The following is a 115343-nucleotide window of genomic DNA, read 5'->3' on the forward strand; positions in this document are numbered from 1 at the left end:
CCCCACACGTCCGTTCGCGGTGCTCGCCGCCGCCGTCGCGGCCCTCGCCGCCCTGGCGGCGATGCTCGTCGCCGGCCCGGCTCAGGCGGCCACCACCGGCGCCGTGCGCGGTACGGCCTCCGGCCGGTGCCTCGACGTGCCGGGTGCCGGCCGGACCGACGGCACGAACCTGCAGATCTACGACTGCTGGGGCGGGGCCAACCAGCAGTGGACGTCGACGGACAGCGGTCAGCTGACCGTGTACGGCGACAAGTGCCTGGAGGCCCCGGGCCACGCCACCACGGCCGGGACCCGGGTGGCGATCCGCGGGTGCGGCGGCGGCGCCGACCAGCAGTGGCGGGTGAACTCCGACGGCACGATCGTCGGCGTCGAGTCCGGGCTGTGCCTGGACGTCTCGGGCGGCGGGACCGCCAACGGCACGGCGGTGCAGCTCTGGAACTGCACCGGCGCCGCCAACCAGCGGTGGACCGGCCTGTCCACGACCTCCTGTGCCCTTCCGTCGACGTACCGCTGGACGTCGACGGCACCGCTGGCGCAGCCGGCGAACGGGTGGGTCGCGCTGAAGGACTTCACCACCACGACGTACAACGGCAAGCACCTGGTCTACGCCACGACCTCTGACGGTTCGTCGTGGAACACGATGGGGTTCGCTCCCTTCACCAACTGGTCGGACATGGCCTCGGCCGCCCAGACCGGCCTGCCCCGGTCCGCGGTCGCGCCCCAGCTGTTCTACTTCGCGCCCAGGAACGTCTGGGTGCTGGCCTCCCTGGGGTGGGGCACCTCCTGGTCCTTCAGCTACCGCACGTCCAGCGACCCGACCAACCCCAACGGCTGGTCCGCGCCGCAGGACCTGTTCACCGGCAGCCTCCCGACCGGCGGCCCGATCGACCCGACCCTGATCGCCGACGACCGGAACATGTACCTGTTCTTCGCCGGTGACAACGGCAGCATCTACCGCGCGAGCATGCCGATCGGGAACTTCCCGGGCAGCTTCGGCTCCTCCTACAGCACCGTCATGACCGACACCGTGAAGAACCTCTTCGAGGCCCCGCAGGTCTACAAGGTCAAGGGCCAGAACCAGTACCTGATGATCGTCGAGGCCCGGGGCACCAACGAGCAGCGCTACTTCCGCTCCTTCACCGCCACCAGCCTGAACGGTTCCTGGACCCCGCAGGCCGCCACCGAGGGCAACCCGTTCGCGGGCAAGGCCAACAGCGGCGCCGGCTGGACCAACGACATCAGCCACGGCGACCTGGTCCGCGACAACCCCGACCAGACCATGACCGTCGACGCCTGCCGCCTGCAGTTCCTCTACCAGGGCAGGGACCCCAGGAGCGACGGCGCCCCCTACCTGCAACTGCCGTACCGGCCGGCCGTCCTCACCCTGCAGCGCTGACCCGCCGGACGCACCACGACCGCGAGCGCGGGTGGCCGACACCTCGGCCACCCGCGCCTCGTGGCCCGGTGGGGCCCGGAAGGAGCCGGCGTTCGCCCCCGGCCTCCGGTCACCCGGTGGACAGCAGCAGGGGGTCGGCCATGATCCGGCGCACCGTCGTCAGCGCCGCGCCCAGCAGCGGGCCGCGCCGCCCCAGCGCCGAGGGGCGCAGCGCCTCCGGGGCCCAGGGCCGCACGGTGACCCGGGCGGCCAACTCGGCGCGTACGGAGGGCAGCAGCCAGTCGGCGAGCTCGGCGTAGGCGCCGCCGAGGACGAGCCCGTCCGGGTCGACGAGTTCCACCGCGGCGGCGAGGGCGAGGCCCAGGGCACGCCCCGCACCGTCCAGCGCCCGCAGGGTGGGCTCGTGTCCGGCGGCGGCCCGCTCGGCGAGCGCGGCGACCGGGTCGCCCGGGCGGTGCCGCCCGAGGCCGGCCTCGCGCAGCACCGCCGCCTCGCCCGCGTACTGTTCCAGGCAGCCGCGGGCACCGCAGGCGCACCGGACGCCGTCCGGCCGGACGGGGAGGTGGCCGAGTTCGCCGGCGAAGCCGCGGGCGCCCCGGAACAGCCGTCCGTCGATGACCAGGGCCGCGCCGATCCCGGCCCCGGCGGAGACGTGGACGAAGGTCTCCGCGGCCTGTCCGGCGCTCCAGTACTCGGCCAGCGCCCCGAGGTTGGCCTCGTTCTCCGGCTCGGGCACGGTGTTTGGGTCGGGCCAGTGGTCGGCGGGCCGGACGCCTCGCCAGCCGAGGTTGGGTGCGCGCTCGACCAGCCCGGCCGGTTCGTTCGGCACCACCCCGGGGACGGCCAGGACGCGGCCCTCGACGCGCAGTCCGAGGGCCGCGGCCTCGGCCTGCGCCTCGGCCGCCAACTCGGCGGCATCCGTCAGGACCTCCCCGGCCGGTCGGCCCGCGTTCTGCCGTTCGACCCGGCGCCACACCCGGGGCTCGCCCCGCAGGTCCACCACGCACGCGCCGAGGTGGCTGACGCCGATCTCCAGGCCCAGCCCGGCCGGGCCCCGGTCGTTCACGGCCAGCGCCCGTCCGGGGCGGCCGACCCGTCCACTGGCCGTGGCCGCCGCCTCGGTCAGCGCTCCGCAGCCGATCAGCTCGTCCACCAGGGAGGAGACGGCCGCCCTGGTCAGGCCGACGCGCCCGGCGACGTCCGCGCGGGAGAGCGGGCTGTGCCCGGCGACCGCACCGAGCACCAGTGAGAGGTTCCGCCGTCGCATGTCCTGCTGCGACGCCGGTCCGCCTTCCGACCCCTTGCCCGCCCTGATCGCCACCGTCACGCGCCCCTCCTACCGGTCCTCGGCCGGCGCGCCCTGCAGGGCCCCGGCCCGACGCAGGGTATCCCCGATCCGTTCGAGCGCGTCGTCGTCCCTCTCGACGGCTGCCAGCACCGGGCCGTCGGCCGTGCGCCAGCGGCGCGCCACCGCGTCGGCGGGCTCTCCGGTGAGCAGCGCGGCGGCCTGGGCGGCGGCGCCGAGCGCGACCAGCTCCCGGGCGACGGGCACCTGGACCGGCCGGCCCGAGAGCCGCAGGACGGTCCGCTGCCAGGCCCGGCCGCGGGCGCCGCCGCCGATCAGCAGCAGCGGTTCGTCGCCCCCGGGGTCCTCGCCTCCCGCGAGCAGGACGCCGTCCAGCGCCGTGAGCAGGGCGTGGGCGGCGCCGTCGTAGGCGGCCTGGAGCAGCTGGCCCGGGGTGGTGTCGTGGCGCAGACCGTGGACCAGGCCGGACGCGCCGGGGAGGTCCGGGGTGCGTTCGCCGTCCAGGTAGGGCAGGACGACCGCGGTGCCGCCGTCCTCGACCTCCTCGCGGCCGCGTCCGAGCAGGGCGGCGAAGCGGTCGACGGCCAGGGTGCAGTTGAGCGTGCAGGCCAGCGGCAGCCAGCCCCCGAGGGCGTCGGCGAAGCCGGCGACGGTGCCGCTCGGATCGGCGGGCCGCGTCCGGCCGACGGCGTAGACGGTGCCGGAGGTGCCGAGGCTGAGCACCGGCTGCCCGGGCAGGAGGCCGAGCCCGAGGGCCGCCGCCATGTTGTCGCCCGTGCCGGTGGCCACCGGCGCCCCCTCGCGCAGCGGCAGTCCGGGACGGACGGTGCCGGCCCGCGCGCCGGCCGCGAGGACCCGGGGCAGCAGCCCGGGATCGAGGCCGATCCGGGCGAGGACGTCCGGGTCGTACCCGTCCGGGCCCCACCAGCCGGTGCCCGAGGCGTCGCCCCGGTCGGTGACGGCCTCGCCGGTCAGCCGTTCGGTCAGGAAGTCATGGGGAAGGCGGACGGCCGCCACGCGGTCGGCCGCGGCGGGCTCGTCGGTGCGCAGCCAGGCCCACTTGGCGGCGGTGAAGGCGGCGGTGGGGACGCTGCCGGTGCGGCGGGCGATCTCCGCCGCGCCGAACGCGTCGCGCAGTCGCGCGGCCTGCGGCGCGGACCGGACGTCGTTCCAGAGCAGCGCCGGGCGCACCGGGCGCCCGGCCCGGTCGAGGGTGACGAGGCCGTGCTGCTGGCCGGCGACGGAGAGGGCGGCCGCGCGGTCCGCCCAGCCGGTGAGTGCCGCGGCCTCGACGAGCGCCTCCCACCACTGCTCGGGGTCGCTCTCCCGGCCGGCGCCCGTGCTGACGGTGTGCCGGGCGCGGCCCTCCCCCACCACCTCGCCGGTGTCGATGTCGACGGCCAGGGCCTTGGTGGCCTGGGTCGAGCTGTCGACGCCGATCACGACACGCTGCTCAGCCATGTGTTCCTCCGGTGCGGGTTCCTTTTGACGTCCCGGCATACTAATTTGTTGAGAGCCCTGACAAACACCCTCCGCACCCGATTCGGAGCCGCTCCATGTCCAGCGACCCGCTCGTCCCCACCCCCGCGCACAAGTTCACCTTCGGCCTGTGGACCGTCGGATGGCAGGGGCGCGACCCGTTCGGCGACGCGACCCGGCCCGCCCTCGACCCGGCCGAGACGGTCCGGCGGCTGGCCGCCCTCGGCGCCCACGGCGTCACCTTCCACGACGACGACCTGATCCCGTTCGGCGCGGGCGAGGCCGAGCGCGAGCAGGCGGTCAAGCGCTTCCGCGCCGCCCTGGACGCGTCCGGGCTGAAGGTGCCGATGGCCACCACCAACCTGTTCACCCACCCCGTCTTCAAGGACGGCGCGTTCACCGCCAACGACCGCGACGTGCGGCGCTACGCGCTGCGCAAGACCATCCGCAACATCGACCTGGCCGCCGAGCTCGGCGCCTCGGTCTACGTCGCCTGGGGCGGGCGCGAGGGCGCCGAGTCCGGCGCGGCCAAGGACGTGCGCACCGCCCTCGACCGGCTGAAGGAGGCCTTCGACCTGCTCGGCGAGTACGTCGAACGGCAGGGCTACGACCTGCGCTTCGCGATCGAGCCCAAGCCCAACGAGCCGCGCGGCGACATCCTGCTGCCCACCGTCGGCCACGCCCTGGCGTTCATCAACGAGTTGGAGCGCCCCGACCGGGTCGGCCTCAACCCGGAGGTCGGCCACGAGCAGATGGCGGGCCTCAATTTCCCACACGGCATCGCCCAGGCCCTGTGGCACGGCAAGCTGTTCCACATCGACCTCAACGGCCAGTCCGGCATCAAGTACGACCAGGACCTGCGGTTCGGCGCGGGGGACCTGCGGCAGGCCTTCTGGCTGGTCGACCTGCTGGAGTCGGCCGGCTACGACGGCCCGAAGCACTTCGACTTCAAGCCGCCGCGCACCGAGGACTTCGACGGCGTCTGGGCCTCGGCGGCCGGCTGCATGCGCAACTACCTGCTGCTGGCGGAGCGCTCCCGCGCCTTCCGGGCCGACCCGGAGGTCCAAGCCGCGCTCGCCGCCTCCCGACTGCCCGAACTCGCCCTCCCCACGGCCGAGGACGGCCTGACCGGGCTGCTCGCGGACACGTCCGCCTTCGAGGAGTTCGACGTCGACGCCGCCGCCGCGCGCGGCATGGCCTTCGAGCAGCTCGACCAGCTGGCCCTCGACCACCTCCTCGGCGCCCGCTGACCGGGACCGCCGCGGCCGGCGGCGAGCCCGCTGACCGGGACCGCCGGCCGCGGCGGTCGTCGACGTGGAGGTCGAGTTCACTCCCGCGCGGCGGGTGGCTGTGCCTGTGCCTCGACCACCAGTGCGTGGCCGGGGTGGTTGGTCAGGCCCGGGGCGGCGAGGCCGACTTCGGCGAGGTACCGGCCGGTCAGGGTGAGCGCGGCCGTCCGCCGGGCCCAGGCGGGCCAGGAGTGCTCGGGGCAGGAGAGCTCGGGGCGCACCCGTAGCGCGTAGCGGGTCTCGGGCTCCAGGCCCGGCAGCCGTACGGGCGCGCCGTTCTCGGCGACGGAGGTGTCCAGCTGGACGTAGGCGAAGACGGCGTGGGCCCGGTCCCGGGAGACGACCCCGTGGACCCAGGCTGCCGGGTCGGGGTGGTCGGCGCGGACCACGTCACCGCCGTGGAGCAGCGGCCGCAGTTCCTTGTAGGCGCCGACCCAGGAGGTGAGCGCGGTCAGGTCGCTCTCCGGCCAGGCCGTGATGTCGGCCTCGATGCCGGCGTGTCCGAACAGGGCGGTGGCGCAGCGGAAGGCGAGCGTGGTGTCCCGGTGGCTGATGTGGGCGGGGGCGGAGCCGACGTGGGAGCCGATCAGCTCGTAGGGCAGGAGGAGGCCGGTCCAGCGCTGGATCGCCTGGCGTTCGACCGGGTCGATGTTGTCCGATCCCCAGATCCGGTCCGTGTGCTCCAGGATGCCGAGGTCCGCGCGGGCCCCGCCGGACGAGCAGGACTCGATCTCCAACCCGGGGTGGCGGCCGCGCAGTTCGTCCAGCAGCCGGTAGACCGCCGTGGTCTGCGCGTGCACGCCGGGCCGGCCGTCGTGGACGGCGTCGGCCAGGTCGCGGTTGTGGTCCCACTTGAGGTAGTCGATGCCCGCCTCCCCGACCAGGGTGCTGATCCGCTCCAGCAGGTGGGCGTAGGCGTCGGGGTTCGCGACGTCCAGGACGTGCTGGTGGCGCTGCTCGAACGGGAGGCGTTCGGCGTCGGCGAGGAACCAGTCGGGGTGGGCGCGGGCCAGGTCGGAGTCGGGGTTGACCATCTCGGGCTCGACCCAGAGGCCGAACTGCATGCCGAGCCCGTGGACGTGGTCGGCGATCGGGCGGAGCCCGTCGGGCCACACCTTCTCGTCGACGTACCAGTCGCCGAGGCCGGCCCGGTCGTGGCGGCGGTGCCGGAACCAGCCGTCGTCCACGACGAACCGCTCCACGCCGACCTCCGCCGCGGTGTGCGCGAGGGCGCGCACCCGTTCGGGGTCGTGGTCGAAGTAGACCGCCTCCCAGATGTTCGCGGTGACCGGCCGGGCGGTGTTCGGGTGCCGGGGCCGGGCCCGGAGCATGTCGTGGAATCCGCGGCTGATCCCGTCCAGGCCCGAGCCGGAGGTCGCGAAGTACACCCACGGGGTCCGGTGGCACTCGCCCTCCGCGAGCCGGATCTCGCCGGCGTCCAGCAGTTCGCCGCCGCCGAGGACCGTCGTCCCGTCCGCCAGCCGCTCCGCGTACTGGACGTGGTTGCCGCTCCAGGCGGGGTGCACGCCCCAGACCCGGCCCTGCCGGAAGCCGAAGCCCGCGGTGCCGGCGAGCAGCAGTCCGGCGTCGAAGCCGGTACGGCCGCGCCGGCTCTCCCTCGACCACACGCCCTGCCGCAGCGGGGCGCGCTGCGGGGAGCGCTCACGGGCCCAGCGGCCCGCGAAGTCCAGCAGTTCCGCGGCGTGGGCGGGCACCGGGAGGACGCACGCCAGGACGTCCAGGGTGTAGGCGTCGGTCGCCGTGTTGGTCAGGGCGTGGCGCAGCCGCACCACGCCGTGCTCCGTCATCTGCAACTCGGTGTCCAGCGCGAGCCCCGCGCCCCGGTCCAGGGCCCGCACGTGGACGGCGCCGCCCCGGCCGTCCCGGACGGCGCGCAGGCCGACCGGTTCGGCGAGTTCGAAACGCGGGGGGCGGACCCGGCCCTCGCGGTGCCCTGCCAGGGCCGGCCGTCCGAACCAGCCCTGTCCCTGGGACGGCATCAGGCTGCCGGCCCGGTGGTCCGGGGCCCGGCCCATGGCGTCGAGCACCTGCGCGGCGTCGCCGGCCCGGAAGCCGGGATCGACGCCCCAGTGCAGCACCCGGGGCATCCCGGGGCCGGCGGTGTCCAGCGCGAGGGCCGCGTCACCGGCCGTCAGTACGACGACGTTCGCATCGGTCATCTCATCCTCGTTCGGGAGTGGTCCAGTACTGGCCGGCGCGGCCTACGGGGTCAGCCGGTCCGCGACGTCGGCCCCGTCCCGCACGAAGACCGGGACGCGTTCCAGCGGGGCCGGCGCGTCCAGCGTCCTGCCGCCCTCCAGCACCCGGCCGGTGACCGGGTCGAGCCAGCGGGCACCCGAGGGCAGGTACACCCGGCGGGCCCGGACGCCCGCCTCGTACACGGGTGCCACCAGCACGTCGGGGCCGAGCAGGAACTGGTCGTCCACCTCCCAGGCGCGCACGTCCTCGGGGAACTCGAAGAACAGCGGACGCATCGGCGGGGCGCCGGTGCGGTGGGCCTCCTCGGACAGGCTCCTCAGGTACGGGCGCAGGCGCTCGCGCAGCACCAGGTGGTCGCGGAGGATGCCGTACGCCTCCTCCCCGTACGACCAGATCTCGTTCGGCCCACCAGTCATGTCGGTGGCGAAGGCGGGGAAGTTGGGCTCGCGGTCCCCGTGCAGCCGGGTGACCGGGCTGAACGTGCCGTACTGGAACCACCGGATCAGCAGCTCGCGGTACGCCGGGTCGTCCGGGTCGCCGCCGAAGAAGCCGCCGATGTCGGTGGTCCACCACGGGATGCCGCTCATCGCGACGTTCAGCCCCGCCCTGATCTGGCGCCCGAGCGAGTCGAAGGTCGTGGGGATGTCGCCGGACCACAGCAGGGCCCCGTGGGCCTGACTGCCCGCCCAGGCCGAGCGGATCAGCGACAGCGGCCGGTCCTCGCCCTCCGCGCGCAGGCCGTCGGCGACCCCCCGGACGTGCTCCAGCGGGTAGAGGTTCGCGGCCTCGGCGGCCGGCCCGGCCGCGTAGACCGCCCGGTCGGCGCGGTCCGGGGGCAGGTCGGGTTCGCAGGCGTCCAGCCAGAAGCACGCCACCCCCGGCGAACGGTAGTTGTCCTTCAGCCGCCGCCACAGCGCGGCGCGCGCCCCGGGGTGGGTGGCGTCGTAGTACGCCATGGGGCGGGTCAGCGCGTCCCCGCCGTACCGGGACGGCCACGGGAAGGTGAGCAGGCCGCCGTCCGCCTCCCTCACCAGGTGCCCGGCCGACCGCAGTTCGTCGTGGGTGTCACTGCCGGGCTCCACGGTGGGCCACACCGACACGGCGAGCTTCACCCCGAGCTCCGACAGTTCCTTGACCATGGCGGCGGGATCGGGCCACTCGCTCGCCTCGAAGCGCCAGTCGCCCATCCTCGGCCAGTGGAAGAAGTCGCAGACGATCACCGACAGCGGCAGGCCGCGCTCCCGGTACTCCCGTGCCACCGCCAGGAGTTCGTCCTGGGTGCGGTAGCGGAGCCTCGACTGCCAGAAGCCGGAGGCCCACTCGGGGAGCAGCGGCGGGCGGCCGGTGGCCCGGGTGTAGGAGTCCAGGATCCGGGCCGGGGTGTCGCCGGCGGTGATCCAGTAGTCGATGCGCCCGCCGGCGTCGGCGGTCCACCGGGTGGCGTCGGCGCCCAGTTCGACGCGGCCGGTGGCGGGGTTGTTCCACAGCAGTCCGTAGCCGCGCGAGGAGTGCAGGAAGGGGACGGCGGCCACGGTGTTGGACTGGACGAGGTCGATCACGCAGCCCTTCTGGTCCAGGCGCCCGTGCAGGTGCTGCCCCAGGCCGTGCAGGCGTTCGCCGTCGTAGGCCTGGAAGGACTGTTCCGTCCGGCCGCCCGCCGCGTGGACGCGGCAGTCGGCGTGGTGCGCGTGCGGGCTGCGCTCGGCGAGGAGTTCGCGGCCCGAGGCGGTGTCGAGGAACCTCAGCCGGCCGTGCGCCGTGGCCTCGACGGCGATGCGGCCGTTGACCAGGCGGGCGGAGCCGTCCTGCGAGACGGACGCTTCGGCCTGCGGGCAGGGCTCGGGGCCCTCCAGGGCGCCCGGGGCGGCGGGGTCGATCGTCCCGGACGCGGCGCGCACCCGCAGTGCGTCCGGTCCCCAGGGCTCGATCCGCAGGACTTCTGCGGGGGTGTGCCGTTCCAGGCCGCCCGCGCGGATGGTGTAGGTCAAGGGTGGTTCCTCTGTTCGGGTGGCGGGCGGGGGCGGGGATCTCCGAGGGCCGTACGCCCGGGGGTGGGCTCCGGCGGCCGGCCGGCCTCAGACCGGGTGGGGCAGCTCGGCCTCGTACGTGCCGGCCGGGCAGACGTGCAGGGCCCCGTCCGGGCCGCCGGTCCGGAGCTGCCAGGGGTGCGGGCTGTCGGTGGTCACCGTCAGCCGGTCGCCGGTGCGGCGCAGGTGGAAGCGGGCGGCCTCGCCGGCGCCTTCGGTGCGGGGGATGACGACGGTGCGTTCGGCGCCGTCGGCGAAGGCGTGCACCCGGAGTTCGACGCCCTCGGCCCAGGCGGAGACCGGGCGCCGGTCGTCCGCGCCGAAGGGGATGACGGAGTCGGGGCGGGCGAGCAGCGGGAGGGTGTGGAAGTCGTGCTGTTCGCGCACCCAGCGCGGGCCGGTCACCTGGTCGCCGGTGAGGACGTTGGTCCAGGTGCCCTCGGGCACGTAGTACTCGACCGTGCCGTCGTCGGTGAAGACCGGGGCGACGAGCAGGTCGTCGCCGAGCAGGTACTGCCGGTCGAGGGTGGCGGCGGCCGGGTCGTCCGGGAACTCCAGCACCATCGCGCGCATCACCGGGACGCCGGTCGCGTGGGCCTGCTGCGCCGCGCGCTGGAGGTAGGGCGCGAGCCGGTGCTTGAGCAGGGTGAACTCGCGGGTGACCTCGACGGCCTCCTCGCCGAAGTCCCACGGCACCCGGTAGGACTTGCTGCCGTGCAGCCGGCTGTGCGAGGAGAGCAGGCCGAACTGGGCCCAGCGCTTGAAGACGGCGGGGGTCGGGGTGCCCTCGAAGCCGCCGATGTCGTGGCTCCAGAAGCCGAAGCCGGACAGGCCGAGGGAGAGTCCGCCGCGCAGCGACTCCGCCATCGCGTTGAAGTGCGATTCGCAGTCGCCGCCCCAGTGCACCGGGTACTGCTGGCCGCCCGCGGTGGCGGAGCGGGCGAACAGCAGCGCCTCGCCCTCCCCGCGCTCCTCGCGGAGCAGCTCGAACACGGCCTGGTTGTAGAGCTGGGTGTAGTAGTTGTGCATCCGCTCCGGGTCGGAGCCGTCGTGCCAGAGGACGTCGGTGGGGATGCGCTCGCCGAAGTCGGTCTTGAAGCAGTCCACGCCGATGTCCAGCAGGGCGCGCAGCCTGCCGGTGTACCAGTCGCGGGCGGCGGGGTTGGTGAAGTCGACCAGGGCCATGCCCGGTTGCCACAGGTCCCACTGCCAGACGCCGCCGTCCGGGCGGCGCACCAGGTAGCCCTCGCGCATGCCCTCGGCGAACAGCTCCGACTTCTGCGCGATGTACGGGTTGATCCACAGGCTGACGCGCAGTCCCTGTGCCTTGAGCCTGGCGAGCATGCCCGCCGGGTCCGGGAAGGTGTCCTCGTCCCAGCGGAAGTCGCTCCACTGGTACCCGCGCATCCAGAAGCAGTCGAAGTGGAACACGCTCAGCGGGATGCCGCGTTCGGCCATGCCGCCGACGAAGCGGTTGACGGTGGCCTCGTCGTAGTCGGTGGTGAAGGAGGTGGTCAGCCACAGGCCCAGCGCCCAGGCCGGGGGCAGCGCGGGGCGCCCGGTCAGGGCCGTGTAGCGCTCCAGGATCTGCTTGGGGGTCGGGCCGTGGACGACGAAGTACTCCAGCGACTGGTCCTCGACGCTGAACTGCACCTGGCCGACGGACTCGGAGCCGATCTCGTAGCTGATCTTGCCGGGGTGGTTGACGAACACCCCGTAGCCCCGGTTGGTCAGGTGGAACGGGACGTTCTTGTACGCCTGCTCGCTGCTGGTGCCGCCGTCGGCCTGCCAGACGTCCACGACCTGGCCGTTGCGGACGAACGGGGTGAACCTCTCCCCCAGCCCGTAGACCAGCTCGCCGACTCCCAGGGAGAGCTGCCCGAACATGTGGTGGCGGCCGTCCGCGTCGGTGACGAAGCCGGTGCCGCGCTCGCCGGCCGTGGTGAGCACCCGGCCGCCGGCGGTGAACTCCAGCTGCCAGGGCTTCGAGGTGTCCACCCGCAGGGACAGCTCCCCGGCGCAGAGTTCCACCACGTCGCCGTCCCGGCGCACCTTGCCGCCGCCCTGCTCGGCACCGGGCAGGGCGAACTCCGGCCCGCCCCGCACCGAGCCGGCGTGGTGGGTGGCGCGCACCCCGATCACGCCTTCGGCCGGGGACCAGCACTCGACGGTCAGCAGCGGGCTGTTGAGCGTGTCGCCGCGGCCGCGCACGTGCTTGACGGGCGCGTAGAGGGTCAGCCGGTGCTCATCGGCGCGGACGTCGGCGACCTCGGTGGCGTAGCGCGCGGTGACGCCCGGGCGCATCAGCCAGTAGCCGTCGGTGAACTTCATCGGGCGGATTCCTCCGTCCGCGCTCGGTGCGCGGTGATCAGGCCCCGGTACCAGTGGTAGCTGTCCTTGGGGGTTCGGGTCAGGGTGTCGTAGTCGACGCGGACGAGGCCGAAGCGCTGCTCGTAGCCGCGGGCCCACTCGAAGTTGTCCAGCAGGGACCAGACGTAGTAGCCGCGGACGTCGACGCCGGCGGTGACGGCGTCGGCGACGGCGGCGAGGTGGCCGGCCAGGTAGTCGACGCGCTCGGCGTCGTGGATCCGGCCGTCGGGGGTGACGCTGTCGGCCTCGGCGGAGCCGTTCTCGGTGATCCAGAGCGGCGGGAGCCGCGGGTAGCGGGCGTCGATGTCGCGGAGCAGCTCGGTGAACGCGGACGGGACGACGGGCCAGCCCATGGTGGTCAGCCGGGTGCCGTACGGGTTCGGTTCGGTGACGCCGATGTCCGTGGCGGTGCGCTTCTCGGGGTCGGGCTCGCGGTGCGGGGCGGCTTCGACGGTGACCGGCCGGTAGAAGTTGATGCCGACGAAGTCCAGGGGGGCGCCGATGAGTCGGAGGTCGCCCGGGCGCCGCCAGTCGCCGTCCGCCAGGCCCGCCCAGGTCTCCTCCTCGTGCTCGGGGTAGCGCCCGGCGAACAGCGGTTCCGTCCAGACCTCGTTGTGCAGGACCTCGGCCCGGCGCAGGGCGGCGAGGTCCTCGGGGCGGCCGGAGGCGGGGTGCAGGCGGTCGAGGTTGAGCGTGATGCCGACGTCGCGGGCGCCGGCGGTGCGCAGCTCCCGTACGGCCAGGCCGTGGCCGACGAGCAGGTGGTGGGCGGCCGCGAGCGCCCCGCGGCCCTCCCGGGCGCCGGGTGCGTGCCGGCCCTCGGCGTAGCCGACGAAGGCGGAGCAGAAGGGCTCGTTGAGGGTGATCCAGCGTTCGACCCGGTCCCCGTAGCGGTCGGCGGCGACGGCGGCGTACTCGGCGAACGCCTCCGCCGTCTCCCGCACCCGCCAGCCGCCCCGGTCCTCCAGGGCCTGCGGCAGGTCCCAGTGGTAGAGGGTGGCGGCGGGGGCGATCCCGGCGGCCAGCAGTTCGTCGATCAGCCGGTCGTAGAAGTCCAGGCCCTTGGCGTTGACCGGGCCGGTGCCCCGCGGCAGCAGGCGCGACCAGGCGATCGAGAAGCGGTAGCCGTCGACGCCGAGCTCGCGAAGCAGGGCGACGTCCTCGGGGTAGCGGTGGTAGTGGTCGCAGGCGGTGTCCCCGGTGGCGCCGCCGAGGGTACGGCCCGGGGTGTGGCTGAAGGTGTCCCAGATGGACGGGCCGCGCCCGTCCTCCTCGTGGGCGCCCTCGATCTGGTAGGCGGCGGTGGCGGCGCCGAACCGGAAGCCCGGCGGCAGCTGGGGGAAGGCCGGGGCGATCATGCGCCCGCCCCGCGCGGCTCCGGCCCCAGCCCGCGCTCGCGCAGCCAGTCGAGCTGGGCGGGCGGGTTGGAGGCGTAGCCGCCGCCGTGGTCGGCGAACGGCCAGACGGTCATGGTGCGGTCCTCGCCCGCGTAGCGGTTGAAGGCGGCGTAGACCGTCCGGGGCGGGCAGACCGGGTCCATCAGGCCGACGCTGAACAGCGCCGGTGCGGTGGCCCGCCGGGCGAAGTGGATGCCGTCGAAGTAGTCGAGGGTGTCGAAGGCCGACTGCACGCGGTGCCGGCTGTGCCAGCGCAGGTAGCTGACGAGCTCCTGGTACGGGCCCTCCAGGGCGATCTGCGCGGCCTCGCGGTAGTGGCACAGGAACGGGACGTCGGGCATCACCGCGGCCACCCGGTCCCCGGCGAGCCCGGCGACGGCGAGGGCCAGGCCGCCGCCCTGGCTGCCGCCGGCCAGGACGACCCGGTCGGTGTCGAGGCCGGACAGCTCCGCGACGGCGTCCACGGCGCGCACGCAGTCGGTCATCAGCCGCCGGTAGTAGTGGTTCTCCGGGGAGTCGATGCCGCGGGTCATGAAGCCGCCGACCCACTGGGTGCCGTCGCCCGCGCCGGTGTCCGGGGTGTCGTGGCCCTGCCCCCGGCTGTCCACGACGAGCTGGGCGTAACCGGCGGCGGACCAGAACAGGTGCTCGGTGGGCAGCCCGCGGCCGCCGGAGTAGCCGATGTAGCTGACGACGACCGGCAGCGGATCCACCGCGCCGCGCGGGCGCAGCAGCCAGGCGGCCACCGGCTCGCCGTTCCAGCCGGGGAACCGGACGTCGTCGACCTCGACGGTGCGCAGCCCGTACCGCGCGGTGACGCGATCGGCCTTGACCACCCCGCCGTGCGAACGGGCCTCGGCGAGGGTGCGCCGCCAGAACGCGTCGAAGTCCTCCGGGGCGGGCAGGTCCGGCCGGTAGCCGACGAGCTCGTCGAGGCCGAAATCGGTGTGCGGCATGGCGGGTTCCTCCGGATGGGGCGATGAGGGGGTGCGGTGGTGTGGGGCGGCGGCACCGGGGCCGGGGCTGCCGCCGGGCGGCGGGGTGCGGGATCGCACGGGGGTGGCGGCCCGCCGTGGGCGGGCCGCCACTGCGGGGGCCGAGGCCTCAGTCGGTCGCCCCGGCCGTGCCGAAGCGGAAGGCGGCCAGCCGGAAGTCGCCGTGCAGCGCCAGGCTCAGGTCGTGGACGCCGGCGAGCGGGGCGGCCAGCTCGGCGGTGACGGTCGCCCAGGCGTGGCGGTCGCCGGTCACGGGCACCTCGATCTCGGCCAGCACCCGTGCGCCCGAACGGACTTCGAGCCGCGCCCCGCCCGTGCCGACACCGTCGCGGGCGGTCTCGACCGTGATCCGCACGGCTCCGGAGAGCTCGACGTCCCGGAACAGCAGCGTGGCGGGCCGCGCGGGGTCGGCGGGCGTGACGGCGTCGCCGTCGGTGCGGGTGGCGTCGACGATGGCGGCGTCCTCGTAGTCGTCGAAGTCGACGGCCAGGATCCGGTGCCCGGTACCCGCGCGAGGGCCGGCGGGCACCCCGGTCACGGCCAGCGGGGCGGTGAGCACGGGGTGGTCGGCGCTGCGGGCGACGATCACCTCGTAGCCTCCGGGGTCGACGGTGAACCCGCCGGTGGCCACTGACCAGTGGGCGAGGTGTTCGGCCGACAGCCGGAAGGCCAGCTCGCGGCTCTCCCCCGGCTCCAGCCGGACCTTGCGGAAGTCGGCCAGGCGCAGCCGGGGCGCCTCGTACCGGGCCTCCAGGGCGCGGACGTACACCTGGACGATCTCGCTGCCGGGCCGCGCACCGGTGTTGTCCAGGGTGACGGTGACGTCGACCGCACCGTCCCGGCCGATCGAGGACGGCGACAACCGCAGGTCACGGTAGGCGAATTCGGTGTACGAGAGCCCGTGGCCGAAGGGGTAGAGCGGGGTGGAGCGGTGGTACTGGTAGGTCCAGCCCGCCTTGATGACGTCGTAGTCGAGCGGGGCGGGCAGCGGGCCGTCGCCCCGGTACCAGGTCTGCGGCAGGCGGCCGGCGGGCTCGGCCTCGCCGAGCAGCACGGCGGCGAGCGCGTGTCCCGTCTCCTGCCCGCCGTGGGAGGTCCACACCACGGCGGGCAGGTGCTGGTCGGCCCAGTCGAGGGCGTACGGGTAGCTGCTCATCACGACCAGCACGGTGTCCGGGCGCACCCCGGCGACGGCGCGCAGCAGCTTCTCCTGCCCCTCGGGCAGGGCGATGTCCGCGCGGTCCTCCGTCTCGCGGCCGTTGATCAGCGGGTGGTTGCCGAGGACGACGACGGCGACATCGGCGGCGGAGGCGGCCGCCCTGGCATCGGCGACGCCGTCGCGCACCACCTCGCGCTGCCAGTGCTCGGCCTCCCGCGCGGTCTCGGCGGTGACGCTGACCCGGCCGTCGGTCGGGTCGACGGTGGCGTAGCGCCCGGTGAACACATTGCGCAACAGCACGGTGTCCGGGCCGGCCGGTTCGATCCGGAAGGTCTCCTTGACGAACCAGCTCTTGATGATCTCCTGGCCGGGGGCCAGGGTGTCGTCGTCCTGGAGGCTGAGGTAGCGGCCGGTGTCGGCGTCGCGCAGGGTGGAGGCGCCGCCGCCCCAGTCCGTCACGTCGAAGGCGGACTTGCCGAGTTGTTCGCCCGTGGTCCGCGAGCGCAGGGTGATCCGGTCGGAGCCCTCCACGTGGACGACCTCGCCGCCGTGGGCGCCGAGGGCCGCGGCCAGGCCGGCGGCGGCGCTGACCTGGTACGGCAGGGTGCCGCTGTACCAGTCCTCGTACAGGGTGTCGGCGAGCGGGCCGATGACGGCGATCCGGGCCGTACGGGCCGGATCGATCGGCAGCAGGCCCTCGTTCTTGAGCAGGACGGCCGACTCGGTCGCGGCCCTGCGGGCCAGGCGGCGGTGCTCGGGGCTGTCGATCACCTCGGGGCCGGTGCCGGCGTACGGGTCCAGCTCGGGGTCGAACTCGCCGAGGCGGAAGCGCAGTTCGAGCTGCCGCCGGACGGCGCGATCCACGTCGTCCTCGTCGATCAGGCCGCGTTCCAGCGCCTCGCGCAGCCGGCCGACCACCGTCTCCGTGTCCTCGCCGTGGTCGGTGAAGCTGTCGATGCCGGCCTTGAGCGCGGCGGCGTGGCCCTGCGCGTGGTCGTCGAAGTAGCGCTCCGGGTCGACCAGGTTGGAGGGGGCCTCGGCGTCGCTGACCACGAACAGCTCGTGGCCGGTCGGCCGGGCCCATCGGCGCAGTTCCGTCTCGATCAGCGGACTGACGTGGCAGGGGCGGCCGTTGACGAGGTTGTAGGCGGCCATCGCGCCGGTCGCGGCGCCGGAGGCGACGACGGGGCGGAAGGCGGCGAGGTCGTACTCCTGGAGCACGCGGGGGCGCAGTGCGGAGGAAGTGGTGCAGCGGTCGTCCTCGTTGTTGTAGGCGAGGAAGTGCTTGAGCACCGGGGCGGCGCGCAGGTAGACCGGGTGGTCCCCGGCCAGGCCCCGGCAGAACGCCTCGCCGACCTTCGCGGTGTGCACCGGGTCCTCGGAGTACCCCTCCTCGTTGCGCCCCCACCGGGGGTCGCGCAGCAGGTTGAGCACGGGGGCCCACGCCTGGAGGGAGTTGGGCCCGCGGTCGGAGCCGACCGCCGTCGGGCGGTGGTAGTGGAAGGCCCGCAGCTCGGTCGAGACCGCCTCCCCGACCTCGCGCACCAGGTCCTCGTCCCAGCTCGCGCCGAGGCCGACGGCCTGCGGGAAGACCGTCGCCACACCGAGCCAGGAGACGCCGTGCAGGCCCTCGCTGCCGGTGCGGAACGCGCCGACGCCCAGGCGCGGGACGGCCGGGGAGTACTGGTGCAGCATCGTTAGCCGTTCGTCGATCGTGAGCCGGCTCAGCAGATCGTCGACGCGCTCCCGCAGGGGGAGCGTGGGATTGCGGAAACCGGGCAGACCGGTAGCGGAATCGGGCACGGAACTCACGTGGAACACCCCTCGGGCGGGCTCGGCTCGGAGATCGTGGATCGAAGCGCTTCGACGCTGACACGCTCCAATCACCGTGTCAACTCCCCAGAACACAACCAATGTTGACTTTGTTCAGGCTCTTGCCCAACCCGTAACGCGTCGTTAGTGTCGCCGAAACATCCAAGCGCTTCGACGCTCAGCCGCGCTTCGACGGAGAGGGGCTATGCCACCATGAGATCCGGATTGAACCGCAGGAGCTTTCTGACCACCGCCGCCACGGTCGCGGGGGCCGCCGCGATGGCACCCCTGCTGTCCGCCTGTGGAGGCGGCTCGACCAAGAAGGCCGGAGCGAACACCAAGGAGGGCCTGAAGGCGGCCCTGCCGGCCTACGTGCCGAACGCCAACGCGGTCAAGCCGGACATAGCCCCCGTGCAGGGCTCGGGCGACACCGCGACCGACCCGGCCTACCTCGCCTACCCCGACTCTCCGCCCACCAGCGTCTCCGGCGTTCCCGGCAAGGGCGGCGGCTACACGGCGATCACCCCGCTGTGGGGCACGGCCCCGCCGGTCGGCAACTCCTTCTACCAGGCGATGAACAAGGCACTCGGGGTCGACCTGACCGTCAAGCCGACGGACGGCATCAACTACAACACCATCATCCCGACGATGACCGCCGCCAAGAAGCTGCCGGACTGGATCAACCTTCCGGCCTGGATGAACGACGCCTTCAACACCGGCGGGCTCGCCGGCGCCCAGCTCGCGGACCTGACCCCCTACCTGTCCGGCGACAACATCAGGAAGTACCCCAACCTGGCCGCCCTGCCCACCGGCGCCTGGCAGCACGGTGTCTGGGGCGACAAGCTCTACGGGATCCCCTGCTTCTCCACCAGCTTCGGCATCCCCGGCGCCACCTTCTACCGCCGGGACGTCCTCGAAGCCCGGGGCATCACCGCGGACCAGATCAAGTCCGCGGACGACCTGATGAACCTCGGCAGGGAACTGACCGACGCCAAACGGGGCGTGTGGGCCTTCGACGACGTGTGGACCTACCTCCAGTTCTCCTGGAACGTCCCCATGAGGTGGAGGGTCGACAACGGCAAGCTGGTCCACCCGTTCGAGACCCAGGAGTTCCTGGAGGCCGTCGACTGGCACTACCGCCTGGCCACCTCGGGCTACATGCACCCGGACGCGCTCGCCGGCGACGTCTCCAACAGCTCCACCCGCTTCTACAGCGGCAAGACGCTCATCGGGGGTGGCGGACTCGGCGCCTGGAACCTGTCCGACCAGCAGTCCGGCGCCGCCGCGGACCCGAACTACCGGCGTGGCGCCTTCAACGCCATCACCGCCGACGGCAAGGGCACGCCGGTGGTCTACACGGGCGCCGCCGCCAGCATGATCAGCTACCTCAACGCCGACCTGAAGCCGGAGCAGATCCAGGAACTGCTGGCCGTCGCGAACTACCTCGCCGCCCCCTACGGCACGGCCGAGTACACCATGGTCAACTTCGGCGTCGAGGGCGTCCACCACACCCGGGTCAACGGCATGCCGACCTTCACGGAGGAGGGCAAGAAGGACGTCCAGGTGACGACCTACAACTTCCTGGCCGCTTCCGGCTCCGTGATCAGCAACCCGGGCGGCGAGCAGACCACCAGGGACTACGCGAGCTGGTCGGCCGCCAACGTCAAGTACCTCACCAGGCCGCCCTTCTGGGGGATGAACTTCAGCATGCCCCAGGCCATCGCCTCGGCCTCGGCCGCGCAGGGCGTCAACGACACCCTGAAGGACTGCTACCACGGCAAGAAGAAGGTCTCCGAGTTGCAGGACGCCATCTCCAGCTGGCGCTCCGGCCCCGGGCAGCGGCTCAAGCAGTGGATGACCGACAACGTCCTCGACAAGTACGGCACCGGCCAGTGAGCACCGCGCCCCCGAAACACCCGGCCGGCCCCGCGCGGCTCGGCTGGCGGACAAGGCTGCGGCGCGACAGGTCGCTCCTGCTGATGACGGTCCCCGCGGTCGTCCTGCTCCTGGTGTTCAACTACGCGCCGCTGTTCGGCATCGTCACCGCCTTCCAGGAGTACGACCCGCTGGTCGGGGTCCGGAACAGCGAGTGGGTCGGGTTCGACCAGTTCCAGCAGCTGCTCGGCGACCCGGCCTTCTGGGCCTCGCTGCAGAACACGCTGTACCTGAGCTTCGTCCAACTGGTCCTGTTCTTCCCGGTCCCGATCGCCCTCGCCCTCCTGCTCAACTCGGTTATCAGCGAACGCGTCCGCAACTTCTTCCAGTCCGTGGTCTACCTGCCGCACTTCTTCTCGTGGGTGCTGGCCATCACGATCTTCCAGCAGATGCTGGGCGGCGCCGGCGTGCTCAACCAGTTCCTGCGCCAGCACGACATCGGCACCTGGGACATCATGACCAACCCGGACACCTTCGCGCTGCTGGTCACCTCCCAGGCGGTCTGGAAGGAGGCCGGCTGGGGGATCATCGTCTTCCTCGCCGCGCTCAGCGCGATCAACAGCGAGCTGTACGAGGCCGCGGCCGCCGACGGCGCGGGCCGGCTCCGGCGGATGTGGCACATCACGCTGCCGGGCCTGCGCGGGGTGATCGTGCTGATGCTGGTCCTGCGCCTGGGCAACGCCCTGTCCGTCGGATTCGAGCAGTTCCTGATCCAGCGCGACGCCGTCGGCCACGAGGCCGCGGACGTCCTGGACACCTTCTCCTTCTACTACGGCATCGCCACCGGCGGCTACAGCTACGGCGCGGCGGCCGGGCTCTTCAAGAGCGTGGTCTCGCTGCTGCTCATCTGGGGCGCCAACAAACTGGCGCACGCCTTCGGCGAGGACGGGCTGTACCGCAAATGACGAACGCACTCACCATGGGTTCGCGGGGCGAGAAGCGCCGCACCACGACAGCGGCCGCCCGCCGCCGGGCCCGCTCCGCCCGTCCGCCCTGGGAGGAGCCGCCCACCGCCGCCGGCCAGGCGGCCAAGGGGATCACGCTCGGCGGGACCCTCGCCGTCATCCTGGTCCCGCTCTACATCATCGTGCTGACCAGCTTCTCCACCCCCGGGGCGATCAACCGGGCGGGCGGCCTGGTGATCTGGCCGGACGGCCTGACCACCGAGACCTACCGCCAGATGCTCAGCGACTCGACGATCGTCACCGCGCTCGGGGTGAGCCTCGGGATCACCGTGGTCGGCACGGCGGTGTCCATGGTCGTCTCCGTCCTGTGCGCCTACGGCCTCTCCCGGCCGCGCTCGCTCGGGCACCGCTTCGTCCTGATGCTGCTGATCGTCACGATGTTCATCAGCGGCGGTCTGATTCCCGGTTTCCTGGTCGTCACGGGCCTCGGCGGCTACGGCCAGTGGTGGGCGCTGATCCTGCCGAGCGCGGTGTCCGTCTTCAACATCCTGGTGCTGCGCGCCTTCTACCAGGACACCTCCTCCGAACTCATCGACGCGGCCCGGATGGACGGCGCCGGCGAGTGGCGCATCCTGTGGTCCGTCGTGCTGCCCACCTCGCGCGCCGTCACCGCCGTCACCGCGCTGTTCTACGCCGTCGGCTACTGGAACTCCTTCTTCAACGTCATGCTCTACATGCCGACGGACAGTCAGCGGTGGCCGCTCCAGTACGTGCTGCTCACCTACGTCAACCGGGCCAACGGCCTGCCCGGTTCGGTCAACGCCGGCTTCGGGAGCAGCCACGCCCAGACCGCACCGCTGTCCCTGCAGATGGCGGTCGTCGTCCTCACCCTGGTACCACTGGTGATCGTGTATCCGTTCGTGCAGAAGCACCTGCGCACCGGTGTCCTCACCGGAGCGATCAAGGGCTGAGCCACCTAGCGGGCCCGACGGGCCCACCGGCCGGGAGCGGTCCCCAGGGACCTCCCCGGCGCACGACCGGGACCGCTCCCCACCGGAACCGACACGAAGGAAGCAGAGCGATGGTGACACTCGCCGATGTGGCCAGGCACGCCGGCGTCTCGTCCAGCACGGTCAGCTACGCCCTCAGCGGCAAGCGCCCGATCTCCGACGAGACCAGGATCCGCGTCGAGCGGGCCATCACCGACCTCGGCTACCACCCGAACGCCGGTGCCCGCGCCCTGGCCGGCAAGCGCTCGCACATCATCGCCCTGGTCGTGCCGCTCCACCCCGAGGTGCACGTCCCCACCATGACGGAGATCGCCATCGCCGTCACCGTCGCGGCCCGCGAACACGGCTACGACGTCCTGCTCCTCACCAACGACGAAGGACCCGAGGGGGTCCGCCGGGTCGCCGCCACCGGCCTCGCGGACGGGGTCATCCTGATGGACGTCCGCCTCGACGACGACCGCATCCCCGTCCTGCGGGCCGAGGACATCCCCGCCGCCCTCATCGGCCTGCCCGACGACCCCTCCGGACTCTCCTGCGTCGACCACGACTTCGCCACCGCCGGCGCCCTGTGCGCCGACCACCTCGCCGACCTCGGCCACCGCGACATCGCCTTCATCGGCTACAGCAGCGGCACCTACCGCCGCCACGCCGGGTACGCCGAGCGCACCCTCAACGGGTTCCGCGCCCGCGCCGGAGCCCGGGGCCTGCGCTTCCTCCACCGGCCGTGCGAGGGCACGTACGAGAGCACCGCCGGCACCCTGGCCCGCATCCTCGCCGACCGCCCCGACACCACGGGCTTCGTGGTGCAGAACGAGGCCGCGATCGGCCCGCTGCTGAGCCTGCTGCGCGCCGGCGGGCGCACCGTGCCGGAGGACGCCTCCGTCATCGCCATCTGCCCCGACCCGCTGGCCGAACAGCACTCCCCCCGGCTCACCTCCGTGACCAGCCCCCAGAAGGAGCTCGGGCAGGTCGCCGTCGACCAGGTCATGGCGAGGATCACCGCCCGCGCCGCGGGCGAGGACCCGCAGGACCGGCTCCTCCTGATGCCACCGGAGTTGCGGCTCCGCGAGAGCACCGCCCCTGCCCCGCACCGCAGTTGACACCCCTCACGGAAGGACGGCCACCTCATGGACCTGCCACGGCTCACGGACCGCCTCGGCGGCCTCGCCTTCGGCGGCGACTACAACCCCGAGCAGTGGGACGCCCAGGTCTGGAAGGAGGACGACGAGCTGATGCGCCGGGCACGCGTCAACCTCGCCACCGTCGGCGTCTTCTCCTGGGCCCTCATGGAACCCGAGGAGGGCCGCTACGACTTCGACTGGCTCGACGCCCACCTCGACCGCCTCCACGCGGCCGGCGTCGCCGTCGACCTGGCCACCCCCACCGCCTCCCCGCCGCCCTGGTTCACCCTGGCCCACCCCGACGCCCTCACCGTCCGCCCCGACGGTGCCCGCCTGACCCACGGCAGCCGGGACACCTACTGTCTGGCCGCCCCCGCGTACCGCCGGGCCGCCCGGCGCATCGCCGCCGCCCTCGCCGAACGCTACGGCGACCACCCCGCGCTCGCCCTGTGGCACGTGCACAACGAGTACGCGACCCTCTGCCACTGCGACCACACCGCCGCCGCCTTCCGGGTGTGGCTGCGCGCCCGCCACGGCTCCCTCGACGCCCTCAACGACGCCTGGGGGACGACCTTCTGGAGCCAGCGCTACACCTCGTGGGAGCAGGTCCTGCCGCCCCGCGCCACCCAGTGGCACCACAACCCCGGCCAGAGCCTGGACTTCAGCCGCTTCTGGTCCGACGAGACCCTCGCCGCCTACCGCGAGCAGCGCGACGCGATCCGCGCCCACAGCGACCGCCCGGTGACGACCAACCTCATGCTGCCCGGCTACCAGAACCTGGACCTGTGGGCCTTCGGCCGCGAGGTCGACCTGGTCTCCATCGACCACTACCCCGGCGCTCCCGGCGTCGACGCCGCCGCGCACGCCGCCTTCGACGCCGACCGGGCCCGCTCGATCGCCGGCGGCGCGCCCTGGCTGCTGATGGAATCGGGCACCAACACCGTCTACGCCGAAGGGCGCGTCCTCCCCAAGGAGCCCGGGGACATCCTGCGCCACTCCCTCGCCCACATCGCCCGCGGCTCCGAGGGCGCGCTGTTCTTCCAGTGGCGCCAGTCCCGCGCCGGCGCCGAGCAGTGGCACTCGGCGATGGTCCCGCACGCCGGACCGGACAGCCGCGTCTTCCGCGAGGTCACGGCCACCGGGGAGGCCGTCGCCCGGCTCGGCGAACTCGCCGGGTCCACCGTCCGCGCCGAGGTCGCCGTCCTGCACGACTCCGACGCCTGGTGGGCGATGACGGTCGACGGCCTCCCCTCGCCCGAACTCGACTACTACGCCGCCCTGCGCCGCGCCCACCGGGCACTGTGGGACGCCGGCCGGACGGTCGACTTCGCCCACCCCGGGCACGACCTCGGCCGCTATCGGCTGGTCATCGCCCCGGCGCTTTTCCTGCTCTCCGATGTGAGCGCTCACAACCTTCGCCGCTACGTCGCCGGCGGCGGAACCCTGCTGGTACAGCACTTCAGCGGCGTGGTCGACGAGAACCTCCGGTCCCGGCTCGGCGGCTACCCGGCCGCACCCCTGCGCGAGGCCCTCGGCATCCGGTCCGAGGAGTACCGCCCGCTGCGCCGGGACGAGGTGATCACACTCTCCGACGGCTCGACGGCCACCGCCTGGAGCGAGTCCCTGCGCTCCGAGGGCGCCGAGGCGCTCGCCGCCTACACCCACGGCCCGCTCGACGGCAGCCCGGCGCTGACCCGCCACGCCTTCGGCTCCGGCCACGGCTGGTACCTGTCCACCCGCCTCGACGACGCCGGCTACGCCACCCTGGTCGAGCGGCTCCTCGCGGAGGCCGGGACCGCCCCCGACCTGCCGGGACTGCCCCCGGGCGTCGAGGCCGTCACCCGGCACGCCCCGGACGGCCGCGCCTGGCACCTGCTGATCAACCACCGGCCCGAGGCCGTACCGCTGCCCCAGCCGGGCCACGACCTGCTCACCGGTACGACCCTCGGCGAACTGCCGCCCGACGGCTGCGCGGTCCTGCGCGCACGCTGACACCCCGCCGCGTCCCGCCTCCGAGGAAGCATCATGACCGACCCGCACGAGACGATCCGCTGGGGCCACGGCGCCCTGGAGCTGGAGATCGCCCTGGACGAGCAGGGCGCCGCCCGCCTGGTGCGCCTCGGCGCGCCGGGCGAGAAGGGCGCGGCCCCGCGCCCCGGCGCACCGCTGCCCCCGGTGGAGGTGACGACCGCCGGCCTCGGCCGGTACTGGTCCGGCCGGCACCTCGTCAACACCGTCCTCGGCTCGCGGCTGCGTCACCGTTCACACCGCGCGAGCCGGGAGGGCGACTGGCACGTGCTCGACCTCGAACTCCACGAGCCGCGGACCGGTTTGACCGCCGTGGCGCGCTACCGCTCCCCGGACGGCCTGCCGGTGCTGCGCGGCGAGGTGCTGCTGCGCAACGACGGGCCGCACACGCTGCACCTGGAGTCGGTCTCCTCCCTGGTGGCGGGCTGCCTCACCGAGGGCGGCGCCGCGGCCCTGGACGCCGCCGACGTGCTGTGGGCGGAGAACGAGTGGTTCGCCGAGTGCCGCTGGCAGCGCCGGCCGCTGCGGGCCTCCTCGCCCGAGCGCAGCGGCCGGTTCCACACCACCTCCGGTCGCAGCACCGAGGTCCTGGCCGGGCGGGGCGTGTGGTCCAGCTGCGGGCACCTGCCGATGGGCGCTCTGACGGACCGCCGGTCCGGCCGCACCTGGCTGTGGCAGATCGAGCACAACGGCGGGGGCTGGCGCTGGGAGTGCGGCGTGCGCGACGACACGGCGTACGCGGCGCTGAACGGGCCCGAGGCCGTCGACCACGGATGGCGCCACCCGCTGGAGCCCGGGGCCGAGTTCCGCACCGTGCCCGTGGCGCTCGCGCTGGCCGTGGAGGGCGGCCCGGACGCCGCCTTCTCCGCCCTCACCCGCTACCGGCGCGCCACCCGCCGCCCGCACCCCGACCACCACCGCCTCCCCGTGATCTTCAACGACTACATGAACTGCCTGATGGGCGACCCGACCACGGCGAAGCTGCTGCCGCTGGTCGACGCCGCCGCCGAGGCCGGCGCCGAGTACTTCGTCATCGACGCCGGCTGGTACGACGACGGGGGCAACTGGTGGAGCTCCGTCGGGGCCTGGGAGCCGTCGGCCTCCCGCTTCCCCGGGCCGAGGGGCATCCACGAGGTCCTGGACCGCATCCGGGAGCGGGGCATGGTCCCCGGCCTGTGGCTGGAGCCGGAGGCGGTCGGGGTGAACAGCCCGGTGGCCGGGTCGCTGCCCGAGGAGGCGTTCTTCCTCCGCGACGGTCAGCGGGTGGAGGAGGGCGGCGGCCGGTACCACCTGGACCTGCGCCACCCGGCCGCCCGCGCCCACCTGGACTCCGTGGTGGACCGCCTGGTCGGTGAGTGGGGCGTCGGCTACCTCAAGCTCGACCACAACACCGACCCGGGCTCCGGCACCAGCGCCCACCCGGGAGAGGCCCCGGCGGCCGGCCTGCTCGGCCACAACCGGGCCCAGCTCGACTGGCTCGACGGCATCCTGGACCGGCACCCGGACCTGGTGATCGAGAACTGCGCCTCCGGCGGCATGCGGATGGACCACGCCCTGCTCTCCCGGCTCCAGCTGCAGTCCACCAGCGACCAGCAGGACCTGCTGCGCTACGCACCGATCGCGGCGGCGGCCCCCACCGCCGTCACCCCGGAGCAGGGCGCCGTCTGGGCCTACCCGCTGCCCGGGGACACCCCCGACGAGGTCGCCCTCACCATGGCCAACGCGCTGCTCGGCCGCATCCATCTCTCCGGCCGGCTCACCGAACTCCCCCCGCGCTCCCGGGAGCTGGTCCACGAGGCGGTGGCCGTCCACAAGGCGATCCGTGCCGACCTGCCGCAGGCGGTGCCCGCCTGGCCGCTCGGGCTCCCGGGCTGGGAGGACCCGTGGCTCGCCCTGGCGCTGCGCACCCGGTCGGACGGGCCGGGCACCACCTACCTCACCGCCTGGCGCCGCTGGGGTGAGGAGTCCGTCAGGGACCTCGCCCTGCCCCACCTGCTCGGCGCCGCCGTCCACGCCGAGGTGCTCTACCCGGCCGACAGCAAGGCCTCGGCCACCTGGCACCCGGACACCGCCGAGCTCACCGTGACCCTGCCGGCGACCCCTTCCGCCGCCCTTCTGCGCCTCACCCCGCTTCCGCGCTAAGGGAGTTGACGATGTCTCAGGTGTTCGCGCGCGGCCCGCCGCGCCGACCCGCGTTCCGAGGAAGCAGTTTCGCGTCCGGGCCCGATCCCTGCAGCCGCACGGGCCCCTGCCGTCCAGATCGCGGGAGTTCGTTCCCCACTCGAACCCCTCGCACCCCCACCCCTGGAGGGACGCAATGAAATCGTCAGCCCGCACGTGTCATGATCGCGCCATAGCCGCCCTGGCGGCCCTGGCGCTCGCGGCCACCGGCGCGCTCGCCGCGGTCGCGCCGCGCGCCGCCGCCGCACCGCCCGCCGTCACGGCGAACCCCGTGTCGGTGTCGGTCGACGCCGCCCTCAACCTCGCCGACATCCCCGCCACCGGCGTCGGCGTGAACATCCCGGTCTACGACGCCGCCATGAACGCCGCCGCCACCCCCGGCCTGCTCAGCACGGCCGGCATCAACACCGTCCGCTACCCCGGCGGCAGCCACTCCGACGCCTACCACTGGCAGACCGGCACCACCGACGACGGTTCGTACGTCGCTCCGAACACCGGTTTCGACGCCTTCATGGGCACCGTGCGCGCCGCCGGAGCGCAGCCGATCATCACCGCCAACTACGGCTCGGGCACCCCCCAGGAGGCCGCCGCCTGGGTCCGGTACGCCAACGTCACCAAGGGCTACGGCATCAAGTACTGGGAGATCGGCAACGAGGTCTACGGCAACGGCGAGTACGGCGCCACCTGGGAGAACGACACCCACAGCAGCAAGAGCGCCACGACCTACGCGAACAACGTGGTCCAGTTCGTCTCGGCGATGAAGGCGGCCGACCCGAGCGTCAAGATCGGTGCCGTGCTGGCCACCCCCGGCTACTGGCCGGACGGCATCGTCGGCCCGGGCGACACCCAGGACTGGAACCACACCGTCCTGTCGATCGCCGGGACGAAGATCGACTTCGCCATCGTGCACGCCTACCCCACCAGCACCAGCCCCGCCGACCTGCTCACCAAGCCGCAGGCCCAGAACCCGAACATCGCCGGCACCGTGCGCTCGCTGATCAACCAGTACGCCGGGTCCAACGCCCCCAACGTCGGCATCGCGGTCACCGAGGCGAACGCCCAGGCGTACCTCGACACCTCCCCCAACGGACTGTTCGCGCCGGACAACTACCTCACCTGGCTGGAGAACGGCGCGTTCAACGTCGACTGGTGGGACCTGCGCAACGGCACCGACTGCACCAAGGTGACCACCGTCGAGGGCGCCACCGACTACGCCGACGGCGGCATGGTCTCCGCCGGTGCCTCCTGCGAGCCGCCCGCCAACACCCCCTTCCCCGCCTACTACGGCATCCAGATGATCAGCAGGCTGGGCGGGCCCGGCGACACCCTGGTCAAGGCCGCCAGCTCGTCCTCGCTGCTCACCGTGCACGCCGTCCGCCGCGCCAACGGCGACGTGGACGTCATGCTGATCAACAAGGACCCGAACAACGACGCCGCGGTGAACCTCTCGTACAGCGGGTTCACCCCCTCCTCCGCCACCCCGACCGTCCACTCCTACCTCAAGAACGCCCACGGGATCGGCACCGCCCGGTCCGGCAGCCCGACCACCCAGACCGTGCCCGCCTACGGCATCGCGGTCGTCCAGATGCACCCGGTCGACGCGCCCTGCCGGGTCGTCTACGCCAAGAGCCAGTGGTCGGGCGTCACCGTCGCCAACCTGACCGTCGTCAACAACGGCCTCGGCCAGGTCAACGGCTGGTCCCTCGGCTTCACCTTCCCCGGTGACGACGGCATCACCAACACCTGGAACGCCTCGGTCTCGCAGAGCGGCCCGAACGTCACCGCCCAGAACGTGTCCTACAACGCCTCCGTCCCGCAGGGCGGCAGCGTCCAGTGGGGCTTCCGGGCCACCTGGTCCAGCAGCGACGCCAACCCCTCCGCCTTCCGGTTCAACGGCGCCTCCTGCGCGATCGGCTGAACCGCCGAACCGGTGGTGCCCCGGGCTCCCCGGGGCCCGGGGCACCACCCCCGACCCATGAAGACCCGAGAGGAACCGACCACGTGTCAGTCCAGCCCGAGCCCGCCGGCACCGTCCCCAACCCGGTGATCCCCGGATTCCACCCCGACCCCAGCATCTGCCGCGTGGGCGACGACTACTACCTCGCCTGCTCCAGCTTCGAGTACTTCCCCGGCATCCCCGTCTTCCACAGCCGCGACCTGTTCAACTGGACGCAGATCGGCAACGCCCTCGACCGGCCGAGCCAGCTGCGCCTTCCGCGCGAGTCCCCGTCCTCCGGCGGGATCTACGCCCCGACGCTGCGCCACCACGACGGCCGCTTCTGGCTGATCGTCACCAACGTCAGCGGCGACGGGAACCTGCTCTTCACCGCCACCGACCCGGCCGGCCCCTGGTCCGACCCGGTCCGGCTGCCCGGCGTCCACGGCATCGACCCGGACCTCGCCTGGGACGAGGACGGCACCTGCTACTGCACCGTCGCCGGCGTCTCCCAGGTCCGCCTGGACCCGGCCACCGGCGAGACCGTCGGCGAGCCGCAGCGGATCTGGTCCGGCGCACCCGGCGCCGCGGCCCCCGAGGCCCCGCACCTGTACCGGATCGACGAGTACTGGTACCTGATGATCGCCGAGGGCGGCACCGAGCGCGGCCACGCCGTCTCCATCGCCCGCGGCACCTCGCCCTCCGGCCCGTTCGAGCCCTGCCCGTCCAACCCGGTGCTGACCCACCGCGGCATCGACCACCCCATCCAGAACACCGGGCACGCCGACCTCGTCCAGGCGCCCGACGGCTCCTGGTGGATGGTCCTGCTCGCCGTGCGGCCGCGCGGCGGCACCCCCGCCTGGTACGTGCTCGGCCGGGAGACCTTCCTCGCCCCGGTCGAGTGGGTGGACGGCTGGCCGGTGGTCGGACGGGTCACCCCCGAACTGCCCGCCCCGGCCTGGCCGCTGCACCCCGCGCCCGCCGTTCCGGCCCGGGACGACTTCGACCAGAGCGACCTGCACCCCCAGTGGATCTCGGTACGGAGCCGTCCGGAGCACCTGGTCACCACGAAGGAACGTTCCGGCTGGCTCAGCCTGCGCGCCGCCGGCGCCTCCCTCGACGAGAACGACGTGGTGTTCGTCGGCCGGCGCCAGCAGCACCTCGGCTGCCGCGCCCGCACCCTGATCGACCCCGCCGGGGGACGCGGCGGCCTCGCCGTCCGCATGGACGAGGACCACCACTACGAGATCGAGGCGGCCGACGGCGAGGTGAAGGTCCTCGCCCGGATCGGCTCGCTGCGCACCGAGGTCGCCTCCCGTGCGGTGCCCGCCGGAGCCGTGGTGCTCGGTGTCGACGTCGTCCCGCGCCGGACGCGAGGCCCGCGCACCGGCCCCGACGACGTCGTCCTCGGCATCGAGGAGCCCGACGGAACCTTCACCGTGCTCGCCCGCCTCGACGGCCGCTACCTGTCCACCGAGGTGGCCGGCGGCTTCACCGGCCGGGTCATCGGCATGTACGCCGCCGAAGGCACCGTCCACTTCGACCGGTTCGACTACGAGCCGCTCCCGCTTCCCTGACCACCCATCAGGGGACTCCCCACCCGTTCACCCGAAGGGACACCTCGTGAACACCGCACAACGGACCGCACGCCCCCGCAGCCGCCGCCTCCACCGGACGGCCGGACTCCTGGTGGCGCTGGTCACCGCCGGCAGCCTCCTCGGCGGCACCGCCGTCGCCGCACCGACCGACCAGTCCCCGGCGGCAGCCCAGGCGTCGAGGATCCGGGTCCCGAGCGACCCGATGGCCGCCGTGGCCGAGATGCAGCCCAGCTGGAACCTCGGCAACACCCTGGACGCCATCCCCAACGAGACGTCGTGGGGCAACCCGCTCACCACCAAGGCGACGTTCGACGGCCTCCGGGCCCGGGGCTTCCGCAGTGTCCGCATCCCCGTCACCTGGTCCGACCACCAGTCCGCCAGCGCCCCCTACACCATCGACCCGACCTACATGGCGCGGGTCAAGCAGGTGGTCGACTTGGCGCTGGCCGACGGCCTCTACGTCGAGATCAACGTCCACCACGACTCGTGGCAGTGGATCAACAAGATGTCCACCGACCACGACAACGTGCGTGCCCGGTTCGACGCGACCTGGCGGCAGATCGCCACGGCCTTCAAGGACGAGCCGCGCTCACTGCTCATGGAGAGCATCAACGAGCCGCAGTTCGCCGACGCGACCGACGCCCAGAAGACCCAGTACCTGCGAGAGCTCAACACCTCGTTCCACAGCATCGTCCGCAGCAGCGGCGGGCAGAACAAGGACCGCCTGCTCGTCCTGCCCTCGGAGGAGACCAACAACGCCCAGCACTGGCTCGACGACCTGTCCACGACCATCAGCTCGCTGCACGACCGCAACCTGGTGGCGACCGTGCACTACTACAGCTGGTACCCGTTCAGCGTGAACATCGCCAACGGCCCGACGTACGACGCCAAGGCCCAGTCCGACCTGACCGAGGGCTTCGCCCGCGTGCACGACACCTTCGTCGCCAGGGGCATCCCCGTCTACCTCGGCGAGTACGGCCTGCTCACCTCGCCGTACTCCGGCGTGGTCGAGCGCGGCGAGATGCTCAAGTACTTCGAGCACGTCAACTACGAGGCGCGGCGCAACGGCATGACCTCCGCCGTCTGGGACGCGGCCAACGACTTCCTGAACCGTTCCACCATGCAGTGGATGGTCCCCGAGATGAAGGACCTGATCCAGACCTCCTGGCGGACCCGCTCGGGCACCGCCTCCACCGACAACGTCTTTGTGCCGAAGTCCGGCCCCGTCACCGCGCAGACCATCACGCTCAACCGCAACGGCCAGTGGTTCGCCGGGCTCTGGCAGGGCGACCGCCCGCTGATCCCCTTCCTGGACTACACCCTCGACGGCGACAAGCTCACCCTGACCGCCGACGGCCTCACCCGCCTCGCCGGGGACCGCGCCGCGGGCATCAACGCCACCCTCGAAGTCCGGTACTCCGACGGCGTCCCGTGGAAGCTCTTCGTGCGCTCCTACGACAAGCCGACCATGGCCGACGCCACCGGGACGCTCGACGGGCTCACCATCCCCACCCGGTTCAACGGCTCCCTGATGGCCAACGTCCAGTCCGCCTACGCCGACGGCACCGCCGCCGGTCCCGCCTCCTGGACCACCTACCAGTCGTTCGACAACCTCCGTGCCGACTACGGCGCCGACACCACGACCCTCAAGCCCGACTACGTCAAGTCCCTCAAGGACGGCGTCCCGGCGACGTTCACCTTCCGCTTCTGGACCGGCGACACCGTCACCTACACCGTCACCAGGTCCGGTGACACCGTGACCGGCACCGCCTCCTGACCCCTGGTCCTCCCCGCCCCGGCTGCCTCCCGGCAGCCGGGGCTCCCACACGTCCCGAGGTGCACCCGTGTTCCCACTGCCCCCGCGCGTCCTGTTCGGCGCCGCCTACTACCACGAGTACCAGCCGTACGAACGGCTCAAGGAGGACCTCGACCTGATGGCCGGGGCGGAGTTCACCGTCATCCGGGTCGGCGAGTCCGTCTGGTCCACCTGGGAACCGGAGAACGGACGGTTCGACCTCGACTGGCTCACCCCCGTTCTCGACGGCGCCCACGAACGCGGCATCTCCGTCGTCCTCGGCACCCCCACCTACGCCGTGCCGCCGTGGCTGGCCCGGCAGTACCCCGAGATCGCCGGCGACCGGGAGACGGGCCGGCCCATGGACTGAGGCGCCCGCCAGGAGGCCGACTTCTCCCACCCCGCCTACCGCTTCCACGCCGAACGCGTCACCCGCAGGATCCTCGCCCGGCACGCCTCGCACCCGGCCGTCATCGGCTTCCAGGTCGACAACGAGCCGGGCCTGCGCCTGCCCCTCAACGAGGGCGTCTTCCAGCGCTTCGTCGACCACCTGCGCCACACCTACGGCGACGTGGAGACCCTCAACCGGGAGTGGGGGCTGGTCTACTGGTCGCACCGGCTCTCCACCTGGGCCGACCTCTGGCGGCCCGACGGGAACCAGCAGCCGCAGTACGACGTCGCCTGGCAGGCGTTCCAGGCCCGCCAGACCACCGAGTTCGTCGCCTGGCAGGCCGCGATCACCCGCGAGTACGCCCGCCCCGACCAGTTCGTCACCACCTGCCTCGCGTACAACCACCCCGCGATGGAGGACGACGAGATCACCGACGCCCTGGACGTCACCGCGGGCAACCCGTACTACGGGATGCAGGACGCCCTCACCCTGCCCGACCCCACGCCCGACGACCACGAGCAGCGGTGGAGGACCACCGGCGTGTGGGCGCTGTACCAGAGCGCCGACCGGATCTTCTCCTCGCGCCAGGAGCCGTTCCTGGTCACCGAGACCAACGCCCAGGCCATCAGCGGCACTTCGGAGAACCGTCCGGCCTTCGACGGCCAGTGGCGGCAGGCCGCCTGGGCGCTCGTCTCGCGCGGCGCCCGGATGATCGAGTACTGGCACTGGCACACCCTGCACTTCGGCACCGAGACGTACTGGGGCGGGATCCTGCCGCACAGCGGCAGGCCCGGCCGGGTGTACGCCGAACTCGCCCGCCTCGGAGCCGAGTTCGCGACCGCCGGGCCGCTGGTCGCCGGGATCGAGCCGGACGCCGACCTCGCGATGGTGTACTCGGTGCCCAGCAAGTGGCTGATGCAGAAGTACGCGCCGCTGGCGAAGCCGAACGGCGACCCGGACCCGACGTCCTACCACCGGATCTTCGACTCGTTCTACCGCGGCGCCTTCGAGGCCGGCCGCCAGGTGCGGATCCTGCACGCCCGCCGGCTGCACGACGCGCGGGGCGAGCACGACGGCCCGGCGCCCGACGCGGCCGCCGGCGCCACCCCGTGCTGGTCGCCCCCGCGCTCTACCTCGCCGAGGACTCCCTGCTCGACTGGCTCGCCGCCTACGCCGAGGCCGGCGGCCACCTCGTGCTCGGCCCGCGCACCGGCTACGCCGACCAGGAGGCCCGGGCCCGGCACGAGACCGCCCCGCCGCGCCTGACGGCCGCCGCGGGCGCGTGGTACGACGAGTTCGGCAACCTGTCCTCGGACCTCCCGCTGCGGGCCGTCCCCGGCAGCCCGCTGGAGCTTCCGGCCGGGGCCACGGCGACCCGCTGGGTGGAGGGCCTCACCGCCACCGACGCCACGGTGCTCGCCGGGTACGACCACCCGCACTTCGGCCGCTGGCCCGCCGTCACCACCCGCGCCCACGGCGCCGGCCGGGTGACCTGCGTCGGCACCGTACCGGGACGCGGCCTGGCCCGGGCACTGGCCGGCTGGCTCGTCCCCGCTCCGGTCGGCGGCTGGCGCGACCTGCCCGAGTCCGTCATGGCGACCACCGGGACCTCCCCGGACGGACGCCGGGTCCACGTGGTGCACAACTGGAGCTGGCAGCCCGTCGAGGTCGCGGCTCCGGTGGGCCTGTCCGACGTACTGGGCGACGCCTCGGTGCCCGCCGGCGGGTCGGTCCCCCTCGGTGCCTGGGACGTGCGGGTCCTCGTCGCCTCCTGACGCGGCAGGGCGGTGGGCCCCGCCGGGCCCACCGCCCCGTTCACCGCCCGGCGGCTTCCGCTACTCGGCCGAGAAGCGGTACACCGTCGTCGACCGGTACCTCTCCCCCGGGCGCAGGACGGTGGAGGGGTAGTCGGGCCGGTTGGGCGAGTCGGGGAAGTGCTGGGTCTCCAGCGCGATGCCCGCGTACGCGGTGTACCGGTGGCCGGAGCGGCCGGTCAGCGAGCCGTCGAAGTGGTTCCCGGTGTACACCTGGAGCCCCGGTTCCGTGGTCAGGCACTCGACCTGGCGGCCGCTCGCCGGGTGGCTCAGCAGGGCGGCCCGGCGCAGCCCGCCGCCGTCGAGCACCCAGGTGTGGTCGAACCCGCCGCCGGCCGCACGGATCTGGGGGTGCTCCGCGGCGAGGCACGCGTCGAGCCTGCGGGCGCGGCGGAGGTCGAACGGCGTGCCGACGACCGGTTCGACCGGGCCGAGCGGGATCAGCTCCCCGTCCACCGGGAGGTACCCGGCGGCGTCGACGCGCAGCAGGTGGTCGAGCACCGTTCCGCGGCCCTCGCCGGCCAGGTTGAAGTAGGCGTGGTTGGTGAGGTTGACGACCGTCGGGGCGTCCGTGGCCGCCTGGTAGGTGATCGAGAGCGCGCCGTCGGCATCGAGCAGGTACGTCACCTCGGCGGTGACGGTTCCCGGGAACCCCTGGTCCCCGGCGGGGCTGCGCAGCCGGAACCGGACGCCGACCTGCCGGTCGGCCCGGACCGGCACGCCGTCCCAGAGGCGGGTGGCGAAGCCGTCCGGACCGCCGTGCAGGGTGTGGCCGGTGGACTGGGTCGCCAGGAGGTGCGTCGTGCCGTCGAGGGGCAGCACGCCGCCGGCGATCCGGTTGGCGTAGCGGCCGACGGTCGCGCCGAGGTAGGCCGCCCCGCCCAGCAGGTCCTCGACGCTGCCGCCTCCCAGGACCACGTCGGCCCGCCGCCCGGCCCGGTCCGGCGCGTGCAGGGCCTGGAGGCGGGCGCCCAGGTTGAGCACCTCCGCCGTCACCCCGCCGCCCCGGGAACCGAACGTCCACCGGGTGATGCGCCGGCCGTCCGGCATGGCCGCGGTGACCTCCTGGGACACCATCAGGTCACCGGTGGAGACGAGGAGGTCTCTGGCCACGGTCTGCTCCGTTCCTTGCGGGGCTGGGTGGGAGACGGCGACGCCCGCCCGGGTGGACGGGCGTCGCCGGTGGGCGCGTGCGGGGTCAGAACCCCTGGGCCAGCCGGTGGTAGGCCTGGTTCCAGCGCAGTTCCTTGGTGAACCGGCGGATCTCGGTGTCGGCGTCGATCACCACCAGCTCCACCGACAGCATCTCGGCGAGGTCCTCGAGTTCCTCGGTGCCGAGCGCCGCGGACAGCACGGTGTGGTGCGGCGCGCCGGCCGTCAGCCAGGCCTCGGTGGAGGTGCGCAGGTTCGGACGCGGCTTCCAGACGGCGCGGGCGACGGGCAGGTTCGGCAGCGGCGCCGGCGGCGCGACCACGTCCACCTCGTTGGCGACCAGCCGGAAGCGGTCGCCGAGGTCCGCGAGGCCGACCACGACGGCCGGGCCGGGCTCGGCGTCGAAGACCAGCCGGACCGGGTCCTCCCGCCCGCCGATGGAGAGCGGGTGGATCTCGCAGGAGGGGGTGGCGGACGCGATGCTCGGGCAGACCTCCAGCATGTGCGCGCCGAGGATCAGCTCGCGGCCGGACTCCAGGTGGTAGGTGTAGTCCTCCATGAAGGAGGTTCCGCCGGCCAGGCCGGTGGCGGCCGCCTTGAGGGTGCGCAGCAGGGTGGCGGTCTTCCAGTCGCCCTCGCCGCCGAAGCCGTAGCCGTCGGCCATCAGCCGCTGCACCGCGAGGCCGGGCAGCTGGCGCAGCCCGCCGAGGTCCTCGAAGTTGGTGGTGAAGGCCCGGAAGCCGCCCTGCTCGAGGAAGCCGCGCAGGCCGAGCTCGATCCGCGCGGCGTAGCGCAGCGACTCGTGCCGGTCCCCGTCGGCCCGCAGCTCGGGCGCGAGGCGGTAGCTGTCCTCGTACTCCTTGGTCAGCGCGGTGACGTCGCCGTCGTCCGTCGCGTCGACGGCGGCGACGAGGTCGTTGACGCCGTAGGTGTTGACGGAGACGCCGAAGCGCAGCTGGGCCTCGACCTTGTCGCCCTCGGTGACGGCCACGTCGCGCATGTTGTCGCCGAAGCGGGCGAGCTTGAGGCCGCCCAGTTCGGCGCGGCCGGCGGCGGCGCGGACCCAGCCGGCGATCCTGGCGGCGACGGCCGGGTCGGTGACGTGTCCGGCGACGGTCTTGCGGGGCACCCCGAGGCGGGACTGGATGTAGCCGAACTCGCGGTCGCCGTGGGCGGCCTGGTTCAGGTTCATGAAGTCCATGTCGATGGTCTGCCAGGGCAGGTCGACGTCGGCCTGGGTGTGCAGGTGGAGCAGGGGCTTGCGCAGGGCGTCGAGGCCGGCGATCCACATCTTCGCCGGGGAGAAGGTGTGCATCCAGGCGATCAGGCCGATGCAGTCGTCGGCGGAGTTCGCGTCCAGGCAGACCCGGCGGATCGCGCTCGCGTCGGTGAGGACGGGCTTCCAGACCACCTCGACCGGCACGGCGGAGTCCTGGTTCAGGGCGGCGGCGATCCGCTGGGACTGCTCGGCGACCTGGCGCAGCGTGTCCTCGCCGTACAGCCCTTGGCTGCCGGTCAGGAACCAGACCTGCCGGCCCTCCAGTGGCTTCTTCATGGGGTGGCTCCTCACCGGGCCTGGGGCTGGCCGTAGACGTTCTGGTAGCGGAAGTTGAGGCTGTCGATGTCGGCCTGGGCGATCGGCAGGGGCTCGCCCAGCTGACGGGAGATGTGCACGGTGCGGGCCACGTCCTCGCACATCACGGCGGCCTTGACGGCGGCCTTGGCGTCCTTGCCGATGGTGAACACGCCGTGGCTCTTCATCAGGACGGCGGGCGAGCGGTGGCCCTTGAGGGTGTCCACGATGCCGCGGCCGATCGAGTCGTCGCCGATCAGGGCGAACGGGCCGACCGGGATCTCGGCGCCGAACTCGTCGGCCATCGCGGTGAGGACGCAGGGGACGGCCTCGCCGCGGGCGGCCCAGGCGCAGGCGTAGGTGGAGTGGGTGTGCACCACTCCCCCGACCTCGGGCATGTGGCGGTAGACGTAGGCGTGCGCGGCGGTGTCGGAGGAGGGGGCGTGCTCGCCCTCCACGACGTTGCCGTCGAGGTCGCAGACGATCATGTTCTGCGGCGTCAGCTCGTCGTAGGAGACGCCGCTGGGCTTGATCACCAACAGGTCCTCGCCGGGGACGCGGGCGGAGACGTTGCCGGCGGTCCAGACGACCAGGCCGTAGCGGACCAGTTCCTGGTGGAGGTCGCTGACCTGGCGGCGGATGAGGTCAAGGGACGCGTTCACGAATCCTCGCTCGGGGTGGTGAGGGCGGCGTTGCGGATGTCGCGCAGGCGGTGCAGGAGCTTGTCGGCGCCGAGTCCGAAGTGGTCGTGCAGGGCGCGGTACTCGGCGAAGAGCAGGTCGTACGTGTCGGCGGCGGCCGGGTCGGGCTGGTAGGCGCCCCGGTGCACCCGGCCCATGGCCTCGGACGCGGTCCGGACGTCCGGGTACGCCCCGGCGGCGACGGCGGCGTGGATCGCCGAGCCGAGCGCGGGGCCCTGCTCGGACTCGGCGACCGAGACTGGGCGGCGCAGCACGTCGGCGTAGATCTGCATCAGCAGGGCGTTCTTCTTCAGCCCGCCGGTGACGATGAACTCGGTGACGGGCACGCCGCCCTGCTCCAGGGCCTCCACGATGACGCGGGTGCCGTAGGCGGTGGCCTCCAGCAGCGCCCGGTAGACCTCCTCGGGGCGGGTGGCGAGGGTGAGGCCGGCGATCACCCCGGAGAGGTGGTGGTCGACCAGGGTGGAGCGGTTGCCGTTCATCCAGTCGAGCGCCACCAGACCGTGCGCGCCGACGGGTTGGGCGGCGGCCTTGCGGGTCAGCAGCTGGTGCGGGTCCTCGCCGGTCTGCTCGGCTTCGGCCAGGTAGTCGGCGGGCAGGCCCTGGCGCAGCCACCAGGCGAAGATGTCGCCGACGGCGCTCTGGCCGGCCTCGTAGCCGTAGGAGCCCGCGACGATGCCGTCCTGGACCACGCCGCACATGCCGGGGACGTCGGCGAGGGTCGCGCCGTTGACCACGTGGCAGGTGGACGTGCCCATGATGGCGAGGAGCCGGCCGTTCTCGACGGCGCGGGCGGCCGGGGCGGCGACGTGGGCGTCGACGTTTCCGGCGGCGACCGCGATGCCCTCCGGGAGCCCGGTCCACTCGGCGGCCCGCGCGGTGAGCGGGCCGACCCGGGAGCCGAGCGGGGAGAGCGGGTGCTCCAGGCGGGTGCGGGCGAAGTCGGCGAAGTCCGGGTGGAGCGCGGCGAGGTAGTCCTCGCCCGGGTAGCTCCCGTCCTGGTGGATGCCCTTGTAGCCGGCGGTGCAGGTGTTGCGGCTCTCGGCGCCGGTGAGCTGCCAGACGATCCAGTCGGCGGCCTCGATCCAGCGGGCGGTCGCGGCGTAGACGGCCGGGTCCTCCTCCAGGACCTGCAGCGCCTTGGCGTACTGCCACTCGGCGGAGATCCGCCCGCCGTAGCGGGAGATCCACTTCTCGCCCCGGGCGTGGGCCAGGGCGTTGATCCGGTCCGCCTGGCCCTGGGCGGCGTGGTGCTTCCAGAGCTTGGGCCAGGCGTGCGGGCGGCTCGCCCACGCGGAGGTCTCGGCGAGCGGGGTGCCGTCGGCGAGCACCGGCAGGACGGTGCAGGCGGTGAAGTCGGTGGCGATCCCGATGACGTGCGCCGGGTCGACACCGGCGGCGGCGAGCGCGGCCGGGACGGCGGTGCGCAGCACCTCGCGCCAGTCGGCCGGGTGCTGGAGCGCCCAGTCGGGCGGCAGCGACCGCCCGCTGCCGGGCAGTTCGCGCTCGATCACGGCGTGCGGGTAGTCGTGGACGGCGGTGCCCAGCTCCTCGCCGTCCCGGACGCGGACCACCACGGCGCGGCCGGAAAGGGTGCCGAAGTCGACGCCGACGACGTACCGGTCCGGCTCGGGGGCGGCGACAGGGATCACGGTCACTTTCTCATCCTTCGTACGGGAGAGCTGTGTTGGCGCCTGTCGCCGGTGCGGTCGTCGGCCGGGGCAGGGCGGCGCGCACCGGCGACAGGCTTCGTTCCGCTACCTCTCCCTCTGAAGGGCGGAACGTGTAGCCGTCGGCCGGGCGACCCGGAAGCGGGATGACGGCGGCCCGGCCGACGGAGCGGAAGGGGCGTTGTTGTGAACGCTCAGGCAGATTGTTAGCGCTAACAAAGTGGCTGTCAAGGGATGTCGGCGAGGCCGGAGCCCGTACGAACGGAACCCGCCCGGGTCGGGGTTTCCGGAGGCGGGCGCGCCGCGGACCGGACCGGAGCGGCGCTACCGGTTCAGCGCCCGGCCGCCGGCCCGGCGCTGCGCCGCAGCACCAGCTCCGGGGAGATCTGCAGATGGGTCGGCGAGGACGTGGCCGCCTCCAGCTCCCCGACGAGCAGTTCCAGGGCCCGCCGGCCGAGTTCGCCGAAGTCCTGCCGCACGGTGGTCAGCGGCGGGATGAAGTAGGCCGCCTCCGGAATGTCGTCGAAGCCGACCACGCTGATCTCGTCCGGGACCGACCGGCCGGCCTCGTGCAGGGCCCGCAGCAGACCGAGGGCCATGTGGTCGTTCGCGCAGAACACGGCGGTGATCTCGGGCAGTTCGGCGATCCGCAGCCCCGCCTGGTAGCCCGAGCGGGCGCTCCAGTCGCCGCGCTCGACCTCGGGCACGGGGGCTCCGGCCGCCTCCAGCGTGGAGCGCCACCCCTCCTCCCGGTCCTGACTCTCCAGCCAGTTGACCGGTCCCGCCACGTGGTGCACGGTGCGGTGGCCCAGGTCGAGCAGATGCCTGGTGGCCTCTCCGGCGCCGTAGCGGTTGCCCACCGACACCATCGGCACCTGGGTCTGGTTGCCCGAACCCACCGCGACCAGCGGCACCGAGCTGGAGAGCCGGGCCACCGCGCTGACCGCGGAGATCTGCGGCGCGATCACCACGACGCCCTCCACGCCCTGGTCGCGCAGCCGGTCGACGGCCTCCTGGACCGAACGGCCGTCAAGCGAGCGCAGGCTGGTGACGCTGACGAAGTACCCGGCGCTGCGCGCGGCCTGCTCGATGCCGTCCAGCATCGACGCGGGGCCGTACAGGGTCGAGTCGAAGCTGACCACCCCGAGGGTCTGCGAGCGTCGGGTGACCAGCGCGCGGGCGGCGGAGTTGGGCCGGTAGTCGAGCTCCCGTATGGCCGCCAGCACCCGGTCCCGGGTGTCGGGCCGCACGTGCGGGGCGCCGTTGAGCACCCGGGACACCGTCTGGTGGGACACCCCCGCCAGTTTCGCCACGTCCGCCATCACGGGCTGGCGCGATTCCGTCCCGGTGCTATCGGTTCCCACTCGCAGTTCCCTCCTCGGCTGCGGACCACAGTACGCGACCTGGTCCGGGCCAATCCGTCACCCTCGGTTCGACCGGCGGCTTCTTCATACCAGCCGTGCGGGGCGCTCACATCTGCCGACATTGCCAAGTTAACGTTCACAGCCGCACCGCGAAGGTGAATACCGGGATCACCCGTGGGGCGACAGTGGCCGGTGGGCGGTCCGGCAGCCGGCGCGGCCGGCAGGTGCGCGCCCCGCTCGGGACGGCCGACGGGACACCGCGACCCAATGGTGATCCGACGCCTCTTGACGCCATCGTTGTGAGCGTTAACACTCATGTCACGCCAGGCCAGGGTGTCCGTAACCCCGATGCCCCACAGCCCCGAGGGACCACTCCCGGCCGGCCCCGCTCGACCGCTCCCAGCCCGCCCAGTCAGGGGACGCGCTGCGCCGGTCGCGGAACACCACTGGAGGAACTGTGCGGAAGATTTCGGCGGGCCTGGTCGCCGCCGGCCTGGTGCTCTCACTGGCGGCCTGCGGCCAGAGCGCCAACGGCGCCGGCGACGGCCCCGCCAAGGGGGACGCCAAGGGCGGTCTGGTCGGCATCGCGATGCCCACCAAGTCGTCCGAGCGCTGGATCAACGACGGCACCAACATGGTCAAGGAGTTCCAGGCCAAGGGCTACAAGACCGACCTGCAGTACGGCGACAACGTGGTGGAGAACCAGGTCTCCCAGGTGGAGAACATGATCACCAAGGGCGCCAAGCTCCTGGTGATCGCCGCCATCGACGGCGCCTCCCTCACCAACGTGCTGCAGAAGGCCGCCGACGCCCACATCCCGGTGATCTCCTACGACCGGCTGATCAAGGGCACCCCGAACGTCGACTACTACGCGACCTTCGACAACTACAAGGTCGGTGTCCTCCAGGGCGGTTACATCGCCGACAAGCTCGGGCTCAAGGACGGCAAGGGGCCGTTCAACATCGAGCTGTTCGCCGGCTCGCCGGACGACAACAACGCCACCTTCTTCTTCAACGGCGCCATGAGCGTCCTCAAGCCGTACATCGACGAGAAGAAGCTGGTCGTGCAGAGCGGCCAGACCGAGTTCAACCAGGTCGCCACGCTGCGCTGGGACGGCGGTGTCGCCCAGTCCCGGATGGACAACCTGCTGAGCAAGGCCTACACCTCCGCCCACGTCGACGCCGTGCTCTCGCCGTACGACGGCATCTCGATCGGCATCCTCTCCTCCCTCAAGGGCGTCGGCTACGGCACCGCCAAGTCGCTGCCCGTCGTCACGGGCCAGGACGGCGAGCTGGCCTCGGTGAAGTCGATCATCGCGGGCGAGCAGACCCAGACCGTCTACAAGGACACCCGCCAACTGGCCAAGGCCGCCGTCCAGATGGGTGACGCGGTGCTGACCGGCGGCAAGCCCGAGGTCAACGACACCAGCCAGTACAACAACGGCGTCAAGACCGTCCCGGCCCAGCTGCTCCAGCCGGTCAGCGTCGACAAGGACAACTACCAGAAGATCCTGGTCGACAGCGGCCAGTACACCGCGGACCAGCTCAAGTAGCCCGCGGGGCCCGACGGACGGGCCCTTGCCGAACCGGCGGTGCGGCGCCCCGAGACCGGCCCGCACCGCCCCGAACGATACGGACGCACACCCATGGCTGGACCCGTTCTCGAAATGCGGTCGATCAGCAAGTCGTTCCCCGGCGTCAAAGCACTCTCCGAGGTCAACCTGAGCGTCGCCGCCGGAGAGGTGCACGCCATCTGCGGCGAGAACGGTGCCGGCAAGTCCACCCTGATGAAGGTGCTCAGCGGTGTCTACCCGCACGGCACCTACGAGGGCGAGATCCTCTTCGAGGGCGAGCCCTGCCGGTTCAGGGACATCCGGGCCAGCGAGCAGCGCGGCATCGTCATCATCCACCAGGAACTGGCGCTGGTGCCGTACCTGTCCATCGCCGAGAACGTCTTCCTCGGCAACGAGCACGCCGCCCGGGGCATCATCAGCTGGCAGCGCACCCTCACCCACGCCGCCGAACTGCTCAGCCAGGTCGGCCTCGACGAGAATCCGCACACCCGGATCGCCGACCTCGGGGTGGGCAAGCAGCAGCTGGTCGAGATCGCCAAGGCGCTGGCCAAGAAGGTCAAGCTGCTCATCCTGGACGAGCCGACGGCCTCGCTGAACGACGAGGACAGCCGCAAGCTGCTCGACCTGATCCTCGAACTCAAGGCGCAGGGCATCTCCTGCATCATCATCTCGCACAAGCTGAACGAGATCGCCCGGGTCGCCGACTCCGTCACCATCCTGCGCGACGGGCGGACCATCGAGACCCTCGCGATCGGCCCCGAGGGCATCTCCGAGGACCGGATCATCCGCGGCATGGTCGGCCGCGACCTGGAGCACCGCTACCCGGAGCGCACCCCCGAGATCGGGGAGGTCGCCTTCGAGGTCGAGGACTGGAGCGTCCGGCACCCGCTCGACCAGCAGCGCATGGTGGTGGACGGCGCCTCGCTGAACGTGCGGCGCGGTGAGATCGTCGGCATCGCCGGACTGATGGGCGCCGGCCGCACGGAGCTCGCGATGAGCGTCTTCGGCCGCTCGTACGGGCGGTGGGCGTCCGGCCGGGTGCGGCTGCACGGCCGCGAGATCCGCACCCGGACGGTGCCCGAGGCGATCGGGCACGGCCTCGCCTACGTCACCGAGGACCGCAAGCACCTCGGGCTGAACCTCATCGACGACATCAGCCGGAACATCTCGCTGAGCGCGCTCGGCAAGGTCGCCCGGTACGGCCGAGTCGACCGGCACGAGGAGGCCAAGGTCGCCGAGTCCTTCCGGCGGACCATGAACATCAAGGCCCCGACGGTGTTCACCCGGACCGGCACGCTCAGCGGCGGCAACCAGCAGAAGGTCGTCCTCAGCAAGTGGATCTTCGCCGAGCCGGAGGTGCTGATCCTCGACGAGCCCACCCGCGGCATCGACATCGGCGCCAAGGCGGAGATCTACACGGTCATCGCCGAGCTGGCCGCGCAGGGCAAGGCGGTACTCGTCATCTCGTCCGAACTCCCCGAACTCCTGGGGCTGTGCGACCGGATCTACACCATGGCCGAAGGCCGGATCACCGGCGAGGTCGCCCGTGCCGACGCCACCCAGGAATCCCTCATGCGGCTCATGACCATGAGCGCCGCATCCAGCAACGAGCAGGTGTGAGGCATGGCCCAGACCGACATCATCCCGGATTCGTCCCCGAAGGCGCCGCAGACCGGCCCGAGCCCCTCCATCGGCTCCGCCCTGGCCGGCGCGCTGCGCGGCAACGTGCGCCAGTACGGCATGCTGGTCGCGCTCGCGCTGATCGTCCTGCTGTTCCAGATCTGGACGGACGGCATCCTCCTCCAGCCGCTCAACATCACCAACCTGATCCAGCAGAACGGCTACATCCTGATCCTGGCGATCGGGATGATGATCGTCATCATCGCCGGGCACATCGACCTCTCGGTCGGCTCCCTGGCCGCCTTCGTCGGGGCCGCCGCCGCGGTGATGATGGTCAAGCAGCACCTGCCGTGGCCCGTGGTGGTGCTGGCCGCGCTGGTGGTCGGCGCCCTCGCCGGCGCCTGGCAGGGCTTCTGGATCGCCTACCTCGGGATCCCGTCCTTCATCGTCACCCTGGCGGGCATGCTGCTGTTCCGCGGCGGCACCCAGATCCTGCTCCAGGGCCAGTCGGTCGCGCCGTTCCCCAAGGGCTTCCAGAGCATCAGCAGCGGCTTCCTCCCCGAGGTCGGACCGCACACCGACTACCACAACCTCACCCTGCTGCTGGGCCTCGCGGTGCTGGCCGTCGCGGTCCTCCAGGAGCTGCGCGGGCGGCGCCAGACCGCCTCGTACGGGATGGAGCCGCTCCCGCTCGGGCTGTTCCTGGCCAAGCTCGCCGTGATCACGGCGGCCGTGGTCGCGTTCACCCTGCTGCTGGCCAGCTACCACGGCGTCCCGATCGTCCTGCTGATCCTCGGCGCCCTGCTGGTCGGCTTCGGCTACCTGATGCGCAACTCGATCATCGGACGGCACACCTACGCCATCGGCGGCAACGAGGCCGCGGCCAAGCTGTCCGGGGTGAAGAGCAAGCGGGTCGTCTTCCTCGCCTTCACCAACATGGGCGTCCTCGCGGCGCTCGCCGGACTGGTCTTCGCCGCGCGCCTCAACGCCGGTACCCCGCAGGCCGGCATCAACTTCGAACTGGAGGCCATCGCCGCCGCCTTCATCGGCGGCGCCTCCGCCAGCGGCGGCGTGGGCACCGTCCTCGGCGCCATCATCGGCGGCCTGGTGCTCGGCGTGCTGAACAACGGCATGTCGCTGGTCGGCGTCGGCACCGACTACCAGCAGGTCATCAAGGGCCTGGTGCTGCTCGCGGCCGTCGGCTTCGACGTCTACAACAAGCGCCGCGCCGGTTCCTGACCGGCCGGGCTCGGGCCGGTCCGGGAACGCGGGCGGGGCCGGGGTGGTGAGATGCGCTCACCGCCCCGGCCCCGCCCGTCCGGCTGTCCGGCTGTCCGCAGGCACGGACCACCGGACGGCACGCTCGCACGCCGCAGGACGGCCTCCGGTCAGACCGCCGCGGCCGGGAGCCCGACCAACTCGGCGGAGCCGCTGCGGTTGTGGCGCTCCTGCCACAGGTCCAGGGCGCTGCGGCAGGCGTGGTCGAGGTGGCGCAGGCCGGAGAGGTCGAGCCTGACCGGGCGGTCCGCGGGCAGCTCCTCCAGGGATTCCAGGGTCTCCAGCAGCCGGGGCAGCCGGAGGAAGGTGGCGTTCCCGTGCAGGGTCACCCGGACGGCGCCGTCGCCCGGATCGGTGACGGCGATCTGCAGGTGCGAGGTGTCCCAGGCGCTCTTGAGCACCGCGAGGAGCAGGCCGAGCAGCACGCCCTCCAGCAGGTTGGTCACCACGATGGCCAGCGCGGTGACCGCCAGGATCACCGCCTCCCCGCGGTCGGCCCGCCACAGCGGGCGCAGCGTGCGGAGCGGGACCAGCTTGGCGCCGGCGTGCACCAGCACCCCGGCCAGGGCGGCGAGCGGGATGGCGGAGAGCGCGGCCGGGAACAGCGCGGCGAAGAGCAGCAGCCACACTCCGTGCAGCACCCGGGAGGCCTTGGTGCGGGCGCCGGCCTGCACGTTGGCGGCGCTGCGCACGATCACGGCGGTCATCGGGAGCGCGCCGAGGAGCCCGCAGACGGTGTTGCCGACGCCCTGGGCGAGCAGTTCGCGGTCGTAGTCCGTCCGCGGGCCGTCGTGCAGGCGGTCGACGGCCGCGGCGCTGAACAGGCTCTCGGCGGAGGCGATCAGCGCGAACGCGAGCGCCGTACCGAGGACGCCGACGCTGCCGAGCGCCGCGAGGTCGGAGGCGCCGGGCAGGTGGACCACCCCGGCGAGGCCGGCCACCCGGACCCGGGCCACGGGGAGGTCGAACAGGGCGGTGGCGGCCGTCGCGGCGGCGACGGCGGCGAGCGGTGCGGGCACCGTCCGGACCTTCGCGGGCAGCCGCGGCCAGAGCAGCAGCACCGCCACCGTCCCGGCGCCGATCGCCACGGCGGCGAGGGCGTGCGGGCTCCCGGCGACGTCGGCGGCCAGGCCCGGGAGGCCGGCCAGTTTGGCCAGGCCGTCGGCCGGCGCCTTGGCGTCGGCCAGGGCGTAGAGCTGGCCGGCGATCAGGACGAGGCCGATCCCGGCGAGCATCCCCTGGACGACGGAGACGGATATCGCCCGGAACAGCCGGCCGAGCCGGGCCGCGCCCATGGCGAGTTGGAGCAGGCCGGCCACGGCGGTGATGACGCCGAGGGCGGCGAGGCCGTGTTCCTGGACGGCGGCGAAGACCAGCACGGTCAGACCGGCGGCGGGGCCGGACACCTGGAGGCTGCTGCCGGGCATCAGCCCGGTCAGCACGCCGCCCACGATGCCGGTGACCAGGCCGAGTTCGGCCGGCACGCCGGAGGCGACGGCGACGCCCACGCACAGCGGGAGCGCGACCAGGAAGACGACGACGGAAGCGGGGAGGTCAGAGCGCAGAGTGCTCAGCCGAAGGGCGGGACGACGGGTCATCGGGTCCTCGGGAGAGTAGCGGTGCGGACGGTGTCGGTCCGGGGGTCGGTGGCGGCGCCGCGGCGCGCGGGGCGGGGTGTCCGCGCCCACCGGCGGCGGCACCCCGGTTCGCTGCGGCTTCACAGCGGCAGGAAGAGCCCGGCGTCGGGCCGGTGGGCGAGCACCAGCCCGGTGTGGATCTCGTAGAACCAGCCGTGCAGCCGGATCGCGCCCTCCTCCAGCCGCCGGGCCACGGCCGGGTAGCCGCGCAGCCGGTCCAGCTGGGCCAGGACGTGGCGCTGCACCGGCCCGGCGACCGTCGGGTCGAACACGTCCGGCCCGTCCGCGCCGAGTTCGGCCGGGTCGGCCTGGCGCAGCCAGGCACGGACGGCGGGGACGACGCTGAGGTCCTCGCCGCGGACCACGGCGCCGACGGCACCGCAGTGCGAATGGCCGCAGACCACGATGTCGCGGACGCCGAGCACCTCGACGGCGTACTCGATGGTGGCGGTCTCGCCCGAGGCGCGGTCGGCCCGGTAGGCGGGGACGATGTTGCCCGCGGTGCGGAGCTCGAAGAGGTCGCCGGGGTCGGCGTTGGTGATCAGGGCGGGCACCACGCGCGAGTCCGAGCAGGTGATGAAGAGGGCCTGGGGTGCCTGGCCGGCGGCGAGGCCGGTGAGTTCCCGGCCGGTGTCGCCGGCGCGCTGCGGAAAGGCGCGGGCCCGGTCGATGAGCGGATCCATGGGGTGTGCCTCCTTCGTGGCCCCGGCGGTTACGGCCGGAGGGGCGATGGTCGGGGCGGTGCCTCGGAACGGTGCCTCGGAACGGTGCGTCGGAACGACGGCCGCGGCACGCCACTGGGCCGCGTCGTCGTCGGTGCCGTCGCGGCAACCTGATGACGCGTCAAGAATGAGTAAAGCACGGCCATGGAGAGAGTAAAGACGCATTCCGGGCGCAATATGGGTCGATCTCGTTAACATCCTGTTGCCTCGAACGGCCTGGAGCCTTCCGCTCCGGAAAGCCGCCACCGGTCGCGCGCCCGCGGCCCCCGGTCCGGTCGAAGGGCTTCCGGACGGGCGGCAACCTCCACCGCGACGGCGGCAACTGACGGGCGACACCGTGGGCGGGCGGCCGAGCCGTCACGCCCCCGCCCGCGGTCCGGCCCGAAAAACCCGCGCCGGACCGGCAACCTTTCCCGCTCCGGCGGCCACTGAGTGGTGCGACGCCGACTCGATCTACCGAACTGGATGGGCATGAGGGCAACGAAGCACGCCGACCCGCGGGCGCGGCGGAGGCAGGGACTGGTCGTGGGGATTCCGGTGGCACTGGGGGCCGTCGGGGTGCTGGTGTGCCTGGTTCTCGCGCTCCTCCCGGGGAACGGGGGCGGTCCCGGCACCGACGCCGCGCGACCGGCCGCCGCCGCCGTCGCGGCCACCGAGGCGAGCACGCCACCCGGATCCGGCGACACCCCGGCCCCTGCCGCGCCCTCGGCGCCGCCGTCGTCGGCCGCCGCCCCCTCGCCCTCGGCCGCCGGCTCGTCCCCGTCGGCCGCACCGACGCCCACGCCCGCCCCCACGGCGCGGCCGTCGGCCACCACCGCCGTCCCCTCGCCCCCGGCCGCCACCGGCAGCGCCCGCGCGGTGCCGTCCACCGCTTCCCTGGCCGGGCGGATCAAGCCGGGCACGAGCTACCCCGGCGTCGCCACCTCCTACGACGCGGCCGACGGCAACGGCGCCTGCTCGTTCGGCCCGTCCGGCGACCTCATGGTCGCGGCGATGAACCACACCGACTACGAGACGTCCGCTGCCTGCGGGGCGTACGTGCTGGTCCGCGCCGCAGGCGGGGCGAGCATCACGGTGCGGATCGTCAACGAGTGCCCGCTGCCCTGCGCGCCCGGGCAGCTCGACCTGAGCCACGAGGCCTTCGGCAGGCTCGCCGAACTCTCGGTGGGCCGGCTCCCGATCACCTGGACGCTGCTGAGCCCCGGCTCGGCGCCGGACACCATGTCGGTCCGGTACAAGACGGGGTCCACCCAGTGGTGGTGCGGGATCCAGGTGATCGGCCACCGGAACCCGGTGGCCGCGCTGGAGGTCCGGACCGGCGGCGGCTGGCGGCGGTTGTCGCGCACCGACTACAACTACTTCCTCTCCCCCGACGGCGGCGGGTGCGGCGCAACCCTCAGGGTCACCGACGTCTACGGGGAGCAGCTGACCGTCGACGGGATCGCGGTGAAGCCGGACGTCGTCCAGCCGACCCCCGTCCAGTTCACCCGGCATTGACCGCGCCGCCCGCCCGTCGGTCGTCGACCGTGCCCCTCCAGGCCGGGCCCCGCCCCGCCCGGGAGCCGGGCACTGCTAGGCTCACACCGATTGTTAACGTTCACAATGCAAGGAGAGGGCGACCGGGGGACATGCTCCTCGATGACACCTCCGCGGAATTCCATGACTTCTTCGAGCGTCACCACGCCGAACTCGCCCGTCTCGCCCACCTCCTGACCGGCGGGGCGGACGCTGCCGACGACCTCGCCGCGGACGCCCTCGTCGCCCTGTGGCAGCGCTGGGACCGGGTCCGCGCGGCCGACCACCCGATCGCCTACGCCCGCGGGGTGGTCGCCAACATGGCCCGGGAGCGGATCCGCAGCGCGGTCCGCGAACGGCGCCGGATCCTGCTGTTCTGGACCCGCAGCCCCGACCGGACCGACGGACCGGACGTCGCGGCCGTGCTGGACGTCCGTGCGGCGCTCGCCCGGCTGCCGTTCCGCAAGCGGGCGTGCGTGGTGCTGCGGCACGCCTTCGACCTCTCGGAGAAGGACACCGCCGCGGCACTGGGCATATCGGTCGGTACGGTGAAGAGCCAGACCTCGAAGGGGATGGCCGAGTTGGAGAGAGCGCTCGGCGCGGGATCGGTCGGCGAACTGACGGCAGGGAGGAGGAACCGGTGAACGAGCACATCGCCCGGCAGCTGCGCGAGGCCGCCGAGGCCCACCAGCCCGACCGCGCCCGGATGCTGGCCCGCGTGCAGCGCGGCACGGCCGGTCCCGCCGTCCGCCACCGCGCCCGGTCGGGCCTGCGGTCGTGGCCGAGGGTCGCGCTCGCGGGCCTCGCCGCCGCCGGCGCCCTGGCCACCGGCGGACTCGCCGTGGCCGGCATCGGCTCCTGGACCCCGCAGCCGTCGGACCCCGCCACCACCGCACCGGCCGACCCCTCGCCGACGCCCACGCCGACGCCGACGCCGACCCGGTCCGCTCCCCCGCCCGCCGCCCCGGCACCGGCGCCCGCGACCACCGCGCCGCCCGTCGGCACCCCGAGCAGCCCCCGACCGACCCCGTCGGCGACCGCCCGGGCCCAGAACGGTCCGCTCTGGTCGGAGGGGTCGATCGACCCGCACAGCACCGTCTACTGGGCCCAGAGCAACCTCACCCTCAGGACCACCCAGCCGCTCACCTCGCTCACCGTCGAACTGCGCGTCGCGCAGACCGGCGACGTGCGCGACACCGGCAACTGGCGGACCCTGCCGGTCGACGACTTCACCGTCACCGTCCAGGAGACCGGTGGCGCGCTGGTCTACCGCTGGGTGCTCAAACCGGGCCGTACCGTTCCGCCCGGGCAGCACGAGTTCGCCGGCCAGTACAACCACGCCACCGGCGTGCGCGGTTCGGCGAACGACGGCTACCGCGTGGACGCCCAGTCCGCGGGCGGCTCCGCATCGGTCTGGGGAGGCTTCTCCCCGGGCCGCTGACGGGACGGTCGGCTACTGCCGAAGGGGCGGTCGACTTCTGCCGAAAGGGTGGTCGGCTTCCGCGGAAGCGGTCCGGGTGGATGCTCGCCCGGGCCGCTTCCGCCCGGACACGCACTCACACCGTCTCGTCCGCGGACACGACGGGGTGCCCGCTCGGTTGAACGGGCACCCCGGTCCGGGTTCGGATCGTCCGCGGCGAGGCGGCCGCCGACCCGGCCATCGCCTTGGACCTGGTCGGTCTCGGCGTCAGCAGCCCGCCGAACGCCGCCACCGCGCGCGACCTGGTCCGGTCGCGCCTGGCAGGGCGCGGCGAGGGGCGGCCGCCCGCGACTGGGTGACGGGCGGCCAGGACGTTCCACGACACGTGCTTCACCAGTGGGAGCGCTCCCACTGTGCGGGATCGCCGTGAGCCGGTCAAGAGGCGCGACGCGTCCGGCGCCTCTTCGCACGAATCCCGGCAACTCCCCTTTTCCTCGGCGGCAGTTGGCGCTACGGTCGGTGGCCACCAGTGGGAGCGGTTCCATCAGTCGGCGCGCCGGTAGCGGCGTGTCCTCGCTGCAAGGAGTCGCTCATGCGGCACCCCCCACCCCTCACAGCGCTGCTGGGCGGCGCGGTCCTCACCCTGGTGAGTGCCGTGTCCGCCGCGGCGGGTGCGGGCCCGGTCACCGCCGATCCGCCCGCTTGCTCCGTGGCCTACGCCACGGTCAACCAGTGGGACGGCGGCTTCCAGGCATCCGTCGCCATCACCAACAACGGTGCACCGACCAGCGGTTGGAGCCTCGGCTTCGACTTCGCCGGCGGCCAGCACCTCACCCAGGGCTGGAGCGCCAGCTGGTCCCAGTCCGGTAGCAGGGTCACCGCCGTCAACGAGAGCTGGAACGGCTCGCTCGGCACCGGCGCGAGCGTCACCATCGGCTTCACCGGCTCCTGGTCCGGCGGCAACCCCGCGCCGACCGCGTTCACCCTCAACGGCCTGGCCTGCTCCGCCGGTTCGGGCCCGTCCCCCAGCCCGACCGGCACCCCGACCCCGACCCCGACCGGATCCCCCACCACCACACCCACCCCGCCCGTCGGCGCGCCCGTGCTCGGCGTCAGCGGCAACCGGCTGACCGACCCGGGCGGCACCACCCGCCGGCTGCTCGGCGTCAACCGCTCCGGCGGCGAGTTCATGTGCGTCCAGGGCCACGGCATCTTCGACGGACCGGTGGACGACGCGGCCGTCCAGTCCATCGCGGACTGGCGGGCCAACACCGTCCGCATCCCGCTCAACGAGGAGTGCTGGCTCGGCCTGGACAACATCCGGCCCGAGTACCGGGGCACCGCGTACACCGACGCCGTCAAGGCACTGGTGGCCCGCGTCCTCGCGCACGGGATGACCCCCGTGGTCGAACTCCACTGGACGTACGGCCAGTACACCGGCAACTCGGCGGGCTGCCCGGACGTGCACGCCTCCTGCCAGAAGCCGATGCCGGACGCCCGCTACGCCCCGGCCTTCTGGACCTCGGTGGCGAACACCTTCAAGGACGACCGCCGGGTGGTCTTCGACCTGTTCAACGAGCCCTACCCGGACCGGGCCACCGGCACCACCGAGCAGGCCTGGGCCTGCTGGCGCGACGGCGGCAGCTGCCCGGGCATCGGCTACGAGGTGGCCGGCATGCAGGACCTGGTGGACGCCGTCCGCGCCACCGGCTCGCGCAACGTCGTGCTCGTCGCCGGGATCGCCTACGCGAACGACCTGAGCGGCTGGCTCGCCCACGCACCCTCGGACCCGACCGGCGATCTGGCCGCCGCCTGGCACGTCTACAACTTCAACTCCTGTGCCAACGAATCATGTTGGACATCCACCCTGGCCCCGGTCGCCGCCCGCGTCCCGCTCGTGGCGGGCGAGATCGGCGAGAACACCTGCGGGCACGCGTTCGTCGACCGCGTCATGAAGTGGTCCGACGACCGCGGGCTCTCCTACCTGGGCTGGACCTGGAACACCTGGGACTGCTCCTCCGGTCCCGCCCTGATCAGCGCGTACGACGGCACCCCCACCGCCTTCGGCCTCGGACTGCGCGACCACCTTCGCGCCCTCGACGGACACTGAAAGGGACCCCCACCATGAGCCGCACCACCCACCCCGGCCTCAACCGGTTGCGCAGCAGCCGGACCGCCCTGCTCGCCGCCCTCGGCCTGCTGACCGCGACCGGCGCCACCGCCACCGTGCTGTCCACCTCGGCGGGCGCCGCCTCGGCCGGCTGCCGGATCGACTACCAGGTGTCCAACCAGTGGGACACCGGTTTCGGCGCCAACGTCACCGTCACCAACACCGGTGACCCGCTGAGCTCCTGGACCCTGGAGTGGACCTTCGCCGGCAACCAGCAGGTCACCCAGGGCTGGAACGCGGCCATCGGCCAGTCCGGCGCCGCCGTCACCGCCCGCAACCTCTCGTACAACGGCAGCCTGGCGACCGGCGGTTCCACCTCCTTCGGCTTCAACGGCTCCTACAGCGGCGCCAACCCCGTGCCCACCGCCTTCAAGCTCAACGGCGTGGCCTGCAACGGCTCCACCACGACGCCCACGCCCACCCCCACCGGCACGCCCACCGGCACGCCCACCGCCTCCCCGACCGGTACGCCGACCACCCCGGCCGGCACCCGCGTCGACAACCCGTACGCCGGCGCGAAGGTCTACGTGAACCCCGAGTGGTCCGCGCACGCCGCCGCCGAGCCCGGCGGCGCCAAGGTCGCCGGCCAGCCCACCGGCATCTGGCTGGACCGGATCGCCGCGATCGCCGGCGCCAACGGCAGGATGGGGCTGCGCGCCCACCTCGACGAGGCGCTGCGCCAGAAGGGCGGCGGCGAGCTCGTCGTCCAGCTGGTGGTCTACGACCTGCCCGGCCGGGACTGCGCCGCGCTCTCCTCCAACGGCGAGCTCGGCCCGACCGAGATCGACCGGTACAAGAAGGAGTTCATCGACCCGATCGCGGCCATCCTCGCCGACCCCAAGTACGCGGGCCTGCGGATCGTCACCACGGTCGAGCTCGACTCGCTGCCGAACCTCGTCACCAACACCACGCCGCGGGCCACCGCCACTCCCGCCTGCGACGTGATGAAGGCCAACGGCAACTACATCACGGGCATCGGCTACGCGCTCAAGAAGCTGGGCGCCATCCCCAACGTGTACAACTACGCCGACGCCGGGCACCACGGCTGGCTCGGCTGGGACGACAACCTCGGTCCGTCCGCCGAGCTGTTCAAGCAGGCGGCGACCGCCGAGGGCTCCACCGTCGCCAACGTCCACGGCTTCATCGTCAACACCGCGAACTACAGCGCGCTCAAGGAGGACAACTTCACCGTCGACGACAGCGTCAACGGCACCTCCGTCCGCCAGTCCAAGTGGGTCGACTGGAACCGCTACGTCGACGAGCTCTCCTACGCGCAGGCGCTGCGGAGCAAGCTGGTCTCGCTGGGCTTCGACTCCAGGCTCGGCATGCTGATCGACACCTCGCGCAACGGCTGGGGCGGCGCCGCCCGTCCGGCCGGGCCCGGGCCGAAGACCACCGTCGACGCGTACGTCGACGGCGGGCGCTACGACCGGCGGCTGAACACCGGCAACTGGTGCAACCAGGCGGGCGCGGGCCTCGGCGAACGGCCGCAGGCCGCCCCGGCCCCGGGGATCGACGCCTACGTCTGGATGAAGCCCCCGGGCGAGTCGGACGGGGCCAGCAAGCTGATCCCGAACAACGACGGCAAGGGCTTCGACGGGATGTGCGACCCGGCGTACACCGGCAACCCGAGGAACAACAACCACATGTCCGGTGCGCTGCCGGACGCGCCGCTGTCCGGCGAGTGGTTCTCCGCCCAGTTCCAGGAGCTGCTGAAGAACGCCCATCCGGCGCTGTGACGCGGCGTTGAACGCCCCGGCCGTCCGGAGCCGCGCCTGGCTCCGGACGGTCGCCGGTCAGGAGGACCGCCGGTCAGGAGGACTGCCGCACCACCAGCTCCGTCGGCAGCACCAGGCGGGACGGCTCCGCGTCCTCCCCGGCGATCTGCCGCAGCAGGAGCCCGGCCATCGTGCGGCCCATCCGCTCGATCGGCTGGCGGACGGTGGTCAGCGGCGGGTCGAGGTGGCGGGCCACCGGCGAGTCGTCGACGCCCACCAGCGCGACATCGCCCGGCACCTCCAGGCCCCTGGCCCGCAGGACGGCGAGGGCCCCGACCGCCATCAGGTCGGAGGCGGCGAACACCGCGTCCAGGTCGGGGCGGCGCTCCAGCAGTTCGCGCATCGCCCGGCGGCCGCCGTCCTCCGTGAAGTCCCCGGTGGCGACGAGCCGTTCGTCCTCCGGCAGTCCGGCCGCCGCCAGCCCCTCGCGGTAGCCGGCCAACCGGCCCTCGGCCGCGTCCATGTCGAGCGGACCGGTGATGGTGGCGATGCGGCGCCGCCCGCGCCCGGCCAGGTGGTCCACGGCCGACCGGCCGGCCCCCACGTTGTCGGAGTCCACGTACGCCACCGGTTCCCGCGGCGAGCGGCGCCCGTTCAGCACCACCGGCAGGCCCAGCGCGCGCACCTGGTCCGGCAGCGGGTCGTCCCGGTGGACGGACACCAGCAGCACACCGTCCACCCGCTGGGCCGCGAGGTACTGCTCGAAGCGCTGCCGCTCCTGCTCGGTGCGGATCAGCGTGAGCAGCAACTGCTTGTCGGACGCCGCGAGTTCGGCGCTCACCCCGCGGATGATGTCCAGGAAGTACGGCTCCGCGAACAGCCGCGCCTCGGTCTCCGGCACGACCAGCGCGACCGCGTCGGTCCGGCTGCCGGCCAGGGCCCGGGCCGCCCGGTTGGGCACGTAGCCGAGCTCCGCGACGGCCCGGTCGACCGCCTCCTTCGCCTGCTCGCTGACCCGCGACGAGCCGTTGATCACCCGGGACACCGTGCCGCGCCCGACCCCGGCCCTGGCCGCGACCTCCTCCAGGGTCGGCCTTCCGGTCTGCCGTCCGCCCACCGCCCACCCGCCTTCCGTCGCCACCATCGGTCTCGCGCCCTCCTGGCAGGCGATCGTAGGTCACCAGGGTGGAGCACCGCCACGGACCGTCCGGACCGGGTGGGCGCCGACCCCGCGCGCGGCCGGCCGATCGGCAGCCACTCCCGGGCAGTTCGGCTTCTTCCCTTGACACCGGATCAGCTGAGGCAGGAACCTTCGGACAGGACGTGGGAGCGCTCCCACACCTCCTTCCGGGAGCCGCCACCGGTGGGCCCCGGCAGCGCCCACCCCCGGACCGGCGGTTTCCTCCGCAACACCCTGGACAACACCTTCACCGTCAGCGTGGTCTCCACCCACCCCCGAACGCCGAACCCCTCACCGTTGGAGCGATCCGTGCCCGTGCCCCCCTCCCGTCCCCACCCGACCTCCACCGCCCCGCCCCGGTTCCCGGCCGGGTTCCTCTGGGGCGCGGCCACCTCCGCCTACCAGGTGGAGGGCGCCACCGCCGAGGACGGCCGCACCGCCTCGATCTGGGACACCTTCTGCCGCACCCCCGGCAAGGTCTTCCAGGACCACACCGGCGAGGTCGCGGTCGACCACTACCACCGCTTCCGCGAGGACGTCCGGCTGATGGCCGGGCTCGGGCTGACCGCCTACCGCTTCTCCGTCTCCTGGCCGCGCGTCCAGCCCACCGGCCACGGCCCGGCCGTCCAGCAGGGCCTGGACTTCTACCGCCGCCTCACCGACGAGCTGCTCTCCGCCGGGATCACCCCCGTCGTCACGCTCTACCACTGGGACCTCCCGCAGGAGCTGGAGTCGGCGGGCGGCTGGCCCGAGCGCACCACCGCCGAGCGGTTCGCCGAGTACGCCGGGCTGGTGGGCGAGGCACTCGGCGACCGGATCGGCCACTGGACCACCCTCAACGAACCCTGGTGCAGCGCCTTCCTCGGCTACGGCTCCGGCGTCCACGCCCCCGGCCGCACCGACCCGGTGGCCGCCCTGCGCGCCGCCCACCACCTCAACCTCGGCCACGGCCTGGCCGTCACCGCGCTGCGCGGTGTGCTGCCCGCCGACGCGCAGCTGTCCGTCTCGCTCAACCTGCACGCGCTGCGCCCGCTCACCCCGTCGGCCGACGACCGGGACGCCGTGCGCCGGATCGACGCCGTCGGCAACCGGGTCTTCCTCGGCCCGATGCTGGAGGGCGCCTACCCGGAGGACCTGCTGGCCGACACCGCCCACCTCACCGACTGGTCCTTCGTCCGGGCCGGCGACGAGAAGGAGATCCACCAGCCGGTGGACTGGCTGGGCGTCAACTACTACACGCCCACCGTCGTCTCCGCGACCCCCGAGGGCACCGCCCCCGCCCGCGCGGACGGCCACGGCGGCGGCACCGCCTCGCCCTGGCCGGGCGCGGACCGGGTCGGCTTCCACCCGGCACCGGGCGAGCGGACCGCGATGGACTGGGCCGTCGACCCCTCCGGCCTGTACGAGCTGCTGACCGGCCTCGCCCGCCGGTACCCCGACCTGCCGCTGGTGGTCACCGAGAACGGCGCCGCCTACCAGGACGAGGTCGGCGAGGACGGCACGGTCCACGACCCGGAACGCGCCGCCTACCTCCACGCCCATCTGGCGGCGATCCACCGCGCGACCGCGGACGGCGCGGACGTGCGCGGCTACTTCGCCTGGTCCCTGCTGGACAACTTCGAGTGGGCGTACGGCTACGCCAAGCGCTTCGGCCTCGTCCACGTCGACTACCCGACCCAGACCCGCACCCCCAAGACCAGCGCCCACTGGTACGCCCGGGTGGCCCGGACCGGCGAGCTGCGCCCACCGGCCGAGGGGTAGCCCTCCGGACCGGCGCAGGCCCCCGTCCGCACGGGACGCGGGGCCTGCGCCGGGGCCGCTACCGGGCGCCCGGCTCGGGGACCGGGACGATCCGCTCGAAGAAGTACTCGTGCTTGAGGAAGGAGACGTCGTACTCGTGACCCGGGTACGGCGGGATCAGCTGCGCGGCCTGGAACAGCCGCCAGCCGTCCAGCAGCGCCTCCACCCCGCTCCCGTACGGCGGTTCGTCGCTGTCGCCGGTCGTCGGCGAGGTGCGGCCGGTGCCGTCGTAGCGCGTCCAGCCGACCACCTCCGAGTCCAGCCGGGAGTCGGCCAGGTACAGCACCAGCACCTGCTGGCGCGGTACGGCGGCCTCGCCGGTCCGTGCGGTCCGTGCGGTCGAGGTCGTCGCGGCCGTCGTAGTCGTCATGCCGCCGTCTCCTTCGGGCGGTTGGAGACCCTGGTCACCCAGTGGTCGAGGTCGTAGCCCGGGTCGCCGGTCAGCTCCCGCCACAGCAGGATGCGGTTGTACCGCTCCAGCCGGCCGGTCGCCCACTCGTACCAGGGGAAGACCGCGTCCAACTCGGTTTTCACCCGCGGGTCGTGGAGGTCGGAGGTGTCCCAGAGCAGTCGCTGGCGGACCCTCGGATTGAAGCGGATCTTGAACATGTAGCGGACGGTGTCGCTGTCGTTGCGCCGGCCGCCGTGCCAGAGTCCGTGGTGCAGAAACACCACCGTCCCCGCGGGGCAGACCAGGCGGTCCTGGCCGCGCAGGTTCTGGTAGCGGCCGGTGTCGGACTCGTTGGTCCGCCGCAGGTGGCTGCCCGGCACACTGAGCGTTCCGCCCATCTCCAGCGTCACGTCCTGCGGGTAGTACATCAGCTGCACGTCGAACGCGTCCGGCCGGACGTCGATGATCGCGTCCGCGTGCAGCGGCTGCGCCGAGCCGCCGTGCGGCTCGCGGATGTGCACCGCGTGGTGGTCGACCCACGGCTCCGGTCCGACCAGGCTGTCCAACGCGCCCGCCACCTGCGGCAGTTCCAGCAGGCGACGGACGAACGAACCCTCCGCGTACGCCTCGGGCACCGGCGTTCCGTACGGCACGTCCGGCAGGCCCGCAGCCAGGACCGCGAGGCCCTCGGCGTTCATCTCCGCCGGGACCACGGCGTCCAGCCGCAGCGACCCCCGTGCCACGAAGCGCGCCATGCGCACCGACGACAGCAGTTCTCCCGTTTTCTCCATGGCCGCCACGCTAGGTCCGGCCGGCGCACCACCGCGTGGGCCGGGTTCACCCTCCGGTGGTCCGTTTTCACCGTCCTCCGCGCGTGGTAGAACTCGTGGCCATGCGCACAGTCCTCGCCCGGCTCGACGAGCCACCGACCCTCGCCGGCGTCGGCATCGGCGTGCACGGACCGGCCGGCCACGTGGACGTGTTCTCGCTGCCGGACCTCTGGCAACTCCATCTCTACGACTACCACGCCGACCTGACGGTGGACGGCGCCCCGTACAGCATCCGTCCCGGCCGGGTCAGCCTGGTACCGCCCGGCTCCGACGTCCGTTACCGCTACCGGGGCCGCTCCGAGCACTTCTACGTCCACCTGCGCCTCGGCACCGCCGGCACCCCGCACCGGATCCCCGTCATCCAGCCCGCCGGGCCCGAACTCGACCCGCTCACCGCCCGGTTCCGTCAGGCGCTCGCCGCCTGGCCGCGCACGCCCGCCCGGGCCGCCGCCGAGATCTGGTCCGCGCTGTGGCGGATCGCCGTGCTCGCCCCTCCCGGCGAGCCCGGCACCCCGGCCGTCCACCCTTCGGTCGCCTCCGCCACCGCCCTGATCGAGGCCCGACTCGCCGAACCCCTCACCGTGCCCGAGATCGCGCGCGCCGCCGGCGTCTCGCACAACCACCTCACCCGGCTGTTCCGCGCCGCCACCGGCGAAACCGTCGTCGGCTACATCCGCGCCCGCCGGATGGAACGCGCCCGCCACTTCCTGCGCGCCACGACGCTCTCCATCCCCGCGATCGCCGCCTCCGTGGGCATCCCCGACCTGCACGCCTTCAACAAGGCCTGCCGGCGCGAACTCGGCGCCTCCCCCCGCGCCGTCCGCACGGCCCGGAGCCGTCCGGACGACCCGCCCGCCCGGTAGCCGCGCGCCCGGTGGGGCGGCCCCGGAGTCGAGGGCCGCCCCACCGGGCGCTTCGAACGGGCGGGCGGCGACGCCACGCGGGCGTCGGTTCCCGTCAGTAGCCGTAGATCATCTTGTAGGCGACCTCGGGCAGGAACTGTCCGGCGGTGGATCCGGCGCCGACGCCGCAGTTGCCGTCGGACTCGCCGGGTGCCTTGATCCACAGCAGCATCTCGGCACCGCCGCCGAGCTGCGAGGGCCGGCCGATCCGCCGCCCCGCCGGGTTGCACCACGCCCCGTTGGAGCCGTTGCCGTTGCGGCTGGTGTCGATGACGTAGGGCTTGGTGAAGCCCTTGGCGGCCCTCAGGGCCGCGTTGACGGCGTTGCCGTAGGCGGTGTTCTCGGAGGTGGTGAGGTAGTTCGACACGTTCAGCGAGAACCCGTGCGCCCCGCTCACCCCGGCCGCGGCCAGGTGCCGGGCCATGGTGTCGGCGCTCAGCCAGCCGGGGTTGCCCGCGTCGAGGTAGACCCAGGTGTTCGGGGCCTTGGTGTTGAACTGCGCGATGGCGTCGCTCAGCAGGGCGTTGCGCTCGGTGATCTGGGCCGGGCTCATGCAGCTCTCGTCGCCGAGCGAGTCGGGTTCGAGGACGACCACCGCCGGCCGGCTGCCGATGCCGCTCGCGAAGGCGGCGATCCAGGTCCGGTAGTCGGCGGCGCTGCCCGCCCCGCCGCCGGACTGACCCGCGCAGATGTCACGGTTGGGGATGTTGTACGCCACCAGGACGGGCAGCTTGCGCTGGGCGGCGGCCGCACCGACGAAGGAGCCGGTGGCCGTCCCGATGGTGCCGCTCCAGTTGCCGAACCAGCGTGCCGTCGGCACGTCGGCGATCGAGGACCGGATCGCGGGCGCGCGGCCGTCGCCCGGGTTGGCGTCGACCCACCGCCGCGCGGAGGAGTCGGGGTCCACGTAGAAGCCGCTGGTCATCGTGGTGGGGTCGGCGGCGTGGGCGGCCGCGGGGTGGAGCGTGAGGAGGGCGGTGCTCAGCACCGGGGCCAGGAGCAGGGAACGGGTACGGCGCGAACGGAGCATGGTGCTTCCTCCACGGGTGGGGGTTTGGGGGGAGGATGGAAGCGCTTCCGGTTCCCAGATGATTGGGGCTTTCCGGACGGCCTGTCAAGACGCCGCCCGCACAAGGCCCTTGTTTCGGGGCTCGCCTGGCAGCGGCGGCCTGCCCGCCCATGCGGAGCGGGGCCGGACCGACCGCCGCCCGGCCTGGAAGCGCTTCCGGTCCGTCGAGCGAGCGGCTTCGGGTCGAATTCACCCGCCGGCGGCGGCACGTCCGTGGAACGATGGTCCGCAGAACGCCGCGACGGCAACGGGAGGATCGGCGATCGCGATGGGGACGTCTCCACGACGCCGGCCGACGCTGGACGAGGTCGCCGCCCGGGCCGGTGTCTCCCGCACGGCGGCGTCCCGGGTGATCAACAACGTGCCGCACGTGAGCGCCGCCAAGCGCGCCGCGGTGGAGCGGGCCGTCCGCGAGCTCGACTACACGCCGAATCCGACCGCCCGGGCGCTGGCGACCCGGCGCGCGGGGGCGGTCGTGCTGGCGGTGGCCGGCGACGAGCCCGGCCTGTTCGCCGACCCGTTCTTCGCCGAGGTGACGGTGGGCGTCAGCTCCCACCTCGACCGGACGGACCTCGAACTGGTCCTGCTGCTGGCCGACACCCCGCGCGGCAGGGAACGCCTGGAGCGCGTCCTGAGCTCCCACCGGGCGGACGGCGTGATGCTGATGGCGGTGCGCGGCGACGACCCGCTGGGCCGGCTGGCCGAGCAGACCAGCCTGCCCGTGGTCTTCGGCGGCCTGCCCCTGACGGGCACGCCCCGCTGGTACGTGGATCCGGACAACCGGGGCGGCGCGCGGCTGGCCGTCGAGCACCTGGTGCGCGGCGGGCGAGGGAACATCGCGATGATCACCGGACAGGTCGACCTCCAGGCCGCCGTCGCCCGCGAACAGGGCTTCCGCGAGGCACTCGTCCTGGCCGGCCGGTCCGACGCCGGCGTGGCGACCGGCGGCTTCACCCGGGCCGGCGGTGAGGCCGCGATGGAGCGGCTGCTCGCGGACCGTCCGGACATCGACGCGGTGTTCGCGGCCAACGACGGCATGGCCCTGGGAGCGCTGCGCGCCCTGCGCCGACACGGCCGGCGCGTGCCCGAGGACGTCGCGGTCGTCGGCTTCGACGACCTCGCCGACGCCCTGTACGCCGATCCGCCGCTGACGACCGTTCACCAGCCGGTGCGCGCGCTCGGGCTGGAGATGGCCCGGATGCTGGTGGCCGTCCTCGACGGCCAGGACCCGAGCCCCCTCGTCCTCCCCACCCGCCTGACCGTCCGCGACTCCGCGCCCCCACCCGCCTGACCGTCCGCGACTCCGCGCCCCGCCCGCGGACTGGCCCGGCCGGCGGCCCGCCCGCGCGGGACGGTCGAACGGCCCCAACTCCCCTGCTGCCAGAGCTCTTGACAGTCCGTCCCGGAGGGAGCAGGGTTCCCCCTTGGGAGCGCTCCCACGCCTCCGGCGGACGCTCCCGGGCCGCCGGGGCGAGTCCACCCCGGCCCCCCTGCGCGTCCTCACCCACCCCTCACGACCGCTCGCGGCCCCGCTCCCGGCATCACGAGCGCGGCCCACCCCCGCGCGTCCCGCTACCGCCCCTGGAGAACCCCATGTTCCTGCGCAGCCGTTCCCGCAGAGCCCCCGCCCTCCTGTCGGCCGCCGCCGTCACCGCGGCCCTGGTCACCGGCTGCTCCTCCGGAGGGTCCGGCTCCGGCTCGGACGACCCGAACGCGAAGATCACGCTCACCGTGGGCGACTTCGGCACCTTCGGCTACAAGGACGCCGGGCTCTTCGACGAGTACATGAAGGAGCACCCGAACATCACCGTCAAGGAGAACGCCACCACGGTGGAGGGCGACTACTGGACGGCGCTGCAGACCCGGCTGTCGGGCGGCGGGCTCGACGACATCCAGGCCCTGGAGGTGAGCCGGATCGCGCTCGCCGCCTCCGACCAGCTCAGCGCCGCCTTCACCGACCTGTCGAAGGCCCCGGGCGTCGACAAGGACGCCTACCTGCCGTGGAAGTGGAAGCAGGCGACCACCGCCCAGGGCAAGACCGTCGGCCTCGGCACCGACGTCGGCCCGATGGCGATCTGCTACCGCCAGGACCTCTTCGAGGCGGCGGGCCTGCCCGGCGACCCCGCGTCGGTCGGCGCCCTGTGGGCGGGCGACTGGGCCAAGTACGTCGAGGCCGGCCGCCGGTACCAGGCCAAGGCCCCCCAGGGGACCTTCTTCATGGACACCGCCACCGGCCTGTACAACGGCGTGGTCTCCTCCGACACCGAGCAGTACTACAAGAACGGCAAGGCCGACTACCAGGGCTCCGCCGGTGTGCGGAAGGGCTGGAAGCTGGCCTCCGACGCCGTCCAGGCCGGCATCACCCAGGGGCTCAAGGAGTTCGACACCCCCTGGCAGACGGCCTTCTCCAACTCCACGTTCGCCACCACCGTCTGCCCGTCCTGGCAGCAGGCCAACATCGAGAAGTACTCCGGCCCGGGCAACGCCGGGAAGTGGAACGTCGCGCAGGCCCCCGCCGCCGGGAACTGGGGCGGCTCGTTCCTGACGGTGCCGGCCTCCGGCAAGCACGTCGCCCAGGCCCAGGCGCTGGCCGCCTGGCTCACCGCGCCCGAGCAGCAGGCCAAGGTCTTCCAGAAGGTCGGCAACATCCCCTCCAACCAGAAGGCGTACGCGCTGCCGGGCGTCACGGACTTCACCAACCCGTACATCGGCCCGAACGCCCCCACCGGTCGGATCTTCTCCACCGCCGCCAAGGCCATCCAGCCGGCCGAGACCGGGCCGCACCACGGCGACTTCCACGGGGCGTTCGGCAACGGCGTGCAGCTGATGGAGCAGAACCACCAGAGCCCCGAGGAGGCCTGGGCCGCCACCGTCAAGCAGCTCGCGAGCACCGTCCAGTAGCCGCCGGGCCCCGGCCGTACGGACCGCGCGGCCCCCGCCCCGGCGCGGTTCCGTACCGCCGCCACTCCCCCGGGCCGTCCGTACGGCCGCCACCCCCGAACGACCGAGACCGACCGACCCCCTGTCCACGAACGACGCGACGACCCCAGCCGGCCGTCGACCCGGCACGGAGGAACTTGTGGCCACCCCGACCCGCACCCCCCGAAGAGACCCGGCCGACCCACCCGCCCCGAGCCCGCCGGAGCGCCGCGCGGAGCCGACCGGCCTGCGCCGCCGGCTGCGCCGCTGGGACCACACCGGCTCGCCGTACGTGTTCGTCGCGCCCTTCTTCGTGGTGTTCGCGGTCTTCGGGCTCTTCCCCCTCGTCTACACCGGCTGGCTGTCCCTGCACCAGGTCAGCCTGTACAACGTGGACCGGACCGACTGGGTCGGTCTCCAGAACTACCAGGACCTGCTGTTCGGGCCGGCGAGCGAGCTCTTCTGGAACGCCCTGCGCAACACGGTCAGCCTCGGCGTGCTGTCCACCGTCCCCCAGCTGCTGATCGCGCTCGGCCTCGCCCACCTGCTCAACTACCGCCTCCCGGCCCGGGGTTTCTTCCGCACGGCGCTGCTCGCGCCGTACGCGACCTCGGTGGCGGCCGCCACGCTCGTCTTCGCGCTGATCTTCAGCCCCGAGGGCGGCATGGCCAACTGGCTGCTCGGGCTGGTGGACCTCGGGCCGGTCCGCTGGGAGTCCGGCACCTGGAGCTCCCAGTTCGCCGTCTCGGTGATCGTCATCTGGCGCTGGACCGGCTACAACGCGCTGATCTACCTCGCCGCGATGCAGGCCGTCCCCCGCGAGCTGTACGAGGCCGCCGCGATCGACGGGGCCAACCGCTGGCGGCAGTTCCGCCACGTCACGATCCCCGAACTGCGCCCGACCATCCTGTTCACCGTCGTCGTCTCGTTCATCGGATCGACCCAACTCTTCGGCGAGCCCTACCTGTTCGGCGGGCAGAGCGGCCACCAGGGCGGCACCGACCACCAGTACGAGACCCTCGGCATCCTCATGTACGACCAGGGCTTCCACTACAGCCTGCTCGGACGCGCCTCGGCCATCGCCTGGCTGATGTTCGGCCTGCTCCTGCTGGTCGGACTGGCCAACACGCTGATCGCCCGCCGCCTGCGCGCCGCCAAGTGACCGGGAAGGACGACTCCATGACCACCATCCCCGCCCCCGCACCCGCACCCGCCGCCGGCCGGCGGGGCGCCGGGCGCCGGAGCCGGCTGCGCTCCCCGGGCGCGGGCGACCAGCACCGGGCCGGGCCGTTCGCCCTGGCGGCGCTGGTCGTGGCCGCCCTCGTCTCGCTGTTCCCGCTGTACTGGACGCTCGTGGCGGCGTCGACCGACAGCCACCGGGTGGTCTCCACGCCCCCGCCGCTCCTGCCCGGATCGAACCTGTTCCACAACATCGGCTACGTGTGGGACAACGCCGGAGCGCGCGGCATGGGCGTCGCGCTGCTCAACTCCACCCTGGTCGCCGGCACCGTCGCGCTCAGCACGGTGGCGTTCTCCGTGCTGGCCGGCTTCGCGTTCGCCAAGCTGCGCTTCCGCGGCCGCGGGGCGCTGCTGTCCCTCGTCGTCGCCACCATGGCGGTGCCCGCCCAGGTCAGCGTGGTGCCGCTGTTCATCCTGATGCGGCACCTGGGGCTCGGCAACCATCTCGGCGCGCTCGTCCTGCCCTCCCTGGTGACCGCCTTCGGCGTCTTCTTCATGCGCCAGTACCTCACCCAGGCCCTGCCCACCGAACTGCTGGAGGCGGCCCGGGTCGACGGCGCGCACTCGCTGCGGGTCGTCTGGCACGTCGTCCTGCCGGTCGCCCGGCCCGCCATGGCCGTCCTGGGGATGCTCGTCTTCGTCCAGTCCTGGAACGACTTCCTGTGGCCCGTCATCGCGATGAACGGCGCCACGAACCCGACCGTCCAGGTCGCCCTCGCCGGGCTCGGCACCGGCTGGTCCACCGACTGGTCCGTCATCACCGCCGGCGCGCTCGTCGGCACCGCGCCGCTGCTCCTGGTCTTCACCGTCTTCGGCCGCCAGATCGTCGGCGGCATCACCCAGGGCGCCCTGAAGGGCTGACCGGCCGCACCGGCCCCGGCTCCGCGGGCGTGCGCGGGGCCGGGGCCGGGGCGGGTGACCAGCACGCCCGGCGGTCGGCAGCGCCGGGCGATCGGCGCCGGGCGGTCAGCGCCGGCGCGCGGTGATCAGGCGCTGCAGGACGATGAAGACGAACAGCAGGGCGCCGATGACGATCCGGGTCCACCAGGAGCTGAGCGTGCCCTGGAAGCTGATCACGGTCTGGATCAGCCCGAGCACCAGCACACCGAGCACGGTGCCGAGCAGGTAGCCGGAGCCGCCGGTGAGCAGGGTGCCGCCGATGACGACCGCGGCGATCGCGTCCAGTTCCAGGCCGACCGCGTGCAGGCCGTAGCCGGAGAGCATGTAGAAGGTGAGCAGGACACCGCCGAGCGCGGAGCAGAAGCCGCTGATCGCGTACACGGTGGTCTTGGTCCGCTGGACCGGCAGGCCCATCAGCAGGGCGGACTGCTCGCTGCCGCCGAGCGCGTACACGTCGCGGCCGAGCCGGGTGTAGTGGAGGACCACGAATCCGGCGGCGACCACCAGCAGGGCGATCACCGCGCTCGGTGAGACGAACACGCTGCCGAGCGGGATCCGGGTCTGCGCCATGGCGGTGTACTGCGGGTCGGTGATGGAGATCGAGTCGATGCTGATCGTGTAGCACAGGCCGCGGGCGAGGAACATGCCGGCCAGGGTGACGATGAACGGCTGGATCTCGAAGACGTGGATGACCCAGCCCATCAGCCAGCCGCCGCCGGTGCCCATCAGCAGGACCAGCGGGATCACCAGCAGTGGTGGCCAGCCGTGCTGTTCGACCAGCCAGGCGGAGACCACGGTGGACAGCGCGACCACCGCGCCGACCGACAGGTCGATGCCGCCGGTCAGCACGACGAACGTCATCCCGACCGCGACGACCAGCAGGAAGGCGTTGTCGATCAGCAGGTTGAGCACGACCTGGCCGGAGAGGAACCCGTCGTACTCCACCGAGCCGGCGCCGAACATCGACACCAGCAGGACCGCGGTGACCAGCAGCGGGACCTGCCGGCGGAGCCGGGCCGACAGGGCGTGGGCGTTGGCGTTCATTCGCCGACCTCCCGGATGGTGGGGGCCGCGGGGTGCGACCGGGCGGTGTGCCGGGGCCGGGCTCGGCGACCGGCGAACTTGGCACGGAAGGCGGGCGACTGGACCAGGCAGACGGTGATCACCACGAACGCCTTGAACACCAGGGTGGTCTCCGGCGGGATGCCGACGGTGTAGACGGTGGTGGAGAGGGTCTGGATGATCAGCGCGCCGAGCACGGTGCCGCCGATCGAGAACCGGCCGCCGTTGAGCGAGGTCCCGCCGAGCACCACGGCGAGGATGGCGTCGAGTTCGATCCACAGGCCGGCGTTGTTGCCGTCCGCCGCCGAGACGTTGGAGGAGACCATCAGCCCGGCGACCGCCGCGCACAGCGCGCTGAACACGTACACCAGGCCGACCAGGCGCACCGCCCTGATGCCGACCAGCCGGCTGGCCACCGGGTTGCCGCCGACCGACTCCAGCAGCAGGCCGAGCGCGGTGGACCGGGTGAGCAGCGCGGTGAGCAGGACGACCAGGCCGGCGAGCAGGATCGCGAACGGCACGGTCAGCCAGTAGTCGCCGCCGATCAGCTTGTAGGGCTCGCTGGTGACGGTGATGATCTGGCCGTCGGTGACCAGCTGGGCCAGCCCGCGCCCGGCGACCATCAGGATCAGGGTGGCGATGATCGGCTGGACGCCGGCCCTGGCCACCAGGACGCCGTTGACGAGGCCGAGCACCAGCGCGGTGCCGAGGGCGTAGCCGACGGCGGTCAGCACGGTGCCGACGCCGCCCGGGTCGGCGGACCGGCTGATGTGCAGGCAGGCCAGCGCCCCGGAGATCGCGACGGTCGAGCCGACCGACAGGTCGATGCCGCCGGTGGCGATCACCAGGGTCATGCCCAGGGAGACCAGGATCAGCGGGGCGCCGAAGTGCAGGATGTCGACCAGGGAGCCGTAGAGGTGGCCGTCCCGCAGGTGGACGGCGAAGAAGTCGGGGGTGAAGGCGAGGTTGGCGACCAGGAGCACGGCCAGCACCGCGGCCGGCCAGAACAGCCGGTACCGGGTCACCGCCTTCGCCGGGCTCGCCGCCGTTGCCGTGCTCATTGCTCCGCTCCGCTCGCGATGGTGGCCATGACGCGCTCCGGGGTGAGCTCGCCGTCGTTGTCCAGCTGGGCGACCATCCGGTGGTCGCGCAGCACGCCGACCCGGTGGCTGAGCCGCAGCACCTCCTCCAGTTCGGCGGAGACGAAGAGCACCGCCATGCCGTCCTCGGCGAGCTTCGCCACCAGCTTCTGGATCTCGGCCTTCGCCCCGATGTCGATGCCGCGGGTCGGCTCGTCCAGGATCAGCAGCTTGGGGTCGGTGATCAGCCAGCGGGCGAGCAGCACCTTCTGCTGGTTGCCGCCGCTGAGGTTGCGCACCAGTGCCTCGGGGTTGCCGGGACGGATGTCCAGGGCGCGGATCCAGCGCACGGAGAGTTCGTCCTGCGCGGTGCGGGACAGCGGACGGGTCCAGCCCCGGGCCGCCTGGAGCGCCAGGACGATGTTCTCCCGGACGGTCAGTTCGCCGACCAGGCCCTCGGTCTTGCGGTTCTCCGAGCAGAACGCGATGCCGTGGGCGATCGCGTCGCGCGGTCCGCGCAGTGCGGTGTCGGCGCCCTCGATCCGCAGCGTGCCGCCGTCGCTCCGGTCGGCGCCGAACAGCAGCCGGGCGGCCTCGGTCCGTCCGGAGCCCAACAGCCCGGCCAGTCCGACCACTTCGCCCGACCGGACGGTCAGGTCGTACGGTTCGACGGCGCCCCGCCGGGTCAGCCCCTCGGCTTGCAGGAACACCGCCGCGGTGGCCGGTGTGGTGCGTTCGCGCCGCTTGCCGCCACCGAGCCGGTCGAGTCCGGCGAGCTCGGCGCCGATCATCCGGGAGACCAGCTGGGCCTGGTCCAGTTCGCTGGTCAGGTACTCGCCCTCGAGCCGGCCGTTGCGCAGCACGGTCATCCGGTCGCAGATCTCGTAGACCTGGTCGAGGAAGTGCGAGACGAACAGGATGGCGACTCCCTGGTCGCGCAGCCGGCGCATGACGGCGAAGAGCTGGCGGACCTCGTCGCGGTCGAGGCTGGAGGTGGGTTCGTCCAGGATCAGCACCTTGGCGGAGACGTGCACCGCGCGGACGATGGCCACGAGCTGCTGGACGGCGATGGAGTAGCTGCTCAGCGGCGCGCTGACGTCGATGTCCAGGTCCAGCCCGCGGACCAGCTCGGCGGCCCGGCGGCGCAGCGCGCGCCAGTCGATCAGACCGAACCGGCGGGGCTCCCGCCCGATGAGGACGTTCTCCGCGACCGACAGGTTCGGGCAGAGGTTCACCTCCTGGTAGACCGTGCTGATGCCGGCCTGCTGGGCCTGCGCCGGTCCGGCGATCCGCACCGGTCGGCCGGCGAGCAGCACCTCGCCGCCGTCGGCCGGGTGGACTCCGGTGAGCACCTTGATCAGCGTGGACTTGCCGGCGCCGTTCTCCCCCATCAGGGCGTGCACCTCGCCGGGGAAGAGCCGGAAGTCGACCCCGTCCAGCGCCACCACCCCGGGGAACTCCTTCCGGAGCCCCCGGACTTCCAGGACCGGTTGCTGCCGCACCCCGGTTCTCCTTTCGTGTCTCCCGGACCGCGGACCGCCGGAGGGCGGTCCGGTCCGGGCCGTGCGGGGCCGTGCGGGGTCGGCCCTCGGGAGCGGCCCCGCACGGATCGGCGGGTCAGTACTGGCGGTTCGGCAGGGCCGCGGTGGCCTGCTCGGGGGTGAAGGTCCCCTCCTCGGTCTTGATCCGCCGGGGCACCTGCTCACCCGCCTTGACCTTCTTCACCAGGTCCATCAGCTGGTCGCCGAGGAGCGGGTTGCACTCGACGTCATAGTTGATCTTGCCCTGGCTCATCGCGGTGAAGGCGTCCTTGACGCCGTCCACGGAGACGATCTTGATGTCGGTGCCCGGCTTCTTGCCGGCCTCCTCGATCGCCTGGATCGCACCGAGCGCCATGTCGTCGTTGTGCGCGTACAGCACGTCGATCTTCGGCTGGGACTTCAGGAAGGCCTGCATGACCTCCTTGCCCTTAGCGCGGGTGAAGTCACCGGTCTGCGAGGCGACCACCTTGAACCTGGGCTGCCCCTTCACGGCGTCCGCGAAGCCGGACTTGCGGTCGTTGGCCGGCGCCGATCCGGTGGTGCCCTCCAGCTGGACGATGTTCACGTCACCGTCGCCGGCCGCGTACTCCTTGACCAGCCAGTCGCCGGCCGCCTTGCCCTCCTCGACGAAGTCCGAGCCGAGGAAGGAGGCGTAGAGCGACTCGTCCTTGGAGTTCACCGCGCGGTCGGTCAGGACGACCGGGATGTGCGCGTCCTTGGCCTCCTTCAGAACGGTGTCCCAACCCGACTCCACCACCGGCGAGAAGGCGATCACGTCGACCTTCTGCTGGATGAACGAGCGGATCGCCTTGATCTGGTTCTCCTGCTTCTGCTGCGCGTCGGAGAACTTCAGCTCGATCCCGGCCTTCTTCGCGGCCTCCTGGATCGACTTGGTGTTGGCGGTGCGCCACCCGCTCTCCGCTCCCACCTGCGAGAAGCCCACGACGAGCTTGCCGCCGGAGGCCTTGCCGGCGGAGCCTCCGCCACCGGATCCACAGGCGGTGAGGAGGGCGACCATCGTGCCGGCGACCAGGGCCGCCGCAACTCTCTTGGACATGGGGGGACTTCCTCTCGGGATCGTCGATCGCTCGATTGTTAGCGCTAACATTCGACTCGACAAGATTCACCGCAGCCCGTTATCCAATCTTGACCAGCCCCGGCAGCGCCCGGCCGCCCCGCCCGACAGTCCGTCAACACCGGTTCCGCCAGGGCGTCCCACACGAACTGACGTGTCGTCAATTCCTGTCGCCTCACCGCACCTTGACGCGCCCGGCGGACGGCTGGCTTCATTGGGGGCACTGGGAGCGCTCCCACGGTCCACGCGCTCCCGCGCCCCCGACTCCCCACCCCCGAAGGAAGGCCCCACCCATGCCTCCCCTCCTCCCCGGCCGCGGGCTGCCCCGGCGCGCGGCCGCCGCACTGGCCGGTCTGGCCCTGGCCGCCGGCGGGCTGACCGCCACCGCCTTCGCCCCGCCCGCCACCACCGCGGCAGCGGCCACGGCCACGGCCACCACGGCCGCCGACTTCCCCGTCCGCGTGAACCAGCTCGGCTACCTCCCGGACGGGCCCAAGCGGGCCACCGTGGTCAGCTCCGCGACCGCCCCGGTCCCCTGGCGGCTGCACGACGCCTCCGGCGCGCAGGTCGCCGCCGGCACCACCACCGTGCACGGCGCCGACCGGGCGTCCGGCCAGTCCACGCACCTGGTGGACTTCGGCGCCTACACCGGCACCGGCACCGGCTTCACCCTGGTCGTGGACGGCGGCGCGAGCCACCCGTTCGACATCTCGGCCTCGCTGTACGACGGGCTGCGCGCCGACAGCATGTCGTTCTTCTACCAGCAGCGCAGCGGCATCGCCATCGACGCGGCGCTGGCCGGCAGCGCGTACGCCCGCCCCGCCGGCCACCTGGGCGTGGCGCCGAACCAGGGCGACACCGGCGTGCCGTGCCAGGCCGGGGTGTGCGACTACCGCTCGGACGTCCGCGGCGGCTGGTACGACGCCGGGGACCAGGGCAAGTACGTGGTCAACGGCGGCATCGCGACCTGGGAGCTGGTCGACTCCTTCGAGCGGGCGCACCGTGCGGGCGCCGACGCGGCCCTCGGCGACTCCACCCTGCGCGTTCCCGAGCGCGGCAACGGGGTGCCGGACGTCCTGGACGAGGCCCGCTGGGAACTGGACTTCCTGCTGCGGATGCAGGTCCCCGAGGGCAGGCCGATGGCCGGCATGGCCTTCCACAAGCTGCACGACGCCCAGTGGACCGGCCTGCCGACCCGGCCCGAACTCGACGACCAGCCGCGCGAGTTGCACAAGCCGTCGACCGCCGCCACGCTCAACCTGGCCGCCGTCGGGGCGCAGTGCGCCCGGGTGTACGCCCCGTACGACGCCGCCTTCGCCACCCGCTGCCTGGACGCGGCCCGCCACGCCTGGACGGCGGCCAGGGCCAACCCGGACCTCCTCGCCCCGGCGAGCGACAACACCGGCGGCGGCGCGTACGAGGACGCCGACGTCTCCGACGAGTTCTACTGGGCCGCGGCCGAACTCCTCGCCACCACCGGTGAGTCGCAGTACCGGGACGCGGTCACCTCCTCCCCGCACCACACGAAACCGGTGGACGGGTTCTGGTGGGGCGGCACCGCGACGCTCGGCCGGATCACCCTGGCCACCGTCCCCGGCGTGGCCCTGCCCGCCGCCGACGTGGCGCGCCTGCGCGGCCTGCTGACCGCGGCCGCCGACAGCCACCTGGCCACCATGGCCGGACAGGGCTACGCGGTGCCGATCGCCGCCGACGGCTACGTCTGGGGGTCCAACAGCTCGGTCGCCAACAACGCGATGGTGCTGGCCGTGGCGTACGAGCTGACCGGTGCCGCGCGCTACCGGGCCGGCGCCCTGGAGGCGATGGACTACCTGCTCGGCCGCAACGCGCTGGACCACTCGTACGTGAGCGGCTACGGCGAGCGGGCCTCGCAGAACCAGCACCACCGGTTCTGGGCGCACCAGAACGACGCCGCACTGCCGCACCCGCCGGCCGGCTCCTTCGCGGGCGGCCCGGACGCGGCCCTGGAGGACCCGGTGGCGAAGGCCAAGCTGACCGGCTGCGCACCGGCGGCCTGCTACGTCGACGACATCGGCTCGTACTCGACCAACGAGGTGGCGGTCAACTGGAACGCCTCGCTGGCCTGGCTCGCGGCGTTCGCCGCCGAACGGCGGACGGCGCCGACCCCGCCGACGGCGTCCTGCGCGGTGGCGTACAAGGTCGACAGCGCCTGGAGCGGCGGGTTCACCGCGACGGTGACGGTACGGAACACCGGCACCGCCACCGTCTCCGGCTGGACCGTCGGTTGGAGCTTCCCGGGCGACCAGCGGATCTCGACCGGGTGGAACGCGACGGTCACCCAGTCCGGCAGCGCCGTGAGCGCCCGGGACGCCGGCTGGAACGGCACCCTGGCGCCCGGGGCGAGCGCGAGCTTCGGGTTCCAGGCGACGTCCGCCGCCGACCCGGCGCCCTCCCGCTTCACCCTGAACGGCGCCGCCTGCGCCTGAGCACCCCCGGACGCGCCCGCCCGCCGCACCGTCACGGTGCGGCGGGCGGCCCGCGCGGTCACGGCCGGACCGGGTCACCGCGACCGGCCGTGCCCGCGGTGTCATCCGGTCATCCGAGCGTCCACTGCTGGTTCCGGCCGCCGCTGCAGCTCCACAGCTGGACGGGCGTGCCGTCGGCGGTGCCCAGGCCGGCCACGTCCAGGCAGAGCCCCGACTGCACGCCGGTGACGGTGCCGTTCGCGTTCAGCCGCCACTGCTGGTTGGCCTGGCCGTTGCACGACCAGACGACCACCTTGGTGCCGTCGGTGGTGCCCTTGCCACTGGCGTCCAGGCACAGCGTGCTGCCGCCGACGGTCACGGTCAGCTGGTTCGACGCCGTACGGGTCCAGGTCTGGGCGGCTCCGCCGTCGCAGCCGTGGATCTGCTGCTGGGTGCCGGGCGTCGCGTTGTTCGCCGCGGTCAGGCACTTGCCCGCCCCCACCGCGTGCAGCGCGCCGGTCGTGCCGCCGCCGGAGGGCGCCGCGTCCAGGCCCATGAAGCGGATGGCCTCGGCGGCCATCGCGGTGCCCTGGACCGGCAGTTGGTGCCCGGCCCCGGCGATGCTGTACGCCTCGACCTGGGTGGCCCCGGCGCTGTTGTCGTACCGCGTCCGGTTCCAGTTGGCCGTGGGGGTGTCCGTGGCCGACGGCGTCCGGCTCACGCCGAGGACGTCGGTCCACTCCTTGATCTCCTCACCGAGGTTGTTGTGGCTCAGGATCGTGTCGGCGGTTCCGTGCCACAGCTGCACGCGCGGACGCGGCCCGGTGTAACCGGGGTACCCCGTGTTGCGGACCAGGCCGCCCCACTGCTGCGGGGTCATCGACACCCTGCCCTGGGCGCAGTCCGCGTTCCAGCCGCGGACGGAGCCGGTGTGGAAGCAGTGGTAGGGCACCCCCATGAAGGCCGCGCCCGCCTTGAACACGTCGGGGTAGTCGGCGAGCATGACGTTGGTCATCATCCCGCCCGACGACTGGCCGGTCACGTACACGGCGTCGGCGTTGCCGCCGTAGTGCTGCTCGGTGTAGGTGATCATCGACCTGAGCCCGATCGGGTCACTGCCGCCGTTGCGGGTCAGCGCCTGGTCGGAGGAGACGTCCCAGCAGCTTCCGCTCGGGTTCGTCGACGGGTAGACGACGAGGAAGCCGTACCGGTCGGCGAGCGAGCCGAAGTCGGTGCTGGAGTACAGGTAGGGGCCCGTCCCCTGGCACCCGTGCAGGGCCAGCAGGATCGGGGGGTGGGCCCGGACGCTGTTCGGCACGTACAGGTGCATCAGCAGACCGGTCGGGTTGGCGCCGAAGTTCGTGATCTGCGTCAGCGAGCCGGTGGTCTGCGCGGTGGCGGCCGGGGTGGCAGCCTGGGTGGCGGCGGCGGCCGGGGCCGCGGCGGCCCGCGGCGCGGCCTGAAGGCTCAGGCCGACCGCCAGGCCGAGCGCGGCGGCGATGCCCAGGAGGCGGGACGGTAACGAGCGGTTTCGGAACATGGGACCTCTCCGTCGGGATTGCCATGGGTGCGAGGAAGGTTCCGGTGCCGGCCGGCGCGGTGGTGGATCAGGTGCACCGGAAGTCCGCGTGCAGGCGCCGGGTGTGGTCCAGGACGCGGACCGGGCCGTCCAGTCGGACGGTGGCGGTGAGCCGGACGTCGGTGCTGGAGGCGGCGATCCGCAGCTCCAGCTCGCCGGGCTCGACGACGCGCCGGCCGTCGCGTCCGGTGAAGGACGCGAGGTCGGCGGGCACGCGGACGCTGATCCGGGTCCGCTCGCCCGCGTCGAGGGTGATCCGCCGGTAGCCGATCAACCGCATGACCGGCTGGACGACGGAGGCGACGGGGTCGTGCAGGTAGAGCTGGACGGTCTCGCTGCCGCCGCGCTCACCGGTGTTGCGCAGGGTGAAGGCGAGGCCGAGCTCGCCGTCGGTCGCGGCGGCGGCCCGGTCCACCTCCAGATCGGTCCAGGCGAACGTGGTGTAGCCGATGCCGTGCCCGAACCCGAACGCGGGGGTCGGGTCGGTGCTGGACACCTCGCTGGGTCCGGCCAGCCGGGCGGCGAGGTAGGTGGAGGGCTGCACGCCCGGCCGGGCCGGGATGCTGACCGGCAGCCGGCCCGAGGGGTTGGTCCGGCCGCTGAGCACGGCGGCGATCGCCTCGGTCCCGGCCTCGCCGGGGAAGAAGGCCTGCACCAGGGCCGCCGCCTCGGTCGCCGCCCGTCCCAGCGCGTAGGGGCGCCCGGCGAGCAGCACCGGCACCACCGGCTTGCCGGTGTCCAGCAGCGCGTCGAGCAACTGCCGCTGCACCCCGGGCAGTTCCAGGGACTCGACGTCGCAGCCCTCGCCGCTGGTGCCGCGCCCGAACAGGCCGGCCCGGTCCCCGAGGGCGACGATCACGACCTCGGCCTGCCGGGCCGCCTCGACGGCCTCGGCGAAGCCGGACGTGTCGGGCCCGTCGACGCTCGCCCCCGCTGCCGTGCGGATCTCGCTGTCGGGGAACTCGGCCGCCAACGCCTGCTTCAGCGTGGGCAGTTCGATGCCGACCGGGACCCCGGGGTGCTGGCTGCCGACGTGCACCGGGAAGGCGTAGCAGCCCAGCACCGAAGTCGGGGTGTCGGCGTTGGGGCCGATCAGCGCGATCCGGCGCGGGCCGCGCAGCGGCAGGGTGCCGTCGTTGCGCAGCAGCACCACCGCCTGCTCGGCGATCTCCCGGGCGAGGGCGCGGTTCTCCGGGCGGTCCAGGTCGACCGAGCCGCGCAGCGCGGCCGGGTCGTCGAGCGAGCGGCCGGCGAGCGCCGCCGGGACGGCGTCCCAGTCCTCGTCCAGCAGGCCGAGTCGGGCCTTCTGCGTCAGCACCCGGCGCAGCGCCCGGTCCACCAGCGCCTCCGGCACCGTCCCGTCCTCGACGGCGCGCAGCAGCGGCTCCCCGAAGGTCTTGACGGTGGGCAGTTCCACGTCCACGCCGCTGGCCAGGGCGAGGGCGGCGGCCTCGGCCCAGTCCCCGGCGACGCCGTGCAGCACCTTGAGGAAGGCGATGCCGAAGTAGTCGGCGACCACCGTCCCCTCGAAGCCCCAGGTGTCGCGCAGCAGCCCGGTCAGCAGCGCCTCGTCGGCGGCCGAGGGGACGCCGTCGGTGTCGGTGTAGGCGTGCATGACCGAACCGGGCCGGCCCTCGCGCACCGCCATCTCGAACGGCGGCAGGATCACGTCGGCACGCTCCCGCGCACCCATGCCGACCGGGGCGAGGTTGCGTCCGGCGCGCGAGGCCGAGTACCCGGCGAAGTGCTTGAGGGTGGCGACGATCCCCGCCGACTCCAGGCCCCGCACGTAGGCGGTGGCCACCGTGCCGACCAGGTAGGGGTCCTCGCCGATGGTCTCCTCGACCCGGCCCCAGCGGGCGTCGCGGACGACGTCGAGGACCGGGGCGAGGCCCTGGTGGACGCCGACCGCGCGCATGTCGCGGCCGACGGCCGCGGCCATCCGCCGGATCAGGTCCGGGTCGAAGGTGGCGCCCCAGGAGAGCGGCACCGGGTAGGCGGTGGCGCCCCAGGCGGCGAAGCCGGCCAGGCACTCCTCGTGCGCGAGGGCCGGGATGCCGAACCGGTTCGCGGCGGCGATGCGCTGCTGGCTGCGGGCCAGGGAGAGCGCGCCCAGCGCCGGGTCGACCGGCACCGTGCCGAAGGGCCGGGTCAGCTGGCCCAGTCCGGTGGGGAGCAGGTCGTCGAGGGCGGGCGGCTCCTCCATGTCGTGCTGGTGCGGGGCGACGTCGCCGCCCTCGTCGGAGGCGCCGACCCAGACGCCGACGAGCTGGGCCAGCTTCTCCGGCAGGGTCATCTCGGCGAGCAGGGAGTCCGCGCGTTCCTCGGGGCTGAGCGCGCGGTCGCGCCAGCGGGCGGTCGGTTCAGCGGACGGGACGGCCGGGTTCATGGTGCCGGTCACTTTCCTCCGACGCCCATCAGGCCTTGGACCAAGGCACGGCGGGCGAACAGGTAGACGATGAATACGGGGAGCGTCGACAGCACGACGGCGCTGAGCAGGCCGGGCACGTTCACGCCGTGCTCGGTCTGGAACTCGTACAGGCCGAGGGTGATGACCTTGGTGCCCTCCGACTGGGTGAGGATCAGGGGGAACAGGAAGCCGTTCCAGGCCTGCAGCGCGGAGAAGACCACGACGGAGGAGAGGCCGCCCCGGGACAGCGGCAGCACCAGCTGCCAGAACACCCGCCAGGGGGTGGCCCCGTCCATGGCCATCGCCTCGTAGAGCTCGCCGGTGATGTCCCGCATCGCGCCGGTGAGCACCAGCGTGCAGACCGGCAGGCAGAACGCCGCGGTGGGCAGGACGACGCCGAGCAGGTTGTCGTAGAGGCCGGCCTTGCTGATGACGTAGAACATCGGCACGATCACGGCCTGGGCCGGGATCGCCAGCCCGAGCAGGAAGACCCGGAAGACCGTCCCGATGGCCCTGCCCCGGGCGCGGACGATCGCGTAGGCGAGCGGGGGCACCACGAGCAGCACGATCGCGACCACGCTCACGGTGACGAGGAGCGTGTTGAGGAAGTCGCGGCCGAACCCGTTGGAGAAGTCGTCGACGTAGTTCTGCAGGGTCAGCCGCGCGGGGAAGGTGAGCGGTCCCCGCGAGGAGTAGTCGGACCGGGTCCGGAAGGTCGCGATCAGCAGCACGTACAGCGGGAAGCCGACGAGTGCGAGCCAGACCAGCGAGCCGAGCCCGGCGAGGTGGTTGGGACGCCGTCGCATCACAGTCCCTCCGTGGTGCCGCGCATCCTGTCGTAGCCGGACAGCCGTACGACGGCGAGCGAGATCAGGGTGGCGACCACCACGAGGACCAGGGCGATGGCCGAGCCGGCACCGAAGTCGAAGCTCTTGAAGGCCTGTTGGTACATGTAGTAGGCGCTGTTGGTGGTGTCGGTGCCGGGGCCGCCCTGGGTGAGGATGAGGACGGTGTCGAAGGTGGTGAGGCCGCCGACCAGCATCAGGATCACCGACGTGATGACCGTGTTGCGCAGCTGCGGCAGGGTGATGTGGAAGAACTGCCGCACCCTGCCCGCGCCGTCGATCGACGCGGCCTGGTAGAGCACCTGCGGGATCGCCCGGGCGCCGCCCTGGTAGAGCAGGGCGTGCATGGGCGTCCACTGCCACATGCCGACGAAGGTGAGCACCGCGAGGGCACTGTTCTGACTGCCCATCAGGTTGCTCCGGCCGAACAGCTCTTCCAGCTGCGCGGGCACGCCGAAGTTGGGGTCGAGGATGGCGCGCCAGACCACCGAGACCGCGGTCGCGGACAGCAGCAGCGGCACGAAGAAGATCGCGGACAGCACGGCCCGGTTGCGTTGGTGCCCGGCCGCCCACACGCCCAGCAGGAGGCTCACCGGGGTCTGCACGACCACCCCGGCCACGGTCAGCACCAGGGTCAGACCGACGCTCTGCGTCATGACCGGGTCGTGCAGCAGCCTGGTCCAGTTGGCGAGGCCGTTGAACCGGGGGGCGTCGACGCCGTTCCAGCTGGTGAAGGAGAGCACCGCCACCAGGACCAGCGGCAGAACCGCGAACACCAGGAAGAACACGGTCGCGGGCAGCGCCCAGGCGAGGCCCGGGCGGGTCACCCCGACGCCGGTCCGGCGGGGCCGCGCCCCGATCGCCGGAGGGTCTAGGGAGGTAGCACTCATGGCGATCCGTCTCAGGAGGCGGGCAAGGCCTGCATGGCCTTGATGAAGCCGTCCGCGTCGAGCTTGCCGTCGAAGAACTGCTGGACGGCGGTGTGGATCGGCGTGTTGGCGGCCGGCGGGTACGCCTGGTCCCAGGACAGCTGGAACGACGGGGCGGCCTTGACCAGGTCGTACTGGTACTTCGAGTAGTCGGGGCTGTCCGAGGTGGCGAGGAACTGTTCGGTGTTGGTGGTGGTCGGCAGGTTGCCGATCGCCAGCTGCGCCTTCACGAACTCGTCGGAGTACATGAGCTTCAGGAAGGCGGCCGCCGCCTCGGGGTGCTTGCTCTTCTTCAGCACCGAGTAGAAGTTGTTGGTGTTGCCGACCAGGTCGGCCGGGTCGCCCTTGCCGCCGGCGACGGCGGGGAAGCTGCTGTACCCGAGCTTGTCCTTGGTGAAGTCGGGGTCGGCGTCCCGCTGGGTGGCGTACTCCCAGGAGCCCATCAGCTCGAAGGCCGCCTTGCCCTTGGCCAGCAGGGCCGGGGAGCCGCCGTCGGTGAACTTCACCGAGTCGAAGTTCGAGCCGAACGCCCCGGCGTCGACCAGCTGCTTGAGCATGCCCAGGGCCTTCCTGGCGTCCGCGCTCTCCCAGGCGCTCCTGTCGCCGGACAGCGCCTTCCGGAACAGCTCGGGGCCCGCGACGCGGTCGAAGACGTACTCGTACCACATCAGGGTCGGCCACTGGTCGCCGCCACCGAGGGCGAACGGGGTGATGCCCTTGCCCTTGAGCACCTGAACGGCGCTCAGCAGGTCGTCCCAGGTCTTCGGGACGCTCAGGCCGGCGTCGGCCAGCACCTTCTTGTTGTGGAACAGCAGCACGGGCTGGGTGCCGCGCATCGGGATGCCGTAGGACTTGCCGTCGATCACCGCGGTGTTGAACACCGAGGGCAGGAAGCTGCTCTTCAGCGCCGGGTCCGCGGCGATCATGTCGTCCAGCGGGAGCAGCAGGTCGGACTTCACGTAGGGCTGGATGCTGCCGCCGCCCCAGTTGAAGAAGACGTCCGGGGCCTGGGGGGTGTTGATGACGGTGTTGAGCTTGGCCTGGTAGTCCGCGCCGGGGATGGTGTCCAGGACGGCCTTGACCTTCGACGTCTTGTTGAAGGTGTCGACCAGCTGCTTCTCGACCTTGTTGCTGGCGTCCCCGTACACCAGCACGTGGATCGTGCCGGCTCCTCCGCCGGCGGAGGAGCCGCCACTGCCGCAGGCGGCTGTCCCGACCATGACCGCGGCCAGTCCGAAGGCGGCGGCGAAAGCGCGTCTCTTCATCGGGTCTCCCCTAAAGTTTCGACGGGTTTCTCGAAATAACTGCATGGCGGGGACGCTAGGTTGCGGACATGTTTCGGGTCAAGCCCCCGGGCGGACGGAATGCCGAGGCGTTGCCGCGCCAACTGCCCTGTGCTGCCCGTGCCTTATGCTGCCCCCCATGGAAAAGGGCGATGAACTGGGACGGGTGACCCTCGCGGACATCGCGCGCGAGGCCGAGGTCTCCGTTTCGACGGTTTCGAAGGTCCTCAACGGCCGTACCGACGTGGCGGCGGCCACCCGCGTGCGCGTCGAGCAGGTCCTGAACGACCACGACTACCGGCGCACCGCGCGCGGCGGCGGCGAGGCGCCGCTCGTCGAGATCGTCTTCCACGAGCTCGACAGCCTCTGGGCGATGGAACTCCTCCGCGGCGTCGAGGCGGTGGCGAACGAGCACGGCGCGGCGGTGGTGGTCACCCACAGCGGTTCACGCCACGCCCCCGGACCGGAGTGGATCGAGGCGGTGCTGCGCCGGCGCCCCCTCGGTGTCGTCCTGGTCTTCTCCAGCCTGCCGCCCGAGTTCAAGCGCCAACTGCGCGCGCGCTCCATCCCGTTCGTCATCGTCGACCCGGCCGGCAACCCCGACCCGGACGTGCCCTCGGTGGGCTCGGCCAACTGGGCCGGCGGCCTGGCCGCCACCCGGCACCTGATCGAGCTCGGCCACCGGCGCATCGGCATCGTCACCGGCCCCGAGGACACCCTCTGCTCGCTGGCGCGGCTGGACGGCTACCGCTCCGCGCTGGCCATGGCCGGCCTGGCGGTCGACCCGGCGCTGACCGCCTTCGGCGACTTCCACGCCGAGGGCGGATTCGCCCGGGCCGGGCGGCTGTTGGAGCTCCCCGACCGGCCCACCGCGATCTTCGCCGGCAGCGACCTGCAGGCACTCGGCGTCATGGAGGCCGCCCGGGTCCGCGGCCTGCGCGTCCCCGAGGACCTGTCCGTGGTCGGCTACGACGACCTGGACATCGCGCAGTGGACCAGCCCCGCGCTGACCACCGTCCGCCAGCCGCTGCGCGAGATGGCCGAACAGGCGACCCGGCTGATCTTCTCCCTCCGCGCCGGCGAGGCCCCGACCGCCCCCACCCGCCTCGAACTCTCCACCACCCTGGTGGTGCGCTCCAGCGCCGTGGCGCCCGGCCGGCCGTGAACCGCGCTTCGAAAGTTTCGCCGCTCCTCCGCATGGCTGACGCTGCGTCGGCTCAACCGCCACGCGCCTGACCGGCGCCGCTCTCCGACGAGAGGGCCCCGGGGCCGAGCGAAGTTGTCGCCGTTTTCGCCGAAAGCGTTGACAGCTTGACGGGCTCAGGCCAACACTGGCGCCGTCGACAAGTCCGAGGAGGTCATGGCTCCCCGGCCCCGCGCGCCGACCACCCACGGGCGCGGTCCTGTCGACGCCGTACATCGCCTGTCGGAGACCTCACCTGAACATTCCGGACAGGGCCCGCGGCCGCCGCGAATTGTTAGCGCTAACAGTATGCGCTGACCGGCAAGGCGGGCGCCACGTCCGGTGTGCAGGCATCCCCCCACCCGAGGAGAACGATCCGTCATGCCACGAATCACCACGAAACCCCGCCTCCGCAAGGCCCTGACGACGGCCGCGTGCCTGCTCGTCGGCGCGGCCGGCGCCGTCACCGCGATCCCCACGGCGCAGGCCGCCGGGGCGACCACGCTGGGCGCGGCCGCCGCCGACAGCGGCCGCTACTTCGGCACCGCCGTGGCCGCCGGCCGGCTCGGCGACTCGACGTACTCCGCCGTCCTCGACCGGGAATTCACCATGGTCACCCCGGAGAACGAGATGAAGTGGGACACCGTCGAGCCGTCCCGCGGCAACTTCAACTTCGGCCCCGCGGACTCGATCGTCAACCACGCCAACACCCACGGCCAGCGGATGCGCGGCCACACCCTGGTCTGGCACTCCCAACTGCCCAACTGGGTCAGCTCCATCGGCGACGCGAACACGCTGCGCAGCGTGATGAACAACCACATCACCGCCGAGATGAACCACTACAAGGGCAGGATCTATGCCTGGGACGTGGTCAACGAGGCGTTCGCCGACGGCGGCAGCGGCCAGCACCGCGGCTCGGTGTTCCAGAACGTGCTGGGCGACGGCTTCATCGAGGAGGCGTTCCGCACCGCGCGGAACGTCGACCCCTCGGCCAAGCTCTGCTACAACGACTACAGCATCGAGAACTGGTCCGACGCCAAGACCCAGGGCGTCTACCGCATGGTCAAGGACTTCAAGTCCCGCGGCGTGCCCATCGACTGCGTCGGCTTCCAGAGCCACTTCGGCGCCGGCGGACCGCCGTCCAACTTCCAGACCACCCTCTCCAGCTTCGCCGCGCTCGGCGTGGACGTCCAGCTCACCGAGCTCGACATCGCCCAGGCCTCCCCCACCGCGTACGCCTCCGCCGTCAGGACCTGCCTCAACGTCACCCGCTGCACCGGCATCACGGTGTGGGGCATCCGCGACAGCGACTCCTGGCGCACCGGCGAGAACCCGCTGCTGTTCGACAACAACGGCAACAGGAAGCCCGCCTACGGAGCGGTCCTCACCGCCCTGGGCGGCGGTGGCAGCGGCACGCCGAGCGGGGGCATCGTCTCCGGCACCGTCTACACGCTCTCGGCGGCGGGAGCCGGCGGGCGCGTCCTCGACGAGCCCGCGGGGCAGAACGGCAACGGCACGCCGCTCCAGGTGTGGGACGCCGCCGGTGCCGCCAACCAGCAGTGGCGGGCCGACCAGAACGGGGACGGCTCCTACACGCTGACCAACATCGCCAGCGGCCGCGCCCTGGACGAGCCGGCCGGCCAGACGGGCAACGGGACGAGGATGCAGGTCTGGGATCCCAGCGGCGGCGCCAACCAGCACTGGAAGGCCGCTCGGAACAGCGACGGCTCCTACACCCTCACCAACGTCGCCAGCGGCCGCGCCCTGGAGACCCCCGGCGGACAGACCGCCAACGGCACGCCCGTCCAGATCTGGGACTCCAACGGCGGCGCCAACCAGCACTGGACCTTCAAGTGAGCTGAGCCGCGCGGGCGCGCGCTCGACAGGCGCGCGCCCCCGGTATGCGGGCGTTGACAGAGCTGGGCGACAGCTCCATCCATGAAGAGGGAGATCCCATGCACCAACGAAGTTCCCGCCGCAGGCAGCTGCCGGCGGTGCTCACCGCCGTGGTCGCGGCCGGGGCGGCGCTCGCGGCGACGCTCGTCGCCGCCCCCGCCCAGGCGGCCACCAGCGGCGCCCTGCGCGGTACGGGCTCCGGCCGGTGCCTCGACGTGACGGGCGCCAGTCGGACCGACGGCGCGTCCCTGCAGATCTACGACTGCTCGGGCGGTGCCAACCAGCTGTGGACGTCGACGTCCGGCAGCCAGCTGACCGTGTACGGCGACAAGTGCCTGGACGTGCCGGGCCACGCCACCACGCCCGGCACCAAGGTGCAGATCCGGGGCTGCAGCGGCGGCGCGAACCAGCAGTGGCGGGTGAACTCCGACGGCACGATCGTCGGCGTCGAGTCGGGGCTGTGCCTGGACGTGACGGGCGCCGGCACGGCCAACGGCACGTCGGTGGGGCTCTGGAACTGCAACGGCGGCAGCAACCAGAAGTGGTCCGGCCTGTCCGGGACCACCCCGCCGGGCGGCAACTGCGCCCTGCCGTCCACCTACCGTTGGTCCTCGACCGGCGCGCTGGCGCAGCCGGCCAACGGCTGGGCCGCGCTGAAGGACTACACCGACGTCGTCTACAACGGCAAGCACCTGGTCTACGCCTCGAACGTCTCGGGGTCCTCCTACGGCTCGATGGCCTTCGCCCCCTTCACCAACTGGTCGGACATGGCCTCGGCCGGGCAGACCGGGATGAGCGAGCGGGCGGTGGCGCCCACGCTGTTCTACTTCGCGCCCAGGAACATCTGGGTGCTGGCGTACCAGTGGGGTGCGTGGCCGTTCGTCTACCGCACGTCGAGCGACCCGACCAACCCCAACGGCTGGTCCGCGCCGCAGCCGCTGTTCACCGGCAGCATCCCCAACTCCGGCACCGGCCCGATCGACCAGACCCTGATCGCCGACGACCAGAACATGTACCTGTTCTTCGCCGGCGACAACGGCAGCATCTACCGCGCGAGCATGCCGATCGGGAACTTCCCCGGCAACTTCGGCTCCTCCTACACCACCGTCATGACCGACACGGTCAAGAACCTCTTCGAGGCCCCGCAGGTCTACAAGGTCAAGGGCCAGAACCAGTACCTGATGATCGTCGAGGCCCGCGGCGCGAGCGAGCAGCGCTACTTCCGCTCCTTCACCGCCACCAGCCTGAACGGTTCCTGGACCCCGCAGGCCGCCACCGAGGGCAACCCCTTCGCGGGCAAGGCCAACAGCGGCGCCACCTGGACCAACGACATCAGCCACGGCGACCTCGTCCGCGAGAACCCCGACCAGACCATGACCATCGACCCCTGCAACCTCCAGCTCCTCTACCAGGGCATGGTCCCCGGCTCGACCGCCCCGTACGACCAGCTCCCCTGGCGGCCCGGCCTCCTCACCCTGCGGCACTGATCCCCGGCGGACCGGCAGAACCGGCAACACCCGTTGCTCGCAACGGTGTTCCGGCCCGCGTGAGGTGCGTTCACGCTGTGAAAAAAGCTGCCTGGCGGCAGTAGCGGGTACCTGGCTACTCTGCGGTACGGCCGGTCCGACCCCGGCCGTACCGGGTCGTCTCGACCTTCCCCTCGCACGGACCAGAGGAGTGCTCATGCCCCGCTCTTCCCGCTCCGCCCGCACCACGACCGGCACCGACAGACCGGCCCGCCGCCGCCTGCCCGCGCCGGCCGCCCTCGCCGCCGCGACCGCCCTGGTCGCCGGCGTGGCCGCCCCCGCGTACGCGGCCGACCCCGCCCCTGTCGCCCCCGTCGTCGAAGGCCGCCCCGGCTTCCACCCCGAGCAGGACTTCGCCGGTTCCACCGTCGCCGCCCACGAGGGCCGCGACGGTGGAACCCCGTTCGCCTCCCTCGCCGCCACCCAGACCCCGGGGCTGGACGTCTCCAGCCACCAGGGCAACGTCAACTGGTCCTCGGTGGCCGCCAACGGCGCCAAGTTCGCCTACGTGAAGGCCACCGAGGGCACCGGCTACACCAACCCGTACTTCGCCCAGCAGTACAACGGCTCGTACAACGCCGGCCTGATCCGCGGCGCCTACCACTTCGCGCTGCCGAACGCCTCCTCCGGCGCCACCCAGGCCGGCTACTTCGTCAGCCACGGCGGCGGCTGGTCCGCCGACGGCAGGACCCTGCCGCCCGCGCTGGACATCGAGTACAACCCCTACGGCGCCACCTGCTACGGCCTCAGCCAGAGCGCCATGGTCAGCTGGATCCGCGACTTCAGCAACACCGTGCGCTCCCGCACCGGCCGCTACCCCACCATCTACACCACCACCAACTGGTGGACCCAGTGCACCGGCAACTACGGCGGCTTCGGCACCACCAACCCGCTCTGGATAGCCCGCTACTCCACCTCCGTCGGCACCCTGCCGAACGGCTGGGGCTACCAGACCTTCTGGCAGTTCGCCGACTCCGGCACCTTCCCCGGCGACCAGAACTACTTCAACGGCGCCACCGACCGCCTGCGCGCGCTCGCCCTGGGCTGACCGGCCGTCCGTCGGGCTCCCGTCGCCGAGGCGGGGGCCCGTCGGTGCGGACGTCCGACGTCCGGGTCTACAGCGCCCTGAGGCCGTCCAGCAGCTGCTGACCGCCGGGACTGCCGAGGCCGGTGCACGGGTCCCAGTCGGGCCCGGAGGCGTACGCGCCGTTGCTGCCCTGGGTGATGTCCCGCAGGACGCCCCTCGCGAACTTCGCGTACAGCAGCGGGTTGAGGAAGCCGACCTGGGCGGACCCGGGCAGGGCCTGGTTGACCCGGGCGAGCAGGGCGGACCACATCGGGGCGGCGGCGCTGGTGCCGCCGATCTGGTTGAAGTGCACGCCGTCGACGCTCGGGACGACCACGCCGGTGTCCGGGTCGGCCAGCGCGGACACGTCCGGCACACCGCGCCCGCGGGCGTGCGGCGGATTGGCCGACGGCGGCACCTGGGCGTCGGCCTGGTACGGCGGCACCGGGAAGACCTTGCTGATGCCGCCGCCCGTCCGGCTGCCCGGGCCGTTGTCCCAGCAGACCTCGCTGACGACCTGCCCGTGGGAGACCGCCAGCCTGGTGCCGCCGACACCGAGCACGTGCGGGCTGGCGGCGGGGAAGTCGGCGTGGGCGCGCTCGTCGTGGATCTGGTCGCGGGAGCCGTCGTCGCCCGAGGCGCAGCAGATGCTGACGTTCTTCTCGGCCGCGCTGGCGAACGCGGCGTCGACCCGCTTCATCGCCCCGACCGTCCACCGGCTGCCGGGGTTGGCCTCGGGGTTGCCGTAGCTGGAGGAGATCACCGTCGGCCGGTTCACCGTGTCGTTGACGATCCGGGTGATCACGTCGACCCAGCCCTGTTCGGTGAACCTGCTGAAGTAGACGACGATCCTCGCCTTGGGGGCGAGGCCGCCGACGACCGCCAGGTCGAGCATGATCTCGCCGCTGGTGTCGGCCGTGTCGAAGTCGGCGTCCTGGCCGGGTTCGTTGCCGGGGGTGCCGACGCCCGGGACGACCACGTTGGTGATCTCCGGCATGTCCTGGTGCAGGACGTTGACGAAGTAGTTCCGCAGGGCTTCGAGCGAGTAGCCACCGGACGGGACGCCCGGTGGGGTCTCGCCGTTGAAGGCGAGGACGGCGATGCACTGCCCGCTGCCGTCGGTGCCGGCCGGGTAGGCGTACGGCGCCTGGAGCTGCGGTGGCAGGAAGGCTCCGGGGTGGACCGTCGGGGTGGCGCGTGTCACCGGGACGCTGTCGGCGGCCCGGCGGATCAGCAGCCGGGTGCCGATCGGGCGGTTGTCCAGGCCGAAGACGCCGGTGACGATGCCGTCGAGCTCCGCCGGTACGTAGATCTGCCCTTCCCGGCCGCGGTAGGTCTGGGGGGCGCCGTTGGCGTCCTGGTAGCGGTAGCGGGCCAGCGTCACCTGGAAGGCGTCCGCGACGTCCCGGGTGCTGCCGGTCAGCTGGATGCTGCGGGCGAGCGGGTCGGGGTTGGCGGCCTTGAGGCCGTGCTCGGCGGCGAAGGCCTCGACCGCCTTGAGATCGGTATCCAGCCACCGGTGGGTGGCGGCGTACTGGTCGTCGCTGGGCAGGGTGCGCCGGGTCGGCGCCTGGAGTGCCAGCTCGTAGACGTCCGGACGCGGCTGCGCGGCCGGGTCGCGTCGCAGGTAGACGGTGACGGTCAGGGGTGTCTGGGGGTGGGCCGGTCCGATGACCCGTGCTCCGGCGAGCGGGACGCGGGTGCTGTCCGGCAGCGCCACGTAGTGGTTGGTCGACATGATCGCTCCAGCGGTCGGTCAGCGCCGGGAGCTCGCGACTCTTGGTCGTGCGCTTTCGACTGTCCGTATACGGCAGACGCTTATGTCGTATACGGACAGCGTCCTCCCGGCCCGCGGCGGCGTCAAGGGGCGTCGACGGGGGCGCTGCAGTCGGCGTCGGGGAGGCGCCGGAGGGCGCCGCCCCGGCCGGGACCGGGGCGGCGCCGCGGGGCCGCGCGGCTCAGCCGTCGATGCGGTGCTGGCTCCAGAAGGAGGTCAGGTCCACGGTGGTGGCGGCCTGGGCCGCCGCCTTGAACTCGGCGGTGGTGGAGACGCCGTTCCAGTGCCCCTGCGCGTAGTTCCGCAGCAGCGTGGTCATCGCGCTGTCGCCGATGGTCCGGCGCAGGTCGTGCAGGGCGCACTTGCCGTAGCCGTAGACGACGGTGGAGTAGCGGGAGGAGTTGGCGTCCCAGTACGCCATCGAGTTGGTGATCCGCTCCGCCGACGAGGCCCAGGAGACGCTGTTCCAGCAGCCGTTGCCGGTCTTGCCGAGGGCGAGGTCGGTGGCGTAGTCGGTGAAGGACTCGTCCAGCCAGGGGCTGGTGTACTCGTCGTCACCGACGATGCCGTACCACCACTGGTGGCCGATCTCGTGGGTGAGCGCCGTGGTGCTGACCAGGTCGAGGACGAAGCCCGGGTACTCCATGCCGCCGAACCAGAAGTTGTTGTCGATCACCGCGTCCAGCTCGCCGTACGGGTAGGCGCCGAAGCGCTGGGCGTGGGCGTCGACCGCCGAAGTGGCGGTGGAGAGCATCGACTTGGAGTCGGCCGCGCTGATCCCGGCCACCGAGTAGACGTTGACCTTCACCCCGGCCGCGGAGGTGCCGGAGATCCTGGTGAACGGCCCGGCGCCCCAGGCGAAGTCGCGCACCTTGGTCGCGGTCGCCTTGGTGACGGTCCGTCCGGCCGTGCCGGGGGTGTCCACCGAGGTGCCGGTCGCGGGCACCAGCAGGCCGGTCGGGTGGTCCAGGGTGACGGTGAAGTCCGAGGCCACCGAGTAGAAGGACTCCCCGTTGTTGGTGTACGGGTCGAGGTGCCAGCCGGCCGCGTCCCGTATCGCCAGGACGGGCAGGGCGTTGCCGAGGAAGTTGTACGCGCCGTCGTGGCCGAAGCGGTCCGCGCCGCTCGGCACGGTGATGCCGAGGTCGAAGCCGACGGTGCCGCTCTGGCCCTGGGCGAGCGGGGCCGGAAGGGTGATCTTGAGCGCGGTGCAGTTCACGGTGAGCGGGGACGGCGTGCCGCCGGTCACGTTGGTCACCGTGATCGGGGTGCTGGGGCAGCTGCCGTGGGCGTTGTCCCACAGCCGCAGGTACACCTCGTTCAGCGCGGTGGGCGAGGCGTTGGTGAAGGTCACGCTCTCGTGCCCGGTCCAACTGCCGCCGGAGGCGTCGCTGCTGAGGTCGACGCTGTACGCCGGAGCGACCGGGGTGCGGGTCGGGTCGCCGGGCTGGGGCGGGGTGGTACCGCCGGAGACGTCCAGGGTGACGTCGTCCAGCACGAAGCTGGTCTGCAGGCTGGAGTCCTCGACGCCGGTGAAGGCGAGCGTCACGGCCTGGCCGGCGAAGGCGGAGACGTCGACGGTCCGGTGCACGTACCCGGCCTGGGCGTCCAGGTTGGAGTAGGTGGCCACGGTGGTGGAGCCGACCTTCACGCTCAGCTTGTCGTAGGCGGTGCCGCCGGTCGTCTCGGCGGTGTCGACGTGCAGCCAGAACCCGAGCGTCGCGGTGCCGCACCCGGTGGGGAGGGTGACGGACTGCGAGAGCGTGTCGGTGTGGCTGGAGCCGTAGCCGTCGAGCCAGGCGTAGGAGCTGCCGGAGTGCGCGCTCTGTCCGCTGTCGCCGGTGATCGCGCCGCTCGGCGCCGTCCAGGGTGAACTGCCGGACTCGAAGCCGCCGTTGGCCACCACCTGGGCGGGTGTGCAGGCCGCGGCGCTCGCCACATTGGGGGTGGCGAGCACCGCGAGGCCGGTCGCCGCGAACAGGGCGGCGCCGGTCAGGGCGGGCAGGATTCTTCTCATCGGAGCCTCTCGTGGGAGCGGGTCGGGAGCAGCAGCGTGACAGCAAACCCGCACCTTTGAAAGGCTCATGACATGAGACGCATACGCCTCATCCGACGACCGGCTCGCGGAACGGCCACCTCACCGGGCGACCGGCTCGTCGGACGACCGCGTCATCCGACGACCGTCTCACCCGACGACCGCCTCATAGCCTCACCGGATCACCGGCAGCACCGCCTCCGAGCCGCGCCCGGTCGCCGCCTCGATGAAGGCCACCGGGTCGGCGACCTCCGCCAGCAGCGCGCGGGTGAAGCGCAGCGCGCCCTCCGCGGGCGGCGGGCCGCCGACGGCCGCGACCAGGTCGAGCAGGTGGACGGTCGCCTCCATCAGCGCCACCTCGCCGAGCGCGCCCAGCGCCACGCTGCCGAGCAGCGGGTGCGCCACCGTGGTGTCCGGCGGCAGGTCCGCGAGCCCGGCCAGGGCGGCCGGCCCCTCGACCCCGAACCGGGCGATCAGCACGGCGGGTTCGGTCCGCCCGGCGGCCTGCCTGGCCGTCTCGGCGATCTGCCCGGCGGCGGTGTGCGCGAGGCCGCCGGGCCGGTTGTAGGCGCGCAGGATCCCGGCGCCGGTGGTGATCTCGGCCGGCCCGTCCAGCAGCGCCCCGCGCAGCCCGCCGAACATCTCCGGCACCGGCGCGGCATGGGCGAACAGCTCCCGTACCGTCCACGCGGGCAGCCGGGTGGGACGGTCCCAGTCCTCGGCGGACAGGGCCGCGCCCCGCTCCGCCCAGGAGGCCCAGGCCTGCGCCAACATCGCTCGCACCGGGTCGTTCTGACTGCTCATCGACTCTCCTCGGGAACGGTGATCACGGGGTCGGGCCCACGCTACCCCGGGGCCCGGGAAAACCGTTTGCCGCCCCCGGGCCCGGGCCGCCACCATCGGCCCATGACCGACTCCGCCGCCCGCCCGCTGCCCGTGACCTCCGCCGCCCGCCCGGCCGCGGTCCGACAGCGGTCCGGCCGTCCCCGGAGGCCCGACGCCGCGCGCACGTGAGCGCCGCGCTGGCCGCGGGGCTGCTCGCCGGGCTCGGCGTGGCCGTCCCGGTGGGGGCCGTCGGGGCCTACCTGGTGTCGCTCACCGCGCGCACCTCGCTGCGCACCGGCGCCTGCGCCGCGCTCGGCGTGGCCACCGCGGACGGGCTGTACGCGCTGCTCGCGGCGGCCGGCGGTGCCGGTCTCGCGCCGCTGCTCGAACCGGTCGCCCGCCCGCTGCGGATCGTCTCCGCCCTGGTCCTGCTGGCGCTGGCCGCCCGGACGGCCGTCGCCGCGCTGCGCGTCCGGCCCGGCGGCGGTGCCGGGCCGCGGGCCGCGCCGCCCACCCCGGCCCGGGCCTTCCTCACCCTGCTGGGCATCACCCTGCTGAACCCGCTCACCGTGCTCTACTTCGCCGCCCTGGTGCTCGGCGGCGGCGGCCGGGACGGCGCCACGGCCCGGGCCGCCTTCACCCTCGGCGCCTTCGCCGCCTCCGCGGCCTGGCAGCTGCTGCTGGCCTCCGGCGGCGCGCTGCTCGGCCGGGCGCTGACCGGCCCGCGCGGCCGGCTGCTCACCGCCCTGGGCTCCGCCGCCCTGGTCGCCGTCCTCGCCGTCCGGCTGCTGCTCGACTGAGCGCCGCCCGGCCGCCCGCCCCGGGCGCCCGACTACGCACCGCGACCGGTCCGGTCGTCCCGGTCACCGCTCCCGCCGCACCGCCCGGCCCCTCGACCGACCGTCACGGCGCGGTCCGTCACTCACCGCCACCGATCCCGCCGCCCCGGTCGCCGTTCCCGCCACCCGCGCCGAGCCGCCGCCGGTCGGCTGACCAGCGGGATCGGCGAAATCTGGCGGTAAAAGCGGTTCACCCGTTTACGTCTGATTCCTACCTTGTATCCTGGTCTGTATCCGCTGAGTGACGTCCGCCGAAGACCGCCCCGGCAGCGGCCCCGCGCCACCGCCGGTCCACCGAGCCGCCAGTCCGGCCCGGGCACGACCGACGACGCTGCCACCGACCCGGAGGAGTGCGGAGATGGTCGAGCAGGACGCCCCCGAGAAGCGGGGCCGGCTGAGCCGCCCGCTGGTGCTGGGCGCAGCCGTGGCCCTGGTCGACCGCGAGGGCCTGGCCGCGCTGACGATGCGCAGGCTGGCGGCCGACCTCGGCGTGGAGTCGATGGCGCTGTACCGCTACACCCCGGGCAAGGAGGCGCTGATCGACGGCCTGGTCGAGGCCTACTTCGACGAGATCAACGCCCGGCTGCGGGCCGGCGCCGGGCGCGGTTCCCACGAGGCCGGCTGGCGCACCGAACTGCGCCGGATCGCCCGGGCGTTCGCCGCCACCGCGCACGCCCACCCGGAGATCCTGCCACTGGTCGCGACCCGCCCGCTGGCCGTCCCGATCACCCGCCGCCCGGTCTCGGTACTGGAGCTCACCGAGCACATCCTGGCCGTGCTCGGCCGGGCCGGCTTCGACGACGCCGGCGCGCTGACGGTCTACCGCACCTTCGTCGCCTGGAACCTCGGCTGCCTGCTGGTCGACAAGCGCCAGGTGGTCGACAACCCGAGCGAGCCGGACCCGGCCCTGCGGCTCGGCCTGCACCGGCTGCCCGCCACCGACTACCCGCGACTGCGCGCCCTGGTGCCCAGGTTCGCCGAGTTCGACGACGAGGCGGAGATGCTGAGCGGCCTGGACAGCCTGCTCGACGGGATGCCGGAGCCCGCCCTTGACGACTTCTACGGCGGCGACGCATCCTGAGGTATACGAGGTACACGTCGGACATACACCCTCATATCGGCGCCGCCGGGCGACCTGCCGGACACCGTTCCGGCCCCGCTCCGACGGCACCCGGAAGAAGCTCCCCATGTCCGCCGTTCCGAACGAACCGCACGAAGACATCCTGCGCCTGCGCGTGACCGCCAGGGACCCGGAGACCCTGCGCGCCGTGCTGCGCGAAACCCGCTCCGACGTCGGCGGTCGGCCGCGCGTCGAGGCGGACGGCAGCATCGGCATCGACGTCTATGCCACGGCCGCCCAGGTGCCGGCCCTCGAACGCGAGGGCGTCACCGTCACCTGGACCGGCAACGCCAGTGAGGCCGGGCGCGCCGCCCAGGCCGACATCGGGTCCGGCGACCGGTTCGCCCCCGACGACGCCGTCCCGCGCGGCCTGGCCGCCAAGTTCACCGGCTGACCCGGGAGGCCCGCCATGCCGTACCTGAACGTCACCGAGGTCGAGTCCGCCGTGACCAGCCTGGCCACCGCCTACCCCGACGTCACCCAGCTCCTGACCCTGCCCGAACCCTCGTGCGAGGGCCGCACCTCCCACGCCCTGCTGATCGGCGCCCCCGCGGCGCTCCCGAAGCCGTGCGTGATGATGATCGGCGGCGTCCACGCCCGTGAGTGGGGCAGCTGCGAGATCCTCGTCCACCTCGCCGCCGACCTGCTGGAGGCCCACCGCGACGGCACCGGCCTCGGCTACGGCGGCACCACCTTCGCCGCCGGCCAGGTCAGCGACCTGTTCCACCGGATCGACCTGGTGCTCTTCCCCCTGGTCAACCCCGACGGCCGGCACTACAGCCAGACCGTCCGGCCGATGTGGCGCAAGAACCGCAACACCGCCTACACCGGCGGCAGCCACAACCCCGACTGCGTGGGCGTGGACCTCAACCGCAACTACGACTTCCTCTTCGACTTCGTCACCGCCTTCGACCCGGCCGCCGACGCCCGGGTGTCCAACGACCCCTGCGACCCGCAGGTCTACTGCGGCCCGAGCGCGTTCTCCGAACCGGAGACCAAGAACGTCCTCGCCCTGCTGGAGAACTTCCCGCGGACCGCGTGGTTCGTCGACGTGCACAGCTACTCGCAGGACATCCTCTACAACTGGGGCGACGACGAGAACCAGTCGGACAACCCCGACATGAACTTCCGCAACGCCGACTTCGACGGCAAGCGCGGCCGGCCCGACGACCTCGCGTACGCCGAGTACATCCCCAAGGAGGACGAGGACGCCGCCGTGCTGCTCGCCGAGGCCTTCTGCCAGGGCCTCAAGGGCGTCCGCGGCCTGGCGTACAAGCCGATCACCGGCTTCCACCTCTACCCGACCAGCGGGACCAGCGACGACTACGTCTACGCCCGCCACTTCGCCGAGCCCGACCAGGGCAAGGTGCTCGGCTTCACCGTCGAGTGGGGCACCGAGTTCCACCCGCGGTGGGCGGAGATGGAGGAGATCATCCGCGACGTGGACGCCGGGCTGGTGCAGTTCTGCCTGGCCACCACCTGACGCCGGCCACCACCTGACCGGCCCCCGGACCGCAGTGCCCGACAGCAGGGCGCCCGCCACGACCGATCGTGGCGGGCGCCGTGGGCTTGCGGTTGCCGGGCGGCCCGTGCGGGTGCTCGGGCCGCCCGGCGGAACTCACGCGGCCCGGTGGAAGAAGAACGGGTCGATCGACGGCGCGATCCTGGTCACGCCGTCCGTGCTGAGCAGTTGACGGGTGGTGAAGTTGGCGTTGCGCTGGTACGTCACGCCCACCGGGAAGTTGGCCCGGTCGGGGGTGTTGTTGCCGGCGAAGATGCCGTAGAAGTCCTTCCCGACCGTGACCATCCGGATGTAGTCGCCGAGGTAGGGCAGTTGGTTCCCGGCCGGCGGGACGTCGCCCGGGGCCTGGTGCAGCACCTGGCTCTCCACGGTCCGGAAGCCGTCGTCGCTGAGTTCCAGCACCGTCGACCACTGGTTGTGGGTCAGCTGCTGGTAGACCAGCCCGACCAGGCCGTCGGAGTTGACGGCGAAGGACGGGTTCTTGCCGTTGACCACGTCCGGGCGGGCCGTGGACCAGGTCTGCCCGCGGTCCGCCGAGTGCAGGGTGTGCAGCACGTAGTCGGTGGGGACGGCGCCGCCGAGGTTGTCGCAGTAGGCGACCCAGACGCTGTTGGAGTCCGTGGGGTCCACCGCGATCGACAGGTCCGCACCGGTGCGTTCCTGGCCCAGCGTCCGCTGCTGCGGGTTGAACCGCACCTTGCGGCCGCTGACCGCGCGTTGGCCGACCTCGCCGTCCGCCGAGTCCAGGAGGTCCTCGAAGGGGCTCGGCCCGACGCCGCCCTTGTCGTCGCGGGTCACCACGACGTCGAAGGTCTTGCGGGCCCGGTCCAGCGGGGCTTCGGCGGTGATGCTCATGAACACGATGTAGACCGTGCCGTCCGGGTGCGCGGCGATCCGCACCGGCGGGCCGTCGAAGACCACCCCGGACCGCCGGTCGAGCCGGACGGGGGCGAAGCCGGCCGGGGCGGGCCCGGTCCCGGCGTCGCCCGAGACGTCCACGGTGGCGGTGTTGGCCGGCGAGGCGAAGTCGTTGCTGCCGACGTACACCCGGTCGTTGCTGTGGCCGTCCGCCGTGACGCTGACGGCGACGACCCACGGCTGGTCCTCGTCGGTCCGGTCGACGAGCACGCCCATCGGGGTGGGCGAGGCGATGTTCGGCGCGCGCAGGATCTGCATGTCGCCGGTCCGGCCGTTGAGGATGCCGGTGTAGAGCCGGCCGCCCCGCGCGCCGAAACCGATGCTGATGTCCCCGGTGCCGAGGCTCCCGTTGCCCGGGACGACGCTGTTCAGCACCCAGGTGTTCCCTCCGTCGGCGGAGACGTACACCGGGGCCAGCGGGCCGCCCATCGGATCGGGGGTGAAGGCGGTCGCGACCATCTGGTCCGGGTTCTCCGGGTTGACGGCCAGATTGGGCTCACTGTCCAGGAGCCGGTCGCCGCTCAGCGCCTTCGGGGTGATGTTGACGACCTTGATGGTGGGCATGTCGGCTCACCTCCGTTCCTGGAGCACGGCGAGCTTCTGCGCCGGCTGGTAGTCGTCGGGGTCGAGCAGCTGGAACGGCGCCCGCTCGGCCAGGTCGCCCCGGGTGGCGTGCAGCAGCCACAGGCCCAGCTGCCCGGCGACCGGCTTGGGCACCTGACGCCAACGGATGTCCGTGCTGCTCGGGTAGACGACGGTGGTCCGGCCGGGTTCGACCTGGCCGGACTCGACGTGCGAGACGTCGATCACGGCACGCCACCACTGCGGGGCGTGCTCGGAGTACGCCGGCAGGCCGAGGTCCTCCAGAGCGACCACCGTGCCCACCACCACGGCGTCCGCCGTCGCGGCGTGCTCGGCGATGTCCTGGTTGCGGATCCGGCGCTGCACCGACGAGAAGGGCAGCTCGTCGGCGGTGGTCGCGGCGAGCGCGACATGGGTCTGGACGGCCTCGGCGGGCAGCCGGCCGATCTCCCGGACGCCCAGGCCCTCGCCGTAGACCAGGCCCTGGGTGAAGAACGCCGCCGAGTCGCCGACCTGCAGCAGGTCGGCGTCGGCGGCCAGTTGGACGGTGACCTCGCTGCCCGCGAGCTGTCTGAAGGCGTCGGGTGCGTGCAGCACCTCGTCCACCTTCACCACGGCCGTCCGTTCGTCGCGGTCCTCGGCCGGGACCGCCGCCAGCGAGGTGCCGCCGACCCGGGTCACGGTGCCGCGGAAACTGAGCGGGGCCTGCCGGACGAGTTCGGTCAGCCGCTCGCGGCCGACGTCCGGTGTTGGGTCGTTCATGACGGTCCTCCTTACACCGTCAGCGCGCGGCGCGGACCGAGGACGGGTGCGCCCGACGCCACTCGATCCGCGCGCCGAGCAGGCAGGCGGCGGTGACGGCGGCCGCCAGCGCGACCACCAGCCACTCCGCCGCACCGCTGCCGGCGTCCGGGTCGATGCCGAGGAGCGTCTCGATCCACTGCGGCCACACCAGCGTGAGCAGGAACAGCAGTCCGGACAGCCCGCCGACGGCCGTCTCCAGCCAGAAGCGGGGCCGGACCGGATGGGATTGCCGGAAGGGCATCACTGCGCCTCCCCCTTCTCTCCGACCGCCCGGGCCGCGCGCGACGCGGCGCGCGCCGTTCCCGTGCCGCCGCGCCGTGGCGGCGGCACGACCCGGCCGGTCCGGCCCGGGGCGGGGGTCGCTCCCGTTCGGCGCCGCCGGTCGGGGGCGTGGTCGCCGCGGGAGGTGGTTGCTTCGATCCGCAGCGTCGGGGCTGCGGTGGGAGTGCGCGGGGAGGGGCTCGCGGTGTCACCCTGCGTGCCGGTCCGCCTACGCTGTACGCCTACGAGGCACACGTACTTCGTATACGAGTCTGCTCGCACTCCGTGAGCAGGTCAAGGGTGGAACGGGCCCTTCCCGGAGGCCGGCCGACCGCCGCCGCGGTCAGACCCGGGCGCCCAGCATCCGCAGCACCAGGTCCCCGTAGCGGCGCCCGAGTTCCTCCGGCGCCTCGGAGGAGTTGTCGGTGTACCAGCGGGAGACGTCGATGCCCAGCGAGGTGACCGCACGGGCCGCCGTCCGCACCTCCGCCACCTGGAAGTCCCCCGCCGCCACGCCCGCCTCGATCAGCGCGCTGACCTCGCGCTCGATGTCCAGCCGCAGCGCGGCGACCACCGCGTAGTCGTCCTCGGGCAGCGCGTGCAGCTCGTAGTTGACCACCCGGCCGACCCTCCGGGCCCGGGCGTGCCAGGCGGTGAACTGCTCGACCAGGCGCCGCATCCGCTCGGCCGGGCCGCCCGGGCCGGCCGCCGCGTCCCGGACCAGGGTCAGCGTGGCGGCGTGCCCGGCCCGGCTGATCTCGGCCAGCAGCGCGGCCTTCGACTGGTAGTGGATGTACAGCGCGGCCGGGCTCATCCCCGCCGCGGTGGCGATGTCCCGGGTCGTGGTGGCGTGGAAGCCGCGCTCCGCGAACGACTCGACGGCGGCCTGGAGCAGCCGGTACGCCGCTTCCGGGCGGGCGTCGGCGCCGGGCAGGGTCGGCCAGAGGTCGGCGAGCGGGGTGCTGGTCATGGCGTCATCCTCCCAGAGAACTCGTACAGGCTTTCCCGCCGACCGGCCTGCCGGACCGCCCTGCGGACCGGGCCTGGGCGGACGTCCGACCGGCTGTTGACAGGCTCCCGCACCGACAGCATGCTGAGCAAGCGCTTAGTCAGCAGCTGGAAGAGATCCTCGCACGAAAGGCAGGACGCTCCGTGGTGCACTCCTTCAAGGGCCGGGTGGCCGTCGTCACCGGATCGAGCCGGGGCATCGGCCTCGGCATCGCACGCGAGCTGGTCGACCGCGGGGCCAGGGTCTGCCTCACCGCCCGCAACCCGGAGCCGCTGGCCGAGGCCGTCCGCGACCTGGGCGGGCCGGACAACGCGATCGCCGTCGCGGGCAAGGCCGACGACCCGGCGCACCAGGAGGAGGCGGTCGCCCGCACCCTGGAGGCCTTCGGCCGGCTCGACCACCTGGTCAACAACACCGGCATCAACCCGGTCTACGGGCCGGTCCTCGACACCGACGAGGCCGCCGCCGCCAAGATCCTCGCCGTCAACGTGCTGGCCCCGCTGGCCTGGACCCGCCGCGCCCACGCCGCCTGGATGGGCGAGCACGGCGGCTCGGTCGTCAACGTCGCCTCCATCGCGGGCATCCGCTCCTCGCTCGGGATCGGCATGTACGGCGTCAGCAAGGCCGCGCTGATCCGGCTCACCACCGAACTCGCCGCCGAGCTGGGCCCCCAGGGCATCCGGGTCAACGCCGTCGCCCCCGCCGTGGTCAAGACGAAGTTCGCCCAGGCGCTGTTCGAGGGCCGGGAGGAGGAGGTCGCCCAGGCCTACCCGCTCGGCCGGCTCGGCGTCCCCGAGGACGTCGCCGGCGCGGTCGCCTTCCTGCTCTCCGCGGACGCCGGCTGGATCACCGGACAGACCCTGGTCGTCGACGGCGGGGTCACCCTGGGCGGTGGAATGTGACCGCCTCGGCGTTCGACGGCCGGGGCGTGGTGGTGACCGGCGGCGGCCGGGGCATCGGCGCCGCGCTGGCCCGGGCCCTCGCCGCGGCCGGCGCCCGGGTGGTGGTCAACGACCAGGACGCCGCGGCGGCGCGGGCGGTGGCGGCGGAGTGCGCGGGCGCCGCGCTGCCCGGGGACGCCGCCTCCGCCGAGGGGCTGGCCGACCTGGTCGGCCGGGCCCGCGCCGAACTCGGCGAGATCGACGTCTGGTGCGCCAACGCCGGCGTCGCCCCGGTGGGCGGGGCCGACGCGCCCGCCGCGGCCTGGGCGAGCGCCTGGGAGGTCAACGTCCTCGCCCACGTCCGGGCCGCCGAACTGCTGCTCCCCCGCTGGCTGGAGCGCGGCGAAGGGCGCTTCCTGGCCACCGTCTCCGCCGCCGGACTGCTCACCATGTTGGGCTCGGCCCCGTACGCGGTCAGCAAGCACGGCGCGCTGGCCTTCGCCGAGTGGCTCTCCGCGACCTACCGGCACCGCGGCGTCCGGGTGCACGCGCTCTGCCCGCAGGGCGTGCGCACCGACATGCTCGCCTCCACCGGCGCCGTCGGCGAGGCGCTGCTCGCCCCGACCGCGCTCGACCCGGCGGACGTCGCCGAGGCGGCGCTGGAGGGGATGCGCGCGGAGCGCTTCCTGCTCCTGCCGCACCCCGAGGTCGCCGACTACTACCGCGCGCGGGCCACCGACCCGGACCGCTGGATCGCCGGGATGAACCGGCTCCAGCGGGAGCTGGAGAGGAGCGAGGCGCTGTGAGGGCCTGGCAGGTGGGTGAGCTGGGCGAGCCGGCCGAGGTGATGCGGCTGGCCGAGGACGTCGCGCGGCCGGTGGCCGGCCCGGGGCAGTTGCTGGTCCGGGTCCGGGCGGCGGCCGTCAACTTCCCGGACGCGCTGATGGTGCGCGGGCAGTACCAGGTCCGCCCGCCGCTGCCGTTCACGCCCGGGGTGGAGCTGTGCGGCGAGGTGGTGGACGGCGCCCGGCGCGGCGAGCGGCTGATCGGCAACCCGGTGCTGCCGCACGGCGCCTTCGCCGAGTACGCGCTGCTGGACGCCGCCGCCGCGTTCCCCGCGCCCGAGGCGCTGGACGACGCCGAGGCCGCCGCCCTGCACATCGGCTACCAGACCGCCTGGTTCGCGCTGCACCGGCGGGCCCGGCTGCGGGCCGGCGAGACCCTGCTGGTGCACGCGGCGGCCGGCGGGGTCGGCAGCGCGGCGGTCCAGCTCGGCCGGGCCGCCGGGGCGCGGGTGATCGCCGTGGTCGGCGGGCCGGAGAAGGCACGGGCCGCGCGGGCGCTCGGCGCCGACCTGGTGGTGGACCGCCGGGAACGGGACTTCGTCGCCGCCGTCAAGGAGGCCACCGAGGGGCGCGGCGCGGACGTGGTCTTCGACCCGGTCGGCGGCGAGGCCTACACCGGCTCCACCCGGTGCGTCGCCTTCGAGGGCCGGATCGTGGTGGTCGGCTTCGCGGCCGGGCAGATCCCCGCCCCCGCGCTCAACCACGCCCTGGTGAAGAACTACTCGATCCTGGGCCTGCACTGGGGCCTCTACAACGCCCGTGACCCGCGCGCCGTCCGCGCCGCCCACGACGGACTCACCGAGCTCGCCGCCGAGGGCGCCGTCCGACCCCTGGTCAGCGCCCGGGTGCCGCTGGCCGCCGCCGCGGACGCCGTCCACCGCGTCGCCGCCGGGCTCAGCACCGGCCGGATCGCCGTCCTGGGCGACTGACCCGCCGCGCCGCCCGGAGCGCGGCCGGGGCGGGGCCGCGACGGCCCCGCCCCGGTTCGGCGTCACCCGCCCCGGCTCGGCGTCAGTAGACCAGGATGTCCCAGTGGCTGCCCTCGTTGCAGTACAGGTTGCCCGAGGCGGCCTTCCACTGCGGGTAGCCGTCGCCCCGGTAGCCGATGTAGGTGAAGCTGTTCTGGATGTAGCCGTCGATGCAGGAGTTGCGGCTGATGTCCACCTTGTAGCCGTTGTAGTGGCTGTAGGTGCCGGAGGCGTGGCCCACCTCGGTCCCGCCCGTGATGTTGATGGCGCAGCCGCTGGCGCGCTTGAGGGTGATGACGGCGTCGACCGTGCCCGAGTTGATCTGCTCGAACGAGGTGCAGGTGGAGTTGGACCTGGTGGTGCAGCCCCCGCTGGAGCTCCAGGTGATGCCGGCGCTGCTGAACTGGGCGGCGGCCGTCGCCTGCGACAGCTTGGTGCCGCTCGCGACGGCCGGGGGCGCCGCGACGGCGAGGCCGGCCACGGCCAGGGCGACGACGGTGGCTGCGGTGCGTGGCTTCATCTGCATCTCCCGGTGAGGATGGCGTTTCTCCGAGCAGGCTCCGAGGACCGGCACCGCACCAGGATGGCGCAGCGCCGTCTATGCGGGTAGACCCCGGTCCGTGAATTTCGGGTGACGGGGGGCGGCCTTCGGTGCGTCGCCCCGGTCGCCGATACGGCTGCGGCGGGGGCGGGAGCACTGTCAGGATGCGGGGATGACACCGTTTCAGCCGCCCGCACCGGCGCCTGCACCGGCGCCCGCTCCGGCGCCGACTCCGGGCTCCACTCCGGCGTTCGCACCGGCGTTCGCACCGGCGCCCGCGACACGCGGGAAGGCCGGGACGTCGTAGTCACCGCACCTTGACCGAACGACGGAAGCCCGGGGGGGCGTCGTGCTCACTTTCCACCTGTCCAGCGGCGATATCGGCCGCGTCCGCATGGCCGAGGGGCTCGACCCCCTCTGGGAGGTCACCACCAGCCTGTACCTGTACCAGAACCGCGAGGCGAACCTCGCCTTCGACGCGTGGCGCCGCCAGGTCACCGAGCGCATCAGGCGCGGCGGTCTGGAGCGCACCGTGGCCGCACTGGCCCGGCTGTTCCCCATCGACGGCTACGCCCCGGACTTCCTGATCCCGCGCCAGGGCGGCACCTCGCTGGAGGAGGGGATCGACCAGGTCCTGTCCACGCCCCGCCGGCAGATCGCCGCCCAGCTGACCAGGTACGCCGGGTACCGACCGCAACTGCCACTGTGGACCAGGAAGTTGGCCGAGGGCGAGCTCGGCGCCCTGAAGGCGCTCGGCGCCGCGATCCGGCAGTACCACCGGATCGCCATCGCGCCCTACCGGCCGCGCACCGAGCAGGCCGCCGACACCGACCGCAGGCAGCGGATCCGGGCCGTGCTCTCCGGCGGCGCCGAGGGGCTGCTGTCCAGCTTCGACGAGGACGTGCTGCGCTGGCAGGACGGGACGCTCTCGGCCTCCTGCGCGGTCGACTGGGAGGTGCACACCGGCGGGCGTCCGCTCACCCTGGTCCCGTCGTTCTTCAGCGCGCACCCGGCCGCCGTCGTCGACGAGGACCTGCCGCTGACCCTCACCTACCCGGTGGCCCGGCCGCTGAGCTGGCTCGCGCCGCCGTCGACGGACGGCTCCCGCGCGGCGCTGGCCCAGCTCGTCGGCCCCGCCCGGGCGCGGATCCTCCTGCTGCTGGACGACGGGCTGAGCACCTCCCGGCTGGCGGCGGCGCTCGGCGTCTCCCCCGCCACCGCGAGCTGGCACACCGCCATCCTCCGCGACGCCGGGCTGATCACCACGTGCCGGGAGGGCAGGGCGGTGTGCCACCGGCGCAGCCGGCTCGGCACCGCGCTCCTCGACGGCGATCCGGAGCCGGCGGCGTGAGGGCGGTGGCCGGGCCCGGCTTCGAGGTGCATCGAAAGGATGGCCCGGACGCACCGCTCCCGGTGAGACTGGCCAGGCCGCGGCCGTCACACCGCCGCGGCTCCCAGGGACCGCGGCAACCTGCCCGCGGTACGGGCGATTTCAGGAGAGTGACCCCCATGCGAAACCCGCGCACCCTCGCTCCCCGGGCCGGCGCCGTGCTGGCCGCCGCGCTGATGGCGGCCGGACTGCTGGGCGCGACCGCTGCCCAGGCCGCACCGGCCGGGACCTCCGCCGGGGCCCCCGCGGTGAGCGCGACCGCCGCCGTGTCGAACGCCGACCAGACGGTCGTCCAGGGCACCGCGGGCCTGAGCCGCGGGCAGAGCTGGTCCTCGCCCGACGGCGGCACCGTGCTGTACCAGCAGGGTGACGGGCACGTGGTGCTGTACCACAACGGGGCCGCGATCTGGACCGCCCAGGGCACGTACGGCATCGGCAGCTACTTCTACATCCAGGCCGACGGCAACCTGGTCGCGTACGACGCCGCCATGCGCGCGGTGTGGAACGCCCAGACCTGGGGCCACCCGGGCGCCTACCTCGCCATCCAGAACTCCGGGAACATGGTCGTCTACTACGGAAGCACGCCGCTGTGGTGGTCCAACTTCCGCCCCGGCGGCAGCGGACCGGTCGACCCCGACCCCGAGTGCACCCCGACCCCGCACCGCCTCTGCCCGTAGCCCGTACGCGGGCGGGCGGTGCGGGAGCCCGCACCGCCCGCCCGCGCCGTGCGACGCCTCACCGGCCCCCGGCGATGACCTCCAGGGCCGGGCGGGGCTCGCGGCCGAGCAGGGCCGCCAGATCCCCCGCCCCGCCCGGGCCGGCGAGGAAGCCGTGGGCGATCGCCGAGTAGGTGCCCACCAGCATCGGCACCTGGAAGGCCGGCGCGCCCGTGGCCCCCACCGCCGCCCGGGTGTCGGCGAGCCGTCCCGGCCGGTACTCGGCGCCGAGCGCCTCGGCCAGCTCCGCGCCGCCCAACGCCCGCTCCCCCACCAGCTCGTAGGTCCGGCCCGCGTGTCCGGCGGGCGCCAGGGCGACGTTCACCGCCGCCTCCGCCAGGTCCGCCCGGGCCACCGCCGCGAGCTTCCCGTCCCCGAGCGGAGCGCCGATCACCCCGTCCGGGCCCGGTGCGGCGATCGCCCCCAGGAACTCGGCGTACAGGCCGTTGCGCAGCACCGTCCAGCGCAGCGTGGCGGACTCGCGCAGCCGCCGCTCCGTCCAGCGGTGGGCGAGGGCGTAGGGCAGGTGGTCGCCGTCGCCGGACAGACTGGTGTAGACGACGTGCTCGACGCCCGCCCGCTCCGCCGCCTCGATCGCGGCGCCGTGCCGGGCGATCACCACGTCGTCCTCGGCGGCGCCGGCCGAGATCAGCAGCAGGGTCCGCACCCCGGCGAAGGCCCGCGCCAGGGTGTCCGGCCGGTCGAAGTCCACCAGTCGGGCCGGAACGCCGTCGGGCACCTTCTCCGGCGTCCGGGAGCCGGCCGCGACGCCGTCCCGCCCGGCGAGCCGCTCCAGCACCAGCGCGCCCAGGCCTCCGTTGACTCCGGTGACGAGCAGCATGGGGTTCCTCCAGGGGTGATCGGTCGTCGGCTACCCGACCATCCTCGATAGCCTGGGCGTCCGGCGTAAGGAGGCACATTCATGTCAGCAGGGCACACCGCGGTAACCACCCCTCGCCCGGTGGTCTGGTGCGAGGACGGCGTGGACTGCGGCATCCGCGACCTGCTGGACCGCCTGGGCGACAAGTGGTCCGTCCTCACCGTCGTCGAACTCGCCCAGGGCGTACGGCGGTTCCGCGAGCTGCAGCGCGCCCTGCCGGGCATCTCGCAGCGGATGCTCACGCTGACCGTGCGCCGCCTGGAGCGCGACGGCGTGGTCTCGCGGACCGTCCACCCGACCGTCCCGCCGCAGGTGGAGTACGAGCTGACCGCGCTCGGCCACAGCCTGACCCACCTGGTGCGGGCGATGGCGGACTGGTCGTACGACCACCACGACGCGATCGTCTCCTCCCGCCGCGCGTGGGACGAGGCCAACCCGGGCTCGGAGATCCGCTGACCCGTTCGGGCGGACTCCGGCGACCGCGGGAATGACCGCCCCCATACGGCTGTTGTTGCTCTCCTGCCGGCGGACGACCGTCAGCGGGGGCAGCAGGCGATGGCGCACGACGACAGCAGCGTTCACGGGACGGTGGCGGCGGGGCGACCGGCTCCCTCGCCCTCGCCGACCCGGATAGCGGCCTCGCCTACGCGTACACCCGCCGCCGCTTCGGCCTGCCGTCGGGGTACGGCGCGGGGCCGGAGAACCACCGGCTGATCACGGCCGCGGTCCGGGCGGCCCGCGGCCGCTAGGCCGGGACGCGGCCGGGCGGCCGGCGGACGCTGCGGCCGGGGCGGCTACCGCTCGTACGCCATCTCCGGGAAGCGCGCCGAGGGCCCGTCCAGCAGGTGGTCGTCCTGGCCGCGCAGCCAGCGGTCGAAGAAGGACGCCACGTACGAGCGGGTGGCGAGTTCGGCCCGGCCGGGGCGGATGTCGCCGACGTCCTTGCGCAGCTGCTCGGCGTCGAGCACGCCCTGCCGGGCGAGCTGCGGCAGCAGGGGCTGGGCGTCGGTGTACGAGCCGTGGCGGGAGCCGGTGAGGGTCACGTCGGCGTGCCAGCCGGTGCTGTGCTGCCACAGGGCGTTCCAGCCGGGCTGGTTCCGGTAGCTCCCGGAGTCGTCGCTCCCGGTGCCCATCAGCAGGAACGGCCGGTTCAGGCCGTCCTCGGCGACGCTGGGCAGAGCGACGCCGGTGTGGCCGTCGGGGCCGGGGAAGTGCAGCTGGCCGTCCATGTTGACGCCGGCCGCGATCCGCGGGTCGTCGTGCATGGTCTGGAGCGCGGTGAAGCCGCCCGCCGACTGGCCGACCATGCCGATCCGGCCGAGGTCCAGGGCCCGGGCCACCCCGGCGGGCAGGCCGGGCCGTTCGCCCAGCCCGGCGAGCTGGTCCAGCACGAAGCGGGTGTCGGCGACCCGGGTGGCCATGGCCTTGCGCAGCACCGCGCCGATGTCCAGCCCGGGCTGCCCGAGCATGCCGGGGAGCACCGAGGGGGCCAGGTCGCCGCCGGGGAAGGCGACTTCGGAGGCCTCGTAGGTGTGGTCGACGGTGACCACCACGTAGCCGCGCGAGGCGAGGTCCTCGACCAGCGCCGTCCCCCAGGTGCGCGGGTCGCCGAGGCCGGGCGAGTACAGCACCACCGGGCGCGGGCCGCCGGACAGCGCCGGGGCGTCCCTGCGGGCGTGGGTGCGGATCGCCGACCAGTCGGTGCGGCCGGGCGCGGTGCCGTAGTTGAGCAGCCCGACGCCGTCCGGCCCGTCGAAGTGCTTCCCGGCGGTGGGCTCCATGTACGGGGCGCGGTCGTCGCCGGCGGCCGGGTGGGAGGTCGGGTACCAGAGGCTGACCATCAGCTCGCGCCGCTGCCCGGGGTGCCAGGGGTCCTCCCGTCCGGTGTCGGTGAGGTGCAGCGCGGTGGTCCCGATCGGGTACGGCCCGCTGGGCTCCGGCAGCCAGGCCCGCGCCTGCCGCCCGGTGCCTGCCTCCCCCGGCGCCGCCGCCACCGCTCCGGTCGCGCCGACCGTGCCCACGGCCGCTGCCGCCGCCAGTACCACCGCTGCCACGGCCCGTCCCGGAATGCCCATGGTGTTCCTCCGTCTTCCGATCATCGAACACCCAGGACACTACGGTCGGGGAGGGGGCGCGGCCGTCATACCAGGGGGCCAACCCGCCCCTGAGTACCCGGGTATCACTCCCCTACGGGTACCCGCCCGGGCCCCGCCCCGCGACCGGCCTCGCCCGGGCGCGCGTCGTCCGCGTGCGCCGTCCGACGGAACGCGCCGCGGTACGGCGTCGAACCGCCGCCGGGATACGGCGTCCTCGGCCACCGCCGGTGCTAGCTTCCAGCTGCCGCCCGGCCGGGGCGGCACTCTCGACCGCCATTCGAAGGAGCGACCCATGACCCAGGCCGGCGCGTCCGATTCGGACCACAAGAAGTCGCTGGTGAGGGAGGCAGCAGGCACGAAGACCTGGCACCACGTCGTCCGGGCGGACGCGGACGCCGCGGCCGCGTACCTCAACGCCGATCCCGCCCAGGGCCCGGGCGAGGCGACCATCGCCACCCGGCCCGACGGGCAGATCGACATCCTCGCCTTCCTGTAGCAGCGGGCTCCCCGCCCTCGGGCCGGTGCCGCGGCACGCCTCCCGGCGCCGCGGCACCGGCCTCGGCGTGTCACCTCAGGCTCCGCCGTTCGATCCCTGTCCCGCCACGATGTCGGCGAAGACGATCACGAGCGCGCTCTCGCCGTACTTCGCCGTCAGCTCCTCCCGGAAGTCGCCGCTGCGCACCAGGATCCGGTTGATGTGGATCTTGGTACCGATGGGGAAGGTCATCTCCTCCTCGGACTGGTTGTTCCTGCCGAGCGCCCTTCCCCGGTGGTCCTCCGGGAGGCCGAACTCCCAGACGATCTCCTTGCCGGCGACGTACGTGTGGGTCAACGGATCGCCGTACGTGGTCGACAGGATCGCCGGCCACTCGATCGTCTGGTCGACCGGGACGTAGCCGCCGTCCGGGTGGCTCTCCTGCTGCTTGAGGATGCCGCCGAACGACTCGTACAGGTGCTTGCTGTCGCCCCGCACCACGTTGCCGTCCGCGTTCGCGCGGGGCGTCGCGAAGTCGTCCCACACGCCGTTGATCCGGGCGAAGATGTCGAAGGTGTCCGCGAGGCTCCGCTCGTCCCACGCCCCCGTGGTCTGCTCGTCCGCGTAGCCCCGCGCCATGGCGACACTGCGCCACGTCTCCAGCACCTCGCGCTCCTTCGACTTGTAGGAGAAGCCGGGGGCGGCGATCTCGCCGGGGGAGAAGCCGACCTGCCCCAGGGCCGCGAGGAGCGGGTTGATCCGGCGGTAGTCGGCGCTGAGGTAGTTCTCGCCGAGGTCGAGGTCCTTCTGCTTCTGCTTGGCCGCGAGGACCGCCGGGTCCAACTCCTGGGCGCGAGCCGCCTCGTACTCCGCGCGGGACGCCTCCCGGTCCGCGACCGTCCCCCACGACTTGTCCTTGAGGGACGCCCGGGCCTTCTTGCCGTCCGCGCCCTCGGAGATCAGATAGGACCCGAGGCTGAAACCGAGGATCGTCTGCCCCTCGATGTCCCTCTCGTCCGTGTGCTTGACGACCGGGGTCCCCTTCGGGAGCTTCGCCGCGAGGGTGCGCTGCACGGGCGCCTCCGCCGCACCGGCCGTCCCCGTCCCGGGGCCGGCCGAACGCTGCACGTCTGAGGCGGCGCGCGGGGCCGGACGGCTCATCACCGCGCGGGCGTTGGCCTCGGCCTCGCGTTCGAAGCGGTCGGAGGGGTCGGAGACCTTCAGCCCGGCGCCGTTGTCGGTACCGCTGACCGGCCCCTGGCGCTGCTGGATGACATGGGTGAGCTCGTGGGCGAGGGTGTGGGCGTCGGCCCCGCCCTCGCCGATGACGACGTGGTTGCCGGAGGTGTAGGCACGCGCTCCGACCTCGGCGGCGGAGGCCTTCGCGGCGCCGCCGGTGTGGACGCGCACGTCGGAGAAGTCGGCGCCGAGGCGGGACTCCATGTCCGCACGGGTGGCCTGGTCCAGGGGCCGGCCGGGGCCGCGCAGGACATCGTGGACGGAGGAACGCTGCACGGCCGGGGCGGCGGCACGCTGGACGGCGGGGCCGTCGAAGCCCTCGTGACCGCAGCCGTCACCGTGCCGATGCTGCTCCTCGTCCGGGCCGTGGCCGGCCCGGCGGAGCATCTGGACCACCGCCGCGTTGCCCACGGTGCCCTGGAGGGCGAGCAGCCCCGACCGCGGCTGCCCGGCCCGGGCGGGCGCGCGCCTCGCTTCCTGGCCCGCCCTGGCCCCCGTGGCTTCCTCGTTCTCCCGCTTGCGCATTGGGCTCAGCCCCTCCTGGGATCGTCGGCAACCTCCCACTCAACCCGACGGCCACGGCGCGGCGGAAGGTCCTCCGGGGCAGACTCGGGGGCCCCCGCGACGGTCTCCCACGGCACTTCCGTACAGGCGGCACGGCATCAGGGTGCGGTGCGCCCGCTCCTGCCGGGACGCCAGCCGACAGTGTCAAGCCGAGCAAGCACAGCATCCGAGGGCCAGGCGGAGTCCGGCTCGCCTCGAACGCGGCCGGATGATGGTTCAGTGCGACCAGAACGGATCGTCGTACCGGGGAATGATGTCGAGATTGCCGTTCGGCAAAGTCGGCTCGGGGACGTAGGTGCCGAAGGGGTCGCGGTCGCGGATGACGGGGATGGGACCCACGGTGGCTTGGAAGGTGATGTTGCCGGCGGCGCCGAAGAGCATGCACACGCCGTACCGAGTGGGCGTGGTGGCGAACATGGCGGGCTGGCCGGGGTTGACGGAGGTGATCCGGTAGCCATGGGCCTGCCAGCCACGTTCGACGACGCCCAGCAGCGCGCCGTACTTGGCTGCGGCGACCTTGGTCATGATGTAGCGGTCGCGGGTGGCCACGGCATAGCCCAGGGAGCGGTCGTCGGGGCCTGTGGTCTGCTCGGTGGACCGCGGCCAGCCGTCCCAGTACTGCAGCCGAGGGCGAATGGAGGTCATCGCCTCGTCAAGGAGCGCGTTGAGTGCCTGGACGGCCTGTTCGGGGGTCATTCAAGGACTTTCCAACGGTGCGGGCGCCGTACGGCATCGCCCGGCAGGCGGTATCTGGAACAGAGGACGGGGCCGGTGCTCAAGCAGACCAGTATGGGTCGTCGTACTTGGGCAGGATGTCCGGGTTGCCGTTGGCCATGACAGGGTCGGGTGTCGGGGTGCCGAACAGGTCCCGACCGTCGGGCACCGGGGTCGGGCTGACTCTGGCCTCGATGTCGATGTCCCCGGCGGAGCCAATGCCGATGCGCACGCTGAACCCCTCCGCCGTGGTGGCGGACACGGCCTTCCCAGCGGGGCCCGTTTCGATTCGGTAGCCCTTGGCCTCCCACACGCTCCGAACCGTGTCCAGCAGGGTGGCGTACTTGGCGGGGGCGACCTTGGTCATGACGTGGCGCTTGCGGGAAGCCTTGGCGTAGCCGAGGGAGTGCTCGTTCAGGCCGGAGGAGTACTGCTCCCTGGTCTCAGGCCAGGCATCCCAGTACCGCAGCGTCGGCTGCACGCTCGAGGTCGCTTCTTCCAGCAGGGCGTTGAGCTTCTGCAGGGCCTGCCCGGGCGCCATGAGCGGGGCCGTCGCCATCGGGTCCGGGCGGGCGCCGTCGCCGACGCCGGCCGTGAAGGCGCCGCAGGCCGTCAGCGTCAGCACGAGCGCGATGGGCACGGCGGCCGCAGCGAGACACCGCGTCAGCGGCTTGCCGGGTCGCGGGGCGTTCGAGGGTGCGGCGCTGACGAGCGGGGTGCGACGGGACGGGATGTTCATCGTTGGCCCTGCCTTGTGACGTGGTCGTACCTGCCGGCCACGATTTGGCCGATGTTGTTGACCGAGACCGCAGTATCGTCCGGTGCGGGGTCCTTCTTCGGCTCATCCATGTAGTGGGAGTGCGAGTCGAAGGACAGCGGCGCGCCGTCCGGGACGGCGAAGCGGTTGGCGCCGAATTCCTTGCTGGCCGGGTCCTGGCCGAACCAGAGTTGGTTGTCAGGGGAGTACATCTTGTAAACCTCGTCGCCAAGGGGGCCCAGGGCAGGGAACAGGGCCACGTCGTTGGCGACACGAGTTGCAGGCGGCAGATGGCTCACGGGGTCGTTCTCCGCGTCGCCGACCCAGACATGGCCGGGATCGACGTTCAGTTGGGATGCCTTGGTGGCCCCGGTGCCGGGGGAACCGACGAGGATGATGTCGTCGGCGCCGGTGCCACCAGTCATCTGGGCGCCCAGGCCGACGGTGGTGGAGCCGTAGCTATGGGCGAGGGCGACGAGGTGGGCTGGGGGGCCGTCGTGGGTGGCGCGCAGGCCCGCCATGAACTTGTCGTAGGCGGCGCCGCCCTTGGCGGCGCGCTCCGTGTCCATCACGTCCAGAGGCCGGAGGTCGCCCTGGGCGAGCTTCTCCAGGCCGGGCGGCGGATCGTAGCCGAGCCAGACCATCGAGGCGACCTCGGCGTTGGGATCGGCGGCGGCGGCTGCGTTCCACACGTTCAAGGCGCGGTCCGCGTCCTTGCCGCCGACCGCGGAGAGCGTGGTACCCAGCCCCGGCACGTATGCGCTGACGTTCTTCGCGGTGTCCGGGTTGCCGTAGGACAGGATGCCGCGACCCTGCCCCTCCTCGCTGACGCCGATCAGGAAAACGGGCGGCTGCTTGCCCCTGCGTTCCTCCAACTTCTTGCTGATCGCGATGAAGCCGTCGAGCTTCTGCTTCTCGTCCTCCGTCAGATTGGGTTTCTGCTGGTACCTGCTGATGAGGTTGGCGAGATTGAGCTGATTGGCCTCGTTGCGGGCCACTGCGGGGATGCCGTCGCGCATGCCCAGCAGGTCCGGGTGCGCCTCGATGAGCCGCTGCTGCTCGCCCGGCGTCAGGCCCTTCCACCAGGAGTTGACCTCGGTGGGCGAGGCACCGGCGGGTGGGAAGCCCGCGGCCATCAGGTCGACGCCCTGCTGTGTGACGGCCTTGAGGTCGGCGGCAGCCTTGTCCGTCTCCAGCCCCGTGCCGTTTCGGGCGCGCTCGGTCAGGGAGTTCAGGAGCCCCGCGATCTTCTGATCGGCGTTGCCGGCCTCGGCGACGGCGCCGGATATCCGGTTCGCCAGCGCCTTCGCCCGTTCGGGGATGTTGTACCCCGGGTCGTTCGTCTCGGCCTTTGACGGCGCGGGCCAGGACACCGTCCCGTCATCGGCGACGGTCAGCCCCAGTTTCTGAGCCTCCTGCAATGCCATCTGCAGCTTGGACTGCGCCAGCAGGAAGCTCTCGGACGCCTCGCGCAGCAGCCCCGAGACCGCGGACATCTCCGTGTGGGCGGCGTCCAGCCGATTGCTGGTGCGCTGCAGCGAGGCGTTGGCGGCGCCGGCCGCGTTGCCAACCCAGTTCGCGTTGAGGACGTGCTTGAGGACCTCGTGCTGCATGTTCTGGACATGCTTGCCGAAGTTGGTGGCAAGGGTGTCGTAGGCGGTGGCCGCCGGCGCCAGGCCGGACAGGTTGGCGTCGCGCAGCTGGGCGAGGCTGACCATCAGTGCGTGCCCTGCGAAAACAGCCCGGAAGGCGTCAGGCTCGTGGCGCCGTTCTTGTCCGCGTTGCGGTAGTCGGTGGCGGTCTGGCTCAGCTTCAGGGCGACCCCGTCGACCTCGGAGGCCAGCTTGTTCAGCAGTTCCTCCCACGCCGCGGTGCAGTTGTGCAGCGCGGCGCCGACCTGCCAGCCCGACAGAGCGGCGACCGCCGTGTCGGAGGGCTGGTGAATCGCCTTGAGCTCGCCGGGCATCGCCTCCCCACTCTCCTTGGCTGCCTTGGCCGCCAGGTCCAGATCCGCCGGGTTGACTCCGAAGGTCGGCCCGAGCGGCGGCGTGATGGAGGGGAGGGCGTAGAGCCCTCCCTGCCCGTCCGGGCCTGCGTACGCATTCATGGACTACGGTCCCCCCTGCCAACCGTCCTGTACCCGCTCAACGAGCCGCGCCGCCGCAACTGCGCTGCGGTGCGCATGACTGCACATCTGAGCGATTCATTCGTGCATGTGAACGTAGCAGACCGAATCACGGCCCAGCTCGTCGGACCGGTCGAGCCGTCCGCGGCCCGCCGCGAAGGCGGTTGGCCGTGCGGATGCAGTCCTCAACCAGGTCGGCGCGCCGTCCGATCAGCAGCTTGAACTCGATCGCGGCCTCGTCGCCGGGCCGAATCCGTCGCAGGTCGCGGCGCATCCGGGGCTGATCGGCAATCACGTAGGCATCGCGGGCACCGGTCTTGCCGTCGCCGCGGTAGCCGCCAGCGGCCCGGTTCACCAGACGCCGGGAGATGTGGAGGACCTTCCCGGCCGTGAGCGATCAGCAGGCTCAACAACCCTCGGCCTTTCCGAACCTCTTGGCCAGGTGGCATCGATGTCCGGCGACCATGTGGTGTAGCCACCGCTACCGCGGCACAGCGAGAACCCCATGTCCAGCACGGGTCCACCGCAACCGGAACCAACATCAACCGCCTCCACCAGCATCAGCCAGGCGACAACCGGACCAACTCCGCAATCCGCTTCACGCGCCTCTGCGGCAGACGATCGACCGAATCCAAGCGACAGTTACTGAAGATCACCAGCAGCATCCGGAAAGTGATCCAGAACCCGTCTTGAGTCGTTGTCGATGGTCACCTCCGGGCCGAGGAAGCGCAGCTCGTACGAAGACGCACCGTGGCGGGAGTCTATCGGATCAGCAGTTGATAGACAGAGCGCCTAGTCTCAAGGGCGGCAAGGCATCGAGCTTGAATCCAGCTACCGCCCAGCAGAGCATCGACTCCGTACTTTCCGGCGTAAATCTCAACGCCTGGGCAGCCAAGAACACACACGGGGCCGAAAGGACGCTGACTGGGAGATTTAACAGCCCCATCGGCAGGGTTGCCGACAGTGCTGGAAACGTCTCGGATGCATATAATCTACAACTCCTCATCAGGCGCGTGAATAAGGGAACAGACGGCCACAAGGGAACATGGACCGTGCATACTGTCATGGCCTGGTAGTCGCGCTGCTCGACACTGAGGCGTCGGCTCGCTCAAGCGAGCCGGCGCCTCGATAGACATAGGGGAGATGGTCGCAAATGGGGCAGACCCAGAACGCTCTAGCCAGCACTCTGGCGAGTCTAGGGAAATTTCATGACGGACTCACAGACTTCTCAAGTAGACTTCTGCGTGAATATAAGTTTGACGGTGCCGTTGAATTGATTCACCAAATTCTCATCGAGCCGATCGGGGGGTCGGTAAAGTTTACATCTTTGCATCGTTTTACGGTTTCAATCGGCCCCGATTTTGCAGACTCTAGGGAGATCTATATTGTCGCAAGTGTGTGTATTGAGGAATTCTCATGCATGGCGGCTGTTGCAGTTCGGGGCGGCCTGGGCGAGATGGTCGAAGGCCTGAGCGGGCCGCAGGAAATTCTAGTGTACGAGGAAACGACTGAAGGCATTGAACTAAGCGCGGCTATTGGATTCCTTGGAAAGGCTCTGACGAATCTAGAGAACCTGGCTGACCCTCTTGGGCCGCTGGCGCAAGGCTACGCCTAGTCCGCCCAAGCGTCCAAGCCGCGAGCATCCTAGGAGGCATGCCTGTCGGACACGAATTTGCCCAGATGCCTGCTCAATAGCGCAGAATGTTTGACGCAGCCTTAGTTTCAATCAGTCGTGCCGGCCCGTCGGCGATTCGGCGGGCCGGCACGTTACGGCGAGGACTGCAACGGTAGGACATCGTCGAGCAATTCCAAAAGAGCTATCTTCTGGCGGGGGTCACGCCGGTCTGGTTCGCAACCTGATGGCGATGTTAATTGGGTCAATGAGAATGCCGGCATGAGCCCCACTGCTCGTACTTACAATGCTGTGGCTACAGCTTCCAGGGCAGGCTGGGCGGCGGCGCTGCAGTACTACAAGGCTGGCGCGAGCAAGCTGTCGGATATCAAGTTCGACTGGTTTGATGCAACAAGCGGCGTAATGATTGATCGGAAGGTCAGCGTAACGACCTTCAACAAGACCTACCGGTAGGCTATGAACCAGTCTCTTGCGCTTGGGAAGAACGGCTACGCGGGACGGTGGGAGGTTCCCACCGAAGCTGAGGCAGTGCGAGCGCGGAGGGTTCTCCGAAGCCTCCTGCTCACCAACATTCGAGTGAGGATGGTGCCCTGATGAATGTCAACCAGGTCCTGGCGCAAGCATTTGCAAGCGTTGGGGTATCGATCGACCTGACCGACGACGACGATATCAACCCTGATGTCGCCACGGATATTCTTGAGCCCGCTGCTGCCCTCTTCGGAGGCCTCTCGGAAGAGGGGCGTCGGGAGGTCGCTTCCTTGATGCTTCAGTGTGCCGAGCTTGAGGATAATCCGGAGCGCAAGAGGGCAATTCTGGAGCTTCCCGAAGCTATCGGCCTTCTTAGCGAAGGCTGATCCCCAGGATTTCCCTAAGGGCTGTCCCGTAACCCCGAGGAGATGTGCCACGACCGTCCGGCCGCTCTCAGAAAGTGTTGGGTAACTGCGTGATTACTCGCTCTTGAGGTCGTCGGCGAGGCGGCGGGCTGCTTCGGTCTCGATGGGGCCGTGGGGTTCGATCGTCTCGCCGGCGAGGCGGGCGGCCATGAGGCGGATCATTGCGACCTTGATCATCGCTTCGGCGTGCGCGGTCTTGCGCTCGTAGTCCCGTGCCAACCGTCTGCACCGTCCCAGCCAGGAGAATGTCCGCTCGACCACCCACCTGCGGGGCAGCACCTGGAAGCCTTTCACATCGGCGTTCCGGGGCACCGCGACGATCTCCAGGTTCTCCCGCTCGGCCGCCCAGCCGACGAGTCCCGCGTCAATCGCGTTGACGTAGCCACCGTCCACCCATACCAGTCCGACGTGCGGAAACGCGTCGCGGACACCGGCCAGGACCAGCTTGGCCCCGGCGCGTTCCTGCACCGAGGCCGAGTGCACGACCGCCCGCAGCACGAGGCCGCAGGTGTCCACCAGCAGGTGCCGCTTGCGGCCCCGGACACGCTTGCCCGCGTCGTAGCCGATGGCCTCGCCGCCCTGGTGACTGCGCACGGACTGTGAGTCCAGCACCGCCGCCGACGGCTGCGGATCGCGGCCGTCCGCCACCCGGAGCCGTTCGCGCAGCGCATCGTGGACCCGATCCCAGGTCCCGTCCGCCGTCCAGGCACGGAACCACCGGTAGGCCGCATCCCATGGCGCGAGATCGTGGGGCAGCAGCCGCCACGCACAGCCTGTGACCAGCACGTACAAGACACTGTCCACAACGAGCCGACGAGAGAACTTCAACGGACGGCCGCCCCGGCGCGGATCCCGCCCGGGTAGCAGCGGCTCGATCACCGCCCACTGAGCGTCCGTCAACGACGAGTCATAGGAAGGCTTGCAGGAACAGACACACACGGCGGAGATCTTCGCGGGCCCGTCGCCCACGAAGACCACCGCCAGTGCATCACGCCATGCAGTTGATCAATTACCCAACACCTTCTCAGAGGCGACGGCGTCCACCACGCCATGCTCGGCATCGCCCGCCTCCACAACCTCCTCCAGGCCGCATAGCCGAGCCCGACAAGAGGTCGGCTGATCCTGTCCCGAGCGACGCAAAGATCAATTACGGGACAGCCCTTAGACTGAGATCGAACGTGCGTGAAGCCCCTGGGCGATTCCAAGGGCTCATGGCGTCTTGACGGCAGTAGTTGACGGCAACGTCAGCGCACGGGTGCCGCACAAACCGTCGGATCGTCATCGTCGCCGGGCTCGGTGGCGGCTTCGGAATGCCTGCCGAGCTTGCGGCTGAGAAGGTCGATGGCGTCGCGCTGGAGGCGGAGCCGACGTGGGCGTACACGGTGGCGGTGACGCCGATGTGGGCGTGGCCGAGGAGTTCCTTGATCACGACGACTTCGACGCCCTGCTCCAGGAGAAGCGTCGCGGTCGCGTGGGGGAGGTCGTGAAATCGGATCTGCCGGAGTCCCG

General features: G+C 72.6%; 87 protein-coding genes and 4 pseudogenes (1 of these 91 only partly in view). 45 read left to right on the top strand and 46 right to left on the bottom strand.

Annotation, left to right across the window (positions count from 1 at the left end):
* Positions 1-61: 61 nt before the first annotated feature.
* On the top strand, positions 62-1396 hold the full coding sequence (locus ACZ5GH_RS01600) for a non-reducing end alpha-L-arabinofuranosidase family hydrolase (RefSeq protein ID WP_464336776.1): 1335 nt from the start codon (positions 62-64) through the stop codon (positions 1394-1396).
* Positions 1397-1505: 109 nt separating this feature from the next.
* Here ACZ5GH_RS01600 and ACZ5GH_RS01605 read toward each other — a convergent pair whose 3' ends face one another.
* Positions 1506-2663: an ROK family transcriptional regulator gene (locus ACZ5GH_RS01605; RefSeq protein ID WP_464336777.1), complete on the bottom strand. Its 1158-nt coding sequence runs from the start codon at positions 2661-2663 to the stop codon at positions 1506-1508.
* A gap of 69 nt (positions 2664-2732) precedes the next feature.
* Complete coding sequence (gene xylB / locus ACZ5GH_RS01610; protein ID WP_464333170.1) at positions 2733-4163, bottom strand: xylulokinase; 1431 nt, start codon at positions 4161-4163, stop codon at positions 2733-2735.
* A 95-nt stretch (positions 4164-4258) separates the two neighbouring features.
* Between xylB and xylA the strand changes: the two genes are divergently transcribed.
* On the top strand, positions 4259-5431 hold the full coding sequence (gene xylA, locus ACZ5GH_RS01615) for a xylose isomerase (protein WP_464333171.1): 1173 nt from the start codon (positions 4259-4261) through the stop codon (positions 5429-5431).
* Between the two features lie 77 nt (positions 5432-5508).
* On the opposite strand, the gene ACZ5GH_RS01620 is transcribed toward xylA, so the two are convergent.
* The 6 genes from ACZ5GH_RS01620 to ACZ5GH_RS01645 all read right to left on the bottom strand — a co-directional run bounded on the left by ACZ5GH_RS01620 (position 5509) and on the right by ACZ5GH_RS01645 (position 17441).
* Positions 5509-7650, bottom strand: a complete 2142-nt coding sequence (locus ACZ5GH_RS01620; protein ID WP_387754944.1) for an alpha-galactosidase — start codon at positions 7648-7650, stop codon at positions 5509-5511.
* Between the two features lie 42 nt (positions 7651-7692).
* Positions 7693-9678, bottom strand: coding sequence for a glycoside hydrolase family 31 protein (locus ACZ5GH_RS01625; RefSeq protein ID WP_387754942.1), 1986 nt, complete (start codon positions 9676-9678; stop codon positions 7693-7695).
* A gap of 87 nt (positions 9679-9765) precedes the next feature.
* On the bottom strand, positions 9766-12048 hold the full coding sequence (gene yicI / locus ACZ5GH_RS01630) for an alpha-xylosidase (RefSeq protein ID WP_464333172.1): 2283 nt from the start codon (positions 12046-12048) through the stop codon (positions 9766-9768).
* The gene (locus ACZ5GH_RS01635; protein WP_387754936.1) at positions 12045-13445 is read right to left on the bottom strand and encodes a GH1 family beta-glucosidase; all 1401 of its coding nucleotides are present in this window, start codon (positions 13443-13445) and stop codon (positions 12045-12047) included. The genes yicI and ACZ5GH_RS01635 overlap by 4 nt, the downstream gene beginning before the upstream one ends.
* Positions 13442-14440, bottom strand: coding sequence for an acetylxylan esterase (locus tag ACZ5GH_RS01640; protein WP_464333173.1), 999 nt, complete (start codon positions 14438-14440; stop codon positions 13442-13444). Before ACZ5GH_RS01640 ends, ACZ5GH_RS01635 begins: the two co-directional genes overlap by 4 nt.
* A gap of 148 nt (positions 14441-14588) precedes the next feature.
* On the bottom strand, positions 14589-17441 hold the full coding sequence (locus tag ACZ5GH_RS01645) for a glycoside hydrolase family 3 C-terminal domain-containing protein (protein ID WP_464333174.1): 2853 nt from the start codon (positions 17439-17441) through the stop codon (positions 14589-14591).
* Positions 17442-17663: 222 nt separating this feature from the next.
* Here ACZ5GH_RS01645 and ACZ5GH_RS01650 point away from each other — a divergent pair, with 222 nt between their 5' ends.
* The 10 genes and pseudogenes from ACZ5GH_RS01650 (at position 17664) to ACZ5GH_RS01695 (ending at position 34125) form a co-directional block, all read left to right on the top strand.
* Entirely contained in the window at positions 17664-19346 is a 1683-nt protein-coding gene (locus ACZ5GH_RS01650) for an ABC transporter substrate-binding protein (RefSeq protein ID WP_464333175.1), read from the top strand.
* A complete protein-coding gene (locus ACZ5GH_RS01655) occupies positions 19268-20290 on the top strand; it encodes an ABC transporter permease (RefSeq protein ID WP_387748083.1) in 1023 nt (340 codons plus the stop codon). Before ACZ5GH_RS01650 ends, ACZ5GH_RS01655 begins: the two co-directional genes overlap by 79 nt.
* Entirely contained in the window at positions 20287-21261 is a 975-nt protein-coding gene (locus ACZ5GH_RS01660) for a carbohydrate ABC transporter permease (RefSeq protein ID WP_387748025.1), read from the top strand. The genes ACZ5GH_RS01655 and ACZ5GH_RS01660 overlap by 4 nt, the downstream gene beginning before the upstream one ends.
* A gap of 110 nt (positions 21262-21371) precedes the next feature.
* A complete protein-coding gene (locus ACZ5GH_RS01665) occupies positions 21372-22400 on the top strand; it encodes a LacI family DNA-binding transcriptional regulator (RefSeq protein WP_464333176.1) in 1029 nt (342 codons plus the stop codon).
* Positions 22401-22427: 27 nt separating this feature from the next.
* Positions 22428-24413, top strand: a complete 1986-nt coding sequence (locus tag ACZ5GH_RS01670; RefSeq protein WP_464333177.1) for a beta-galactosidase — start codon at positions 22428-22430, stop codon at positions 24411-24413.
* A 33-nt stretch (positions 24414-24446) separates the two neighbouring features.
* Positions 24447-26591 (top strand): glycoside hydrolase family 36 protein, encoded by a 2145-nt coding sequence (locus ACZ5GH_RS01675; RefSeq protein ID WP_464333178.1) that lies wholly within the window; start codon positions 24447-24449, stop codon positions 26589-26591.
* 175 nt (positions 26592-26766) lie between these two features.
* Positions 26767-28548: a cellulose binding domain-containing protein gene (locus tag ACZ5GH_RS01680; protein WP_464333179.1), complete on the top strand. Its 1782-nt coding sequence runs from the start codon at positions 26767-26769 to the stop codon at positions 28546-28548.
* Between the two features lie 83 nt (positions 28549-28631).
* Positions 28632-30143: a glycoside hydrolase family 43 protein gene (locus ACZ5GH_RS01685; protein WP_387748015.1), complete on the top strand. Its 1512-nt coding sequence runs from the start codon at positions 28632-28634 to the stop codon at positions 30141-30143.
* A 46-nt stretch (positions 30144-30189) separates the two neighbouring features.
* Complete coding sequence (locus ACZ5GH_RS01690) at positions 30190-31941, top strand: cellulase family glycosylhydrolase (RefSeq protein ID WP_387748013.1); 1752 nt, start codon at positions 30190-30192, stop codon at positions 31939-31941.
* Positions 31942-32008: 67 nt separating this feature from the next.
* A pseudogene (locus ACZ5GH_RS01695) lies at positions 32009-34125 on the top strand (beta-galactosidase).
* 60 nt (positions 34126-34185) lie between these two features.
* Here the strand turns inward: ACZ5GH_RS01695 and ACZ5GH_RS01700 are convergent.
* The 5 genes from ACZ5GH_RS01700 to ACZ5GH_RS01720 form a co-directional block, all read right to left on the bottom strand.
* On the bottom strand, positions 34186-35241 hold the full coding sequence (locus ACZ5GH_RS01700) for an aldose epimerase family protein (protein ID WP_464336778.1): 1056 nt from the start codon (positions 35239-35241) through the stop codon (positions 34186-34188).
* 121 nt (positions 35242-35362) lie between these two features.
* Positions 35363-36871 (bottom strand): L-arabinose isomerase, encoded by a 1509-nt coding sequence (gene araA, locus ACZ5GH_RS01705; RefSeq protein ID WP_464333180.1) that lies wholly within the window; start codon positions 36869-36871, stop codon positions 35363-35365.
* Between the two features lie 11 nt (positions 36872-36882).
* Positions 36883-37551: an L-ribulose-5-phosphate 4-epimerase gene (locus ACZ5GH_RS01710; RefSeq protein ID WP_387748007.1), complete on the bottom strand. Its 669-nt coding sequence runs from the start codon at positions 37549-37551 to the stop codon at positions 36883-36885.
* A complete protein-coding gene (locus ACZ5GH_RS01715; RefSeq protein WP_387748005.1) occupies positions 37548-39248 on the bottom strand; it encodes a ribulokinase in 1701 nt (566 codons plus the stop codon). Before ACZ5GH_RS01715 ends, ACZ5GH_RS01710 begins: the two co-directional genes overlap by 4 nt.
* Positions 39249-39592: 344 nt before the next feature.
* Positions 39593-40582, bottom strand: coding sequence for a LacI family DNA-binding transcriptional regulator (locus tag ACZ5GH_RS01720; RefSeq protein WP_387748079.1), 990 nt, complete (start codon positions 40580-40582; stop codon positions 39593-39595).
* A 499-nt stretch (positions 40583-41081) separates the two neighbouring features.
* Here ACZ5GH_RS01720 and chvE point away from each other — a divergent pair, with 499 nt between their 5' ends.
* The 3 genes from chvE to mmsB all read left to right on the top strand — a co-directional run bounded on the left by chvE (position 41082) and on the right by mmsB (position 45056).
* Positions 41082-42176, top strand: coding sequence for a multiple monosaccharide ABC transporter substrate-binding protein (chvE, locus tag ACZ5GH_RS01725; protein ID WP_387748003.1), 1095 nt, complete (start codon positions 41082-41084; stop codon positions 42174-42176).
* A gap of 93 nt (positions 42177-42269) precedes the next feature.
* A complete protein-coding gene (gene mmsA / locus ACZ5GH_RS01730) occupies positions 42270-43817 on the top strand; it encodes a multiple monosaccharide ABC transporter ATP-binding protein (RefSeq protein WP_464333181.1) in 1548 nt (515 codons plus the stop codon).
* 3 nt (positions 43818-43820) lie between these two features.
* Positions 43821-45056 carry a multiple monosaccharide ABC transporter permease gene (gene mmsB / locus ACZ5GH_RS01735; RefSeq protein ID WP_464333182.1) on the top strand — a complete coding sequence of 412 codons (1236 nt, stop codon included), beginning with the start codon at positions 43821-43823 and terminating at the stop codon, positions 45054-45056.
* Positions 45057-45205: 149 nt separating this feature from the next.
* Here mmsB and ACZ5GH_RS01740 read toward each other — a convergent pair whose 3' ends face one another.
* Both ACZ5GH_RS01740 and ACZ5GH_RS01745 read right to left on the bottom strand, forming a co-directional pair.
* Complete coding sequence (locus tag ACZ5GH_RS01740) at positions 45206-46693, bottom strand: SulP family inorganic anion transporter (protein ID WP_387747997.1); 1488 nt, start codon at positions 46691-46693, stop codon at positions 45206-45208.
* Between the two features lie 119 nt (positions 46694-46812).
* A complete protein-coding gene (locus tag ACZ5GH_RS01745) occupies positions 46813-47415 on the bottom strand; it encodes a carbonic anhydrase (protein WP_387747995.1) in 603 nt (200 codons plus the stop codon).
* Between the two features lie 564 nt (positions 47416-47979).
* Between ACZ5GH_RS01745 and ACZ5GH_RS01750 the strand changes: the two genes are divergently transcribed.
* The 5 genes from ACZ5GH_RS01750 to ACZ5GH_RS01770 all read left to right on the top strand — a co-directional run bounded on the left by ACZ5GH_RS01750 (position 47980) and on the right by ACZ5GH_RS01770 (position 54298).
* Positions 47980-48951 (top strand): expansin EXLX1 family cellulose-binding protein, encoded by a 972-nt coding sequence (locus tag ACZ5GH_RS01750; protein WP_464333183.1) that lies wholly within the window; start codon positions 47980-47982, stop codon positions 48949-48951.
* A 131-nt stretch (positions 48952-49082) separates the two neighbouring features.
* Positions 49083-49613 carry a SigE family RNA polymerase sigma factor gene (locus tag ACZ5GH_RS01755; protein WP_387747991.1) on the top strand — a complete coding sequence of 177 codons (531 nt, stop codon included), beginning with the start codon at positions 49083-49085 and terminating at the stop codon, positions 49611-49613.
* Complete coding sequence (locus ACZ5GH_RS01760; protein ID WP_464333184.1) at positions 49610-50410, top strand: hypothetical protein; 801 nt, start codon at positions 49610-49612, stop codon at positions 50408-50410. Before ACZ5GH_RS01755 ends, ACZ5GH_RS01760 begins: the two co-directional genes overlap by 4 nt.
* Before the next feature lie 571 nt (positions 50411-50981).
* Entirely contained in the window at positions 50982-52499 is a 1518-nt protein-coding gene (locus tag ACZ5GH_RS01765) for a cellulose binding domain-containing protein (RefSeq protein WP_464333185.1), read from the top strand.
* A gap of 14 nt (positions 52500-52513) precedes the next feature.
* Positions 52514-54298 carry a glycoside hydrolase family 6 protein gene (locus ACZ5GH_RS01770; RefSeq protein WP_464333186.1) on the top strand — a complete coding sequence of 595 codons (1785 nt, stop codon included), beginning with the start codon at positions 52514-52516 and terminating at the stop codon, positions 54296-54298.
* 73 nt (positions 54299-54371) lie between these two features.
* Here ACZ5GH_RS01770 and ACZ5GH_RS01775 read toward each other — a convergent pair whose 3' ends face one another.
* Positions 54372-55421: a LacI family DNA-binding transcriptional regulator gene (locus ACZ5GH_RS01775; protein WP_464333187.1), complete on the bottom strand. Its 1050-nt coding sequence runs from the start codon at positions 55419-55421 to the stop codon at positions 54372-54374.
* 351 nt (positions 55422-55772) lie between these two features.
* On the opposite strand from ACZ5GH_RS01775, the gene ACZ5GH_RS01780 reads away from it, so the two are divergent.
* On the top strand, positions 55773-57218 hold the full coding sequence (locus ACZ5GH_RS01780; RefSeq protein WP_464336779.1) for a GH1 family beta-glucosidase: 1446 nt from the start codon (positions 55773-55775) through the stop codon (positions 57216-57218).
* A gap of 58 nt (positions 57219-57276) precedes the next feature.
* Here ACZ5GH_RS01780 and ACZ5GH_RS01785 read toward each other — a convergent pair whose 3' ends face one another.
* Together ACZ5GH_RS01785 and ACZ5GH_RS01790 are read right to left on the bottom strand one after the other, a co-directional pair.
* On the bottom strand, positions 57277-57627 hold the full coding sequence (locus tag ACZ5GH_RS01785) for a hypothetical protein (RefSeq protein ID WP_464333188.1): 351 nt from the start codon (positions 57625-57627) through the stop codon (positions 57277-57279).
* Positions 57624-58439 (bottom strand): phytanoyl-CoA dioxygenase family protein, encoded by an 816-nt coding sequence (locus ACZ5GH_RS01790; RefSeq protein ID WP_387747977.1) that lies wholly within the window; start codon positions 58437-58439, stop codon positions 57624-57626. Before ACZ5GH_RS01790 ends, ACZ5GH_RS01785 begins: the two co-directional genes overlap by 4 nt.
* A 101-nt stretch (positions 58440-58540) precedes the next feature.
* On the opposite strand from ACZ5GH_RS01790, the gene ACZ5GH_RS01795 reads away from it, so the two are divergent.
* Positions 58541-59341 carry a helix-turn-helix domain-containing protein gene (locus ACZ5GH_RS01795; RefSeq protein WP_464333189.1) on the top strand — a complete coding sequence of 267 codons (801 nt, stop codon included), beginning with the start codon at positions 58541-58543 and terminating at the stop codon, positions 59339-59341.
* 94 nt (positions 59342-59435) lie between these two features.
* On the opposite strand, the gene ACZ5GH_RS01800 is transcribed toward ACZ5GH_RS01795, so the two are convergent.
* Positions 59436-60410, bottom strand: a complete 975-nt coding sequence (locus tag ACZ5GH_RS01800) for a glycoside hydrolase family 6 protein (protein ID WP_387747973.1) — start codon at positions 60408-60410, stop codon at positions 59436-59438.
* Between the two features lie 307 nt (positions 60411-60717).
* Here ACZ5GH_RS01800 and ACZ5GH_RS01805 point away from each other — a divergent pair, with 307 nt between their 5' ends.
* The 4 genes from ACZ5GH_RS01805 to ACZ5GH_RS01820 all read left to right on the top strand — a co-directional run bounded on the left by ACZ5GH_RS01805 (position 60718) and on the right by ACZ5GH_RS01820 (position 65468).
* Positions 60718-61740, top strand: coding sequence for a LacI family DNA-binding transcriptional regulator (locus ACZ5GH_RS01805; protein WP_464333190.1), 1023 nt, complete (start codon positions 60718-60720; stop codon positions 61738-61740).
* A 302-nt stretch (positions 61741-62042) separates the two neighbouring features.
* The gene (locus ACZ5GH_RS01810; RefSeq protein WP_387747969.1) at positions 62043-63350 is read left to right on the top strand and encodes an ABC transporter substrate-binding protein; all 1308 of its coding nucleotides are present in this window, start codon (positions 62043-62045) and stop codon (positions 63348-63350) included.
* Positions 63351-63528: 178 nt separating this feature from the next.
* A complete protein-coding gene (locus ACZ5GH_RS01815) occupies positions 63529-64530 on the top strand; it encodes a carbohydrate ABC transporter permease (RefSeq protein WP_387747967.1) in 1002 nt (333 codons plus the stop codon).
* A 17-nt stretch (positions 64531-64547) separates the two neighbouring features.
* Positions 64548-65468 (top strand): carbohydrate ABC transporter permease, encoded by a 921-nt coding sequence (locus tag ACZ5GH_RS01820; protein WP_387747965.1) that lies wholly within the window; start codon positions 64548-64550, stop codon positions 65466-65468.
* 105 nt (positions 65469-65573) lie between these two features.
* On the opposite strand, the gene yjfF is transcribed toward ACZ5GH_RS01820, so the two are convergent.
* The 4 genes from yjfF to ACZ5GH_RS01840 form a co-directional block, all read right to left on the bottom strand.
* Positions 65574-66551, bottom strand: coding sequence for a galactofuranose ABC transporter, permease protein YjfF (yjfF, locus tag ACZ5GH_RS01825; protein WP_387747963.1), 978 nt, complete (start codon positions 66549-66551; stop codon positions 65574-65576).
* Complete coding sequence (locus ACZ5GH_RS01830; RefSeq protein ID WP_464333191.1) at positions 66548-67630, bottom strand: ABC transporter permease; 1083 nt, start codon at positions 67628-67630, stop codon at positions 66548-66550. The genes yjfF and ACZ5GH_RS01830 overlap by 4 nt, the downstream gene beginning before the upstream one ends.
* Positions 67627-69150, bottom strand: a complete 1524-nt coding sequence (locus ACZ5GH_RS01835) for a sugar ABC transporter ATP-binding protein (protein ID WP_387747959.1) — start codon at positions 69148-69150, stop codon at positions 67627-67629. The genes ACZ5GH_RS01830 and ACZ5GH_RS01835 overlap by 4 nt, the downstream gene beginning before the upstream one ends.
* A 115-nt stretch (positions 69151-69265) precedes the next feature.
* Positions 69266-70246 (bottom strand): ABC transporter substrate-binding protein, encoded by a 981-nt coding sequence (locus ACZ5GH_RS01840; RefSeq protein WP_387747957.1) that lies wholly within the window; start codon positions 70244-70246, stop codon positions 69266-69268.
* Between the two features lie 311 nt (positions 70247-70557).
* Here ACZ5GH_RS01840 and ACZ5GH_RS01845 point away from each other — a divergent pair, with 311 nt between their 5' ends.
* Complete coding sequence (locus tag ACZ5GH_RS01845; protein WP_464333192.1) at positions 70558-72729, top strand: glycoside hydrolase family 9 protein; 2172 nt, start codon at positions 70558-70560, stop codon at positions 72727-72729.
* A 109-nt stretch (positions 72730-72838) separates the two neighbouring features.
* Here ACZ5GH_RS01845 and ACZ5GH_RS01850 read toward each other — a convergent pair whose 3' ends face one another.
* The 5 genes from ACZ5GH_RS01850 to ACZ5GH_RS01870 all read right to left on the bottom strand — a co-directional run bounded on the left by ACZ5GH_RS01850 (position 72839) and on the right by ACZ5GH_RS01870 (position 79691).
* Positions 72839-74248 carry an extracellular catalytic domain type 1 short-chain-length polyhydroxyalkanoate depolymerase gene (locus ACZ5GH_RS01850; RefSeq protein WP_387747953.1) on the bottom strand — a complete coding sequence of 470 codons (1410 nt, stop codon included), beginning with the start codon at positions 74246-74248 and terminating at the stop codon, positions 72839-72841.
* Positions 74249-74315: 67 nt separating this feature from the next.
* Positions 74316-76676, bottom strand: coding sequence for a beta-xylosidase/alpha-l-arabinosidase (locus ACZ5GH_RS01855; RefSeq protein WP_387748077.1), 2361 nt, complete (start codon positions 76674-76676; stop codon positions 74316-74318).
* Positions 76677-76684: 8 nt separating this feature from the next.
* A complete protein-coding gene (locus tag ACZ5GH_RS01860) occupies positions 76685-77503 on the bottom strand; it encodes a carbohydrate ABC transporter permease (RefSeq protein ID WP_387747951.1) in 819 nt (272 codons plus the stop codon).
* Positions 77503-78432: a carbohydrate ABC transporter permease gene (locus ACZ5GH_RS01865; protein WP_387747949.1), complete on the bottom strand. Its 930-nt coding sequence runs from the start codon at positions 78430-78432 to the stop codon at positions 77503-77505. Before ACZ5GH_RS01865 ends, ACZ5GH_RS01860 begins: the two co-directional genes overlap by 1 nt.
* An 11-nt stretch (positions 78433-78443) precedes the next feature.
* On the bottom strand, positions 78444-79691 hold the full coding sequence (locus ACZ5GH_RS01870) for an ABC transporter substrate-binding protein (protein WP_464336780.1): 1248 nt from the start codon (positions 79689-79691) through the stop codon (positions 78444-78446).
* A gap of 190 nt (positions 79692-79881) precedes the next feature.
* On the opposite strand from ACZ5GH_RS01870, the gene ACZ5GH_RS01875 reads away from it, so the two are divergent.
* The 4 genes and pseudogenes from ACZ5GH_RS01875 to ACZ5GH_RS01890 all read left to right on the top strand — a co-directional run bounded on the left by ACZ5GH_RS01875 (position 79882) and on the right by ACZ5GH_RS01890 (position 85407).
* Positions 79882-80919 (top strand): LacI family DNA-binding transcriptional regulator, encoded by a 1038-nt coding sequence (locus ACZ5GH_RS01875; protein ID WP_464333193.1) that lies wholly within the window; start codon positions 79882-79884, stop codon positions 80917-80919.
* A 399-nt stretch (positions 80920-81318) separates the two neighbouring features.
* Positions 81319-82791, top strand: a pseudogene (locus tag ACZ5GH_RS01880) (glycoside hydrolase family 10 protein); the annotation flags it as partial.
* Between the two features lie 101 nt (positions 82792-82892).
* Positions 82893-84320 (top strand): non-reducing end alpha-L-arabinofuranosidase family hydrolase, encoded by a 1428-nt coding sequence (locus ACZ5GH_RS01885; RefSeq protein WP_464333194.1) that lies wholly within the window; start codon positions 82893-82895, stop codon positions 84318-84320.
* A gap of 196 nt (positions 84321-84516) precedes the next feature.
* A complete protein-coding gene (locus ACZ5GH_RS01890) occupies positions 84517-85407 on the top strand; it encodes a lysozyme (RefSeq protein WP_387747944.1) in 891 nt (296 codons plus the stop codon).
* Between the two features lie 67 nt (positions 85408-85474).
* Here the strand turns inward: ACZ5GH_RS01890 and ACZ5GH_RS01895 are convergent, their stop codons facing one another.
* From ACZ5GH_RS01895 to ACZ5GH_RS01905, 3 genes are all read right to left on the bottom strand, one after another.
* The gene (locus ACZ5GH_RS01895) at positions 85475-87163 is read right to left on the bottom strand and encodes a S53 family peptidase (protein WP_464333195.1); all 1689 of its coding nucleotides are present in this window, start codon (positions 87161-87163) and stop codon (positions 85475-85477) included.
* A gap of 220 nt (positions 87164-87383) precedes the next feature.
* Complete coding sequence (locus ACZ5GH_RS01900) at positions 87384-89219, bottom strand: M1 family metallopeptidase (protein ID WP_464333196.1); 1836 nt, start codon at positions 89217-89219, stop codon at positions 87384-87386.
* Positions 89220-89411: 192 nt separating this feature from the next.
* Positions 89412-90041: a maleylpyruvate isomerase N-terminal domain-containing protein gene (locus tag ACZ5GH_RS01905; RefSeq protein ID WP_387747938.1), complete on the bottom strand. Its 630-nt coding sequence runs from the start codon at positions 90039-90041 to the stop codon at positions 89412-89414.
* 206 nt (positions 90042-90247) lie between these two features.
* On the opposite strand from ACZ5GH_RS01905, the gene ACZ5GH_RS01910 reads away from it, so the two are divergent.
* From ACZ5GH_RS01910 to ACZ5GH_RS01925, 4 genes are all read left to right on the top strand, one after another.
* A complete protein-coding gene (locus tag ACZ5GH_RS01910) occupies positions 90248-90862 on the top strand; it encodes a LysE family transporter (RefSeq protein WP_464333197.1) in 615 nt (204 codons plus the stop codon).
* A gap of 397 nt (positions 90863-91259) precedes the next feature.
* Positions 91260-91982 (top strand): TetR/AcrR family transcriptional regulator, encoded by a 723-nt coding sequence (locus ACZ5GH_RS01915; RefSeq protein WP_387747934.1) that lies wholly within the window; start codon positions 91260-91262, stop codon positions 91980-91982.
* Between the two features lie 106 nt (positions 91983-92088).
* Entirely contained in the window at positions 92089-92415 is a 327-nt protein-coding gene (locus tag ACZ5GH_RS01920) for a hypothetical protein (RefSeq protein WP_387747932.1), read from the top strand.
* Between the two features lie 15 nt (positions 92416-92430).
* A complete protein-coding gene (locus tag ACZ5GH_RS01925) occupies positions 92431-93504 on the top strand; it encodes a M14 family metallopeptidase (protein WP_387747930.1) in 1074 nt (357 codons plus the stop codon).
* Between the two features lie 135 nt (positions 93505-93639).
* Here the strand turns inward: ACZ5GH_RS01925 and ACZ5GH_RS01930 are convergent, their stop codons facing one another.
* The 4 genes from ACZ5GH_RS01930 to ACZ5GH_RS01945 form a co-directional block, all read right to left on the bottom strand.
* Positions 93640-95025: a hypothetical protein gene (locus ACZ5GH_RS01930; RefSeq protein ID WP_464333198.1), complete on the bottom strand. Its 1386-nt coding sequence runs from the start codon at positions 95023-95025 to the stop codon at positions 93640-93642.
* Between the two features lie 6 nt (positions 95026-95031).
* Complete coding sequence (locus tag ACZ5GH_RS01935) at positions 95032-95805, bottom strand: hypothetical protein (protein WP_387747926.1); 774 nt, start codon at positions 95803-95805, stop codon at positions 95032-95034.
* Between the two features lie 19 nt (positions 95806-95824).
* Complete coding sequence (locus tag ACZ5GH_RS01940; RefSeq protein WP_387747924.1) at positions 95825-96088, bottom strand: ABC transporter permease; 264 nt, start codon at positions 96086-96088, stop codon at positions 95825-95827.
* A gap of 363 nt (positions 96089-96451) precedes the next feature.
* Positions 96452-97078, bottom strand: coding sequence for a TetR/AcrR family transcriptional regulator (locus ACZ5GH_RS01945; RefSeq protein WP_387747922.1), 627 nt, complete (start codon positions 97076-97078; stop codon positions 96452-96454).
* Between the two features lie 182 nt (positions 97079-97260).
* Between ACZ5GH_RS01945 and ACZ5GH_RS01950 the strand changes: the two genes are divergently transcribed.
* Genes ACZ5GH_RS01950 through ACZ5GH_RS01960 form a run of 3 tightly spaced genes read left to right on the top strand, consistent with a single transcriptional unit; the run spans position 97261 to position 99772 of the window.
* Positions 97261-98019 carry an SDR family oxidoreductase gene (locus ACZ5GH_RS01950; protein WP_387747920.1) on the top strand — a complete coding sequence of 253 codons (759 nt, stop codon included), beginning with the start codon at positions 97261-97263 and terminating at the stop codon, positions 98017-98019.
* Positions 98016-98804, top strand: coding sequence for an SDR family NAD(P)-dependent oxidoreductase (locus ACZ5GH_RS01955; RefSeq protein WP_464333199.1), 789 nt, complete (start codon positions 98016-98018; stop codon positions 98802-98804). The genes ACZ5GH_RS01950 and ACZ5GH_RS01955 overlap by 4 nt, the downstream gene beginning before the upstream one ends.
* On the top strand, positions 98801-99772 hold the full coding sequence (locus ACZ5GH_RS01960) for an NADPH:quinone oxidoreductase family protein (protein WP_464333200.1): 972 nt from the start codon (positions 98801-98803) through the stop codon (positions 99770-99772). Before ACZ5GH_RS01955 ends, ACZ5GH_RS01960 begins: the two co-directional genes overlap by 4 nt.
* A gap of 82 nt (positions 99773-99854) precedes the next feature.
* On the opposite strand, the gene ACZ5GH_RS01965 is transcribed toward ACZ5GH_RS01960, so the two are convergent.
* Entirely contained in the window at positions 99855-100337 is a 483-nt protein-coding gene (locus tag ACZ5GH_RS01965) for a hypothetical protein (RefSeq protein WP_387747914.1), read from the bottom strand.
* Positions 100338-100701: 364 nt separating this feature from the next.
* Here ACZ5GH_RS01965 and ACZ5GH_RS01970 point away from each other — a divergent pair, with 364 nt between their 5' ends.
* Both ACZ5GH_RS01970 and ACZ5GH_RS01975 read left to right on the top strand, forming a co-directional pair.
* A complete protein-coding gene (locus ACZ5GH_RS01970) occupies positions 100702-101703 on the top strand; it encodes an ArsR/SmtB family transcription factor (protein WP_387747912.1) in 1002 nt (333 codons plus the stop codon).
* Positions 101704-101861: 158 nt separating this feature from the next.
* Positions 101862-102419 (top strand): hypothetical protein, encoded by a 558-nt coding sequence (locus ACZ5GH_RS01975; protein WP_387747910.1) that lies wholly within the window; start codon positions 101862-101864, stop codon positions 102417-102419.
* A gap of 58 nt (positions 102420-102477) precedes the next feature.
* Here ACZ5GH_RS01975 and ACZ5GH_RS01980 read toward each other — a convergent pair whose 3' ends face one another.
* Positions 102478-103299: an NAD(P)H-binding protein gene (locus ACZ5GH_RS01980; RefSeq protein ID WP_387747908.1), complete on the bottom strand. Its 822-nt coding sequence runs from the start codon at positions 103297-103299 to the stop codon at positions 102478-102480.
* 81 nt (positions 103300-103380) lie between these two features.
* Between ACZ5GH_RS01980 and ACZ5GH_RS01985 the strand changes: the two genes are divergently transcribed.
* Positions 103381-103794 carry a winged helix-turn-helix transcriptional regulator gene (locus tag ACZ5GH_RS01985; protein WP_464333201.1) on the top strand — a complete coding sequence of 138 codons (414 nt, stop codon included), beginning with the start codon at positions 103381-103383 and terminating at the stop codon, positions 103792-103794.
* A 338-nt stretch (positions 103795-104132) separates the two neighbouring features.
* Here the strand turns inward: ACZ5GH_RS01985 and ACZ5GH_RS01990 are convergent, their stop codons facing one another.
* The gene (locus ACZ5GH_RS01990) at positions 104133-105413 is read right to left on the bottom strand and encodes an alpha/beta hydrolase family protein (RefSeq protein ID WP_464333202.1); all 1281 of its coding nucleotides are present in this window, start codon (positions 105411-105413) and stop codon (positions 104133-104135) included.
* Between the two features lie 313 nt (positions 105414-105726).
* On the opposite strand from ACZ5GH_RS01990, the gene ACZ5GH_RS01995 reads away from it, so the two are divergent.
* A complete protein-coding gene (locus tag ACZ5GH_RS01995) occupies positions 105727-105930 on the top strand; it encodes a hypothetical protein (protein WP_464333203.1) in 204 nt (67 codons plus the stop codon).
* A gap of 75 nt (positions 105931-106005) precedes the next feature.
* Here the strand turns inward: ACZ5GH_RS01995 and ACZ5GH_RS02000 are convergent, their stop codons facing one another.
* The 6 genes and pseudogenes from ACZ5GH_RS02000 to ACZ5GH_RS02025 all read right to left on the bottom strand — a co-directional run.
* The gene (locus ACZ5GH_RS02000; RefSeq protein WP_464333204.1) at positions 106006-107673 is read right to left on the bottom strand and encodes an eCIS core domain-containing protein; all 1668 of its coding nucleotides are present in this window, start codon (positions 107671-107673) and stop codon (positions 106006-106008) included.
* Positions 107674-107928: 255 nt separating this feature from the next.
* A complete protein-coding gene (locus tag ACZ5GH_RS02005) occupies positions 107929-108408 on the bottom strand; it encodes a hypothetical protein (RefSeq protein WP_464333205.1) in 480 nt (159 codons plus the stop codon).
* Positions 108409-108487: 79 nt separating this feature from the next.
* Entirely contained in the window at positions 108488-109165 is a 678-nt protein-coding gene (locus ACZ5GH_RS02010; protein WP_464333206.1) for a hypothetical protein, read from the bottom strand.
* On the bottom strand, positions 109162-110901 hold the full coding sequence (locus ACZ5GH_RS02015) for an alpha/beta hydrolase (protein WP_464333207.1): 1740 nt from the start codon (positions 110899-110901) through the stop codon (positions 109162-109164). The genes ACZ5GH_RS02010 and ACZ5GH_RS02015 overlap by 4 nt, the downstream gene beginning before the upstream one ends.
* The gene (locus ACZ5GH_RS02020; RefSeq protein ID WP_464333208.1) at positions 110901-111290 is read right to left on the bottom strand and encodes a hypothetical protein; all 390 of its coding nucleotides are present in this window, start codon (positions 111288-111290) and stop codon (positions 110901-110903) included. The genes ACZ5GH_RS02015 and ACZ5GH_RS02020 overlap by 1 nt, the downstream gene beginning before the upstream one ends.
* A gap of 169 nt (positions 111291-111459) precedes the next feature.
* Positions 111460-111721, bottom strand: a pseudogene (locus tag ACZ5GH_RS02025) (IS110 family transposase); the annotation flags it as partial.
* Between the two features lie 740 nt (positions 111722-112461).
* Here ACZ5GH_RS02025 and ACZ5GH_RS02030 point away from each other — a divergent pair.
* From ACZ5GH_RS02030 to ACZ5GH_RS02040, 3 genes are all read left to right on the top strand, one after another.
* Positions 112462-112923: a hypothetical protein gene (locus tag ACZ5GH_RS02030; protein ID WP_464333209.1), complete on the top strand. Its 462-nt coding sequence runs from the start codon at positions 112462-112464 to the stop codon at positions 112921-112923.
* Positions 112924-113202: 279 nt separating this feature from the next.
* Positions 113203-113394 carry a hypothetical protein gene (locus tag ACZ5GH_RS02035; RefSeq protein ID WP_464333210.1) on the top strand — a complete coding sequence of 64 codons (192 nt, stop codon included), beginning with the start codon at positions 113203-113205 and terminating at the stop codon, positions 113392-113394.
* Positions 113395-113534: 140 nt separating this feature from the next.
* Positions 113535-113795 (top strand): hypothetical protein, encoded by a 261-nt coding sequence (locus ACZ5GH_RS02040; protein WP_464333211.1) that lies wholly within the window; start codon positions 113535-113537, stop codon positions 113793-113795.
* Between the two features lie 93 nt (positions 113796-113888).
* Here ACZ5GH_RS02040 and ACZ5GH_RS02045 read toward each other — a convergent pair whose 3' ends face one another.
* Both ACZ5GH_RS02045 and ACZ5GH_RS02050 read right to left on the bottom strand, forming a co-directional pair.
* Positions 113889-114773, bottom strand: a complete 885-nt coding sequence (locus ACZ5GH_RS02045) for an IS5 family transposase (RefSeq protein ID WP_464336781.1) — start codon at positions 114771-114773, stop codon at positions 113889-113891.
* Between the two features lie 305 nt (positions 114774-115078).
* A pseudogene (locus ACZ5GH_RS02050) lies at positions 115079-115343 on the bottom strand (tyrosine-type recombinase/integrase); its annotated part runs 118 nt beyond the window's last position; the annotation flags it as partial.

The sequence above is a fragment of the Kitasatospora sp. Xyl93 genome, from assembly GCF_055383135.1.

What these genes read in the sequence shown, in the direction of transcription:
- ACZ5GH_RS01600 (WP_464336776.1), top strand. Translation starts at nt 62, where the DNA reads ATGCTCGTCGCCGGCCCGGCTCAGGCGGCCACCACCGGCGCCGTGCGC.
- ACZ5GH_RS01605 (WP_464336777.1), bottom strand. Translation starts at nt 2,663, where the DNA reads ATGCGACGGCGGAACCTCTCACTGGTGCTCGGTGCGGTCGCCGGGCAC.
- xylB (WP_464333170.1), bottom strand. Translation starts at nt 4,163, where the DNA reads ATGGCTGAGCAGCGTGTCGTGATCGGCGTCGACAGCTCGACCCAGGCC.
- xylA (WP_464333171.1), top strand. Translation starts at nt 4,259, where the DNA reads ATGTCCAGCGACCCGCTCGTCCCCACCCCCGCGCACAAGTTCACCTTC.
- ACZ5GH_RS01620 (WP_387754944.1), bottom strand. Translation starts at nt 7,650, where the DNA reads ATGACCGATGCGAACGTCGTCGTACTGACGGCCGGTGACGCGGCCCTC.
- yicI (WP_464333172.1), bottom strand. Translation starts at nt 12,048, where the DNA reads ATGAAGTTCACCGACGGCTACTGGCTGATGCGCCCGGGCGTCACCGCG.
- ACZ5GH_RS01635 (WP_387754936.1), bottom strand. Translation starts at nt 13,445, where the DNA reads ATGATCGCCCCGGCCTTCCCCCAGCTGCCGCCGGGCTTCCGGTTCGGC.
- ACZ5GH_RS01640 (WP_464333173.1), bottom strand. Translation starts at nt 14,440, where the DNA reads ATGCCGCACACCGATTTCGGCCTCGACGAGCTCGTCGGCTACCGGCCG.
- ACZ5GH_RS01650 (WP_464333175.1), top strand. Translation starts at nt 17,664, where the DNA reads ATGAGATCCGGATTGAACCGCAGGAGCTTTCTGACCACCGCCGCCACG.
- ACZ5GH_RS01660 (WP_387748025.1), top strand. Translation starts at nt 20,287, where the DNA reads ATGACGAACGCACTCACCATGGGTTCGCGGGGCGAGAAGCGCCGCACC.
- ACZ5GH_RS01665 (WP_464333176.1), top strand. Translation starts at nt 21,372, where the DNA reads ATGGTGACACTCGCCGATGTGGCCAGGCACGCCGGCGTCTCGTCCAGC.
- ACZ5GH_RS01670 (WP_464333177.1), top strand. Translation starts at nt 22,428, where the DNA reads ATGGACCTGCCACGGCTCACGGACCGCCTCGGCGGCCTCGCCTTCGGC.
- ACZ5GH_RS01675 (WP_464333178.1), top strand. Translation starts at nt 24,447, where the DNA reads ATGACCGACCCGCACGAGACGATCCGCTGGGGCCACGGCGCCCTGGAG.
- ACZ5GH_RS01680 (WP_464333179.1), top strand. Translation starts at nt 26,767, where the DNA reads ATGAAATCGTCAGCCCGCACGTGTCATGATCGCGCCATAGCCGCCCTG.
- ACZ5GH_RS01700 (WP_464336778.1), bottom strand. Translation starts at nt 35,241, where the DNA reads ATGGTGTCCCAGGAGGTCACCGCGGCCATGCCGGACGGCCGGCGCATC.
- araA (WP_464333180.1), bottom strand. Translation starts at nt 36,871, where the DNA reads ATGAAGAAGCCACTGGAGGGCCGGCAGGTCTGGTTCCTGACCGGCAGC.
- ACZ5GH_RS01720 (WP_387748079.1), bottom strand. Translation starts at nt 40,582, where the DNA reads ATGGCGGACGTGGCGAAACTGGCGGGGGTGTCCCACCAGACGGTGTCC.
- mmsA (WP_464333181.1), top strand. Translation starts at nt 42,270, where the DNA reads ATGGCTGGACCCGTTCTCGAAATGCGGTCGATCAGCAAGTCGTTCCCC.
- mmsB (WP_464333182.1), top strand. Translation starts at nt 43,821, where the DNA reads ATGGCCCAGACCGACATCATCCCGGATTCGTCCCCGAAGGCGCCGCAG.
- ACZ5GH_RS01740 (WP_387747997.1), bottom strand. Translation starts at nt 46,693, where the DNA reads ATGACCCGTCGTCCCGCCCTTCGGCTGAGCACTCTGCGCTCTGACCTC.
- ACZ5GH_RS01745 (WP_387747995.1), bottom strand. Translation starts at nt 47,415, where the DNA reads ATGGATCCGCTCATCGACCGGGCCCGCGCCTTTCCGCAGCGCGCCGGC.
- ACZ5GH_RS01755 (WP_387747991.1), top strand. Translation starts at nt 49,083, where the DNA reads ATGCTCCTCGATGACACCTCCGCGGAATTCCATGACTTCTTCGAGCGT.
- ACZ5GH_RS01765 (WP_464333185.1), top strand. Translation starts at nt 50,982, where the DNA reads ATGCGGCACCCCCCACCCCTCACAGCGCTGCTGGGCGGCGCGGTCCTC.
- ACZ5GH_RS01770 (WP_464333186.1), top strand. Translation starts at nt 52,514, where the DNA reads ATGAGCCGCACCACCCACCCCGGCCTCAACCGGTTGCGCAGCAGCCGG.
- ACZ5GH_RS01775 (WP_464333187.1), bottom strand. Translation starts at nt 55,421, where the DNA reads ATGGTGGCGACGGAAGGCGGGTGGGCGGTGGGCGGACGGCAGACCGGA.
- ACZ5GH_RS01785 (WP_464333188.1), bottom strand. Translation starts at nt 57,627, where the DNA reads ATGACGACTACGACGGCCGCGACGACCTCGACCGCACGGACCGCACGG.
- ACZ5GH_RS01790 (WP_387747977.1), bottom strand. Translation starts at nt 58,439, where the DNA reads ATGGAGAAAACGGGAGAACTGCTGTCGTCGGTGCGCATGGCGCGCTTC.
- ACZ5GH_RS01795 (WP_464333189.1), top strand. Translation starts at nt 58,541, where the DNA reads ATGCGCACAGTCCTCGCCCGGCTCGACGAGCCACCGACCCTCGCCGGC.
- ACZ5GH_RS01800 (WP_387747973.1), bottom strand. Translation starts at nt 60,410, where the DNA reads ATGCTCCGTTCGCGCCGTACCCGTTCCCTGCTCCTGGCCCCGGTGCTG.
- ACZ5GH_RS01805 (WP_464333190.1), top strand. Translation starts at nt 60,718, where the DNA reads ATGGGGACGTCTCCACGACGCCGGCCGACGCTGGACGAGGTCGCCGCC.
- ACZ5GH_RS01810 (WP_387747969.1), top strand. Translation starts at nt 62,043, where the DNA reads ATGTTCCTGCGCAGCCGTTCCCGCAGAGCCCCCGCCCTCCTGTCGGCC.
- ACZ5GH_RS01820 (WP_387747965.1), top strand. Translation starts at nt 64,548, where the DNA reads ATGACCACCATCCCCGCCCCCGCACCCGCACCCGCCGCCGGCCGGCGG.
- yjfF (WP_387747963.1), bottom strand. Translation starts at nt 66,551, where the DNA reads ATGAACGCCAACGCCCACGCCCTGTCGGCCCGGCTCCGCCGGCAGGTC.
- ACZ5GH_RS01830 (WP_464333191.1), bottom strand. Translation starts at nt 67,630, where the DNA reads ATGAGCACGGCAACGGCGGCGAGCCCGGCGAAGGCGGTGACCCGGTAC.
- ACZ5GH_RS01840 (WP_387747957.1), bottom strand. Translation starts at nt 70,246, where the DNA reads ATGTCCAAGAGAGTTGCGGCGGCCCTGGTCGCCGGCACGATGGTCGCC.
- ACZ5GH_RS01845 (WP_464333192.1), top strand. Translation starts at nt 70,558, where the DNA reads ATGCCTCCCCTCCTCCCCGGCCGCGGGCTGCCCCGGCGCGCGGCCGCC.
- ACZ5GH_RS01850 (WP_387747953.1), bottom strand. Translation starts at nt 74,248, where the DNA reads ATGTTCCGAAACCGCTCGTTACCGTCCCGCCTCCTGGGCATCGCCGCC.
- ACZ5GH_RS01855 (WP_387748077.1), bottom strand. Translation starts at nt 76,676, where the DNA reads ATGAACCCGGCCGTCCCGTCCGCTGAACCGACCGCCCGCTGGCGCGAC.
- ACZ5GH_RS01860 (WP_387747951.1), bottom strand. Translation starts at nt 77,503, where the DNA reads ATGCGACGGCGTCCCAACCACCTCGCCGGGCTCGGCTCGCTGGTCTGG.
- ACZ5GH_RS01865 (WP_387747949.1), bottom strand. Translation starts at nt 78,432, where the DNA reads ATGAGTGCTACCTCCCTAGACCCTCCGGCGATCGGGGCGCGGCCCCGC.
- ACZ5GH_RS01870 (WP_464336780.1), bottom strand. Translation starts at nt 79,691, where the DNA reads ATGGTCGGGACAGCCGCCTGCGGCAGTGGCGGCTCCTCCGCCGGCGGA.
- ACZ5GH_RS01875 (WP_464333193.1), top strand. Translation starts at nt 79,882, where the DNA reads ATGCTGCCCCCCATGGAAAAGGGCGATGAACTGGGACGGGTGACCCTC.
- ACZ5GH_RS01885 (WP_464333194.1), top strand. Translation starts at nt 82,893, where the DNA reads ATGCACCAACGAAGTTCCCGCCGCAGGCAGCTGCCGGCGGTGCTCACC.
- ACZ5GH_RS01890 (WP_387747944.1), top strand. Translation starts at nt 84,517, where the DNA reads ATGCCCCGCTCTTCCCGCTCCGCCCGCACCACGACCGGCACCGACAGA.
- ACZ5GH_RS01895 (WP_464333195.1), bottom strand. Translation starts at nt 87,163, where the DNA reads ATGTCGACCAACCACTACGTGGCGCTGCCGGACAGCACCCGCGTCCCG.
- ACZ5GH_RS01900 (WP_464333196.1), bottom strand. Translation starts at nt 89,219, where the DNA reads ATGAGAAGAATCCTGCCCGCCCTGACCGGCGCCGCCCTGTTCGCGGCG.
- ACZ5GH_RS01905 (WP_387747938.1), bottom strand. Translation starts at nt 90,041, where the DNA reads ATGAGCAGTCAGAACGACCCGGTGCGAGCGATGTTGGCGCAGGCCTGG.
- ACZ5GH_RS01915 (WP_387747934.1), top strand. Translation starts at nt 91,260, where the DNA reads ATGGTCGAGCAGGACGCCCCCGAGAAGCGGGGCCGGCTGAGCCGCCCG.
- ACZ5GH_RS01920 (WP_387747932.1), top strand. Translation starts at nt 92,089, where the DNA reads ATGTCCGCCGTTCCGAACGAACCGCACGAAGACATCCTGCGCCTGCGC.
- ACZ5GH_RS01925 (WP_387747930.1), top strand. Translation starts at nt 92,431, where the DNA reads ATGCCGTACCTGAACGTCACCGAGGTCGAGTCCGCCGTGACCAGCCTG.
- ACZ5GH_RS01930 (WP_464333198.1), bottom strand. Translation starts at nt 95,025, where the DNA reads ATGCCCACCATCAAGGTCGTCAACATCACCCCGAAGGCGCTGAGCGGC.
- ACZ5GH_RS01935 (WP_387747926.1), bottom strand. Translation starts at nt 95,805, where the DNA reads ATGAACGACCCAACACCGGACGTCGGCCGCGAGCGGCTGACCGAACTC.
- ACZ5GH_RS01940 (WP_387747924.1), bottom strand. Translation starts at nt 96,088, where the DNA reads ATGCCCTTCCGGCAATCCCATCCGGTCCGGCCCCGCTTCTGGCTGGAG.
- ACZ5GH_RS01945 (WP_387747922.1), bottom strand. Translation starts at nt 97,078, where the DNA reads ATGACCAGCACCCCGCTCGCCGACCTCTGGCCGACCCTGCCCGGCGCC.
- ACZ5GH_RS01965 (WP_387747914.1), bottom strand. Translation starts at nt 100,337, where the DNA reads ATGCAGATGAAGCCACGCACCGCAGCCACCGTCGTCGCCCTGGCCGTG.
- ACZ5GH_RS01975 (WP_387747910.1), top strand. Translation starts at nt 101,862, where the DNA reads ATGCGAAACCCGCGCACCCTCGCTCCCCGGGCCGGCGCCGTGCTGGCC.
- ACZ5GH_RS01980 (WP_387747908.1), bottom strand. Translation starts at nt 103,299, where the DNA reads ATGCTGCTCGTCACCGGAGTCAACGGAGGCCTGGGCGCGCTGGTGCTG.
- ACZ5GH_RS01985 (WP_464333201.1), top strand. Translation starts at nt 103,381, where the DNA reads ATGTCAGCAGGGCACACCGCGGTAACCACCCCTCGCCCGGTGGTCTGG.
- ACZ5GH_RS01990 (WP_464333202.1), bottom strand. Translation starts at nt 105,413, where the DNA reads ATGGGCATTCCGGGACGGGCCGTGGCAGCGGTGGTACTGGCGGCGGCA.
- ACZ5GH_RS01995 (WP_464333203.1), top strand. Translation starts at nt 105,727, where the DNA reads ATGACCCAGGCCGGCGCGTCCGATTCGGACCACAAGAAGTCGCTGGTG.
- ACZ5GH_RS02000 (WP_464333204.1), bottom strand. Translation starts at nt 107,673, where the DNA reads ATGCGCAAGCGGGAGAACGAGGAAGCCACGGGGGCCAGGGCGGGCCAG.
- ACZ5GH_RS02005 (WP_464333205.1), bottom strand. Translation starts at nt 108,408, where the DNA reads ATGACCCCCGAACAGGCCGTCCAGGCACTCAACGCGCTCCTTGACGAG.
- ACZ5GH_RS02010 (WP_464333206.1), bottom strand. Translation starts at nt 109,165, where the DNA reads ATGAACATCCCGTCCCGTCGCACCCCGCTCGTCAGCGCCGCACCCTCG.
- ACZ5GH_RS02015 (WP_464333207.1), bottom strand. Translation starts at nt 110,901, where the DNA reads ATGGTCAGCCTCGCCCAGCTGCGCGACGCCAACCTGTCCGGCCTGGCG.
- ACZ5GH_RS02020 (WP_464333208.1), bottom strand. Translation starts at nt 111,290, where the DNA reads ATGAATGCGTACGCAGGCCCGGACGGGCAGGGAGGGCTCTACGCCCTC.
- ACZ5GH_RS02030 (WP_464333209.1), top strand. Translation starts at nt 112,462, where the DNA reads ATGGGGCAGACCCAGAACGCTCTAGCCAGCACTCTGGCGAGTCTAGGG.
- ACZ5GH_RS02035 (WP_464333210.1), top strand. Translation starts at nt 113,203, where the DNA reads ATGAGCCCCACTGCTCGTACTTACAATGCTGTGGCTACAGCTTCCAGG.
- ACZ5GH_RS02040 (WP_464333211.1), top strand. Translation starts at nt 113,535, where the DNA reads ATGAATGTCAACCAGGTCCTGGCGCAAGCATTTGCAAGCGTTGGGGTA.